Consider the following 112842-nt stretch of genomic DNA (forward strand, 5'->3'; position numbering starts at 1 on the left):
GCGTCGAAATGCATGATGGCGCCGGCAAAGGCGGCGGCAGCCGACCCGGTCGCCGGATCTTCATAGGACGGGGTGCCGGGCACGATCATGCGCACATGGAAGGCGCTTTCATGATGCACCGTCTCGCGGCAATAGACATAGGGGCTGGCGAAGGCCCAATCGCTCTTGCGGGGCGCAAGTTCCGACCATGCCTGGTTGTCGAGCCTGATCTTGGCCGCCTCCTTCAGCCCGGCAACGGGAATCGTCACATAAGGCACGCCGGCCGACCAGAAGGCGACGCGGTGATTCTCGAAGCCGATCTCGTGCGGGGCAAGGCCGAGCGCCGCGCCGATCGCCTCGGGATCGGCCTTCAGCTCCAGCGGCTCCGGCAATTTCGCCAGATCGAACTCGGCGAAGGTCGAGCCGTCATGGCCGCTCACCGCACAGCGGACCGGTCCGATATTCTCCTCCAGCACGAAGATGCCGGCCGCCTCGCCCGCGAGTTCCGCCAGCGCAATCGCCGAGCCGACCGTTGGATGCCCCGCGAAAGGCATTTCATAATCGGGGGTGAAGATGCGGATGCGGTTGCGGTGCTTCGGATTGTCGGCAGCCAGCACGAACACCGTCTCGGACAGATTGAATTCGCGCGCGATCGCCTGCATGCCGGCAGTGGCGAGCCCCTCGCAGTCGAGCACCACCGCAAGCGGATTTCCGGCCAGCCTTTCGGTGGTAAACACATCGTAAAGCAAGTAATTGCGCGCCATCGAGAAAACCTTTCGCCTCGCCTCGAATTTCTGCCTCAATCCCAACATGAGGGAAATTTAATTTGAAATTCGAACTTTGAGGCCTGATCTGTGAACGGATAGGGACTTCAATTTTCAGCATAGGGGTCCGGGGTGGACCAAGTTGTCAATCCGCCAAAGGCGGAATCCGATACTTCCATCGAGGCAGCGCTCGGGCTCGACCGTAAGGGTGTGAGCCGCAGGCGCCGCCGCTTCTGGCTCTACGCGCTGCTGACGCTAGCGGTCGTCGCGGCAGGCTTCGCTCTCTATCAATGGTATGCCGTCGCGCCGCCCAGGATTGAGTATACCACCGTGCCGGCCGCGACCGCAGACCTCACCGTCGAGGTATCGGCCACCGGTACGCTGCAGCCGCTGACCCAGGTCGACATCTCCAGCGAGTTGTCAGGCATCGTCCGCTCGGTCGCGGCCAGTGAGAACCAGCAGGTCAAGAAGGGCGACGTGCTGGCGACGCTCGACACCGCCAAGCTGGAGGTCCAGATCGAGCGCGCCACCGCCTCCGCCAAGGCGGCGGCAGCGGCCGTCGAGGACGCCAAGGTCACCTTGCAGGAGAACGAGAACGCCGTGGTGCGCGCCAACGCGCTGACCAGGCGCGGCATGGCGACGGACCAGTCGCTCGAAGCGGCAACCGCGACGCGCGACCGCTCCAAGGCTGCGCTCGACAGCGCAGAGGCCAATCTCGCCATCGCCCAGGCCGACCTCAAGGCGCAGCAGACCGACCTGGCGAAAAGCACCATCTATGCGCCGATCGACGGCATCGTGCTGACGCGCTCGGTCGATCCCGGGCAGACGGTCGCCTCCTCGCTGCAGGCGCCCGTGCTCTTCGTCATCGCCGCCGACCTTCGCAACATGGAATTGCAGGCCGCGGTCGACGAGGCCGATATCGGCGCGGTGAAACCCGGCCAGCACGCCCGCTTCACCGTCGACGCTTTCCCCGACCGTCCGTTCGATGCCGAGATCCGCGACATCTCTTTCGCCTCGGTCACCACGGATGGGGTCGTCACCTACAAGGCCCGGCTCGAGGTCGACAACAGCGAGCTTCTGCTCAGGCCCGGCATGACGGCGACGGTCTCGGTCGTCACCCGGCAGGCCAAGGGCGTGCTCACCGTTCCCTCGACAGCCTTCCGCTATCGCCCGATGCAACAGGCGGCGCGCGGCTGGAGCCTGAGCGACCTCTTCACTGGCCGCATGGGGCGCCCCAACCGGCAGCGCGAGGCGACCAAGGCGCCGACCGACGGCTCGCGCACACTCTACGTGCTGGAGAACGGAAGGCCGCATCCGGTCAACGTCAGGATCGGTTCGACCGACGGCGAACTGACCGAGGTCACGTCGGGCCTCGACGAGGGCGCGCAGGTCATCACCGGCGCGCAGCAGCGGAGCTGACGAAGTGTCGGCTCCCCTGCTCATCACGTTCGACCAGGTCTGGAAGAGCTATGGCGAGGGCGAGGCCCGCGTGCGCGCGCTGGCCGGCGTCGATCTCGCCATCCGTCGCGGTGAATTCGTAGCCATCATGGGCCCTTCGGGCTCGGGCAAATCGACGGCGATGAACATCATCGGCTGCCTCGACACGCCGACCGCCGGAACCTACGCCTTCATGGGTGTCGATGCCGGCCGGCTCGACCGCAACCGCCGCGCTTTGCTGCGTAACCTCTATGTCGGCTTCGTCTTCCAGGGTTACAATTTGCTGCCGCGCACCACGGCGGCGGAAAATGTCGAGCTGCCGCTGATCTATCGCGGCGTCGCCGCGCGCGAGCGCCGCGATCTCGCCATGCAGGCGCTGGCCGAGGTCGGGCTTGTCGGGCGCGAGCATCACACCCCGGCTGAGCTTTCGGGCGGCCAGCAGCAGCGTGTGGCGATCGCCCGCGCCATCGTCACCCGGCCGACGCTGCTCGTCGCCGACGAGCCGACCGGCAATCTCGACACCGCGCGCACGCATGAGATCATGGACTTGCTGACCAGGTTAAACGCCCAGCTCGGCCTCTCCATCGTCATGGTCACGCATGAGGCCGACGTCGCGGGCTATGCCGGCCGCACCATCCGCTTCCTCGACGGCCATGTCGCTTCCGATACCTTGAAGGCGGAGGCGGCGGCATGATCTGGGAAACCGTTCGTCTCTCGCTGCGCTCGATCCGCCGCAACATATTGCGCTCTTTCCTGACGCTGCTTGGCATCGTCATCGGCGTCGCGGCCGTCATCGCCATGCTCACCATCGGCTCGGGCACGACGGAAAAGGTCAGGGCCGATATTTCGAAGCTCGGCAGCAACCTGCTCGTCGTCCGCGCCGGCCGCCCGGCAGGTCCGGGAGGACCGGGAGGTCTCGACCAGGCGGTGCGGCCGCTGGCCGAAAAGGATGTCACCGCGCTCGTTGCGCATCTCAGCGGCGCGCGCGCGATTTCGCCTGCCTCGCAAAAACAGGTGCGTGTGATCTTCGGCACCGAAAGCCTGACCTCGGGCGTGACGGGAACCGACAGCGCCTATCTCGACGCCCGCGACTGGAAACTGGTTTCCGGGCGGCCGTTCAGCGATTCCGAAACGCGCGCCGGCACCGGTGTCTGCCTGATCGGCGAAACCGTGCGCCAGCAATTCTTCGGCGCCGGCGATCCGGAGGGCGAGATCATCCGCGTCAACCGCACCTCCTGCAAGATCATCGGCCTGCTCGAGCCAAAGGGCTATACCGGCTTCGGCCAGGACCAGGACAATGTCGTGCTGATGCCCTTGCACGCCTATCAGCGGCGCATCGCCGGCAACCGCGACATCGACAGCATCTACATCGCCGCCGACGACCGCACGCCGACCAGCGAGCTGCAGCCGCGCGTCGAGGACATCTTGCGCGACACGCGCCGCATCACCCCGGACCGCGATGCCGATTTCGCCATCCGCGACATGACCCAGATCGCCGATGCGATGACGAGCGCCACCACCACCATGACCGGCATGCTGGGCGCCGTCGCCGGCGTCAGCCTTTTGGTCGGCGGCATCGGCATCATGAACATCATGTTGGTCTCGGTCACCGAGCGCACGCGCGAGATCGGCATCAGGCTGGCGATCGGCGCGCATGAAAAACACATCCTCATCCAGTTCCTGGTCGAGGCGACCGTGTTGTCGCTGCTTGGCGGTATCATCGGCATCCTGATCGGGCTTTCGCTGGCCGGCCTCACGTCGATGGCGCTGACGATACCTTTCGCGCCAAGCCCGGCCGTCGTGCTGCTCGCCGTCGGCTTCTCGGCGCTGATCGGCATGGTGTTCGGCTTCTTCCCGGCATTGCGCGGTGCGCGCCTCGATCCGATCGACGCGTTAAGGCACGAGTAGGGCGGCGCGTTCGCTCTGTCGCCGCAAACCCTGCGATGATACAGCGGTCTCCTTGGACTTCGAAGGAGGGGCGAATGAGCAAGAAAGCGCGGGTCATCCTGACGGCGGTGATCATCGAAGCAACGCTGGCCGGCATCTGGTGGTATCTTGCGCGCTACGGCCTGAGCAATCCGGACCGCGTCGCCCCTAACTTCCAGGAAGTGGTCGGCCAGACCATGGGAATGGCGATGGGCGGAGTTCTCGGCCTCTGCGTCATCCTGTTCTTCGTCGCGGCGCGTAACGACCGCAAGGCATTGCCGCAAAAGGGGCGGCCCTGATCGCCGCGAAAGATCGGAGCCGGCGACTGGCTGTCAAAACGGCAGCCGCGCGTTCTCCTTGACCTCCTTCATGACGAAGAAAGTCCTGGTTTGCCGCACACCCGGCAGCGCGATCAGCTTCTGGCCGTGCAGCTTGTTGAAATCGGCCATGTCGCGCACGCGTATCTTCAACAGATAGTCGAAGTCGCCGGCCACGAGATTGCAATCCAGAACCTCCTTGAGCTTGAGGGCGGCCTCCTCGAAAGCGGCGAAGCTTTCGGGTGTCGAGCGGTCGAGCACGACGCCGACCATGACCAGCGCGCCGAGCCCGACCGAAGCGGGCGCGATCTCCGCCCTGACCCCGGTGATATGGCCCTCCTCGAACAGGCGTTGCGTGCGCCGATGGCACGTGGCGGCGCTGACATTCACGCGGGCCGCCAGCTCGGCATTGGTCAGCCGCCCCTCGGCCTGAAGCGCCCGCAGGATCTTGATGTCGATGCGGTCGAAAGTCTGTTCGGAAGATTCTTCCATTTTTCCAGCCCTCAATGGACGATTGGACAAAATATATCGCATTCCTTTGCAAGGATGCAAAAAAGCTGAGAGCCCTTCGAGAGCACCTTTCGCCGCAATTGGACTATTCTCCTCGTATCGAAACGAACCCGGCGGAGGCAGATCGATGTCACTTCTCGACAAATTTGAACGGTATCCACTGACCTTCGGCCCGACGCCGATCGAGCATCTGCCGCGCCTCAGCGCGGCGCTCGGCGGAAAAGTGCAGGTCTACGCCAAGCGCGACGATTGCAACTCCGGGCTGGCCATGGGCGGCAACAAATTGCGCAAGCTCGAATATATCGTGCCCGATGCGATTGCGTCGGGCGCCGACACGCTGGTGTCGATCGGCGGCGTGCAGTCGAACCACACGCGCATGGTCGCCGCGACGGCCGCCAAGATCGGCATGAAATGCGTGGTGATCCAGGAAAAATGGGTGCCGCACTACGATGCGGTCTATGACCGCGTCGGCAACATCCTGCTGACGCGCCTGATGGGCGCGGACAGCCGGCTCGTCGACGACGGTTTCGACATCGGCATCCGCAAGAGCTGGCAGGACGCGATCCAGTCGGTGAAGGACGCGGGCGGCAAGCCCTACCCTATCCCCGCTGGCGCCTCGGTGCACAAGTTCGGCGGTCTCGGCTATGTCGGCTTCGCCGAGGAGGTCGCCAGGCAGGAGAGCGAACTCGGCTTTGCCTTCGACTACGTCATCGTCTGCGTCGTGACCGGCTCGACCCAGGCCGGCATGATCGTCGGCTTCGCCGCGCAAAACCGCGCCGACCGGGTGATCGGCATCGACGCCTCCGGCACGCTCGACCAGACGCGCGCGCAAGTCCGCCGCATCGTCGACGACACCGCCGCTCTCGTCGGGCTGGGCCGCGCCATGCGGGAGGACGAAATCGTCATCAATCCCGACTATGCCTATCCCGCCTACGGCGTTCCGTCCGAAGAAACGAACGAAGCGATCCGGCTGGCGGCCCGCACCGAGGCCATGATCACCGATCCGGTCTACGAGGGAAAATCGATGCAGGGGCTGATCGACCTGACCAGGAAAGGCTTCTTTCCCGAAGGCTCGAGAATTCTCTATGCGCATCTCGGCGGCGCGCCGGCCATCAACGGCTACAGCTATTATTACAAGGATGACGGCGGCCCCCGCAAAAGCGCGCCGCATGACGACGCGCTGCCACCGCTCTTTCCATAGAGCGCACGCGCCGGCACGGATGCCGCAGGTCAGGAAACCTTGTCGCTGTCCGCGAAATGCCACTCGATCAGCGGCTTCATATGCGCCATCAGGCCGTCGGGCAGATCGGCGGCATTGCGGATGATGACCGGTCCCTCGATCTCCGGCTCCGCCTCGGTGGCGACGAAGGCGCCGATGCGCCGCGCCAGTTCGTCGGCCCGCTCGGCAACGCGGTAGCGGCGAAAGATCACCGTGCCGCTCGCCGTCGACAGCGCGTGATAGCGCTGTCCACGTTCCGCCTTCGACAGGTCGAGCCCGGTCTCCTCGCCGACCTCGCGGATCATGTTGAAGTCGGCATCGACCAGACCGTCGCGGAAGTCGACCGGCTCGAAGGAGCCGGCGGCGAAATAGACGCGGCCGGCATTGACCGTGTGCGACCCCATGCGGATCGCCACCAGCGCATTGTCCCCGGCGACCAGCATGGCATGCGCATAGGCGTGCTCGGCGCCGGAATTCTCGCGCCGCTTACGCCACAACATGAAGGTCGAATAATTGACCGCATGGCAGCGGCCGACGAGGCGGCTGTCCCGGTAGGCAAGTTCGGAAAGCAGCACCACGGTGCCGTCGAACAATGCCGGATTGGCTGCGATCTCCTGTCGCCAGTTCTCGGCGATCGCCTCCGCGTTGCTGACAGCGAAGGGGTGCGGGCCGGGATCCAGGCGGACGTCGATCGCGTCGACCGGCAGGATGACGTTGCGGGGGAGATCGAAACTCAAAGGGTCACGCCATGTTCAGGGTGATCGCCACCGGACAGTGATCGGAGGCCTTTGGCCTGTCCCAGCCGGCGCGCGGGAAACGTTCGACCTCCTGTCCGGGCGGAAAGATGGTGCGCCAGGGCTGGCCGTTGCGAATGATGTCGGGCACGGCGGTGGCGTTCTTCGCCGCCAGTGCCTTCGACAGGAGGATATAGTCGAGCTGGCACAGATGCCGCTCCTCTGGGCCGCGCGTGTGGTAAAAACTCCAGCGGTCCATCTCCGGCCGCCGCTCGACGACGTTTTCGCAAAAGCCACCGGCAGTCAGCGTGTTGATTGACGACTGGACTTCGTCAACGACTTCAAACCGATAGCCGTCGAAGGCGTCGCCATCGATCTTCACGCGCTGCCGGTAGTCGTTCATGTCGCCGCAGATCGCCCAGCGCTTGTCGGCGGCATGCTCCTTGCCGAAGCGATCCTCGACGATGCGGCGCACCGCCTGCGCCTCGGCGATGCGCAGCGGCATCGTCGCCTCGCGGCCGTCCAGCCCGTTGCGCGGCGGGCCCATCGATTTGAAATGCACCAGATAAAGCGTCAGCGGCGCGCCGCCGACCCTCACGTCGACCTCCAGGCAGTCGCGGCGAAAAATACGATCGGTGGCGAGATGCCCGAGCGCGGCGAGCTCCGGCGTAAACAGACCGAGCTGTTCGAAGGTGACATAGGCATGGCTGGTCATGCGCACGAATTCGATCGGCTGGCCTTGCGCGGTCTCGTTGCGCATCATCACGGCGACATCGATGCCGCGCGTGTCGTTGCCGGCGGTCGTGTATTTCTGGCGGTACCCCTGCCCGACCATCTTGAACAGGTAGCCATATTCGAAGGCCTTCAGCGCCTCGATATTGTCGACCTCCTGCATGCACATGATATCCGCGCGGGTGGCCGCGATCGCCAGTGCCGTCAACTGGCGGGTGTCGTCGGACTGGGCGATCGTGCGGGCCTGTTCGAGGATCCGGTATTCGGCCTCGCTCTGGATGTCGAACAACGCCAGCGTGCGGTCTTCATTGAGCTGGTTGCGATAGCCCGAGAAATCGAACCTGTTCATCAGGTTCTCGACATTGAAGGTGGCGAGCCGCAGCGACATGGCCGTGACCTTTGCCTGCAAGCGAGGGCGAAGACAAGAGCCAGCCTCGATGCTCGTTATGGTTGATGGAACCTTTCCGTTCATCCCCCGTTCAGACGGAAAGTTCCAACAATAGGCCATTTCCCGGGTGCTCTGGGCGTGGGGCCTTTACTCCTTGGAGAGTGAAATGAAACCGCTCTTTTCTTCCTTCAGATCCGGGCTTTTGGCCCTGGGGCTGGTTGCCGGCGTGACCGCGCCCTCGGTCGCCGGCCCGATCCTGCAACCCGATCTCGGCATCGCCGCGAACACCGCCGCGCCGACGATCATTCCGGTGCGCGACAGCTGGGCCGGCGGCGACGGCGGAATGCAGAACTGGCGCTGGCGGCACGGCGGCGATTTCAGATGGCGCGACGGCAACCGGCGGCACTTCTCCCGCAATTGGGACGACAATTGGGACAGAGGCAGGTGGGACGGCGGCGGCGACTGGCGCTGGCGGCATCATCATCGCCGGCACTTCCGTGACAGCGATGCCGCGATCCTGGGGTTGGGCCTCGGCCTCGGCTTAGGCAGCCTCGCCTATGGTAACAATTACGATCCCTACTACTACGATCCCTATCCGCGCTACGTTCAGCCGCGGCGCATCTACCGGACCGAACGGCTGTCCAGCGCGCATGTCCGGTGGTGCTACGATCGCTACCGGTCGTATCGCGCCTGGGACAATACTTTCCAGCCCAACTACGGCCCACGCAGGCAATGCTGGTCGCCCTACGACTGAGTTGCCTGATCTGCCAACGAAGATAAGAAACGGCGCCCTTCGCGGCGCCGTTTCTATTTTTGTCAAAGCCCTTGGCCGCGATTGGCGATAGCCCTAAATTTGTCTGCGGCTATTCGTTATGCTGATGTTCTCAGAATGGCGATTCGTGCGAACGGATCGCGAGGACGTGCCCGCCATGGCCGAAAACGAACACAGAATCCAACATCGGCAGCGCGTGCTGAAAGGCGCGGCGATCCTGACCGGCATCAACAATTCCGAGGTGACGTGCACGGTGCGCAACATGCATTCGAACGGCGCGGAGTTGAAGGTGCCGATCGACGCGCGCGTGCCGGACGAATTCCTGCTCTATGTGCCGGTCGACGGCATCGGCTACAGGGCCGTGGTGCGCTGGCGCCGCGAGGATCGCATCGGCGTCCAGTTCACCGGCACCGAGCCCAAGCCGCACTGGCACTACGGCTGAGCTACAGCGGCACTGCCCGCAAATCTCAAAAAGAGAAAGCCGGCGGGATCGATCCCGCCGGCTTTGATGTCGTGGCGACTGGAAGCCTGATGACAATTCGCCCTGCCGAGTCAGCTGGTGCGGGTTTCGAGAACCGGAGCGGAGCGGACATTCAAGTCCGTGAGCACCGGAAGCGCAGAAACCTGCGGCAGATGGCCGGCAGGGTAGAATTGGCGCAGGCTTCCTAGTTCTTGGCCTTGTCGACCAGCTTGTTCTTGGCGATCACCCGCGCGACCGCAGGGCAAAGCCCGAGGACGCGCAGGCAAAAAGACGTGGAGCGCCTTAGTTCTTGGCCTTGTCGACCAGCTTGTTCTTGGCGATCCACGGCATCATGCCGCGCAGCTTGGCGCCGACTTCCTCGATCTGGTGGCTGTCGTTGTTGCGGCGGATGCCCTTGAACCGCGACAGGCCGGCGCGGTATTCCTGCATCCATTCCGAGGTGAACTTGCCGGTCTGGATGTCCTTGAGGATGCGCTTCATCTCGGCCTTGGTGTCGGCGGTGATGATGCGCGGGCCCGAGACATATTCGCCCCATTCGGCGGTGTTCGAGATCGAGTAGTTCATGTTGGCGATGCCGCCTTCATAGATCAGGTCGACGATCAGCTTCACCTCGTGCAGGCACTCGAAATAGGCCATTTCCGGCGCGTAGCCGGCTTCCACCAGCGTCTCGAAGCCGGCGCGGATCAGCTCGACCAGGCCACCGCACAGCACGACCTGCTCGCCGAACAGATCGGTCTCGCATTCCTCGCGGAAATTGGTCTCGATGATGCCCGAACGGCCGCCGCCGACGCCGCAGGCGTAGGAGAGCGCGAGGTCGAGCGCGTTGCCCGAGGCGTCCTGGTTGACGGCGACCAGGCACGGCACGCCGCCGCCCTTCTGGTATTCGCCACGCACCGTGTGGCCAGGGCCCTTCGGCGCGATCATGACGACGTCGACCGACGCCTTCGGCTCGATCAGGCCGAAATGCACGTTGAGACCGTGCGCGAAGGCGATCGCAGCGCCATCGCGGATGTTCGGCGCGATTTCGTTCTTGTAGATGTCGGCCTGCAATTCGTCGGGCGTGGCCATCATCATCAGGTCAGCCCATTTGGCGGCATCCGCCACGCTCATCACCTTGAGCCCGTCGGCTTCGACCTTCTTGGCCGTGGCGGAACCGGCTTTCAGACCGATGGCGATGTCCTTGACGCCGGAATCCTTGAGGTTGAGCGCATGCGCGCGGCCCTGGCTGCCATAGCCGATGATGGCAACCTTCTTGCCCTTGATCAGATTGAGATCGGCGTCACGATCGTAATAGACACGCATTTTCGTCTTCCTTCCCGTTTTGAAGCTAGAGCATGATGCCGAAAAGTGTGAAGCGGTTTTCGGACGACATCATGCTCTATCTCTTTGATTTAGAACCGGATTCAGATATCAGGTCCACTTGACCTGATATCATCCGGTTCTAAGGGCCTTTCGGCCGGTTGTTTGCTCCGAAAAGAGCGAGAAACTGTTGCGTCGCCCGGCGGGCGTCGCCGCCGATCGCCGCCTCAGTCAAGTCCACCCGGTCGCCGAGCAGCAGACGGATCTGCACGTCGCGGCCGACCAGGCCGAAAAAGGTGCGGAACGCCGTCTCGGCGTCCTCGAATTCGAGCAGCCCGGCCTGCCGGCCGGCTTCAAGCACCGGCTTCAAGCGCCTGGCAAGCGCGAAGCGACCATTCTGCAGCACAACGGCGCCGAGGTCATCCTTGCCGGAACCGGCATGGCCAACCGCGACGCGGTTGAGCGCGACAGACGTGTCGCTGGAGATCACCTTGAGCCAGTCGGACGCGAAGCGCTCGAGCGTCGCGGTGAGCGAGACGAGATCCAGTTTCTCGCGATCGACCGCCGCGACACGCACTTTCGACGCCTGCCACTGCACCGTAGCCGTCAGCAACCCGTCGCGGTCGCCGAACCATTTGTAGAGCGTTTCCTTGGAGCAGCTGGCGCGCCGCGCTACCGCGGTCATGGTGAGGTTGTCGCCCTCCTCGACCAGCAGGCGAAGCGCGGCATCCAGAACTGCCTGCTGGCGCTCCGTCAGGGTTTCGCTTGTGTCGATCTCGGCCGGCTGCAACACGACTGTTCCCAATTCCGGATACGCTTCAAGTGCGTACCGTACGTTACGGTTCGCCTTATGGCGCATTCCAGTTTCCGGCGCAAGGGGCGATATCGAAAATTCGAGCCTACCAGCCCAGCTCCCAGGCCTTCGCCGTTAGTTCCCGGTTGGCGGATGCCGCAGCCGCGCGAGCAGCGTTGCCAGCGTCTTGAGTTCTTCGGCTGAAAGCCTGTCGCCCATCAGTTCGGCGATCGAAGCGCCATAGACGGCCCAGATGCGGCGGCGCATGTCCCGGCCGCCCGGCGTGATGCGCACCGTCTGTCCCCGGCCGTCATCCGAGACAGGCAGCTTTTCCACCAGGCCTTCCGCTTCGAGCCGGGCCAGCAGCCTCGAAACGCCGTACTGCGCCAGCAGAACACGATCGATCAGCTCGAACGGCCGCAGTCCACCCTCGCCCGCCTCCGCAAGCTCGTGCAGCACGTCATACCAGGCGAGCGGCGGCAGGCCGCCGGCCTTCAGGGCATCCTCGGTCTTTTCGACCAGCTGGCGCGAGACGCGCATGAGGCGCGCCCAGGCGGCGACGGCTTCGGGTGATGGCGATCTCTTCGTCATCGGTAAAGCCTATAAGATAGATGCAAATGCATCAAGCTTGACGATCGATGCAATTGCATCCATATAGATGCAAGTGCATCGATATGGAGAAATCCCATGAAACATGAAATATGCAAGATCGCCGATGTCCCGCAAACCGGCAGCCTGATCGCGCCCTTCTTCGGCCGCGAGGTGCATGTCTGGCGTAGCGGCGAGCGCATCCGCGCCGCGGCCAATGTCTGCCTGCATTTCGGCGGACCGCTGGACTGCAAGGACGGCGCCTTCGTCTGCCAGTGGCACGGCGCGAAATTCGAAATGGAAAGCGGTGAGCGTGTCGAAGGACCGGCGCCGAAGGGCTCGCGCCTGATGTTCCTGTCGACCCGCGTCGAAGATGGCGCGCTCAACTACGTCTGGGGAGAGTGAGATGACCGCCAGGCTCACCCTCGTCAGCCATCACCTCTGCCCTTATGTCCAGCGCGCCGCGATCTCACTCGCCGAGAAAGGCGTTCCGTTCGAGCGGGTCAACGTCGACCTTGCCGACAAGCCCGATTGGTTCAAGGCCATCTCGCCGCTCGGCAAGGTCCCACTGCTCCGCGTTCGGCATGACAACGCGGACGAGGTGATCTTCGAATCCGCCGTCATCCTCGAATTCCTCGAGGAGACCGAGGCCAATCCTCTGCACCCGGCCGATCCGCTGGCACGCGCCAGGCATCGCGCCTGGATCGAATTCGGTTCGGCGATCCTGAATGCCATAGGCCGCTTCTATTCCGCCGCCGACGAAGCTGCTTTCCTCCACGAAAGCAAAGGTTTGTCCGAGATGTTCCCGCGCGTGGAGGCGGAACTTGCGGCCAGGCAAAATGGCCCGTGGTTCGCCGGCGGGTCCTTCTCGCTGGTCGATGCCGTCTACGGGCCGATCTTCCGCTATTTCGACACCTTCGACCGCATCGGTGATTTCGCCATTCTCGACGGCAAGCCGCTCATCCAGGCGTGGCGCGAAACCCTGAGTGGGCGGCAATCGGTCAAGGAGGCGGTCGGCGCGGACTATCCGCGGCGGCTGCACGCCTTCCTGCAGGCAAGAAGATCTTATCTGTCCGACATCATCCGGCTTCAGGCCATTGCAACTCCGCAAGCCCGATCCGCTTGAACGGGTCGATCACGGTCCCGGCGACCATGGCGGCGAGGAATTGCGGCCCTGGCGGGATTCTCGCCAGGGCCGCCACCATGCGGTCGCGCATGAAGGGGAGCATCGTCGAGTCCGATTGGTAGAATGGCGTCAGCGACAGGGAAAGCGCCTGGAACACGCGAACATGCCAGCGCCTGGCCTTCGCATAGGTATCGAGCGCGTGCTCGACACTTTTCGCTTTTGCCAGTGCATGGCTGAGCGCCGCCGCATCGAGCAGCGCCATGTTCGCCCCTTGCCCGAGTTGCGGGCTGGTGGAATGCGCGGCGTCGCCGATGACGGCAAGCAGTCGGCCGGCCGGCAGCGCCATCGTGTGGTGGCCGTAGCGGGCGAGCGAGAGCTGTTCGAAGCTGTCGATCTGGCCGGTGAAAGCCTCGCATTGCGGCCACACCGAGATCACCCTCGCCTTCCATGCCTCCAGCCCCTCTGCCTTCACCTGTTCGGCATCTGCCGGCTTGAGGCTCCAGAAGAAGGCCGCCATCTCTTGCGCGCCTGGTTCCGGCCGGCCGATCGGCAGCACGCCGACCATGATGCTTGCCTTGTCATAGCGCTGCAGCAGCGCGCTTTTGTCAAAGTCGTCCCGCCAGCCGAGCGACGCCCAGAATGCCCCATAGGCGAGCGGCCGCGGCATGGCGGCATCACCGAGATAGCGCCGCAGTTTCGAGCGCGCGCCGCTGGCATCGACAATGAGGTCGAATGGCCCCAGCCGCTTGCCGTTGCCGCCGACGAGCGTCGCCCGCTCAGCCGTCTCCAGCGTCTCGACCTCGACATTGGTTTCAATGGCGATCGCTTCGCGCGAGGCAGCGCGGTAGAGCACCCCGAACAGCGCTGCGCGATGCACTGCAAGGCCGAAGCGGCGGCCGCGCCGCGCATCGTAGCGGACTTCGAGCACGGTGCGCCCGGTCCGGGCATCGGTGCCGTGCAGCCGCTCGATGCGGCTGCCGAGCGAAAGCATCTCGTCGAGCAGGCCGAGATCGGCGAGCACGGTCAGCCCGGTCGGCTGCAGGATAAGGCCAGAGCCGACGGGCTTCGGCTCATCGAAGCGCTCGAAAATGGTGACGCGGTGCCCGGCCCGCGTGAGATAAAGCGCTGCCGCCAGCCCGGCCGGACCGGCGCCGGCAATCGCGATGTCGAGTTTTTTGTCCATTGCCCGCCCAGACCGACCGGCGGGCACAATTCCTGATTGATCGCGTCAAATCAACTTGGCGCTTTGACGCTTATCAGTGGAAAAAACCGGGCCACCGGAAAAAGACCGGGCTCACATCCGGGCATCGAATGCAGCGCGCGCGTCGCGCACCGCGTCGTGATTGAGCTCGGCCCATTGGACGAGGTGATAGAGCGGAACGAACATCGATCGCCCGAGATCGGTCAGGCTGTATTCGACGCTCGGCGGCTTGGTCGGGAACACTTCGCGATGTACATAGCCGTCGCGCTGCAGTTCATGCAGCGTCTGGGTCAGCATGCGCTGCGAAATATCCGGAACCAGCCGCCGCAACTCGCCGAAGCGATAGGGCTTCTCCGCAAGCGCCATGACCAGCAGCGGGCTCCATTTGCCGTTGATGCCATGGATGACGTCGCGAACCGGGCAATCTGCGAAATTGGCGCCGTCCGTCATGGCCTTGTAGATCTCGATCTTGGATTTCAGATTGACGATCTTGCCGTCCATCGGTGGTTCCCTGCGTGTGCCTACCTCCCGAAAAACTGCCTTCTTTACGGCCGGGGGTCAATTCCTAATTTAGTGCTGGTCTCTTTTTGAGACTGCCAACAGCACCCGCCAATCGGCGCAATTCAGGAACCTCCCATGACCGAAACCCTCCTCGTCACCGGCGCTTCCGGCCAGCTTGGCCGAGCCGTCATCAATCACTTGCTGGACGCCCAGAAAGTGGCGCCGGCGAGCATCATCGCCGCCACCCGCAACCCCGAGAACCTCGCCGATCTCGCGGCACGCGGCGTCGCCGTCAGGGTCGCCGATTTCAACGACAGGGCCTCGCTGGAGAAGGCATTCGGAGGCGCCGACCGGGTGCTGATCATCTCGACCGGCGACCTCGACCTCAAGACGGGCCGGCGCTTGAAGCAGCATGAGACGGCGGTGACCGCGGCCAAGGCGGCAGGCGTTTCGCATCTGCTCTACACCTCGATGCCCAATCCGGAGCCCGGCTCGCCGGTGCTGTTTGCCAATGACCACTTCGGCACGGAACAGGCGATCAGGGCGAGCGGTATTCCCTACACCATCTTCCGCAACGGCTGGTACCAGGAGAACCTGTTCATGGCGCTGCCGCACGCCATCTCGTCCGGCAAGTGGTACACGTCGGCAGGCGACGGCCGCGTCGCCCATGGCGCGCGCGACGACATGGCCGCCGCGATCGCCGCCAGCCTCGCTTCGGGCGAGAAGGCGAGCCACATCTACACGCTGACCGGCCCGCAGGCCTACACGACGAACGAGGTCGCGGCGATGGTCAGCGACGTGACCGGAAAGCCGATCGAGGTCGTGCAGGTTCCGGACGAAGGCTTGACCGAGGGCATCAAGGCGAATGGTGTCCCGGAGGACTTCGCCCGCATCATCGTCTCCTTCGACGCCAACACCCGCGCCGGCCGCATCGGCGAGGTGACCGACACGGTCGAAAAGCTCTCCGGCCGCAAGTCTCGGACGCTGAGGCAGTTCCTCGAAGCGAACAAGGCCGCCCTGCTCGGCTGAAGCCAAGCGCGCCTGGGGAAGCCGTCCCCGGCGCGCTTCACTTCGACTTCTTCAGCAATCCAAGCTGGACCAGGCTTTCACCCGTCGCGACAAGAGCGTCCTCGCGCGATCGCGGCGTCCAGCCGAGCAGGCGCATGGCCTTGGCGCTCGTCGCGTTCCTCGGCTTGCCCAGTTCCGTCACGATCTGGGCCGCCTGCCCGTCGAACAGGCCGACGATCCGGACCAGCCAGTCCGGCAGCACTCTCGTCGTGATGCGCGACCCTGCATTGCCGAGCCGCGCCTTCAGCGTCCGCGCGATTTCCAGCATCGTCATGAAATCGCCGCTGATGGCCAGGAACCGTTCGCCTCTGGCGGCAGGATTGGTCATGGCGCGCAAATGCAGGTCAGCGACATCGCGCGCATCGACCACGCCGAACACCATGCGCGGCAGGCCCGGCATCTCGCCATCCATCAAACGCCGGATGAAATCGGTCGACGTCGAATGATCCGGCCCCAGGACCGGCCCGAAGATGCCGACTGGATTGACCACCGCCAGTTCCAGCGCGCCGCCCTGAGCGGCAATGAAATCCCACGCCGCCCGCTCGGCCAGCGTCTTCGACTTCACATAGGCGCTGACCTTCTGCGAAAGATCGGTCCAGTTCTCTTCGGTGAACGGATGGCCGGCAACAGGCGTCTGGCCGTAGCCGGCGGCGGCGAAGGACGAGGTCAGCACGACCCGTTCGACACCGGCATCGCGCGCGGCCCGCAGCACCCGCAACGCCCCTTCCCTGGCCGGTACGATCAGGTCGTCCTCATGTTTCGGCACGCCCGGCGGAAACGGCGAAGCGACGTGGAGGACGTACCGGCATCCGGCGACCGCTTCGGGCCAGCCTTTGTCGCTCGTGAGATCGGCATAGGCGAAGGAAAGCGCCTCGCCCGGCTCGGCGCCGCCGACCTTCAGCATGGCGAGCACGTCGGCTTCGCGCTTGGCGGAGCGCACCGTCGTGCGCACACGGTAGCCGGCGTTCAGAAGCGCGAGGATGCAATGAGCGCCGAGGAAGCCGGAACCGCCGGTCACAAGCACCAACTCGCCGCTCATGCCCGCCTCCCCTCGTCGCTGAACCAGCCTATGCGGCGCAGTCTCTCAGATCGCGACCTGCGTGCCAATCTCCACGACGCGCCCGGTCGGAATCTGGAAATACTCCGTTGCGTCCGCCGCCGTCTTCGCCAGGCCGATGAACAGCCGGTCCTGCCAGATCGGCATGCCGGAATTGGGCGAGGCTTTCAGCGAACGGCGCGACAGGAAGAAGGACGTCGTCATGATGTCGAACTTCCAGCCCTGCTTGCGGCAGATCGCCAAAGCGCGCGGGATGTTCGGCTGCTCCATATAGCCGAAGGTCAGCGTCACGCGCATGAACAGCTCGTTGACCGTCTCCAGCTTCACGCGCTCGCTGTCGGGCACCACCGGCTGCGGCGCCGTCACCACCGACAGGATGACGTTCTTTTCGTGCAGCACCTTGTAGTGCTTCAGGCTGTGCATCAGCGCCGTCGGGGCGCTCAGCGGATCGCTGGTCAGGAACACCGCCGTGCCGGAAACCACCTGTGGCTTCTTCTTCAGAAGGTTGGCTGCCAGGAAATCGAGCGGGATTTCGTTGCGCCGGGTTTTGTCGAACAGGTACCGGCTGCCGCGCACCCAGGTCCACATGCCGAGGATGATGGCGAAGGCGACCGCGAGCGAGGCCCAGCCGCCCTCGAACACCTTGACGATGTTGGAGGCGAAGAAGCCGATATCGATCAGCGCGAACATCGCCGTCAGCGCGGCCGCCGGCCAGATGTTCCATTTCCAGATGCGGGTCATGACGATGAACAGCAGCGTCGTCGTCACCAGCATGTTACCGGTGACCGAGATGCCGTAGGCAGAGGCCAGCTTGCCGGATTCGCCGAATCCGACCACCAGCATCATCACGACGAGCGCGATCAGCATGTTGACGCGCGGCATATAAACCTGGCCGGACTGCTTCTCGGACGTATGCAGGATTTCGAGCCGTGGCAGCATGTTGAGCTGCACCGCCTGCCTGGTCAGCGAATAGGCGCCGGAGATGACCGCCTGGCTGGCGATGACCGTCGCCGCCGCGGCCAGCACCACCATCGGAATGAGCGCCCAGCCCTCGTTCATCTCGAAGAACGGGTGGCCGACCGTGCCGCCCTTGGCGAGCACATAGGCGCCCTGCCCGGCATAGTTCAAAAGCAGGCAGGGAAACACGATCGCCAGCCACGCCAGCACGATCGGCTTGCGGCCGAAATGACCGAGATCGGCGTAGAGCGCCTCGGCGCCGGTAACGGCCAGGAAGACCGCGCCGACGGTGACGAAAGACACGTCAGGCGAATTGATGAAGAAAGCCACGATGTAATGCGGGCTTATCGCCCACAGGATTTCGGGATCCGTGATGATATGCTTCAACCCGGAGAGGCCGATGGCGAGGAACCAGATGGCGGTGACAGGGCCGAACACAAGGCCCACACCACCGGTGCCGAAACGCTGGACGGCAAACAGCATCGCAAGGATCAAAAGGGTCAGCGGCACGACATAGGGCTGGAAGGCCGGAGTGACGACATTCATGCCTTCGACCGCCGACAGCACCGAGATGGCGGGCGTGATGACCGCGTCGCCGAAGAACAGCGACGCGCCCACGATGCCGATGCCGAGCACGATCGCCGAGCGCGCCGGGAAGGTGCCGCGCGCCAGCGCCATCAGCGACAGCACGCCGCCCTCGCCGCGATTGTCGGCGCGCAGCACGAACATGATGTATTTGATGGTGACCGTGATGGTCAGCGACCAGATGATCAGCGACAGCACGCCAAGGATGTCGGCGCGATTGGCGACGTCGCCGCCGGATGAGGCATGCAATGCCTCGCGGAAGGCATAGATCGGGCTGGTGCCGATATCGCCATAGACGACGCCCAGCGCACCCAGCATCAGCACCTTGGTGCTGTGCTGCTCTACTTCCGCGTGGCTCGATTGGTCGGCGGGTTCTGCCTCAGCGCCATTGGCAAGGGCCATGGACGACACTCCGATAAAACGCGCGGTGCTCTACGCTTGCTGCGGTGCAATATCAAGTGCCCTTGCGTGAGGGCTCCCATGCCGCCGACGCAGGGCTTTCGGTGTACGGAACGGCCGGGCTTGTTCGTCCGACCTCATCAGATGGCGACCTGCGTGCCGATCTCGACCACCCGTCCGGTCGGAATCTGGAAATATTCCGTCGCATCGGCCGCCGAGCGCGCCAGGCTGATGAACAGCCTGTCCTGCCACACCGGCATGCCCGAATTGGGCGAGGCTTTCAGCGAACGCCGCGACAGGAAGAAGGATGTCGTCATGATGTCGAACTTCCATCCCTGCTTGCGGCAGATCGCCAGGGCACGCGGGATATTCGGCTGCTCCATGTAGCCGAAGGTCAGCGTGATGCGCATGAACAGCTCGTTGACCGTCTCCAGCTTGACGCGCTCGCTGTCGGGCACCACCGGCTGCGGCGCCGTCACCACCGACAGGATGACGTTCTTTTCGTGCAGCACCTTGTAGTGCTTCAGGCTGTGCATCAGCGCCGTCGGCGCGCTCAGCGGGTCGCTGGTCAGGAACACCGCCGTGCCCGACACCAGCTGCGGCTTTTTCTTCAGAAGGTTCACCGCCAGGAAGTCGAGCGGGATCTCGTTGCGGCGCGTCTTGTCGAACAGGTAGCGGGTGCCGCGGATCCAGGTCCACATGATCAGCCCCATGAGAGAGGCGACCGTGATCGAGACCCAGCCGCCCTCGACGATCTTGACGACATTGGCCGAGAAGAAGCCGAGATCGATGATGCCGAAGAGCACCACCAGGGCCAGCGCGGCCGCAACCTGCCATTTCCACAGCCAGCGCATCACCACGAATAAAAGGATCGTCGTCATCAGCATCTCGCCGGTGACCGAAATGCCGTAGGCGGCGGCCAGCGCGCTCGAACTGCCGAAGCCGACGACCAGGAGCATCACGCCGAGCGCCACCAGCAGATTGACCCGCGGCATATAGATCTGGCCGCTCTGCATCTCGGATGTATGCTGCACCTCGATGCGCGGCAGAAGGTTGAGTTGCACGGCCTGCCTGGTCAGCGAGAAGGCGCCGGAAATAACCGCCTGGCTGGCGATGACGGTGGCCGCCGTCGCCAGGCCGACCATCGGCATCAGCGCCCATTCAGGCAGCATCTGGAAGAACGGATTGGTCGGCTTGCCGCCATGCGAGAGCACGAAAGCGCCCTGACCGAAATAGTTCAAGAGCAGGCAAGGAAACACGATTGCGAACCAGGCCATCACGATCGGCTTGCGGCCGAAATGCCCAAGGTCGACATAGAGCGCCTCGGCGCCGGTGACCGCCAGGAACACGGCGCCGACGGTGACGAAGGCGCCCGTCGGCGTGGTGGCAAGATAGTAGATCGCGTAATACGGATTGATCGCCAAAAAAACCGATGGATCGTCGACGATGTGATAAAGGCCGGCCGCGCCGATCGCCATGAACCACGTCGCCGTCACCGGTCCGAACACCGCCGCGACCTTGCCGGTGCCGAAGCGCTGCACGGCGAAAAGCACCGCCAGGATGACCAGGGTGATCGGAACCACGAAGGCATCGAGCGCCGGCGTGACGACTTCCAGGCCTTCGACCGCCGACAGCACCGAGATCGCCGGGGTGATGATCGAATCGCCGAAGAACAGCGCCGCGCCGCAAAGGCCGATCACCAGGATGAGCCTGGAGCCCGGCGGGTAGGCGCTGCGCGCCAGCGCCATCAGCGACAGCGTGCCGCCCTCGCCCTTGTTGTCGGCCCTGAGCACGAAGGCGACATATTTGATCGTGACGATGATCGTCAGCGCCCAGACGATCAGCGACAGCACGCCAAGCACGTCATGGCGGGCAACCGAGCTCGAAGACGCATGCAGCGCCTCGCGAAAGGCATAGATCGGGCTCGTGCCGATATCGCCATAGACGACGCCCAGCGCGCCAAGCATGAGCACCTTGGTGCTGTGCTGCCGCTCGCTTTCGGCATGGCCCGAACGTTCGAGCGATTCCGTTTCGCCGGTGTTGGCTAGCACCATGAACCCCATTTCACCGGATTCGCCGCGGTCCGAGGTCGCCGCAATGCGCGGGAAGCACCGGAACTGCCGAAGCTACGCAAGGCGCCCTACCATCCACAAGCCTTCAAGAACCGTCCCACCGTGCCGGCCATGCCATACTCCAGCGCATCCGCTGTCAACCCATGTCCGATCGATACTTCGGCCAATGCCGGGATGCGTTTGGCCAGTGCCGGCAGGTTCTGCACGGTAAGATCATGGCCGGCATTGACGCCAAGCCCGGCCGCGAATGCGGCGTCCGCGGTTTTTCCCAATCGTTCCAGTTCTTTCGCCGCCTTTGTGGAATCGGAATGAAAGCCTCCATAGGGGCCGGTATAGAGCTCGATACGGTCGGCGCCGGTATCGCGGGCCGCATTTATCCCCTCCGGGTCCGAGTCGGAAAACAGCGACACGCGCAACCCGCCTTTCTTCAAGCGCTTGACGATCGGTGTGAGGAACGCCGCCTGGGCGACGAAGTTCCAGCCATGATCCGACGTCGCCTGCGCCGGATCGTCCGGCACCAGCGTCACCTGCTCGGGCTGGTTCTTCTCGACGAGCACCAGGAAATCCTCGCTCGGATAGCCCTCGATGTTGAATTCCGCGTTCGGAAACTCATCGTCGATCAGCGCCCTGATCTCGGGCAGGTCGGAATGCCTTGTATGCCGCTCGTCAGGCCTGGGATGCACCGTCAGCCCGTGCGCGCCGGCGGCGAGCGCGAGGCGGCCAATGCCGATGACGCTCGGCCACGGCAGGTCGCGGCGGTTGCGCAGCATGGCGATGGCATTGAGGTTGACCGAAAGCTTCGCGGGCATCATCCGGCGTCCAGTTGGCGTTGGCGCGCATCTATAGCGCCTTTGCAGGGAACAGATAGAGGGTTTCCGGTGTTCCAGAGGACCAGGTGATGTCCAACACAAGGATTTGCCAGTGAAATTCCTCGAAGCCGTGCCGGCGGTCCGCCGCATCGAAACCAACCGCGACGCGCTTTTCGCCATCGATGTCGTCGGTGAAGTCTCGCCCGCCGATGCGGAGAACCTGTTCGGGCTGCTCGAGGCCGCCTATGCGCTGCATCCGAGGATCGACGTGCTGGTGCGGCTGACGGACGCGGAAAACGTCGACTGGGCAAACATTTCGCCAGACACGCTCAGGCAAGGCATGACCGGCGCGATGGAACACGTCGTGCGCTGCGCGGCCATCGGCGATCCGCGTTGGGCTTCCCTCGTTACCGGCGTCTTCCCGAAGGCGCTGCCATTCGAGTTCAAACGCTTCGACATGGACGATGAAGAGGCCGCCTGGCAGTGGATTGGCGCGAGGCCGACGTGACACTCACGAGGGTCAGCGCACGACCGTCAGCCGTTCGGCGGCTCGGGTAATGGCGGTATAGAGCCAGCGCTGCCGGGTCTCCTTGAAAGCCCAGCTCTCGTCGAACAGCACGACATCGTTCCACTGCGAACCCTGCGCCTTGTGCACGGTCAGCGCATAGCCATAGTCGAAATCGTCGAAGCGCTTCTTCTGCTGCCAGGGGATTTCGGCATCCGGATCCTCGAAGGCCGCCTTGAGCAGCTTGATCTTGGCGACGCCACGGTCCGGATCATCTTCTTCCGGCGAGACTAGCAGGTTGATACCAGGCTTCACCGTCTCGCGCGACGAGGTCATCACCTTCCACAGCGAGCCGTTGAGCAGACCCTTGGCCGGGTCGTTGCGCAGGCAGACCAGCTTGTCGCCAGCTTGCGGAAAGTCGGCGTTGAACCCCTTCAGCTCGCGCAGCCTTTGATTATAGCGGCGGCGCGTGCGGTTGGTGCCGACCAGCACCTGGTCGGCCTTGAGCACGAGATCCTGGTTGACGCCTTCCCTGCCGATCACCTGCGCGGTGCCGTAATCGCCATGCATGAATTCGCGACCTTCGCGCACATCGAGCGCCAGCCTGATGATCGGATTGTCGCGCGCCTGGCGGTGGATCTCTGTCAGCAGCACGTCCGGCTCGTGCTCGGTGAAGAAGCCGCCGCCCGAGATCGGCGGCAGCTGCGCCGGATCGCCCAGCACCAGGATCGGCGTGCCAAAACTCTGCAGGTCGCGGCCAAGTTGCTCGTCGACCATCGAGCATTCGTCGATGACGACGAGCTTGGCGCGCGCGATCGGGCTCTGCCGGTTGAGTGAAAAGGTCGGCGACATCGAGGTCTTGCCCGTCACCTCGTCCTCGACCGATTCCTCACCTTTGGGCCTATAGATCAGCGAATGGATGGTGCGGGCATTGGTCGCCCCCTTGGAGCGCAGCACCTGCGCCGCCTTGCCGGTGAAGGCGGCGAACTGCACCTGGCCGTCGACATGCTCGGCAAAATAGCGCGCCAGCGTCGTCTTGCCGGTGCCGGCATAGCCGAACAGGCGAAAGATCTGCGGCCGGCCCTCCTTGAGCCAGCGCCCGACCGCTTTCAGAGCCTCATCCTGTTGGGGAGAAAATTCCATCTGTGCGACAGACCGGATTCGCAAGCGAAAGACAAGATTGGCCGTCATACCGGCCGTTGTCGGTGGCAGTCACAAGCGCCTCCGCCAAGTCAGGCTATCAGCCGCAAACCAGAACGTAAAGAGAACAAAACCGCTGATGCCGTGAAGAAACTCAGCCCAGCGAGTACCAAATCAGGCGTAAGCAGCCACTGCCGGTGGCGGCGGGTCGCGGTCAGGCCTTGGAATGGGCGCGTAGTGGTCGAACTGCATCGTGTAGGTCGCACTGCCCCGGCTCATCGAGCGCAGGTTGTCGAAGTACTTGAACATGTTGGTCAGCGGCACCATCGCGTTGACGACGATGGCCTCGCCGTGGCTTATCCGACTCTTGACCACACCGCGGCGACCGTGCAGGTCGCCGATAATGCCGATGACATAGATTTCCGGCGTCACCACCTCGACCTTCATGATCGGCTCGAGCAATTGTACGCCGAGCTTGGGTGCGGCTTCCTTGAAGCAGGCGCGGCCGGCGATCTCGAAAGCGGAAGCCGAAGACTCGCTGTGATGGTGGCTGGCGTCCACCAACGTCGCCTTGATACCGATCATCGGGAATCCGGCGTAGGGACCAGAGACCAGGATGGTGCGCACCCCTTTTTCGACTCCGGCGGCATAATCACTCGGAAAAGCGCCGTCAGGAACCCTCGACACAAATACGAAATCCGGGTTGTGCCCGTTCGGCTCGAACAGGATTTTGACACGGGCGAACTGTCCCTGGCCGGCGAAAATCCTCTTATGCGTATAGTCTTGTTCGCGGGCGTGGGTAATCGTTTCGCGACAGGCCACTTGCGGAGCGCCGACATTTACCGCGACTTCGAACTCGCGACGCAAGCGGTCGACGATGATGTCAAGGTCCAGCTCAGTCATTGCGGCGATGATCGTCTGGCCCGATTCCTCGTCCCATTTCACCTCAAAGCCAGGTTGCTCTGTTGCCAGCGTCGATAAGGCGGCACGAAACTTCCGCTCATCGGCCCTCGACTTCGGCTCGATCGCGATTTGCAGCATAGGCCATGGCGCGGCAGGTTTTTCCATAGTGACCGCACGGTTGCAGGCTGCTCCGATATTTGCAACCGAATATCGGGCCGAAATCCAGACTGAGATAACAGAAGCCTAAACTTGTTCCACTGCTGGCAAGCTGCGATCAGAGCCCTGGATCATTCTCCAGCAGGATCGGCTTGCCATGCGGCGTGGCGTGCGCGGCGCGTTCCCAGGCGGCGGCGAGTTCATCGACCTCGCTTTTGCGGGCGACACCCTTCCTGGACAAAAGCTTCTCCAGCGCCGCCAGCCAATGCTCGTAATAGTCGTGGCCATCACTCGCCGCGCCCGGTTGCTTCACCTCAGCCGACAAGGCATCTGCCCACTCACTCCACGAAAACAGGCCCTTGTCGTGCAGCGCAACGGTCAGGGCAAAAGCTTCCGCCTGCCACGGCTCGGCGAAGACCGGCTCGTCGAAACCCGCCGGCAACTTGGCCTCATGCCGGCTCAAGATAGCTCTCCCAGGCGTCGATCGAGACGCTGAGCGTGGGATCCGCGCCCTCGCCCCAGATCTCGGCCCCGTCGAACACCACGGTATAGACCCATTGCGGGTTCTCGCCCTTGCCATGAGCGTTGCTGTCGGGAAAGACGAAACCATCCCGCACCGCCTCGATCGTGCCGGTCTTGCCACGCGCATAACGTGGCAGGCGCGTATGTCCGGTCGGGTTGAAATTCTTCGTCCGCACGCGATCGCCCGCTCGGAACCGAGCCGGTGTGACGACCGGACGGTCGCACGGTCCGCCCTTGGCGAGCACCGCCGGCACGTCCGCCGCCTTCAGCACTCGCTTCGGCGTCGCGGCCGCATCGACCGCCTTGCCGGCGGCGAGGTCGCGCTCGGTGACGAAGCCGTGGCGCTGCAGCAGCGTCTCCAGCGCCTTGATCCAGATCTGGTAGTAGCTCGATGAATAATAATCAGCCGGATGCAGCGATTCCCGGGCATGCCGGCTTTCGTCGATATTCCACGCGCCCATGCCGCCGGCGGTCAGCGTCACGCCAAGCGCCCGTCGCTCCCAGGCGGCATGGAAATAGGGCTCGTCCTTCTCGGGCGCGACCGGCCCGAAACCCATCTGCCCGCCGAGATCCTGCGGTCCGTTCATGCCGGCTCCTTGGCCAAAGCCGTGCCGATCATCGCATCGCGGCTGACCAGATCGGCGAGTTGCTCCTCGCTCCAGCCCTCGGTGCCTTTCGGCCGCATCGGCACCACCAGGTAACGAAGCTCGGCGGTGGAATCCCAGACGCGGATCTTCTTCTCGACCGGCAGCGTCAGCCCGAATTCCTCGAGCACGCCGCGCGGATCGATTACCGCCCGCGAGCGGTAGGGCGGCGCCTTGTACCAGACCGGCGGCAGGCCGAGCACCGACCACGGGTAACAGGAGCACAGCGTGCAGACGACGAGATTATGCGTCTCCTCGGTGTTGAACACGGCCTGCATGTGCTCGCCCTGGCGGCCGGTGTAGGAGAGCGATTCGATCGCCGCCGTCGCGTCGCGCTTCAGCCAGTCGGCATAGGCAGGATCGCTCCAGGCCTTAGCCACCACCCTGGCGCCGTTACGCGGGCCGATCTTGGTCTCATAGGTGTCGACGATGACGTCGATGGCCGCCGGATCGATCAGGCCCTTTTGGGTCAGGATCGTTTCCAGCGCGCGCACCCGCGCCGCGAACGGGTCGAGCTCGTTGTCGTGATCATGATCGTGGGTCATGATCCGAGACTAGGATCGGCCGCGGCTGGCCGCAAGCGCAACGCCTTGGGCCAGAGGCGATCGGAACGAAAGCGCGTTTCCTTGAATCGCTCGCTCCAGCGTTGTTTTCTGAAGCAAGATCTGGTCCGAAAAGTCAGCAACTTCTCGGGACCAGGCCCCTACTCGGCCGCCATTTTCTTCGGCTCGGCCTCGCCGTCGAACAGCGAGCGTTGCTCGCTATCTTCCACCACATGCAGCGCCGGCTGACTCTTCCTCGACGAGAAGCTGAGCAGCCAGCCGGAGAAGTTCTCGAAATAGACGTAGATCACCGGCGTCACGAACAGCGTCAGCGCTTGGGAGGCAAGCAGGCCGCCGACCACCGCGACGCCGAGCGGCTGGCGCAATTCGGCGCTGGCGCCGGTGCCGAGCGCGATCGGGAACGTGCCCATCAGCGCGGCCAGCGTCGTCATCATGATCGGCCGGAAACGCATCAGGCAGGCTTTGTGGATGGACTCCTTCGCCGACATGCCCTGTCGCCGGAGCTCCAGCGCGACGTCGACCATCATGATGCCGTTCTTCTTGACGATGCCGATCAGCATCAGGATGCCGATCACCGCGATCACCGAAAGATCCATGCCGGCGAAGCGAAGCGCCACCACCGCGCCAAGCACTGCCGACGGCAGGCCGGTGAGGATGGTGAGCGGGTGGATGAAGCTCTCATAGAGCATGCCGAGCACGATATAGATCGTCAGGATGGCGCCGCCGATCAGCAGGCCCTGGTTGGCCAGCGAATCCTGGAAGGTCTTGGCGGTGCCGGCGAAGCTGGTCGAGATCGCCGTCGGCATGCCGATCTGCTCTTTCAGTTGATCGATGCGCGTTACGCTGTCGCCGAGCGCCACGCCCTGCGGCAGATTGTAGGAGATCGTCACCGCCGGAAGCTGTCCAAGCTGGTTGACCGTCAAGGCGCCGGCCGTGCGGTCGACGCGGGCGAAAGCGCCGAGCGGCACCAGGCTGCCGCTCGCCGTCCTTACCTGGATGGCCAGCATCCGCTCGGGCGACCATTCGATCTTGGGATCGAGCTCGGTGATGACCTCATAGCTGTCGGTCGAACCGAAGATCGTCGAGACCTGATCGGTGCCGAAGCCGCCATAAAGGGCCGAACGCAGCGTGTCGGTGTCGATGCCGAGCTGGGCGGCCTTGTCGCGGTCGACCACCAGCGACGCCTGCAAGGCGTTGTTCTGCAGATCGCTGGTGACGTCGGTGAAGGTCGTATGGTCGGCCGCCATCGCGTCGTTGAGCTTCTGCGCCCAGACGTCGGTAGCGGTCGTATCGAGCCCCTGAACCACGAGCTGATAAGCGCTGGCCGACGACCGCGAGCCGAGCCGTAGGTTCTGCACCGGCTGCATATAGGTCTCGATGCCGGCCACGCCGGCCAGTTGCTTGCGCAGATCCGAAAGCACCTTCTCGATGTCGGGGCGCTTATCCTTGCCCTTGAGCTGAACGAAGAGCTGCCCCTGGTTGAGCGCGTTGTTGCCGCTGCCCGCCGACCACGCCACATGGTCGACATAGGGCGACTTCGAGAACACGCTGGCCACCTGCCCCTGCAGCTTCGCCATGGCATCGAACGAGATATCCTGTCGCGCGATCGTCGTCACCGAGATCTGGCCGATGTCTTCCTGCGGGAAGAAGCCCTTCGGCGAAACCTGGATCACCCACACGGACGCCGCCGCGGTGGCGACGAAGACCAGGAAGATCAGGAAGGTGTGGCGCAGGCAGAAGCTCAGCAGCCAATCGTAGGTGCGGGTGACGATGTCGTGCCTGTGGCCGGCGCCATGCGCCTCGCGATCCGCCCTGGTCACCGACAGCAGCCGCGAGCAAAGCATCGGCGTCAGCGTCAGCGAAACGAACATCGAGGCCAGGATGGCGACGGTCACGACGACGGCGAATTCGTTGAAGATGCGGCCGATGACGCCGCCCATCAAAAGCACCGGGATGAACACCGCCACCAGCGAGATCGAGATCGAGATGATGGTGAAGCCGATCTCGCGCGCGCCCTTCAGCGAAGCGTCGAAGGCCGACAGCCCGTCTTCCTCCATGTGGCGGAAGATGTTTTCGAGCATGACGATGGCGTCGTCGACGACAAGGCCGACCGCAAGCGTCAGTCCCATCAGCGAGATGTTGTCGATGGAAAAGCCGAACAGGAACATCGCGCCGAGGGTGGCGATCAGCGAGATCGGCACCGCCACCGCCGGGATGATCGTCGCCGTTATCCTGCGCAGGAAGACGAAGATCACCATCACGACGAGCGCGATGGTCAACAGCAGCGTGAACTGAACGTCGTCGACGGCCTGGCGGATCGAGGTCGAGCGGTCGTTGAGCAGCTTGATCTGCGCGGCAGCCGGCAGCTGGTCCTGGAAGGACGGCAGCATCGCCTTGACCTTGTCGACGACGTCGACGGTGTTGGCGTCGGGCTGGCGCTGCACGGCCATGATGATCGCGCGGGTGCCGTCATACCAGCTCGCCGTCGTCGTGGTCTGCACCGAATCGACGACGCGCGTCACCTCGCCCAGCCGCACCGGATGGCCGTTCTTGGTGGCGATGATGAGGTTGGAGAAGCCGGCGGCGTCGGTGAGCTGCGTGTTGGCGGTGATGGTCAGCTGCTGCTTGTTGTTCTGCAGCACGCCGAGCGGCGTGTTGCTGTTGGCCGAAGCGACGGCAGCCTGCAGCTGGTCGATCGAGATGCCGCGCGCGGCAAGCGCGGTCGGATCGATCTGGATGCGAACCGCGTATTTCTGCTGGCCGAAGATCGAGACTTGCGCCACGCCGTCGATGGTCGATAGCGAGGGCGAGATGACGTTTTCGGCAAAGGCGTCGAGATCGGTCAGCGGGACCGTGTCGCTGACCAGCGACATCAGCAGGATCGGCGCATCGGCCGGATTGACCTTGCGATAGCTCGGCGGCGACGTCATCTGCGGCGGCAGCGATTTTTGCGTGCGCGCGATCGCCGCCTGCACGTCCGCCGCCGCGGCGTCGATATCGCGGTTGAGCACGAACTGGATGGCGATCGAGGTCTGGCCGAGCGAGTTGGTGGTCGAGATCGAATCGATGCCGGCGATCGTCGCGAACTGCTTGATCAGCGGCGTCGCAACGGAAGTCGCCATCGTCTCGGGCGAGGCGCCCGGCAGCGACGCGGAGACGTTGACCACCGGAAATTCGGCACTGGGCAGCGCTGCCACCGGCAGAAACTTGTAGGCAAAGATGCCGCCCAGCACGAGGGCGAACGACATCAAAAGGGTGGCTACAGGCCTGCGGATGCAGAATTCGGAGATCATTGGGCGGCCCCGCCGGCCTTGTCGGCCTCCGCGACCTTCGCGGACGCCTGGTTGCCGGATCCGGCCGCGGCCTTGCCTTCATGCACCGCCGCGCCGTTCTTCAACCGTGTCTGGCCCTCGACGACAACCTTCTCGCCGCTCTTGAGACCATTGCTGATGGCGCTGTTCTCACCCTCCGTCAGCGCCACCTGCACAGGCCGCATCTCGACAGTGCTGTCCGGCTTGACGACATAGACGAACGGGCCTTTCTGGCTGGGCTGCACGGCCACCGTCGGCACCGAAATCATCTGCGGCATCGTGCCAGCGTCGAGCACGACGTTGACATACTGGCCGGGCCATAGCGAGAGATCCGGGTTCGGGATGCTCGCCCGCGTGGCGATGGTGCCGGAGGCGGTGTCGACGCTGGAATCGACGAAGTCGAGCGTGCCCTTGCCGATCGGTGTCGGATCGCCATTCTTGGTCAGCGTCACGCCGCCTTGCTGCGGATCGGCGAGCGCCTTGTGCAACAGAGCCAGATTGCTCTCCGGCAAGGTGAAGTTCACCTGCAACGGATCGATCTGGGTGATCGTCACCAGCGGCGTCGAGTTGCTTGAGTTGCCGTTGCTGACGGTAACGAGGTCGCCGACCGAGACGTTGACAGCGCCGAGCCTGCCGGCGATCGGCGCCGAGATCGTGGCAAAGCCGAGTTGAACGTTGTCGGCGTCGATCGTCGCCTTGTCGGCATCGACGGTCGCAGCCGCCGCCTTTTGCGCCGCCACCGCCTGATCGTAGGTCTGCTGGGTGCCGGCCTGTTTGGCGACAAGGTCCTTGGCGCGCTGGAGGTCGGAATTCGAGCTGATGAGCAGCGCCTGGTCCTTGGCAAGGGTCGCCTGGTCCTTCGCCAATTGCGCCCGCAGCGCGCGGTCGTCGAGCTGGAACAGCACGTCGCCCGCCTTCACCATCTGGCCGTCCTTGACGTCGATCGACACGATCTGGCTGGAGACCCGGGCGTTTATGTTGACCACGGCCGGCGAGGAGACGAAGCCGATGGCGTAGCGGCGGATCGGGAAATCCGCGGTCGTGGCGGTCGCGGAGACGATCGAGGCGGAACGTGCGCCGCCGCCTTTCGCATTGTCGCCTTTCGAATTGTCCGAAGCCTTGGCCGTCTTGTCGTTGCCCGCCGTCTTGTCCGTGGCGGTCGCGTCAACCTGCTTGCCCGAAATCAGCTGCTGGACCTTGGCCAGTGTCGTCGGCGAATAATAGAGCCCCGCGCCCGCCAGGCAGGCGACCGCTACAGCTGCAAAGGCGATTTTTCCGCGCATCGACAAACAAACCTTCTACCGACACGCCGATCCCGGTGGTCTATCTTAGCTCGATTCACGGCGCCTTGCCGCGATTTTCGCCGAATAGATAGGACAAGGCTTTGGCGGAAAAGGGCCAAAACACGGCATTACGAAGATTTAATGTGCAGTGCACAAACGTTGGGCAGCCGGCTAACTCAACGGTGAACCGCCTTCAGCCTGCCCGAAAAGCTGCCCAGATGTGTTGAGATTCAGGTCAGGACGAGTCGAAAACAGTGGCTTTCGAGAACCGGAGCGGAGCGTACTTTTCGTACGTGAGCACCGGAAGCGCAGAAAGCCAGTGTTTGCAGGCCGGCCTCACCTGAATATCGGCACATCTAACGGAGCATGGGCCACAGCGTTGCCGCGAGCAATACGCCCATGGCGATGTTGAACCATTTCAGCCGCACCGGATCCGACAGGAAGCCGCGCAGCGCCGTGCCGAACCCGGCCCAGATGGACACACTCGGCAGGTTGACGATGGCGAAGGCGGCCGAGATCAGCATCACCGAGATGAACGGATGGTCGGCGTTCGTATAGACGGCCATGGCGGTGATCGCCATCACCCAGGCCTTGGGATTGACCCATTGGAAGGCCGCCGCGTCGATGAAGCGCATCGGCTTCGCTTCCGCTTCGCCCTTGCTGGCCATCGAACGCGACATGGCGATCTTCCAGGCGAGATAGAGCAGATAGGCCGCGCCGGCGATCTTCAACGCCGTATGCAGCGCGGGCACCGCCGTCAGAACCGCGCCGAGCCCGAAGCCCACTGCCAAAAGCAGGACGAAAAAGCCGATGCTGATACCCAGCATATGCGGGATCGTTCTGACGATGCCGAAATTGACGCCGGATGTGAGCAACATGAGGTTGTTCGGCCCGGGCGTGATCGAAGTCACGAAGGCGTAGACCAGCAAAGCGGAAAAAGCTTCAAGAGACATCGAGATCACAAAGGTCAACAATGTTGACTTAATTTGCAATGAGCTCCGAGGCAAAGGGATTCCATTGGTCCACCAGCGAGCAGACGAAATGCTGCCGTCGGCAAGCTAGTGGCTGCGTAGAGTTTCCATGTAAGATTTAGCGTATTGGCAGGCCACGAAGCTCGCATCGATCTCGCAGGCCTTCTTGAACGCGGTCATGGCCGCGTCTTCGTCTTTCGCCACCCCCTCGCCCTTCTGAAGCGCTGCGCCATACATGGTGCATCCCCACGCATCGCCTTCGCCGCAGCTCAACTTGAAGGTCTCATACGTGCAGAGGTTTGCCGCTTTATCGTTTCCGCGCAAACTGTCCGGCAATCTGTCTATGCGCATACCGGCGCTGCGATTTGTGCAGCCGGCCGCGCTGCCGGTGGCGCAGGCCTGGGCGAACATCGCCTCGGCTTTCAGTTGCTGGTCTTCGCCGCCATTCTCCTGGATGACCCTGGCGGTCTCGAAACATGCTTCGGGGTTGTGCCCATCGAAGCAAAGCCTGGCGCAGGCCAGCGCGTCCCTCTCACAACGGTCGTAATTCATGTCCGGCAGCACGACATTGCTGCGCGGCGCCGACTTGCGCCAGATGTCCTTCGGGCACTGCTGGAAATAGGCATTGGGGGTGCCCCTGCGGCCGATCTCCCTGAGCAATTTCGGCATCACTCGGGGGTCGAACGTCGGCTCGTCGCTAAGCGCTGGCGTCGCAGCGGCGACGATGGCCGCGATGGCCGCCAGAATTGCCGCCCCCCGCGTCATTGTTACATCCCCTGCGGCCCGCGGTTCATCGCCGCCACGCCGGTGCGGCAGATCTCGACCAGGCCGAGCGGCTTCATGATGGCGATGAACTGGTCGAGCTTGGAGCCCTTGCCGGTGATCTCGAAGATGAAATGCTCGGTGTTGGCGTCGATAACCGAGGCGCGGAAGGCATCCGCAAGGCGGAGCGCCTCGACGCGGGCGTCGCCGGTGCCGGCGACCTTGACCAGCGCCAGTTCGCGCTCCAGCGGCCGCTCCTGGCCAAGCTCACGGGAACGGACGGAAAGGTCGACCACCCGATGCACCGGCACGATGCGTTCGAGCTGGTTCTTGATCTGCTCCATCACATGTGGCGTGCCGCGCGTCACGATGGTGATGCGCGACAGATGCTTCTCGTGCTCGGTCTCGGAGACGGTCAGGCTTTCGATGTTGTAGCCGCGCCCGGAGAACAGACCGATGACACGGGCAAGCACGCCCGGTTCGTTGTCGACCAGCACGGAAAGCGTGTGCGTTTCCGGCTTCTCGGTTTCCTTGGCGATGAAGTAGGCGGAGCCGGTCGGTTGAAGGTGCTGTGCGTTCATGACGTGAATCTCGATTTCAGACTTTTGAGCTAATTCTCTGTTTGCGCACGGCTTTCTCGCGACAGCCCCGCCTTGGTGGCTGTTATGAGTAGAGCATGATGTTGCCCGAAAACCGCTTCACACTTTTCGGCATCCTGCCCTACACCAGTTCCCTGCCCTTGGCGTCGATGGCATTGGCGACCGCCTCGTCGGTGGCCTCGTCGGGCAACAGCATCTCATTATGCGCCTTGCCGGACGGGATCATCGGGAAGCAGTTGGCCAAGGTCGCCACGCGGCAGTCGAACAGCACCGGCTTCTTGACCGAGATCATCTCCCTGATCGCGTCGTCGAGCTCGTCCGGCTTGTCGCAGCGAATGCCGTGGCCGCCATAAGCTTCCGCCAGCTTGACGAAGTCGGGCATCGCTTCGGTGTAGGAATGCGACAGGCGGTTGCCGTGCAACAGCTGCTGCCACTGGCGCACCATGCCCATATACTGGTTGTTCAGGATGAAAATCTTGATCGGCGCTTCATACTGCACCGCCGAGCTCATTTCCTGCATCGTCATCTGCACCGAGGCATCGCCGGCGATGTCGATGACCAGCGCATCGGGATGCGCGATCTGCACGCCGAGCGCGGCCGGCAGGCCGTAGCCCATCGTGCCCAGCCCGCCCGACGTCATCCAGCGGTTCGGCTTGTCGAAATGATAATGCTGCGCCGCCCACATCTGGTGCTGGCCCACCTCGGTGGTGATGTAGGTGTCCATGTCCTTGGTCAGCGCGTAGAGCCGCTGGATGGCGTATTGCGGCATGATGACATCGTTGTTCATCTTGTAGGCGAGCGAATCCCGCGCCCGCCACTTCGCGATCTGCTCCCACCACGGATAGAGCGTCTTCTTGTCGGTCTTGGCGGTCGCCCGCCACAGCCGCACCAGATCCTCCAGCACGCGACCGACATCGCCGATGATCGGCACATCGGTGTGTACGTTCTTGTTGATCGAGGACGGATCGATGTCGATATGGATCTTCTTCGAGTTCGGCGAGAAGGCGTTGAGCCGGCCGGTGATGCGGTCGTCGAAGCGGGCGCCGATGCAGATCATCACGTCGCAATCATGCATCGCCATGTTGGCTTCGTAAGTGCCGTGCATGCCGAGCATGCCGACCCAGTTCTTGCCCGATGCCGGATAGGCGCCGAGCCCCATCAGCGTCGAGGTGATCGGGAAGCCGGTGAGATCGACCAGCTCGCGCAGCAGGTGGCTCGCTTCCGGACCGGAATTGATGACCCCGCCGCCCGAATAGATGATCGGCTTCCGGGCAGCCGCCATCAGCTCGACCGCGGCCTTCACCTTCTCCAGGTCGCCCTGGACTTTCGGCTGGTAGCTGGTGCGCGGTGCCGTCTGCGGCGGCACGTAAATGCCCTTGGCGAACTGCACGTCCTTCGGAATGTCGACCACGACCGGACCAGGGCGGCCGGTCGTCGCGACATGGAAGGCCTCGTGGATGGTGGCGGCGAGCTCGTTGACGTCCTTCACCAACCAGTTGTGCTTGGTGCAGGGCCGCGTGATACCCACCGTGTCGCATTCCTGGAAGGCGTCGGAGCCGATCAGCGAGGTCGGCACCTGGCCGGTCAGGCAGACCAGCGGAATGGAATCCATCAATGCGTCCTGCAGCGGCGTCACCGCATTGGTGGCGCCGGGGCCGGACGTCACCAGCAGCACGCCGGCCTTTCCGGTCGAGCGCGCATAGCCTTCGGCCGCGTGGCCGGCGCCCTGCTCGTGCCGGACCAGAATGTGCTCGACCTCGTCCTGCTGGAAAATCTCGTCGTAGATCGGGAGAACGGCGCCGCCCGGATAGCCGAAGACATGCTTGACGCCGTTGTCCTTCAGCGCCTGCACCACCATTTCGGCGCCCGTCATCTCGCGCCGCTCGTTCTGTCCATTGCTCATCGGTCTGGTCCCGTACTGTCCGCCGTCTGGCGATTGCTGGTCGTTTAGTTGGATTTCAGGCAATAAAAAAGGCCCCCGAGGGAGCCTGTGTGGTGCGCATGGGAGGTTTTCGCCCGGCGGTTACACCGCCTTGCCCACGCGCCAGCCTACGAGAATGAGTGCCGTTTTCATGGTCGCGGACAATAAGGTTGGTTCCGCGCCGCTGTCAACGGTCAATCTGCAGGGCATGAACACGAATTAGCGGCCGGCTTTTGCAGGGGCCGGCGCTCCAGCCATGGCCGGCAGTTGCCGGCCAGGTTTCCGATAAGGCCTTGAAAATACGCCAAACTATTGGAGGGCGTGACGCAGCGAAGCTTTTGACGGGATACTTCATCCATGCCGGGCCGTCTCTGCCCGGCCATATCCGCTCGACCAAGAAGCGTTGCGAATCCCGGAGGAAATTCATGCTCGACAAAGCCCCCAACAAAAAGCTGTCCGACCTGCTCGACCAATTCGGCGGCGCCCTTGCCGCCGGCGACATAGAAAAGGCCGTCGGCTGTTTCCAGGAAGACTGCTACTGGCGCGACCTCGTCACCTTCACCTGGAACATCAAGACCATGGAGGGCCGCGACCAGGTCCGCGACATGCTGAAGAGCCAATTGTCGAAGACGAAACCCTCGCATTTCGCCATCGCCAAGGGTGAGGACGCCACGGAGAGCGGCGGAGTGATCGACGGCTGGATCAGCTTCGAGACGGAGGTGGCGCGCGGTTTCGGCCACATCAGGCTGAAGGACGGCAAGATCTGGACATTGCTCACCACCATGGCCGAACTGAAAGGCCATGAGGAGCCGGCCGGTTTCGCGCGACCGATGGGCGCCAAGCACGGCTCCGGCAAGAACCGCCCGACCTGGAAGGAAGAGCGCGAGAAGGAAGCGGCGGAGCTCGGCTTCAAGACGCAGCCCTACACCGTCATCATCGGCGGCGGCCAGGGCGGCATCGCGCTCGGCGCACGGCTCAGGCAACTTGGCGTGCCGACCATCATCGTCGAAAAGAACGAGCGCGCCGGCGACAGCTGGCGCAAGCGCTACAAGTCGCTCTGCCTGCACGACCCCGTCTGGTACGACCATCTGCCCTATATCGACTTCCCCAGGAACTGGCCGGTCTTCTCGCCCAAGGACAAGATCGGCGACTGGCTGGAGATGTACACCAAGGTGATGGAGCTGAATTACTGGTCGTCGACCGAGGCCAGGAGCGCATCCTATGACGACAAGAAGAAGGAATGGACCGTCGTGGTGCGCCGCGACGGCAAGGACATCACGCTGAAGCCGAAGCAGCTGGTGCTGGCCACCGGCATGTCCGCCAAGGCGAACCTGCCCAAATTCAAAGGCATGGAAAACTTCCAAGGCGACCAGCACCACTCCTCGCAGCATCCCGGCCCCGACGCCTATGCCGGCAAGAAGGCCGTGGTGATCGGCTCGAACAATTCCGCCCACGACATATCGGCCGCACTTTGGGAAGCCGGCGCCGATGTGACCATGGTGCAGCGCTCGAGCACCCATATCTCTCGGTCCGACACGTTGATGGAAATCGGCCTGGGCTCGCTTTACTCGGAACAGGCAGTGCAGAACGGCATCACCACCGCCAAGGCCGACCTGATCTTCGCCTCGCTACCCTACAAGATCCTGCACGAATTCCAGATCCCGGCCTATGCCGAGATGAAGAAGCGCGACGCGGCCTTCTACAGCGGATTGGAGAAGGCCGGCTTCATGCTCGACTGGGGCGATGACGAGTCCGGTCTGTTCATGAAATATCTGAGGCGCGGCTCCGGCTACTATATCGATGTCGGCGCCTCGCAGCTGATCATCGACGGTTCGATCAAGCTGAAGAGCGGGATCGACGTGAAAGAGATCAAGGCGCATTCGGTGCTGCTCAGCGACGGCACCGAGTTGCCGGCCGATCTCATCGTCTACGCGACCGGCTATGGCTCGATGAACGGCTGGGCGGCCGATCTCATCTCAAAGGAAGTGGCCGACAAGGTCGGCAAGTGCTGGGGCCTGGGTTCGAACACCACCAAGGATCCCGGCCCCTGGGAAGGCGAGCTGCGCAACATGTGGAAGCCGACGCAACAGGAGGCGCTGTGGTTCCACGGCGGCAACCTGCATCAGTCGCGCCACTATTCGCAGTTCCTGTCGCTGCAGCTCAAAGCCAGGCAGGTCGGTGTGCCGACGCCGGTCTATGGGCTGCAGAAGGTCCATCACAAGGGTTAGACGACTTCCGAACTCCTTCCAGCGAAGGCGTCGCCCTCGCGGCGCCTTTGCTGAGCCGTCGACAACACTTTGCGTTCGGCCGGTCGTGATGCGGCGGCGCGCTCTGCCGGCCGGAGTCCGCTGCATTCGTCCGGTTGATATGCCACCAGTGCCTGTTCGCCGTCGAAGCGAAAGCACATGGCCGTCCCCTCCCCGATCGTATCTGGCTAGGCCGCCTTCTCAGCCGCGAACTTTTTCACCACGCGCTCCAGCAACGGCACGTAATCGCGAAAAGCACGCGTCTTCATGTCGGCGATCTTGCCGCCCTCGTCCCAGATGCGCACGCGCACCGCTTCGTCGTGGAATGGGTTGCCGCGGAACTCAGCCACTTCCTCGGCATTCATCGGTCCGCCTTGCAGCGACAACGTATGGACAGAGGCCAGCGACAGCTTGCTGAAATAGCTTGGATCGGTGGCGCACAGATAGCGTTTGGCCGAGACGTGAAGCCTGACGCATTCGACGATGACCGGTGGAAAGAAAGGCGCAAGCACCTCGCCGCCCGCCTCGTCATGGTGCTTGTCCTCGACATCGTCCGGCGAATAGGTGCCGAACTCGCTGGTATAGTGGCCGATGTCGTGCAGCAGCGCCGCCGCGACAAGCTCCTCCGGCGCGCCGTCCTGCTCGGCAAGCCATGCGCCCTGCAGCATATGCTGCGACATGGTGACCGGTTCGCCGAGATAGGATTCGGCGCCGCGGCGCTCGAAAATATCGGCGATGAACTCGACGATGTTGCCGGCGTTCAATTCATTCGGGTTCATTCCGCGGCCTCCTTGAAACCGTGCTCGATCGCGGCCAGCGTCGACAGCAGGCCATCCTTGTCGGCGTAGCAGCCCTGCAGCCAGCGCTTGCCGCTGCCGGAAAACGCCTTGCGCGCATGCATGACGCGCGTGTTGTCGACAATGAAGGACTGTCCGGCTTCGAGCTTGAACGTCACCTCGAAGGCCTGATCCTCGATCAACTCGGCGAACCGGCGATAGGCCGCGTAGTATGTGTTCATCTCGGCGAATGGCACGTCGACGACCGGCGCCAGCGAGCGGTTGTTGAAGCGGATGCAGATCAGCTCGCCGTCAGGCCCAAGCTCGATCATCGGCCGCTTGGACTGCAGCCGCACGCCCGACGAGCCGGCATATTCGAAGCGCGCCGGATGGGAACAGAGCAGCCGGAAACCCTCGGGATTTTCCGCCTGCAGTGCGGCCGCCACCGCAAACCCGTCGACGACGCTGGATTCGCCGCCTTCGACCGTGTTCTCGATGCAGGCAAGGATCTGCAGCGTCGGCACCGGGTCGCGGTAGGGATTGTCGGTATGCGCCTGTAGCCCGAGATTGGTGTAGGCGAGATTGTTCGGATTGACCTCGGCGCGCACCTCGAACCAGCGCCCGTAATTGGTCTCCCTGATATAGCCGAATAGATCGGCCACCTTGCACAACGCGCCGGACTCGGCAGGCAGGCCATCCATGACGGCAAAGCCGTAGCTGCGCACCGCGGCCAGCCATTGGCGCAGCACATGGCTGTCGCGGCTGGCATCGGTGTAGGCAGCGCGCGGCACCGAATTCTGCATGGTGGCTTCCGTCCAGCGTTGTATGTCGCTTGACGTCCAGCCGGGCTCGCGAACCTCCTGGCGATCGTAGACGTGGCTGCGAAGCCAGCCTGCGGGAAAGCCCACGGTCTTGCCTTCGGGGACGAAGGTGACTTCGAGCACCTCGCCCTTGATCGAGGCCGCGCCGATCCGCGTCTCGGCCGGAATGTCGAGGATGGTGATCAGCCGCTGGCCGTTGCCGGCGCTGCGCGTCTTGTCGTCCAGCGCATTGTCGCGCAGCCACATGGCATGGAAGCGGCTCAGCGCTCCGTCCTGCCAGCCGAGCTCGATCGTTCGCCCATCGTCGCCCAGCGTTACCCTCGTCAGCATATCCCGGAAGCTCCTATCTTCTGCCCGTCATTGCGGGCACGGATTGCATGCTGACGTCGTCGGAGGCATAATTCAAATTATCGTTTTTCGGGTAATGGCACAAAATTTCTGATGTCTGGAAAAGCATTCGATACGATGCCTCCCCTCGACTGGCTGCGCAGCTTCGAGGCAGCCGCGCGCCTGTCGAACTTCACCGCGGCGGCAGCGGAGCTCGGGCTCACCCAGGCCGCCGTCAGCCAGCACATCCGTTTCCTGGAAGAGCGGCTCAAGACGCGGTTGTTCGCGCGGCTGGCGCGCGGCATCGCGCTGTCGCCGGAGGGCGCGGCCTACCTCCCCCACATCCAGTCGGCATTCGCCACCATCGGCAACAGCACCAACGAGTTGTTCGAGCCGCGCGCCGTGCAGACCGTCTCGATCCGCGCTCCGATCTCCTTCGCGCTGCTGGTTCTGGTCCCGGCCCTTCCCGACCTGGCAAAGGCGCTGCCGCTGGTCAGGCTCGACCTGGTGACCATCCACCGGCCGACGGATTACGACCAGCCGGGATCGGCGCTCGACATACGCTTCGGCAACGGCTCGTTTCCCGGGCGCGAGGCCGACCGGCTGACCGTCGAACGGCTTGTCCCCGTCGCGGCGCCGGCCCTTGCCCGTGATGGTGACTGGACATCGCACCCGCTGCTTCTCGTGGCCGGCGCACGTGAGATGTGGGCGGAATGGTTTGCCACGGCCGGGCTTGCCGGCCACTCCCGACGTTCGCATCGCTTCGACAGTTTCGTCGCCGCCATGGAAGCGGCGAAGGCCGGCGCCGGGGTGCTGCTGGGGTCCCGGCCGCTGGTCGACGCCGCGCTCAAGGACAAAGCTCTGGTCAGGCTCTCGGATTTCGAACTGTCGAGCCCGTCGGGCCATTTCCTGACAAGGCCATCATCGTCGCGGCTGTCCGGCGCCGAAACTGATTTCCGCCGCTGGCTACTGTCGCGCATCGCAGGAAGTTCAGGATAGTGTGGGGTTCAGGATAGCGTGTGGGCCGCCGCGCCTATCCGCTTCCAGTAGATTATGGTGCCGGTCAGCCCGCCATGCGGCTTCAGCGCGAAGTCCGGGATCTCACCAGTCAGCGTGAAACCAAGTTTCTCATAAAGACCGGACGCACCCTCCTCGCTCGCCGTGTCCAGCACGAGCAGCGTGCGGCCTTTCTCGACGGCGAGTTTCTCGGCTTCCCGCATCAGGCGGGTCGCAACGCCTTTGCCGCGATGGTCGCGGCCGGTCATCAGCTTGGCGATCTCGGCGCGGTGCGGCTGATTGGGCGGCAGGTCGAGCAGCAGCGTGACAGTGCCGGCAAGCGCCCCATCCTGCCATGCGCCCAGCACCGCCCTTTCGCCGCGCGCGGCCGCGGCAAGCGATCCGCGCCAGAACTCCCGCGCCGCTTCCGACGACAATGGATGCATGAAGCTCACCGAGCCGCCGCCGGCGACGGTCTCGACCAACAGATCGGCGAGCACCGCAATGGTCGGCGCATCATCGTTCAACGCCCGGATTTCAAGGGAGTTCATGGTGTTGTTCTCCAGGTGACGCGGCATCGGGGAAAGGTCATTCGAAATGGCTGGTCCGCCTGCGCCGCCGCGCCCGCCGGATTTCGGCGATACGCTCGGCGTCGTCGTCGCTGAGATGGCGGCCGCGCTCCAGGATCTCGAGCGTATATTCCTCATAGGTCAGCCCGAGCCGCTCGGCCCGTTCCAGCCGCATCAGCATGACGGCGTGGCTTGGCGCCTTCCAGGCCTTGTCGTGCGCGGCCCGCCAGGCGAGGAAAATATAGGCGTCGCCCTTGCCCCAGGGCGGGCCGTCATAGTCGTCGAGCGGCGGCCCGCCATTGTGCGAGCGTTTTGGCCGGCGAGGCATCCCGATCAGTCCCTGACCAGCGCCACGAGATACTCCGCCGCGTCCGGTCCGGGAGCATAAAAGACGCAGTCCGACGGTGCGCCCAGCGCGAGGCAGTCGCCGGGCTCGAGCCTGTGCACCACATCGCCCTCGGTGAAATCGAGCCTTCCGTCGATCAACCAGATCTGCTGCTTGATGAAGGCGTAGGACGCGGCCGGAAGGCTGACCCTGGCGCCCGCCGGCAGGCTGACCCTGATCAGTTCGAGCGGCATCTGCGATGCAGGCGACAGATGCCGCCGGATGTAGCCGGTTGCCGGATCCTGCCACACCGGCTGCTCGTCCTTGCGCGAAATGCCGCCGCCTTGCATCTCGGCCCGCGCGATCAGTGTCGACAGCGTCATGCCGAAGGCCGCCGCGATACGCACCAGGAGCGCCGCGGTCGGACTGGTCGTGCCGCGTTCGATCGCGCTGAGCATCGCCTTGGAAACGTCCGAGCGCTCGGCGAGCTCGGCCAGTGACCAGCCCCTCAGCGTCCTTTCGGAGCGTACCCGTCTGCCGATCGTGGCGGTAATATTATTCGATATATCATCCATTCGTCCAATATATCGAAATTACGCAAACTGAGAAGAGGCTCTTCGATCGAATTGTCATGGCCGGCTTAACGGCGCCTACACCATTCGACATCACCTGACTTTAACCCCGATTGGATAGGGTTCCCGCTCCAGGGGAATGGGACCAGGGCATTATGTTTGTTGAACGCGAAGCCTCCGTGGGAGAACCGACCTCGCAGGAACGCCGCGACATCCAACAGAGTGACAAGCGTATTCTGGGCAATGTCGTGCAATGCGACGGCGCGCGCGCCACCATCAGCGCCCATGCCGAGGACATCGAAGGCGCGGTCACCGGCCTTTGGACCGTCGGCAAGATGATCTCAATCAATCTCGGGTCGACACGAACGGTCGGCCTTGTCTACGCCATCGGCAAGTCGGACCGCGCCTGGAACCATGACGGGCAGAATCCGATCGAGGTCAGCGTCGAACTGGTCGGCGAGGTGCGCGACGGCGCCGATCCCGGCGCCAAGCCGGTCTTCGACCGCGGCATCACCACCTATCCGCATATCGGCGCCGTTGCCCATCGCATCCGCACCCGCGACCTGCAGGCGGTCTACGACCTGGCAGGGCGCCATTCGGTAACCATCGGCACGCTGTCGCAGGATGAATCGATCGACGCCAACATCGCCATCGACGACACGCTGGCGCGCCATTTCGCCATCGTCGGCACCACCGGCGTCGGCAAATCGACGGCGGTCTCGCTGCTTTTGCGCAAGACGATCGAGGCGCGTCCCGACCTGCGCGTGCTGATCCTCGACCCGCATAACGAGTTTGCCGCCTCGCTGCCGGAATATTGCGTCAAGGTCGATTCCAAGACGCTCGACCTGCCGTTCTGGATGTTCAGGCTGGAGGAATTTGCCGAGGTGCTGTTTCGCGGGCGCGAGACGGTGCCGGAAGAAGTCGACGCGCTGCGCGACCTGATCCCGGCCGCCAAGAACCTCTACCGCAACCCGAATTCCGGAACTTATATCAGGCGCGGCAGCGACGCGCTGACCGCCGACACGCCGGTGCCTTACCGCATCGCCGATCTCATCAAGCAGATCGACGAGCGCATGGGCATGCTCGAGAGCAAGAACGACCGCCCGACCTTGAAGTCGCTGAAGACGCGCATCGAATCGGCGGCGGCCGACCCGCGCTACCGCTTCATGTTCAATTCGCGGCTGATCGAGGACACGATCCACGAAACGATCGGCAATATTTTCCGCGTCCCCAGCCATGGCCGCCCGGTGACCTGCTTCGAGATGGCGGGCATGCCTTCGGAAGTCGTCAATTCGGTCTGCTCGGTTCTGGCGCGCCTTGCCTTCGACCTGGCGCTGTGGAGCGAGGGCCGGCTGAAGCTGCTGTTGCTTTGCGAGGAAGCGCATCGCTACATGCCGGCCGATCCGCGCCTCGGCTTCGCGCCGACAAGGCACGCGCTGTCGCGCATCGCCAAGGAAGGCCGCAAATATGGCTGCTACCTCGGCGTCGTCACGCAGCGCCCGGGCGAACTCGACCCGACCATCCTGTCGCAATGCTCGACGTTCTTCGCCATGCGGCTCGCCAACGAGCAGGACCAGGCGATCATCCGCTCGGCGATCGCCGACTCCTCGGCCTCGACGCTGGCGTTCCTGTCGTCGATGGGCCAGCGCGAAGCCATCGCTTTCGGCGAAGGCGTGGCCACGACCATGCGCTTGAAGTTCGAAAGGCTGGCGCAGCAATTCATCCCCGGCACGGCAAAAGGCGAACAGACCGAAGAGACAGAGCTCGGCAACGATGTCGACCTCGCCCTGGTCGTCGAGCGGCTGCGCAACGTGCCGAAGCCGACGCAGTCCATGGCCTTCGCCGAGGCGGTGGATTCGACCCGGCAGGCCGGCGATCCGGACTATAAGAAGCCGGCCGCCACCTCGCGCGGACAGCCCGACGACGACTTCGACACGCGCTACGGCCTGAAGCCCTCCACCTTCGGCATGCGCCAGCTCAACGATTGACCGACCGACCTCAGCGGGCTCGGTAAAGCTCGTCGGCAAATTCGTCAGGCTGAGTCGGATGGTGCCGTTTGCGAGAACCGGAGCGGAGCGGACATTCAGTCCGTGAGCACCGGAAGCGCAGCAAACGGCGGCATACGGCCAGCCTCACGAATTTGATGATGAGATTTTAGGCGCAGACGCGGTTGCGGCCCTGCTTCTTCGCCTCATAGAGCTGGCGATCGGCGCGGCGATAAAAATCCTCCGCGCTTTCCTTGTGGTCCCAGACGGCAAGGCCGACGCTGGTCGTGACTTTCAGCCGCACATTGCCCGACAGGATCGACATGCTGGCGATCGCCTTGCGGATGCGCTCGGCGAATCTGGCAAGCAGTTCGACATCCATGTTGGGGGTGACGACGGCAAACTCCTCGCCGCCGAGCCGCGCCACCACATCGTGATAGCGCGTCATGCCTCGCAGGCAACTGGCGACGGCCCTCAGCACTTCGTCGCCGACATCATGGCCGTGCGTGTCGTTGACCTGCTTGAAATGATCGAGATCGAGGATCATCAGGCCGACCGGCCTGTCGATGCGGCGGAACTCGTGCAGATATTCGCGCAGCGCGTCGTCGAAATAGCGGCGGTTCTGCATGCCGGTCAGGCCGTCGGTGAGAGCCGCCTGCTCGAATGTTTGCGAACGGGCGCTGAGCGACACCGTCATCGCCCTGAGCTTGCCCTCTTCCCGCACCTGGCCGCGGATCAGCGGGTAGATGAAGAAGATGCCGAAGGACAGTGAGGCGGCCAGCAGCGCTCCAGTCACGAACAGCAATTTGTTGAGATAGATGATTCTTTCCAGGCGCGACGCGGCGTCGGTGTCGGAGGCGATATCCTGCAATTGGCCATAGGCATGGAAGGTCACCAGGCCGGCGGCCAGGATCACGAAAATAAACACGAAAAATGCGGATTCCGCCTTATGGAAACGCATCTACTCCCCACGGCACTGCAACCCCTGAGGTTATGGCATGGTCGACCTTACGGAGCGTTAATCCAAACAACCTTGGCGAGAATTAGAGCCAGGGATTTTAAGGCCTTGATTGAAAATGGTATTAGTCAGTCGGCGATCGCCGGTTCATCGCCGGGCCGCAGCCTCCGCCACTCCGCGCCCAGCTGATGCCGGAACCAGGTCGACTGACGCTTGGCATACTGCCTGGTCGCGATCTTGGCGCGTTCAATCGCTTCCGGAAAACCGGACTGTCCGGCCATCGCCGCCTGCAGTTCGCGCACCCCGATCGCTTTCATCGCCGGCAGGTCCGGGTCGAGGTCGAGCGCCGCAAGCTGCCGCACCTCGCCGAGCGCGCCCTTGTCGAGCATCTGGTCGAACCGCGTCTCGATGCGCTGGACCAATTCCGTCCGGTCCGGCTCGATGACCAGGAAGCGCGCGCTGTCGCGGTCGATCAGCGGGCGGCCGCGCGCCGCCTGCCATTCCAGGATCGAGCGCCCCGAAGCGTCGAGCACTTCGAGCGCCCGCACGATACGCTGTCCATCGGTCGGCCGGAGCTGCATGGCGACCGCCGAATCCTCGTGCATCAGCAGGCGATGCAGCCTTTCAGCCCCTTGTTCCTTGAGCTCGTAGCGCCAGCGCTCGCGCACGGACGCAGGAATGTCCGGCATATCCGAGATGCCTTCGGCCAGCGCACGAAAATAGAGCCCGGTGCCGCCGACGAAAACGACCGGTCGGCCCGACAGAACGCCGTCGTCGATCAGCTTCGTCACGTCGCGCAGCCAGGCGCCGGTGGAATAGGCTGTCGAAGGATGCACGTGGCCGTAGAGGAAGTGCGGTGCGCGAGCCATTTCGGCGGCGCTCGGCCGCGCCGTCAAGATATCGAGCACCGAATAGCCCTGCATGGAATCGGTGTTGACGATGACGCCGCCACCACGCTCGGCAAGGTCGAGCGCCAGTGCCGACTTGCCGCTGGCTGTCGGCCCGGCTATCAGGATCGCGTTCTTGACGCGGCCTTCGCCCGCCTGCCTGCCGGAAGTCTCGATGCTGCTGATCGCCACGCTAGTGTCCCGTCCAGAAGCCCGCGCCGTGCCGGCCTCGCTTGCGAATATGGCCTTGCGGGCCGCCGGCGCAAGCGCCGTTCATTGGCTGGCTGAAGACGTTGCCTGCGATCTCGTCTTGCCGCAGGCGCCGGATATCGGCGAAATGACGGCCAATCTGCGCGCGGCACTGGCTTCCGAGCCGGTCGACGTCATCGTCCAGCCTGCTGAAGGCAGGCGCAAGAAGATCCTGCTCGCTGACATGGATTCGACGATGATCGACCAGGAATGCATCGACGAGCTCGCCGACGAAATCGGCGTCAAGGACCATGTGGCGGCGATCACCGCGCGCTCGATGAATGGCGAGATCGCCTTCGAGCCCGCCTTGCGCGAACGCGTCGCCTTGCTGAAAGGTCTCGACACCGCAGTGGTCGACCGCATCATCGCCAACCGGCTGACGCTCGCCGCCGGCGGCCGCGCGCTGGTGCAAACCATGCGCGCCAACGGCGCCTGGACAGCGCTGGTCTCGGGCGGTTTCGACGTCTTCACCAGCCGCATCGCCGCGATGCTTGGCTTCCAGGAAAACCGGGCCAACCGCCTGATAGAGGAAGACAGCAAATTCACCGGCATCGTGGCCGAGCCGATCTTAGGCCGCGCTGCCAAGGCCGAAGCGCTCAGCGACATCGCGGCCAGGCTTGGCCTGACGAGCGGGGACGCCATCGCCGTCGGCGACGGCGCCAACGATCTCGACATGATCCGCCTTGCCGGCACGGGCGTCGCGCTGCACGCCAAGCCGTCGGTGGCGGCACAGGCCAAGGTGCGCATCGACAATGCCGACCTGACCGCCCTGCTCTATCTGCAGGGCTATCGGCGCGAGGAGTTCGTCGAATGAAACCCCTGTGCACCGAGCGCCTCATCCTGCGCAACTGGGAGGATCGCGACCGCGCACTCTTCCACCGCATCAACTCCGACGAGCGCGTGATGGAGTTCTTCCCGTTCCGCCGCGACCGCACCACGGCGGACGCCAAGATGGACGAAGTCCGCGCCTGGATCGAAAAGGACGGCTACGGCTTCGCCGCGGCCGAGATTGCGGCAACCGGCGAATGCATCGGCTTCGTCGGATTGTCCGGAACGGAAGACATCGACGTGCTTGCGCCCGGCACGATCGAGATCGGCTGGCGCCTGGCACCGAAATTCTGGGGCAAGGGCTATGTCACCGAGGCAGCGGAAGCCTGGCTCGCCTTCGGCTTCGAAACGCTGAAGCTCAACGAGATCGTCTCTTTCGCGGTTGCCGAAAACCACCGCTCGACCGCCGTCATGAAACGCCTCGGCATGCGCGCCGATCCAAGCGCTGATTTCGACCATCCCGCCGTCCCGGACAGCCATCCGCACCTCAAGCGGCACGTCATGTACCGGCTGTCGCACGCGGACTGGCAGGAACGGCGTTCCTGATCAATGCCTCTTGGAAGGACGTTCGTCCCCGGACTGTAGCGGGGCATCAGTGACCTGGTCGAGAATTCCAGCAAAATCCACGCCGGATGCGTTGCCCGTCCCATGGCGTAGGAAGTCGGCCGCGGTCTCCATCGCACCGACCTTTTGTGCAACGGCCGACACGATCCACTGATTGAGTGAGACACCGTCCGCCTTTGCCAGGCGCACGGCTGCTTCTTTAACCGACGATAGAAGTCTCAACGGATAAGTCGCCTTGCTCATGTTCGAAGTGCTTCCAGGAATTCGACCAATCTTATAACCTGGACATCGCGGGCATACTTGCTGAAGAGTTTTCGAAGGCGTTCTGTCTGCATGTGTGGAATGAACCATTCCCGTTTGCAATGGAACCGATGACAAAGCTGGAATTTGACTACGCATTCCGAGGACAATCCTATCGCTGTGTCGTCGAGCGGCTAGACCGTTCCTGGGGACATGGATTGGAGGTCTGGCGGCACGACGGCGCGGGCAACTTGTTGGACAGAACCCACTGGGCTTGTCATCCCGAATTCGAGAATTTCGAGGCGTTGCAAAGGTTGACGACCGAAGATCTTATCCAGCTGGTAAGACGGGATATGTGCGATGAGGCATTTGAGGCGACAATGCAAAGCGCGAATGGCTCTGGCCTCAAAATATTGTTCAGGATTATGCTGAACAAGGATGACGCCAGGGTGTAGGTATCGCGCAGTTGCTAGAGCATCCAGGACGCTGGGGATGCTCTAGCCGTGCCTTCCAAATCAAGATGTTGAAGGCGTTTCCGGACTCAATCCATCCGGATCGTGACAAACCGCAATTCGCCGGTCTTCGAGGCCAGCATCAGAAGCGCATTCTTGCGGCCCTGCTCCTTCAGCGCGCCGATCCGGTCCATCACGTCCTTCGGCGTGCCGACCGATTCCTGCGCGATCTCGGTGATCACCTCGCCGGGTTGGATACCGCGCTCGGCCGCGGCCGAATCCTTGGCGACATCGGTGATGACCACGCCCGACACGTCGGCGGCGATGCCGAATTTCTGCCGTGTCTGGTCGTTGAGCTCGCCAACCGTCATGCCAAGCACCGAAGCCGTCGACACCGGCGGCGTCGCCTTGTCGCCCGTGCCCTGGTCGGTGTTGCCGTTCTCGCCGCTGGCCAGCTTCTCGCCATCCTCGAGGCGGCCGAGCGTCACCTTGACGGTTTGCTCGACGCCCTTGCGCACGATGACGACGTCGACCGCCTTGCCGACCGGGCTCTCCGCCACGACGCGCGGCAGGTCGCGCATTTCATGGATGTCCTTGCCGTCGAACTTGATGATGACGTCGCCGGCCTGCACCGAACCGTTGTCGACCGGACCGCCCTTGATGACGCCGGCCACCAGCGCGCCCTTGGCGGTTGCCATGCCGAGGCTCTCGGCAATGTCGTCCGTCACCGGCTGGATGCGCACGCCGAGCCAGCCGCGCCGCGTTTCGCCATACTGGCGAAGCTGGTCGACGACGCCCGCGGCAAGCTGCGAGGGAATGGAGAAGCCGATACCGATCGAGCCGCCGGACGGCGAGATGATCGCCGTGTTGATGCCGATGACCTCGCCGGCGGCGTTGAACAGCGGACCGCCGGAATTGCCGCGGTTGATGGCGGCGTCGGTCTGGATGAAGTCGTCATAGGGGCCGGAATTGATGTCGCGGTTGCGCGCCGAGACGATGCCGACCGTCACCGTTCCGCCGAGGCCGAACGGATTGCCGATCGCCATCACCCAGTCGCCGACGCGCATCTTGGTGGAATCGCCGAACTTCACCGCCGTCAGCTTGTGGCCCTTGGGCTCGACCTTCAGCACCGCGACATCAGTCTTGGTGTCGGTGCCAATCAGCTTCGCCTTCAGGGTGATGCCGTCGGAGAAATTGACCTCAATATCGTCGGCATCGGCAATGACGTGGTTGTTGGTCACCACGATGCCCTGCTCGGCGTCGATGACGAAGCCGGAGCCGAGCGATTGCACCTTCTGCGCCGCGCCGCCCTTGTCGCCGCCACGGTTCTTGAAGAAATCGTCGAAGAAGTCCTGGAACGGCGAGCCCTCGGGCAGTTGAGGCATCGGCACCGCACCTGGCCCTTCCGTGCCTTTCACCGTCTGCGAGGTCGAGATGTTGACCACCGCGCCGAGAAGGCGCTCGGCCAGATCAGCGACCGAGGGCGGCCCATCGGAGGCGATCGTCGGCGTGACGAAGGACGGAACGGCAACAATGCCGACCACGAAGGCCGTGGCGCCGGCGAAGACCATGCGCCGCGTCGCGCGCAAAAAGGTGTCGGATATCATCGTGGCCTCCCGGTGTGTCTGAAAAGGACAGGCGCTTTCGCAAAGACGCCCCGTCAAGCTCATGTTGGCAAGAAATAAGGCACGTTTGCGGCTATGGCCATGGTCTCAGGATAAATCGTCGGTCGTCGCGGCACCAATGAATTCGGTCAACCGCGAACCAGCCAGACAATCGCGACGCCGACGGCGATCGCGACCAGCCCACCGATCCGCAACGCATTCTCGGGCATCGACAGCACTTCGCTCGCCAGTTTCCGGGCCAGGCCCGGAAACCCGCCATAGACCAGGCCCTCTATCACCAGGACCAAGCCGATCGCCGCGACAAAATCCTGCACCGCCGCTACTGAGCGGGCTGCGCGGCTGGTGCCGACGGTTGCGCCGCTCCGGATTGCGGCGCCACCGGCTGTCCGGGCTGGGGCTTGCTCTGCGGATCACGGAAGTAGCGGAAGAACTCGGATTCCGGTGAGAGCACCATCGTCGTTCCGCTGTTGTCCAGCGCCGTGCCGTAGGCGTTCATCGAGCGATAGAAGTCGAAGAAAGCCGGATCGCGCTTATAGGCATCCGCGAAGGTGGCGCTGCGCTGGGCCTCGCCCTCACCGCGCAGGATTTCCGATTCCTTCTGCGCCTCGGCGACGATCTCGACGACCTCACGGTCGGCCCGCGCCCTGATGCGCTGCGCCGCCTCGTTGCCGCGGGCTCTCAGCCGCTCGGCCTCGGCCAGGCGCTCGGCCTTCATGCGGTCATAGGTCTGCTGCGAGACCTCCGCCGTCAGATCGGTCCGGCGGATACGCACATCCTCGATATCGAGACCGAGCGAGGTCGCATCGGGGCGAAGCTGATCGCGCACTTCGCGCATCATGACGCCGCGTTCCTCGGAGAGCGCCGCCTCGAAGTCGCGCAGACCGTAGACACGGCGCAGCGCCGCATCGAGACGCGTCCTCAGCCGGGCTTCGGCCAGTTCCACCTGACCGGACACCGCCGCGCGGAAAGTGCGCGGATCCGAGATGCGGTAGGCGATGAAGGCATCGACCTCGTAGAACTTGCCGCCCGAGACCTGGACGCGGATGTTGTCGAGGTCGAAGCGCATCACCCGCTTCTCGACCATTTGCACGCTGTCGGCATCGAAGAAGGCGAACGGCGCCTTGAAATAGACCCCGGGCTCGTTCTTCACGTCGATGATCTCGCCAAACCTGAGCACGATCGCCTGCTGGCCGGCATTGACCACGAAGATCGAGGAGTAGAGCAGGAACAACAGGACAGCCGCAATGACGGCGATGATGGGAAGACGGTTGGCCATCACTGGTTACCTCCCGTCGTGGCGCCCAGGGGCGCCGGCGGCGCCTTCGGCTGCAATGCCGGCAGCGGCAGGTAAGGCAGCACGCCCTGACCGTTGCCCTGCTCGACGACGACCTTGTTGGAGTCCTTCAGGATCTTCTCCATGGTTTCGAGATAGAGGCGCTTGCGCGTGACGTCGGGTGCCTTGGCGTATTCGTTGTAGACGGAGATGAAGCGCTGCGCCTCGCCTTCCGCCTCTTGCACGACGCGGTTCTTGTAGGCGGCTGCGTCTTCGCGGACCTGCGCCGCCTGGCCGCGTGCCTGACCGAGCTTCTGGTTGGAGTACTGGTTGGCCTGCTCGACGAACTTGTCCTCGTCCTGCTCGGCGCGCTGCACCTCGTCGAAGGCATCGGCCACCTCACGCGGCGGCGCCGCGTCCTCGATCGAGACCGCGTTGACCTGGAGGCCGGTCTTGTAGCCGTCGAGCGTGCCCTGGATGATCTCGCGCACAGCCGTTGCGATGCCCTGACGATCGTCGCGGAAAATGTCCTGCGCCGGACGCCGGCCGACAACTTCGCGCATGGCGCTCTCGGCGACTTGGGTCAGCATGCCGTCGGGATCGGAAACGTCGAACAGATAGGCCTTGGGATCGGAGACCTGGTATGCGACCGAGAACTGCACGTTGACGATGTTCTGGTCACCGGACAGCATCAGCCCGGAGCCGCTGGTCGTGCCGCCGCCGATGCTGACGAGCTGCTCGGAAATCTTGGCCGTTTCGACCGTTTCGATCGGCCACCAGTGGAAATGCAGGCCTGGCTGCGAAAGTTCGTTTTTCGGCTGACCGAAGCGCAGCTCGACGGCAACCTCGTCGGGCTGCACGGTGTAGATCGCCTTGAACGCCCACAGCACGATGAGCGCCAGCGCGATAAGGCCGAGCACGGCCGGGCTGGCGCCTCCGCCGCCCGGCAGCGCGCGCCGCAGCCTGTCCTGGCCGCGACGGATGATGTCTTCAAGATCGGGAGGCGAACCTTGCGGGCCGCTCGGCCCCTTCGGTCCCTGCCCCCAGGGCCCCTGATTGCCGCCGCCGCCCCAAGGGCCGCCGCCACCGCTCTTGTCGTTCCAGGGCATGAATGTCCTTTCGCTTCGGTTCCCTCAGGCCTTACGGCGCAATCCTAGCGCATGACCCCAAAAACCCATATCGGTTTTCGAAAAGGAAACATGCGCCAAAATCAAAGTTTTACAGCGGCCTCTTGCGCGTCCGATTGGACGCGCGGCGCTGTAACGTCGTTCTTCTATAGGGACGCGTCGATCCGCTTTCAACGCGATGTGCCATCGCCACCATGCGATTTGGATCGGTAGCGACCCTTTGTCGTCGTCAACGAGCGTCGCTGCGGCGTTCATACACCGTATAGCGGGTGGCGTGGCTGTCCTTCTCGCCCGCGGGAAAATCCTCGGCGCGCACGATTTGCCAGACATCTGGATCGATCGGCGGGAAATGCGCATCGCCCTCGACGCTGGCCAGCACATGCGTGACATGCAGGCGATCGGCAAGCGGCAGGGCCTGGGCATAGATCTCACCGCCACCGACCACGCAGATCTCCTCCGCACCCGCCATGCAGCGACCGCGCACCTTGGCAAGCGCGATCGCGTCACCCAGCGAATGGGCCACCTCGATGCCTTCGGCGCGCCAGGCCTTGTCGCGCGTCACCACGATGTTGAGCCGGCCGGGCAGCGGCCGGCCGATGCCTTCATAGGTCTTGCGACCCATGATGATCGGCTTGCCCATCGTGTCGGCCTTGAACCGCTTCAGATCGGTGGAAAGCCGCCACGGCAGGCCGCCTTCGCGTCCGATCACGCCGTTTTCGGCAATGGCGACATAGATCGCGATGCCCATCAGCCGCCGTTCCCGCCGCTGTCGGACGGCACGAGCAGAAGGATGTCGATATCGTGCTCGGGATAAAAGTCCTTGGCGGTCATCCCGAATGTGGTCGGACCGACCTTGCGGACATTGTCGCCGCAGAAGGAGACCAGATTGCCGGCACTGCCCTTGTCGATGGTCAGCTTGAAGTTGCCTATGGTCCCGGTCGCCCAGTTGCCGCCGGTGGTCAGGATATAGGCGATGCGGCTCTCGTAGTATTTCGGGTAGCCGTCCGGATTGGCCTTCGCGGCCTTGCGCACGGCGTTCTCGAATGTCTGATCCATGCAATAGCGGGTCTTGTAGGTATCGTATTGCGGGCTCTGGAACTGGCCTTCGGAGAAGAAGCTGACCGAGGAGGTGCCGCCGACGCTCGGCTTGTAGCGATGCGAGACGTGGACATCCTTGTTGGCCGGGAAGGTAGAGCGCCACCAATAGGTCGAGCGCAACTGCCAGAACGGCGTGTAGGAAGGGGTCGCGCCCGCACCGTTGTCCGATTCCGGGTCCTGGATGATGATGCCGCGGTTCTCCCAGTCCTCGGCAACCGCCTTGGGCAATTTCGCCAGCGCCGCCTTGGCGGCATCGCCGAACGGGTTGAACGGCACATTCTGCGCCTTCAGGTCGGCGCTGATGTCGATGCCGAGCGCGAAAACCTTCTGTTCGAGCTGCGGCTTGGCGGCGATACCGTCGATGGTCACCTCGAAACCGAGGAAATTGTCGCTCTGGTTCTCCGGGATCGCCGGCATTTCTTCGGGATCGCCCGAAATGTCGGGCATCGGGAAGGCGACGATCGCATCGACATCCTTGTCGGTATTGTTGTGGAACACATAGTCGACGGTCACCTTTTCAGGCGAGATGAAAAGGTCCTCGCTTTGCATGGCGACGGCGTCGCTGCGCGACAGGATCAGGCCGCCGGTGCCAAGCTCGGCGACGGAATCATTGGCGAAGGCCGGAGCGGCCAGAAGCGCCAGCGCTGCGGTCAATACGGTGCGTAACATGGACCCCTCCTCGACGGCGCTACCGGACCAGCCGGACGCTCCTTTCCATCTACCCGTTTCAACACGGTGTTTCAAAGCCCTTCCGCACCGGCTGCCGGGACTTCTGGACACAGCGCCGCCGATCGGGCAGGAGATCGCCATGCGCAAGCTTCTCGTCATCGGCATCGGCGCCGGCAATCCCGACCACATGACGGTCCAGGCCATCGACGGCCTGAACCGCGCCGACGTGCTGTTCATTCCCGACAAGGGAGCGAAGAAGAACGATCTCGCCGATTTGCGCCGGCAGATCTGCGACCGATTCGTGACCAATCCGAAATCGCGCCGGGTCGAGTTCGACGTGCCGGTTCGGGCTGAACCGACATCGTCCTACCGCGTGACCGTCGACGACTGGCACGAAGCGATCGCCGAAATCTACGAGAGCCTGATCCGCGACGAGCTTGCCGAAGATGGCTGCGGCGCCTTCCTGATCTGGGGCGACCCGTCGCTCTATGACAGCGCGCTGCGCATCCTCGAACGGGTTCGCCTCAGAGCCAATGTCGCTTTCGAGCTCGAAGTCATCCCCGGCATCACCGCGATCCAGGCGCTTGCCGCCAGCCACGCGACCGCGCTCAACCGCATCGGCGATTCGATCCTGGTGACGACCGGCCGGCGACTGACGGAGGAAGGACTGCCGGCCAATGCCGGCTCGGTGGTGGTGATGCTCGACGGCAAATGCGCCTTCAACACGCTGGCCGACAAGGATGTCTTCATCCAGTGGGGCGCCTATCTCGGCACGCCGGACGAGATCGTCATCTCCGGACGCTTAGGCGATGTCGGCGCCGAAATCGAGAAGGTGCGCGAAGAAGCCCGGCAAAGGAAGGGCTGGATCATGGATACTTATCTGCTGAGAAAGCCGGAGGAACCGGGAGGCAGTAGGGAATAGGCAATAGGCAGTAGGGAAAAGCACCTGCACCGAATGGCAACCTGCTGCCTACTGCCTACTGCCTATTTCTACCCAGCATCGATCTCCGCCTGCAAAGCCTGCATATGCACCGCCGCTGCGGAAGCAGCGGCGCGCTCTATCGCCCGAAACCGGCTGACGACCGCCAGACCCACTGAAGTCAGTTGCGCACCGCCGCCCTTCTTGCCGCCGGTCTGCGCCGCGACCAGAGGCTTGCCGAACACGCGGTTCATGTCCTCGACCAGGTCCCAGGCATGCTTGTAGGACATCTCCATGCCGCGCGCCGCGGCCGAGATCGAGCCGAAGGCGGCGATCTGCTCCAGAAGCTCGATCTTGCCCGGGCCGATCCGGCCGTCGGGGTCGAGGTTTATCCGCAAGCTCAGCGATGGCATGTCCTGTCCTCCGCGATCATGTCGAGATTATCCTCACTGCCGCCAGACCGCTATTCCAAATCAACATAGCGATATTGCTCTTTCGTCAACCATCCGCCTCAACCGTCAGCCCTGCCCCGGTCGTCGCGCTGTCGAAGCTCACTGTCTTGATGACCGCGAAGACCTGGCGGCCGAGCGCCAGACGAAGGGTGTGTTTGGACTGTTCGGTGATACGCGCCAGCACGATCGCGCCATTGCAGTCTATGGCGATTTCCACCGTCGGCCCGATGCCCGGCCTGACTGCCGTGATCGTCCCCGCCAGAATGTTGAGCGCGCTGAGGCCGGTCGGCTGTTCCGTCGCGACCATGACGTCGCGGGCGCGGATGCGCAGCCGCACCGTGGCTCCGACCGGCCGGGCCAGTTGCGGCACGCGTATCTCGCCGGCCTGCGAGGCAAGCACCGTCATGCCGAAAGCCTCGTCATGGTGCAGAACCTTGGTCTCGAGCACCGCCCCGCCCTCGCCGCGCTCTTCGGCCGGCAACAGGTCCAGCCGCTGCATGATCGCCTCGGTCGGGCCCGAGGCCGCGACCTTGCCATGCGCAAGCACCACGACGTCGCTCGCCAGCCGCGCCACCTCGGCGACGGAATGGCTGACATAGACGATCGGGATCTTCGTCTCGTCGCGCAACCGTTCGATATAGGGCAGGATTTCCGCCTTACGCGCCTCGTCCAGCGAGGCGAGCGGCTCGTCCATCAGAAGCAGTTTTGGGCTGGCAAGCAGGGCGCGGCCGATGGCGACGCGCTGTTTCTCGCCGCCCGACAGTTTCGCCGGCCGCCGGTCGAGCAGATGACCGATGCCGAGCAAGTCGACCACCGCATCCATTTTGGCGTAGCGCTCGGAAGACGGCGTGAACCAGCGGCCGTAACGCAGATTGCCGGCGACGCTCAGATGCGGGAACAGCCGCGCGTCCTGGAACACCATGCCGATCCGCCGCTTGTGCATCGGCACGAAGAGGCGCGCTTCGGTGTCGACCAGCACCCGCCCGTCGACGGCGATGCGGCCTTTGTCCGGCCGGATCAGCCCGGCGATCAGGTTGATCAGCGTCGACTTGCCTGAGCCGGACGGCCCGAACAGCGCCGTCAGCCGGCCGGCGCTGTCGAAACGCGCCTCCACGGCGAATTCGCCGAACCGGTGCTGGATGTCGACGGAGAGCGTCATTCGATGTCCATCCGCCGCCCGACGCGCCGCGCCAGCACTTCCGAGGCGACAAGCGCCAGCATCGAAATGACGATCGAGATCAGCGTCAGCCTGAGCGCGCCCTCGTCGCCGCCGGGAACCTGGGTAAAGGTGTAGATCGCCGAGGGCAGCGTCTGCGTTTCATTGGGGATGTTGGAGACGAAGGTGATGGTGGCGCCGAACTCGCCCATCGCCTTGGCGAAGGAAAGGATCGCGCCGGCGATCAGGCCGGGCAGGATCAGCGGCAGCGTGATGGTGGCGAACACCCAGAGCGGATTGGCGCCGAGCGTGCCGGCTGCCGCCTCCATCTTGCGGTCGACCGCCTCGATCGACAGCCGGATCGCGCGCACCATCAGCGGAAAGCCCATCACGCCGCAGGCCAGCGCGGCGCCCGTCCAGCGGAACGAAAAGACGATGCCGAAATGCTCGGCAAGAAAGGCGCCGGCCGGTCCACGCCGGCCGAAACTGAGCAGGAGCAGATAACCGGTCACCACCGGCGGCAGGATCAGCGGCAGGTGCACCAGCCCATTGAGAAGGGTCTTGCCCCAAAAGCGCCCCCGCGCAAGCAGGAGCGCGATCAGGATGCCGGGCGGCAGGCTGGCGAGCATCGCCACCGTCGCCACCTTGATCGACAGCCGGACCGCATTCCATTCGTCGGGAGTAAGGTCCAGCAGCCAGTTCATATGCGGTGTGAGGTCTTTCTCAGTTGCTCGGCGCGAGCACCGTAAAACCCTGTTCCTTGAAGAGATCGGCGGCCTTGGCCGACTCGACGCACTTCAGGAAGGCAGCCGTATCCTTGTCCTTCGAATCCGCGGTCTGGGCAATCGGGTAGGTGATCGGCGGATGCGAATCCTCCGGGAAGGTGCCGACGACCTTGACGCCCTTGTCGGCATGCGCGTCGGTGGCATAGACGATGCCGAGCGGCGCCTCGCCGGTCGACACCAGCTTAAGTGCTGCGCGCACATTCTCGGCTTGAGCGACCTTGCCCTCGACCGACGACCAGACGCCCAGCGATTCCAGCGCCGCCTTGCCGTATTTACCGGCCGGCACTGCCTTGAAATCGCCCATGGCGAGCTTGCCGTCGCCGATGAGCTTGGCGAGATCGAAACCCTTCTCGATCTTGATCTCGACTTTGGAGTCCTTCGGCGCCACCAGCACGATCTGGTTGCCGAGCAGCTTCACTTCGGTATCCGGCTTGGTCAGCTTCTTGTCGGAGAGATATTTCATCCAGTCGAGGTCGGCCGAGACGAAAATGTCGGCCGGCGCGCCGCCTTCGATCTGCTTGGCCAGCGCCGAGCTCGCCGCGTAGGAAATGGTCGCGGCCTCGCCGACTTCCGGCTCGCAGGCCTTGTTGACCGCGTCGAGCGCGTCCTTGAGGCTCGCCGCGGCGAACACGATCACCTTGTCGTCGGCATGGGCCGCCGGCACCGCGGCCATCAGCATCGCCGTCAGACCGCCGACGGCGATCGCCTTCAATCCAAAACCCTTGCCCGTCATCAAATCTCTCCCTGGTTTTCAAATCCGTACGGCCCAAAGCCTCGGACCGATATATCCGGATGAACATAACAAGGGAAGGCCTGCGCCATTGGCATTTTCGTGCCTCAATCGGCGTGGCAGGGCGCGATTGTTCTGGTAAGACGATTCCCAAACGAAACCGGAAAGGAAGCATCCATGAAGATCAGCGCCCGCAACATCCTCAAGGGTAAGGTCACCGATATCGTCAAGGGAGCCACCACCTCGCATGTCAGGATCGACATCGGCGGCGGCGTCATCGTCACCGCCTCGATCACCAACGAGGCGGTCGCCGACCTCGCGCTCGAAAAAGGCAAGCAGGCCTATGCGGTGATCAAGGCCTCGGATGTGATGGTCGGCATCGACTGAGCCGGCAGCTGGCGTGGTCCGCGAGAACGAGATCCGCCCGGGCGAGGTCGCCGTCGATCCACCGCCGGCGACCGATGCCGGGCTGGTCTTCATCGGCGTGATCCGCACCTCATGGGCCTCGCGCCTTGTCACGCCGCGCCAAGGCCGGGCCGACGGCCCGGTCTGCCGCATCGAGATCTTCGAGCCATGGTGGCCGGCGCTTGACGGCGTGGAAAAATTCGAGCGCCTGGAGGTGCTCTACTGGCTGCATCTGTCGCGGCGCGACCTTGTCATGCAAAGCCCGGCGAGCGACGGTACGGCGCGCGGCACATTCGCCTTGCGCTCGCCGGTGCGCCCGAACCCAATCGGCACTTCGATCGCAGCTTTCGTCGATCTCGAAGGCGCACGCTTCTGGTACGCGGGCTTGATTGCGTCGACGGCACGCCGCTGCTCGACATCAAGCCGGACCGGACCTTGTTCAAGCCGATCGCACCGCCGCAGGCGGGTGATTTCGAAACAGGCTAAGCGCTACACTGCGATCGGCGCCTTGATGTTGGCGTCAGCGAAATAGTTCTCGAGGCGGAAGTCCTCGAAACGGAAGGCGAAAAGGTCCTTCACCTCCGGATTGATCCACATCGTCGGCAAGGCCTTGGGCGTGCGCCGCATCTGCTCGCGCGCCTGCTCGAAATGGTTCGAATAAAGATGCGCGTCGCCCAGCGTGTGGACGAAGTCGCCGGGCTTAAGCCCGGTGACCTGCGCCACCATCATGGTCAGCAAGGCATAGGAGGCGATGTTGAACGGCACGCCGAGGAAGATATCGCCTGACCGCTGGTAGAGCTGGCAGGAAAGCCGGCCTTCCGAGACATAGAACTGGAACAGGCAGTGGCAGGGCGGCAGCGCCATCGCCTCGACCTCGGCCGGGTTCCAGGCCGAAACGATCAGCCGGCGCGAGTTGGGATTCTTGCGTATCTCCTTCAAAAGGCCGGCAATCTGGTCGATCGTGCCGCCGTGGCCGTCCGGCCATGAGCGCCACTGCTTGCCGTAGACCGGACCGAGATCGCCGTTCTCGTCGGCCCATTCGTCCCAGATGCTGACACCGTTGTCGTTGAGATATTTGATATTCGTGTCGCCGGCCAGGAACCACAAAAGCTCGTGGATGATCGACTTCAGATGCAGCTTCTTGGTGGTGGTGACCGGGAAGCCGCGCGACAGGTCGAAGCGCATCTGGTAGCCGAACACCGAGCGCGTACCTGTACCGGTGCGGTCGCCGCGGTCAGCGCCGTTCTCCAGCACATGCTTCAACAGGTCGAGATATTGGCGCATCGGCTCTGCCTCGATTCGGGACGACAGCCAATCATAGCCGACTGACCGCCGATCGAACACCGCAAACCCGGCGGCAAATGTGGACCACGCCATACAACTCCGCGGCGCCGGCACGGCTTCGTGCCGGCCGCCGGGTGGCTTGCGCCTCAGAGCGAGCCGAGTTTGCCGAGGTCCTTCGCCACCAGATAATAGAAGGTCACGCGGCTCTTGGTGTTGTCCGCATGCATCGCCTTGCAGGTCTTCTCGATCGAGGCGTTGGCCTTGGCGGCATCCGCGATGCCGAGCTTCTTGCCGATCCAATTCTCCCGCACGCGGTCGAGCTCCTTCGGGTCGGTGCAGGACACCAGCGAGGAATCGCGGTTCCGGAGCGCAATGCCCAGATGCTTGACGATCTTGTCGACAGCGTCGGCGCTGGCGCCGGCGTCGTATTTCTTCACGTCCGCTAGATAATCGGCCATCAAACTTCCCCTCGTCGGCGCCACGGATCCGGTCGATGAGGGTTGCGGCGCGTTGCGCAACTTGTGCGCTAGGTCAGAGACTCCTCACCGTGAGCGAGATTTGATTGTGTCAGCGCGCAAGTCAACCCTTGGCTGCGCAGTTTGGCATAACTGGATAAGCGCCGGTTTGGCCTTTCTTTTTGCCTCATCGCTCCCTATATTCGCTTCGTCGGCTTGACCGACTATGGCGATAAACAGGCGATGAAATAAGCCGTTCGGACCCGGGGGCGGTACCCGGCGCCTCCACCAAAAACCGCTCTGGCTGACGGAGCGGCTTTTGCTGGGGGCGAAATAGGATCGACGAAGGTGTAAAGATCGTACTTTTGCCCGGCATTGTACCACCGTCATCGGGCTAAACTTATAGTTGCCAACGACAACTATGCGGAAGCTCGTCTCGCTGCTTAATGCGGCGCGAACGCTTCAAATCAAGTCCTAGCGGTTCGCACTTCTAGGCGGGGTTCGGAGGTACCTGGCAACAGAAACCTCCACCTTCCCCCCTTTTTGCTTCTTCCTCAATCAACCGAACGGCCAAGGCTCGTCCGGCGCCTGGTGCGCGGCGGAACCTTGCCGCACATCATCCATGGACAAGCGATGCAAAACGATTCCGACCGATTCTTCGTGCTGACCGGCGGCCCCGGCTCCGGCAAAACCACGCTGATCGAAGCGCTGCGGACAGAAGGTTTCGCGACCGCGCCCGAAGCCGGACGCGGCATCATCCGCGACCAGATGGCGATCGGCGGCGCTGCCCTTCCCTGGCAGGACCGCGCGCGGTTCGCCGAATTGATGCTGTCGTGGGAACTGCGCTCCTGGCACGCCGCGCATGGCGAGACCGGTCCGGTCTTCTTCGATCGTGGCGCACCCGACACGATCGGCTATCTCAGGCTCTGCGGCTTGCCGGTGCCGGATCACGTCGCAAACGCCGCGCGGAAATTCCGCTATGCGCGCCGCGTTTTCGTGGCCCCGCCATGGCCTGAAATCTTCGCCCAGGATGAAGAGCGCAAGCAGACGCTCGACGAAGCCGAGCGCACATTCCGCTCGGTGACCGGCGTCTATGCGCAGCTCGGCTACGAATTGGTGACCTTGCCGCTTGTCTCTGTCGAAGAGCGGATGCGCTTCGTGCTTGAGCAGGTCAGGTTGCGACAGGCATAAAAAAGGCCGGGCAAGCCCGGCCTTTTGGTTGTTTCGAGGCGCGCCCTACTCCGCCGGCGCTTCGACCGCTTCGCGCGCGCGGCCGAGCGTCAGCTTGGCCAGCGTGAAGGAGATCACCGCGCAGAGCGTGATGCCGGCCACCATCGGCAGCGGCGTGCCGTCGAAGAAGATGCCGGCGACGCCCATGGCGAGCGCGCCGATTGCGAAATGCAAAGTGCCCATCAGCGCCGAGGCCGTGCCGGCGATCTCGCCATGCTCTTCCATCGCCAACACCGAGGTGGTCGGGATGACAAGGCCAAGGAAGCCGTAGCCGACGAACAGCAGCGCCGCCATCACGTCGAGCCGGTCGACGCCGGCGGCCATGATCGCGAACAGCGCCACCATCACCGTGGCGTAGCCGGTGACCGCCACCCAGACGACGCGCTTCAGACCGAACCGATCGGCCAAGAGGCCGGTCAGCTGCGACATGCCGATGAAGGCGACCGCGTTGATCGAGAAGAACACGCTGTAGACCGACGGCGACAGGCCGTAATGGTCAATCAGGATGAAGGACGAGCTCGACAGATAGACGAAGAAACTCGCAATGCCGAAGCCGGCGATCGCCACAAGGCCGAGGAAGTTGCGGTCGCCCATCAGGTAGCGGTAGCCGGCAAGCGCCGTGCCGAAGGATGAGCCGGCGCGCTCTTCGACCGGCCGCGTCTCCTTGAGCGAGGTGGCCAGCAGGATGGTAGCCAAGGCAGCCGCGCCCGTGACGGTCCAGAACACGGCGCGCCAACCAAAACTCTCGATGATCTGGCTGCCGGTCAGCGGCGCGAGAATCGGCGACACCGAGAACACCAGCATCAGAAGCGACATCAGCTTGGCGGCCTCGTTGCCGGTGTGCAGGTCGCGCACGATGGCGCGCGGCACGGCCATGCCGGCGCTGGCGCCGAGACCCTGCAGGAAGCGGAACGCGATCAGCCATTCGATATTGGGCGCCATCGCCGAGCCGACGCCGCCGACCATGAACAGCGCCAGGCCTGCGTAAAGCGGCAGCTTGCGCCCGACCATGTCGGAGATCGGCCCGACGACGATCTGACCGAACCCCATCGACAGGAAGAAGATCAAAAGGCTCATCTGCACGGCGGCGGTGCCGGCATGCAGGTCCTGGCCGATCGAAGGCAGCGCGGGGAGATACATATCGATCGCGAACGGGCCGATTGCGGACAACAAGCCGAGCACGACCGCAATGCGGAGGAATTTGGGACTCATGATAAGGCTCTTTTCGGATCTGGTTGCCGCCGCGAAATATCGGCGTCTGAACCCAGGACGTTCCATCCCGCGGAAATTCGACATCTGAGAACGAATTTGTTCGTCTCTTAGGAACGAACACATCCGTTTCCGCAGCCCGGACTTCCCTTTGTTGTGTCCACAAATTTAGACAGCCTTGTCCAATTCGTCAATCACAGCTATATAGATTTTCATGAAGCACGGCGTTTCTCCTGACACTTTCCCGCCACGCAGCCATGAGGCCAAGCGCGTGTCGGTGGTCGACGCTGCTGCTTCTGTTTTTTGCCGGGAAGGCTATGCCGGCGCCAATATCGACCTGATCGCGGCCGAGGCCGGCGTGTCGCGGCAGACCGTCTACAACCATCATGGTGACAAGGAAAAGCTCTTCGTCGCCGTCGTGCGCGACCTGACGGAGCGCTGCAATGCCGGCATATTCGCCACCATCGCCAGCTTCCCCGACCAGCCCGCTGAGCTTGAAGCCGATCTGATCGCCTTTGCCGTGCGCATGAACCGCAACTGCATCTGCAACCGCGATGGCCGTTTCCTGCGCAAGCTGATCCAGGCCGAGGGCGAGCGTTATCCGGAACTGTTTGCCGAATGGCGCGAACAGGGCCCGGGCCGCACCTGGTCGGCGCTTGCCGCGCGCTTCGCCCGGCTTGCCTTCGCCGGCCATCTGTCGATCGGCGACCCGGATGTCGCGGCGCGTCAGTTCCTCGCCCTCGTCAACGCCGAGCTTCAGATCACTTTCGTGCTGGGCGGCATGCCGACCGAGGAAGAGGTGCTGCGCTCCGCCACGAACGGCGTGCGGACCTTTCTCAACGCCTTCGGCAGGAAGAAATCGCCAGCCGGCAAACAGGCGGCACTCGTTCACGCCTGAGCGATCAAATCGCCGGTATCCCTCTTGGCCTCACGGCTTTGCGCCTATATGCGGTTTACGCCGCGCTTAAGCTTGATTACAGCTATGCGGACGATTCAACGGAATCCGACCATCACATGGCCGACGACCACATCCGCTACGACATTCTGGCCCAGGAGGCACTGCGCGGCGTCATGCGCAAGGTCCTGGCCGAGGTCGCGCGCACCGGCCTTCCGGGCAATCATCATTTCTTCATCACCTTCCTGACCGGCGCGCCGGGCGTGCGCATCTCATCCAGGCTGCGCGAGCGCTATCCGGAGCAGATGACCATCGTCATCCAGTTCCAGTACTGGGACCTCAAGGTGACGGATGCCGGCTTCGAAGTCGGGCTTTCCTTCTCCGACGTGCCGGAAAAGCTCGAAATCCCCTTCTCCGCCGTGCGCGGCTTCTATGATCCGTCGGTCAACTTCGAACTCGAATTCGATGTTAAGACCGAGGGTATGGAAGAAGAGGCCGCCGCTGCTCCGGCCGCCGAACCGATCGCCGTCGTCCCCGAGAAGAAGGCCGAAACCAAGAAGAAGGCTGCCGAGGCCGAGAAGAAGCCGGCGGTCGCCGAGACCGGCGGCAAGGGCGCCGACGTCGTTTCGCTCGACGCCTTCCGCAAGAAGTAGGCGGCACCATGGGAGAGATCGTCAATCTCCGCCAGGCCCGCAAGCAGAAAGCGCGCATCGAGAAAGAACGCCAGGCTGGCGAGAACCGGGCGCTCCATGGCCGCACCAAGGCAGAGCGCGAGCGGGATCGGCTGACGTCCGAAAAGACGGAGAGATTCGTCGCCGGCCATCGCCGTGAAAAACCCGACGATCCCGGCAAGCGCTGAGAGCTGCCATGGCCGCGGTCGAAAAACGTTCTGTAACGATCCGCGGTCACCGCACCAGCTTTTCGCTGGAACAGCCCTTCTATGACGATCTCATCGCCATCGCCGCGGAGCGCTCGCAGTCGCTCGCGGCTCTGGTCGCCGAGATCGACGAGACGCGCACCCGAGACGCCAACCTGTCGTCGGCGCTCAGGCTCTACGTGCTTGCCTGGGCAAAGCGCGGCGGCGCGACGCCCTGAGGATGGTTTCAGGCCGGATCGTCGACGCTTTGTCGTGCCTTGCGCCTGGCGCCAAAGCTGAGCAAGGCGGTGCGGTCGCGCTCCTCCGCCTGCTTTTTCGACCTTACCCGCATCATGTCTTTCCAGCCGATATAGCCGACGAGCCGTTCATCCTCGCGTGAGACCACCGGCAGATGCGAGACATTGGCCAAGAGCAGCTTGTCGGAAAGCGCTTCCAGATATTCGTCCGGATAAGCGAGCGTGATCTTGCTGCCGGCGAGCAGTTCGCCGAGCGTCGCCTTGCGATGCTTGCCGTTACGACGCCAGCGCAGGATCGCCGGCGGATCGATGACGCCCAGCACATGCCCCGCCTCGTCGATCACCGGGAAGCTCGGATGCCGTGTGTCCGGCGCGGTCAGGAAGGCTGCGGCGCCATGCAGCGTCATCGTCGCCGGCACGCTCTCGACCGTGGTCGTCATCACCTCGCGCACCCTGGTCAGCGCGAAGGGATCGACGCGGTATTCGCGAATGATGTGATGCCCGCGCCGCGCCACCTTCTCGGTCAGGATCGAGCGCTTCATCAGCAGCACGGTCACGGCATGAGCGGTGGCGCAGGCTGCGATCAGCGGCACCAGAACATGCGTGTTGCCGGTGAGCTCCGTGGCAAAGAAGGTCGCGGTCAACGGCGCGCGCATGGTGCCGCCCATGGTCGCGGCCATCGCCAGCAGCGGCCAGAAGCCGGGGCTCGCTTCGGGCAGGATACCCGACAACACCGCTCCCATCGCGCCGCCCATGATCAGCAGCGGCGCCAGCACGCCGCCAGAGGTCCCCGACCCCAGCGCAACCGACCAGATGATGGCCTTCACCACCAGAAGCAGCAGCGCGGCGGTCGCCACCGTGCGGCCGTCGAGCATGTTGGCGATGTTGTCATAGCCGACGCCAAGCGCCTGCGGCTCGATCAAGCCGCCTATGCCGACCACCAGGCCGCCGATCATCGGCCACCACATCCAGTGTATCGGCAGCTTCAGGAAGGCGTCCTCGCAGGCATAGACCAATTGCGTCAGCAGGCCCGAAAGCAGGCCGGCGCAGACACCGATCAGCACCCAGCCGCCCAGCCCTGTGACCGACGCCTCCATGGTCCCCGAGAACGGAAAGATCGGTCCTGGCAGGTGCAGCAAGGTGCGTTCGACTTCGGCGACGATCGCCGCGACCGCGACCGGGATGAAGCTGCGCGGCGTCCATTCGAACAGGAGCAGTTCCACGGCAAGCATGATCGCGGCGATCGGCGTGCCGAACACTGTCGTCATGCCGGCGGCCGCACCGGCCACAAGCAGCGTCTTGCGCTCATTGTCGCTGACTGGCAGCATCTGCGCAATCAGAGAACCGATGGCGCCGCCGGTCATGATGATCGGTCCCTCGGCGCCGAACGGTCCGCCCGAGCCGATCGAGATTGCCGACGACAACGGCTTCAGCACCGCGACCTTGGCGTCGAGCCGCGAGCGCCCGAGCAGGATCGCCTCGATGGCTTCTGGAATGCCGTGGCCGCGGATCTTCTCGCTGCCGAAGCGCGCCATCAGGCCGATGATCAGCGCGCCGATGACCGGCACGATCACCGCTGCCAACCCAAGCGGCGTGTCCTCGAGCCTCAGTTCGGCAAGCGAGAACTGACCGAAATAGGCGACGTTTGTGGCGAGCCGGATGAGCTTCAGGAGCACGATGCCGGCAAACAGCCCGGCGGTCGCCACCACCACGGCGATGGCCGCGATAACGAGCACGCGCGGATCGGTGGTGAAGTCGCGAAGATGGCCGTTGCCGGCGTGAGCGGATTTCATTGTGGGAGCCTGAACTTTCTGGCGGCGCAACAGACCGCCCTGTTTTCGGCGACTTAATATCGTAATACGATATAATGCTTCAAGGCCGTTTTCGATCATCGATCCGCGTCATTTTGGACAAGGATCGCGCCAGGCCTCGAACTTTCGCCCACGCTTTCAAAAGAGTAGAGCTTTGACGGGAAACAGCCATAAATCGAAAAATGAAGTCTCCGCCGAAACCACGCCCCGCCATCAGCCAGGCTGACTACCAGAGGCTGTCCCAGTTCCGTTATCTGATCCGCCGCTTCCTCGAGTTCAGCCAGATCCAGGCGAATGACGCGGGCCTGACGCCGCGCCAGCACCAGGCGCTGCTGGCGATCAAGGGATTTCCAGACGGCGGACCGGTGGCGGTGGGCGATCTCGCCGAGCGGCTGCGCATCCGCCACCACAGCGCGGTGGAGCTGGTGAACCGCCTAGCCGAGGCAGGCCTGGTCATCCGCGATCAGGACAAGAGCGATCACCGGCGCGTGCTGCTGCAGCTCACCCCTCTGGCGGACGATCGGCTGGCCGAATTGTCGGCCGCGCATCTCGACGAGCTTTCGCGCATCGAACCGATGCTGCGGCGTCTGCTCTCGCGTCAGGAAGAGTCCTAGAGCGTTTCACCGTTTCACGGAAACGGCGAACCGCTCTATCTCTTTGTTTTGACGCAATTCCGGACGGAAAGCCGCTCACACTTTTCCTGGAATTGCTCTAGACGCCAGATCGCCTCGTCCTGTCGTGGCGGATGAAGCTCAACCGCCGTCGAGCGACTTCAACAGATTGTCGATCGTGAACGGATTGGCCTTCGGCTTCGCCGGCGCCGGGCCCGAACCGTCGTTGACGCCGGGAAGTGACTGGTCGGCCTTCGGCGTCTGCTGAGCCGCCTTGCGCTCCGCTTCCAGTTTCGCCTGCTCCGCCCTCTTGCGGTCGGCTTCGGCCTGCGCCTTGGCCGCCTCGTCAGCCGCCCGTTGCTCGGCCTCGGCTTGCGCCTGCGCATCAGCCTTGGCTTTGGCGTCCGCCTCGGCCTGAGCCTTGGCGTCGGCTTCGGCCTTGGCCCTCGCCTCTTCGTCCGCCTTGGCTTTCGCGTCAGCCTCAGCCTTTGCCTGCGCCTCCGCTTCGGCTTTCGCCTTGGCTTCCGCCTCGGCCTTCTGCCGCGCCTCTTCCTCCTGCCGGCGCAACTCCTCGGCCGCCTTGTCGCGCTCCGTCTGCAGCGACGCGTAATAGCGCACTTCACGCCGCAGCCGCTGCTTCTCCAGCAGCGCCGCCTGCATCGCCTCGACCCGCTGCTGTTCTTTCTCAAGCGCGCGCTGCGTCAGGAACTGCGCCAGCGGGCCGCTGTCGAACTGAAGCGCCGTCGCCCCAAGCGGGCCGGCCAGGCTGAAATTGACGGCCGGTTCGGAACCGACCAGCGCCTCGTCGCCGGGACGATAGGTCAGCGCTCCCTTCGCCGTCACGGTGCTGGTGTTGAGATCGGCCGTCACATCGGCGGACAATGTCGCCCCTGGATTGTCGAGGCTGATCGGCGGCGCCCGCACCGTGCCGTTGGCGACGGTGAAGGCCACATCCATATCGCCGGCGGCGAAGCTGCCCTGCCCGGCGATCTCAGGCGCGAAGCCCGCCGTCTTGGCCGCGTCGATGTCGCGTCCGATCGCGTCGGCCTTGCTGACAATGGCGGCAAAGCCGTCCGGATTGATGCCGTCCACCTTCAATCCCTTCAGCGCCGCGGTGCCGGATCCGGACAGGGCGGCAATCATGGCATCGACCGATTTGCCGCTGGTCGACAGCGCCGCCGAAAGGTCCGCGCTACCGCCGATGCCGGCACTGGGCAGCACGGCGGAAAGATTGCCGCCGGCGAGCCGCATCTGGCCAGAGAACAGGCCGGTGCCCTCGGTGTTCTTCAGGTCGAACAGCCCGGTCAGGTCGCCGCCGTAGAGCTTCGCCTTGAGGTCGGAGACGTGGATGCCTTCGCCGTCGAGCTTCAGCGAGAATGAAGCGTCATGCGCCGTGGCGAATGGCCCGACGGCGAGCGCCGATGTGTTGAGATCGAGGTCGGCGTTGAACGGCAGCGTCGACTTCTGGCTGAACGGCGTCGTCGGCCATCCGCTCTTGGCGGAAGCGAAGGACTGGTCGCCGAACAGCGAGACCGCCAGCGGATCGAGGTCGAGCTCGTCGAGCGCCAGCGCCCCGGCGAGATGCGGCAGCCGATCCTTTGCGTCGATGTTGACGTCGCCCGACACGGCCGCCTTGTTGATCGAACCGGTCAGGCCGCTCAGCACCAGAAGCCCGTTGCCGAAATCGGCATCGGCGGCCAGCGACGTCGACGTTCCGGTCCCCATGCCGGGCAGGCCGACGCCCGTCGTCATCAGCCACGGCTCGATGTCGGCGGCGTCGAGGTTGAGCTTGCCTTTGGCGGTGGGGCCTTGCGCCGTATCGGCGACGGTCCCGTCGAAGCTCGCCCTGAAATCGTCGGCGGTCAGGTTGAAGCTGGTCGCGAGCCCGCCGGCGATCGAGCCTTTCGCCGAGATGTCGGTATTGGCGTGGCCGAGCATGCCGAGCGGCAGCGCCGGCAGGCCGTAAAGCGCAAGCAGCGTGGTGGCGTTGTCGTTGCGGGCGTTGAAGGTGATCGCGACCGGCGCCTCGGAGAGCTTGTCCGCCGTTCCCTTGCCGGAAAGCGAGGCCGAGAAGGCCGAGCCGCCGGCCTTGCCCTGGGCGGAGAGCGCGAGCCCCGTGCTGCCGTCGCCATTGTCGGCGGCGCTGGTCAAGAGATCGATGCGTGCGTCCTGGAAAAGCTCGGGATAGGCGGCCGCGCGGCCGGCCAGGCCTTTGAGCACGGCATTGTCGGGATAATGCTGGGCCGCGACATCGATCAACGGCTTCAGGTCCACCGCTACCACGGAAGCATTGAGCTTGCCGGTCGGGCTCTGCGGAAAATCCTTGACCCGGCCGGTGGCGCTGATCGAGGCGCCGGCGAGGCCGCCGATCGAAAGCCGGTCGATCTCGAGCAGGCCCTCGCGCAGCCTGAGCGCCGTGTCGACCGTGTCGGCACTGAGCCCGACGGCACTGACCGGCCCTGCCTTGATCTGGAAATCGAGATCGCGATCCGAAAAGCGGTTGGCGCCCTTGTCGCTGATGAAGATCGAGGCGAAAGCGGCGAGCCCGTCGAGGTCCATCTCGCCGCCCGTCAGCCGCATCAGCACCGACGGCTTGGCGCCGTCCGGCTGGCTGGAATCGATGCTGCCGGAGAATTTCGCCTTGCCGAGGATGAGTTCGAGATCGCTGAAGGACTGCCGGTTCTCGCTGAGATCGACCTTGGCCTTGAATCCTGCCGCCGGCAGCCGGCGGATGGCCTCGTCGACATCCTTCGACAGCCAGGCGGCAAAACCGGAAGGCTGCCCGACCGCAAGCAGCAACGAGCCGGTGAAGCCGAAATGGTCTTCGACGCTCAGCATGCCGTCGGCTTCGAGCGTCGTGCGGCCGGGCAGCGTCGCGGCAAGCGACTTGACCGACCAGCCGCCCTCGACCGGCTCGGCCGACAGCCGAACGTCGCGCACCGTCGTGTCGCCTGCCACCACCGCCGGCAGCCGGACCTCGAGCGTGCCCGGTATCGTCGGCTTCGGCATATGCTGCAACGTCTGCTCCAAGGCCGCGATGCGCTGGTCGAGCGTAAATCCGGATCCGGCGGCGCCGCCGACGGCCTCGTCGAACTGGATCTGCGCGCCGCTCGCCTCGACCGCAAAATGCGGCTTCAGGCCGAGATCGACCGAGGCCTTGCCGTCGGCGGTGTAGGGGTTGTCGAGCGGCCCGGTCTCGAAGCGGAACTCGTCGACATTGAGTTTTTGGTGGTCGAGCGCGAATTTACCGTTGAGCCGAAAGCCTGGATCGGGCTTGCCGGTGCTGATCTTGACCGGCTCGCCATCGTTGCCGCGCAGCTCGGCCGAATTCCTGTCGGCCCCCGAAATCTTGAACTGGCCGGAATAGACCGCCGCCCCCTTGACGATGCCGGCATTGCCGTCGGTCTCGATGATCAGCGGATAGGCGTCGGGATCCGCCTTCAGCCTCACCCGCATCTGGCCGTCGGCCTCGAGCTTGCCGGTGGAAGCCGACACGTCCGTGCGCATGCCGTCGAAGCGCAGCGTTCCGTCCATGCGCCAGGGGCCGATGAGCGCTTTGGCGGAAATCGTCGAGTTGATCTCGGAGATCAGATGACGGCGTCCGCCGGCGGCGTGGCGCAGTTCGATCTGCCCCTCGGTGATGGTCAGCTTTTCGATCGCGATCTGGCCGGGATCGAGCGGCGTCGAGGGCCGGAGCGCCCAATCGACCGTGCCATTGCCGGCAACGTCGATGGTCGCCCTGGGATGCACCAGCCGCATGTCGAAGATCAGCACCTCGCCGCGCAGGAAAGGTGCCAGCTCCGCATCCATGGAGAAGGTCTCGGCTGTCATCGCCGGCTGGCCTTCCGGCCCGCCCGCGACCTCGACATTGGAGAAGGTCACCGAGGGAAACGGCAACAGCCGCGCCGTCGCATCGCCCTTCACCGTAACCTTGCGGCCGAGGATGGCGCTGGCCTCGCGCTCGAAATCGCCGCGGTAACCCGTCCAGTCGATGAAATACGGCACCACCAGCGCCGCGCACAGCACCAGCACGAACAGGCCACCGAAGATCACGAACAGGCGGGCGAGCATCTGTTTCCCGGGTTGAAAGTCAGCCGCACTCTACCCGCATCCGCGTGTCGATAAAGAGGCAATTCCGTTAGCGACTGCCCATAGTTACCGGCAATGTCCGCTGTTGCGCGACCGCTCGCGCTCGCGATATCTTTTTCCCGACCATCTCGCCGCAGCGGTCATGTCCCTGGCCGTCGCATCTCAACCCAGCACGGAGCATTCCCGATGTCAGGCAAAAACTGGGACAGAGTGCCCATCGACGCGCAGAGCGTCGACGCTCCGCTTTCCTCGGCGGCGGTCTTCCTGGTGGTCACGGTCGGCAACGACAAAGAGGCTCTCTCGAAGGTCGCATCGGTGCTCGGCGAACTCGACGACCTCGTCAAGAACGTCGGCTTCCGCGACCTGTCGGGCCGGCTGTCCTGCATCGCCGGCATCGGCGCCGGGCTCTGGAACCGTCTGTCGCCCAACCGGCGGCCGCGCGAGCTGAAACCCTTCGCGCCGATCGAGGGCTCGGCGCATTCGGCGCCCTCGACCCCGGGCGATCTGCTCTTCCATATCCGCGCCGAGCGCCCCGACATGTGCTTCGAGTTCGAGCGTATTTTGCTGAACGGTCTCGGTGACAGCGTGAACGTCGTCGACGAGGTATCCGGCTTTCGCTATTTCGACGCGCGCGATCTTCTGGGCTTTGTCGACGGCACCGCCAATCCGGCCGGCCTCGACCTGCCTGCCTCCGCATTGGTCGGCGACGAGGATGACGACTTTGCCGGCGGCAGTTATGTCGTGGTCCAGAAATACCTGCACGACATGACCGCCTGGGGCAAAACGCCGACGCATGTCCAGGAAGAGATCATCGGCCGCACCAAGATCGACAACATCGAGATCGATGACGACGACAAGCCGCGCAAGTCGCACAAGTCGCTGGCGACGATCGAGGACGATGCCGGCAACGAGTTCGACATCCTGCGCGACAACATGCCGTTCGGCCGCCCGGGGCAGAACGAGTTCGGCACCTATTTCATCGGCTACACGCGCTATCTGTGGGTGATCGAAAAGATGCTGCAGCGCATGTATGTCGGCGAGCCGCCCGGCGCCTACGACCGGCTGCTCGACTTCTCGACGCCACATACCGGCACGACCTTTTTCGCGCCGACAAGGCCGATGCTGCAGAAACTTGTCGAAGGCGTGGGAGAATAGTTCTCCGCTGGCGGATTATCCTGCCGCCGGCAAAATCTTGCCCGGGTTCATGATGTTGAGCGGGTCGAGCGCCTGCTTGATCGTGCGCATGACATCGACGCCATGGCCGAGCTCATGGCGCAGGAAGCCGACCTTGCCCTGGCCGATGCCGTGCTCGCCGGTGCAGGTGCCCTCCATGGCGATGGCGCGCATGTTGAGCCTGGCGACGAACTTTTCGGCCAGCGCGATCTCATCCGGGTTGTCGACATCCATCAGCACCAGCACATGGAAATTGCCGTCGCCGGCATGGCCGACGATGGGTGCCACCAGCCCCATCTCGGCGATGTCGGCCTCTGTCTCGGTAACGCATTCGGCAAGCCGTGAGATCGGCACGCAAACGTCCGTCGAAAGCCCCTTGGCGCCGGGGCGCAGCGTCAGCGACGACCAGTAGGCGTCGTGCCGCGCCTTCCAGAGTTTTGCGCGCTCCTCGGCGACGCTGGTCCACAGGAACGGTCCGCCGCCATTCTCCTCGGCGATCATGCCGAAGGTCTCGGCCTGTTCGGCGACCCCGGCGTCGCTGCCGTGGAATTCGACGAACAGGCATGGGCTTTCCGGATAATCGAGCTTGGAATAATTCTTCATCGCCCGCATCTGCAGCGCGTTGACCAGCTCGATGCGCGCCACCGGGATGCCCATCTGGATGGTCGCGATCACCGTGTTGCAGGCCGCCTCAAGGCTGGGGAATGGGCAGACGCCGCCGGAGATCGCCTGCGGAATGCCCTGTAGCCGCAGTGTCAGCGATGTGATGACGCCGAGCGTGCCTTCGGAGCCGACCAGGAGCCGCGTCAGGTCGTAGCCTGCCGAGCTCTTCTTCGCCCGCTTACCGGTCGTCATCGTCTCGCCGTCGGCCATCACGGCCGTCAGCGACAGGACGTTTTCCCGCATGGTGCCGTAGCGCACGGCGTTGGTGCCGGATGCCCTGGTTGCCGCCATGCCGCCAAGCGAAGCATTGGCGCCGGGATCGATCGGGAAGAACAGGCCTGTGTCGCGCAGATGCCGGTTGAGATCCTCGCGCGTCACGCCGGGCTCGACCGTGCAGTCGAGATCCTGCGGGTTGACGGACAGGATGCGGTTCATGCGCGAGGTGTCGATGGAGATGCCGCCGCCCGGCGCGTTGGTATGGCCTTCGAGCGAGGAGCCGACGCCGAAGGCGATGACCGGCACACGGTGGGCGGCGCAGGCGCGCACGACCTCCTGCACTTCCGCCGTTGTCTCGACGAAGGCGACGCCGTCAGGCGCCTGGGTCGGGATATAGGTGGTGGTGTGCGCGTGCTGGCCGCGGATCGCCTCGCCGGTCTGGAAGCGCTCGCCGAATTGCTGCTTGAGGATGCCGAGCACAGCAGTGATGCCTTCCTCGTTGCGCTCGACCGGGTTGAGGTCGCTCAAAGCCATGAATTCCTCCGCGAATGGACCAGTGGCCACTCTTGTAATGCAGCTATGGATGATGCCTAAAGCAATTCCAGGAAAAGTGTGAAGCCGTTTTCCGTCCGAAATTGCGCCAGAACGACGAGAACCTCACCAGCCGCCCTGTCCAGCGACGATCAAGGAAACCAAAATGACGATCCCCGCACCGATCATTTCCGGCCCAATGGCGATCGAAAAGGGATGGATCGACTATAACGGCCATCTCAACATGGCCTATTACAACGTGCTGTTCGACCGCTGCTCGGACCAGGCGTTCGAGCTGATGGGCATGGGGCCGAACTACGCCAAGGAGCGGCGCCTGACGATCTACACGGCCGAGGTTCATGTCTGCTACGTGCAGGAGCTGCATCTCGACCACAAGGTGAACGTCTCGTTCCAGTTGATCGACCATGACGAGAAGCGCCTGCGCGCCTATCAGGAGATCCGTCATGTCGACGGCTGGCTGGCGGCGACCTCCGAATCGCTCTCGCTACATGTCGATATGGAGGGGCCGAGAGTGGCCCCCTTCCCGGCCGACGTGATGGCCGAGGTCGAGGCCATGCGCGCCGCCCATGCGGGATTGCCGATGCCGGAACGCGCCGGCCGTTCGATCGGCATCAAACGCAAGAGCGCTTGAAGCACGCAAACGCCCACGTTAACCTTACCAAGGTTTTAACGTGAACAAGCCGCTTGAGTCCGTTGAACGACTCAGTGGCGCGTTCGAAAACCGCCGTACCGGGTTGCGCACGGGCGGCTGGCGGAATGCGGTGCGAGGACAGTGCATGAAAACCGACATCAAGGTCGAGGTGGAGCGGCTGGCGGCCGATCCACGCATCACCGACTATGATTTCTGGCGATCGCTGAAGAACGTCAACAACGAGATCTTCCACATCGCCAACAACAACGAACCGATTCCGTTCGACATGATCCGCTGGCGCGCGATTCTGACCCAGGCGCGCATGAGGCGCGGCCACGCTTGATCATTATCGCTGTTTCATCATTTCTGCCTGAACCCGCCGAGCGGCGAGCGGGGCTCGATCGGCGATGACTGGATGATCGCGGTGTTGGTCATCGCATAGGGAATGATCCGGTCGATCACGCGCTCGAGCTCGCTCACCGAGCCGACATGGGCGAGCGCGATGAAGCAGTCCTCGCCGGTCACCCGGTCGCATTGCGCGATTTCCGGCAGCTCGCGGATGATGTCCGCCACCACCGAAAGCTGCCCCGGCACCGGCCTGATTCTGAGCCACGCCGACAGTTTCAGCCCGAGCGCCGCCGGATTGATCCTCACCGTATAGGCCTCGATCACGCCGTTCTCCTGCAATTTGCGGATACGCTCCGCCACGCTCGGCGCCGACAGGCCGACAGCGCGCGCCATTTCCGCGGTACTGATACGCGCATCCTTTTCCAGGAGCCGCAGTATCTTCAGATCGACGGCGTCCAGATCGGCATTTTCATTTCGAAGGTTTTTCAAATCTTTTCTCTTCCATCAGAATGAAAATTCTCCGGAATGCCGATGATCGCGCATGTAGTTTGCGCATTTCGCCTGCGATAATGCGCGCATGAGCGATCGAAAGCAAATTCCCGCCGCAAATCAGGCCTCCGGTGGTACCGGAACGGTGCGCCCTGCCCTCGCCGGCCCCGCCTTTACCGGATTGGCTGATGCGCTACCTCCGCATGTCTGGTTCTGCGTCAGCGCGGTGTTCCATTATCTCGGCCCGGCCTTCGCGGTGCTGCTTTTCGACCAGGTCGGCGTGCTCGGCATGGCCTGGCTCCGCATCGCCACCGCCGCTCTCATCTTCGCCCCGTTGACAAAGCCCTGGCACGTTTTCGCCCGCGCCGAGCGCGCCCAGCGACTGCTGCTGCTGGCCTTCGGCGCCTGCCTGGCGGTGATGAACTGCTCCTTCTATCTGGCGCTCGACCGGCTGCCGATCTCGCTGGTGGCGGCCATCGAATTCGTCGGCACGATCGCGGTGGCGCTCGTCGGCCTGCGCAGCCGGCGCAATTTCGCGGCGCTGACCGTTGCCGTTGCCGGCACCTTGCTGCTCATCGACGTGAAATGGTCGAGCGACCCGATCGGCCTGTTCTGGGCCTTTCTGAATGGCGCGCTGTTCGTCGGCTACATCGTGATCGGGCACCGCGTCGCCCGGGCCGGCATCGGCATTGCCGGCCTCGGCAGCGCGATGGCGGTCGCGTTCCTCGTCGTGCTGCCGATCGGCTTCCGCGAAGCGCTGCCGGCCTTCTCGTCGCCGCAACTGCTGATCGCCGCGATCGGCGTCGGCGTCTGCTCTTCGGTCATCCCCTACATATGCGACCAGCTCGCCATGGCGCGGCTGCCGCGCGCCAGCTTCGCGCTGATGCTGTCGCTGCTGCCGCTTACGGCGACGCTCATCGGCATCGTCGTGCTGCGCCAAGTGCCGGGCGTGACCGACTGTATAGGTATCGCAATGGTGATCGCCGGCGTCGCCTTCCACAAACCGGCGGCAAATACATGAATTAATCGACTAGGCGAGCTTCTCTTTGAGAAACGCGACCGTCCGGCCCCAGGCAAGATCGGCCGCCTTCTTGTCATAGCGCGCGGCCGAGGTGTCGTTGTTGAAGGCGTGGTTGGCGCCTTCATAGACATAGACCTTGTATTCGACATGCGCGGCATCGAGCGTCTTCTTGTAGGCATCGATGCCGGCGTTGGTGCGCTCGTCCAGCCCGGCATAGTGAAGCAGCAGCGGTGCCTTGATCTTCGCGGCGTCCTCTGCCTTGGGCTGCATGCCGTAATAGGCGACGCCGACGCTCAGGTCTGGTGCATGCACGGCAAGCTGGTTCACCGCGCCGCCGCCCCAGCAGAAGCCGACCGCGCCGACCTTGCCGTTGCCGTCTTTGAGGCTCTTGAGGTAAGCGACCGTCGCCACGCCGTCGGCTGCGACCTGGGCAGCGTCGAGCTTGGTGAACATGTCGCGCGCCTTGTCCTCGTCGGACGGCGTTCCGCCAAACGGCGACAGAAAGTCCGGCGCGAGCGCCACGAATCCCTCCAGCGCCACGCGTCGGGCGACATCGCGGATATGCGCGTTGAGCCCGCGATTTTCGTGGATGACGATGACGGCGCCGAGCTTGCCGGACTGGCCGGCCGGCTTGACCAGGTACCCTTTCATTTCACCGCTTGAACCGGGATAGGCGATGTCCTCGACCTTCACTCTGGCATCGTCCTCGGCAACGATCGCCGCCTGGGCGGAATTCGCCGCCAGCATCGGCGCGATCGCGGCCGCTGCGGCGCCCGAGCCCGCCAGTCTCGTCAGTTGCTCCATGAAGCGGCGCCGGTCGAGCGTCAGATGCGTGTATTCGTCATAGGCATCGATCATCGCCTGCGTGATGACGGGCTTGGCAACGGCTTCGGTCATAACTCTCTCGATGATTGGGCAGGTCGATCCGCAAGATAGGGTCAGGATCCGCACGGTCCAGTCACGCGGAGATGACGATCCGGAGAGCCGCGACTCGCCCATCACATTTTGGTCATTTCCGAAAGCCTTGATGGTGCTGTCACATTAGGAAGGAAAGCTGCCGATCCAGCTTCGATCCGAAGGACGAAAGGGGAATGCCATGAATGTCCAGGACATCGTCAACACCGTCTCGCAAAAGGCCGGGCTCGACGAGCCCACCACCGAGAAGGTCGTCGGCACCATCTTTTCCGTGCTGGAGCACGAGGCCGAAGGCACCAGCGTTTCGTCTTTCTTCGCCCAGATCCCCGGCGCCGATGCGCTGGCGCAGAAATATGACGTGATGGCGCCCAGTGCGGCGGCAGGTTCGGGCGGCGGCCTGTTGTCGTCGCTGCAGGGCGCGCTCGGCGGCGTGCTCGGCGAAAAGGCCGGCGCGCTGATCAACGGCGTTGCCGCCCTCAAGGCGTCCGGCCTCGACATGGCGCAGATCCGGCAGGCCGGCGAGACCTTGATCAAACAGGCCGAAGCCGCCGCCGGCCCGGATCTTACCAACCAGGTGCTGGACCAGGTGCCGAGCCTGAAAGGTCATCTCGGGCTTTGAAGCGTTGCGAACAGCCCTTGAGCGGATCAGCCATCCGACGGAGCTGATCCGCTTTTCAAGAATATCGATATTATAATTCCTATCGAGCTATCGTACACATTCCGGAAACCATCCCGGCGCACCGATCCCGGGCGCCCGGCACAATTAACCACCTATTAGAAGTTGCGCATCAGGTTGTGGACCGAATTATCGGTATCCGCATTGGGGGCGGCTGCCAACGTCTGTGTCACACCCCTCGCCGCGACGAGCAGGATGTCCGCCAAGGACACCGGGCGATGATCTGACGGGGCGAAAGGTCCGGCACCTCCGAGATCGAAGAGGGCTACCCAGCCATGATGCGCGTCATCTCCTGCGTGACAGTCGATCACAATCTGTGGCTCGTGCTGCTCGCGGCGCTGGTCTGCAGCGCTGGCTCCTGGGCGACCATCAGGCTTTTCCTGCGCGCGCATGAAGCCAAGGGCCTGCAGCAGGTCGGCTGGCATTTCCTGACCTCGGTCTGCGCCGGATCATCCATCTGGTGCACGCATTTCATCGCCATGCTGGCGTACGATCCCGGCGCGCCGATTGCCTTCGATCCGGTGCTGACGATCGCCTCGCTGTTCATCGCCATCACCGGCACCGCCGCCGGTTTCATCGCGGCGACGACCCACGCCCCGCGCATTGCCCCGATCGTCGGTGGCGTCATCGTCGGCCTCGCAATCTCCGGCATGCACTACACAGGCATGGCCGCCTATCATGTCGACGGCATCGTCGAATGGAACAAAACCTATATCGCCGCCTCGGTCCTGCTTTCGGTGGTGTTTGCCTGCCTCGCCGTCAGCGTCGCCCTGAACGAGCGTATATCCGGCCGCAACTACTGGGCCGCCGCCGTTCTGGTGCTGGCCATCGTCAGCCTGCATTTCACCGCGATGACGGCAGTCCAGGTGACGCCGCTGGCGACAGGCGGCGCCAACAGCGATTCCCTGGCTTTGCATGCCATGGCGCTCGGCGTCGCCGTTGCCGGGCTGATCATCATCGGCACCGGCCTTGCCAGTTATCTGATCGATGACAAGACACGCTCGGAAGCCTTCCAACGCCTGCATCACCTGGCCATGAACGACGCGCTGACCGGCCTGCCCAACCGGGCGAACTTCAACGATCATCTCGACCGCGAGATCGACCGCGCCAGCGAACTCGGCGGCAAGGTGGCAATCGTCGGCATCGATCTCGACCGGTTCAAGGAGATCAACGACATCTGGGGGCACGGCGCCGGCGACCAGACCTTGAAGAACCTGGCCGAACGCATGAGCGCGTTGCTGCAGGAGGGCGAGTTCGTCGCCCGCCTCGGCGGTGACGAGTTCGCCGGCGTCAAGCGCATGAAGAGCCAGTCGGACCTTGTCGATTTCATCTCGCGCCTCGAAGCGGCGCTGTTCGCGCCGGTCAGGGTCGGCGACGTCGAAACCGCCACCGGCGCCAGCCTCGGCGTCGCCATCTACCCCAACGACGCGCTCGACCGCGAAACGCTGGTCAACAATGCCGACCTTGCCATGTATCGCGCCAAGGCCAACATAACCCAGAACGTCTGCTTCTATGAGCAGGCCATGGACGAGGCCGTCCGCGCCAACCGGACGCTGGCCAACGATCTGCGCGACGCCGTCGAGAACAGTCAGCTCGACCTGCATTATCAGGTTCAGACGTCGGTCTCGACCGGCGACATTCGCGGCTACGAGGCGCTTTTGCGCTGGAAGCATCCGTCCAGGGGCAATATTTCTCCGGCCGAATTCATTCCGCTGGCCGAGGAAAACGGCCTCATCCTGCCGCTCGGCGAATGGGTGCTGCGTACCGCTTGCGCCAAGGCCGCTTCATGGGATCATCCCTACAAGGTCGCGGTCAATCTCTCTCCGGTCCAGTTCGCCCATGCCGACCTGCCGAAGCTCGTGCATGAAATCCTGCTCGATACCGGGCTCAAGCCGAGCCGGCTGGAGCTCGAGATCACCGAAACCACCATCATCGCCGACAAGATCCGCACCCTGAACATCCTGCGGCGGATCAAAGCGCTCGGCGTCACCATCGCCATCGACGATTTCGGCACCGGCTATTCCTCGCTGGAGACGCTGCGCGCCTTCCCGTTCGACAAGATCAAGCTCGACCGCTCCTTCATGTCCGAGGTCGAGACCAGCCCGCAGGCCAAGGCCATCATCCGCGCGGTGCTGGCGCTCGGCCAGAGCCTGCACATCCCGGTGCTCGCCGAAGGCGTCGAGACGCACAGCCAGTTGTCGATCCTGCGCGCCGAAGGCTGCAACGAGGCGCAAGGTTTTCTGCTCGGACGCCCCGCGCCGTTCGGCGAACTCTTCACGCTGACGCATGCCACCGACGTTGGCAACGCCGAAACCCGGCGGGCTGTCCGACAGGCCGCAGCTGTTGCGTAGCTGAAACCTCCGCGACTTCGTCATCCACGGGCGGAGCAAGGAGCGAAGCGACGCGGCGCAGACCCGAGGATCCATGCCGTGACGCAGAGGTGTTGCGACAGTCCAGAATTCTGTACCGCTGCGCTCCTCGATCAAGGTAACGGCATGGATCCTCGGGTCTGCGCTCCGCTTCGCGTCGCTCCGCCCGTGGATGACGAAGTCGCGGAGGCTTCGGCCAATCTCCAGCAAATGCCAAACAATTGGCTGGACGCTCAAAAAGCCGGAAGCGCTGGAACTCGCCTTCGCAGGCCGGCCTCACCTGTATCTATTTCGGCAAAGCATAGGCCATCACGTAATCACCCGGCTTGGTGCCGACCGAGCCGTGGCCGCCGGCGACGATGACCACGAACTGGCGGCCGTCGGCAACCGTATAGGTCATCGGCGTCGACTGTCCACCCGCCGGCAGCCTCGCCTGCCAGAGCTGCCTGCCGGTGGCGAGGTCGTAGGCGCGCAGATAATCGTCGACCGCGGCACCCAGGAAGGCGACGCCGCCCCCGGTGATCATCGGTCCGCCGATGCCCGGCACCCCGACCTTGAGCGGCAGCGGCAGCGGTGTCATGTCGTAGACGGTGCCGTTGCGGTGCTTGTAGGCGATGTTTCCCGTCTTGAGGTCGACGCCGGCGACATAACCCCAGGGCGGCGCCTGGCAGGGAACGCCGAGCGGCGACAGGAACGGCCCCATCACCACCGCGTAGGGCGCGCCCTCGTTGCGGTTCAGCCCCTGCTCTGAGCCCTTGGTGTTGTCGCCCGGCGGCGGCACGTCCGCGCGCGGAATGAGCTTCGAGGTGAAGGCGAGATAGGTCGGCATGCCGAACATCACCTGCCGCGCCGGATCGACCGCGACGCCACCCCAGTTGAAGACGCCGAAATTGCCGGGATAGATCAGCGAGCCCTGCAGTGAGGGCGGCGTATAGCGTCCCTCATAGCGCAGCTTCCTAAGCTCGATTCGGCAGGCCAACTGGTCGAACATGGTGATGCCCCACATGTCGGCGCCGGTCAGCGGCTTCGGATTGAAGGAAAGGTCGGAGGCCGGCTGCGTCGGCGAGGCATGATCGCCCTCGATCGCGCCGCCGGGCGCCGGCACTTCCTTCACTGGGATAATCGGCTCGCCCGTGCGCCGGTCGAGCACATAGAGGTCGCCCTGCTTGGTCGGCCCGACCAGCGCCGGCACGACGCCGTTCGCGGTGGCGATGTCGACCAGCGTCGGCTGCGCCGGCACGTCCATGTCCCACAGATCGTGGTGCACCGTCTGCCGCACCCAGCGCAACTGTCCGGTGTTGAGGTCGAGCGCGGTGATCGAGGAGGAGAATTTCTCGACATTGGCGCTGCGGCCCATGCCGAGCTGGTCCGGCGTCTGGTTGCCGAGCGGCAGATAGAGCAGCCCGAGCTTCTCGTCGGCGCTTGCCGTCGACCACATGTTGGGCGAGTTGTGGGTGTAGGTCTGCCCGGCGGACAGCGGCGTCGTCACGTCCGGATTGCCGGAATCCCAATTCCACAACAGCGCGCCGGTGCCGGCGTCGAAGGCGCGGATGACGCCTGATGGCTCTTCGGTCGAGTAATTGTCGTTGACCGCGCCGCCGACGATGATCTTGCCGCCGACGATCAGCGGCGCCGAGGTCGAATAGTAATAGCCCGACTTCGGATAAGGCATGTTGGCCATCAGGTTCAGCGTGCCGCCCTCGGCAAAGGACGGGCAGACCTGCCCGTTCGCCGCATCGAGCGCGATCAGCCTGGCATCGGAGGTCGGCAGGTAGACGCGCTGGGCGCAAGGCTGGCCGGCGGCGATCTTGGCGTCGGCATAATAAGACACGCCGCGGCAGGTCTGGTGCTGGCGGTTGGGGTCGAGCTTGATCTTCGGGTCGTAGCGCCACTTCTCCTTGCCGGTCGCGGCATCGATGGCGATGGCGAAATTATGCGGCGTGCAGATGTAGAGCGCATCGCCGATCTTGAGCGGCGTCACCTGATAGGTCGTTTCGCCGATATCGTCGGGCCCTTTGACGTCACCAGTGCGGTAGGTCCAGGCTGGCTGCAATTTGGCGACATTGTCCGGCGTGATCTGGTCGAGCGGCGAATAGCGCTGGCCGAAGGGCGTGCGGCCGTAGAAGTGCCACTCGCCGTCCGGCATGTCGCCGCCGAGATTGGCCGCCGTCGTCACCTTCTCAGTGCCGAGCGTACCCGCGATATCCTTGGGATCGGCCGTCATCGAATAGCCTGCGACCGCGAGCGAGGCGAGCACGGCCAGGATCAGCGGCGCACGCGCGTCCGGCCCGCGCAGGCCCCGCCTTGCCCATGGCGTCAAAAGCCAGAGCGCTATCAGCACGATGACGCCGCCGCGCGGACCGAGCTGCCACCAGTCGAAACCGATTTCCCAGACCGCCCAGCAGAGCGTGGCAAGCACGAACAGCGCGTAGAGCCAGAGCGAGGTCGACCGGCGCCTGAACAGCAGCCAGGCAGTGATCAGGAAGACCAGTCCGGCGATCAAGTAATACCAACTGCCGCCCAGCGCGGCGAGCCAGATGCCGCCGCCGCCGAGAGCAAGACCGATGAGGAAGAGGACGAGGGAGGTGATGGTGACAGCCAAGACGGTGCTCCTTCGACTGTTGCGCGCTTTAGAGACGTCATGCCGTCCCTGCCCTGCCGTCACAGCTTTCCCTTGCCCGCTCCGGCTGTCAAGTTGCTCCGGGACACGCGAAACTAGAACAAAACGTAGACAAGTTCTGGCCTTTCGCTGCCGAATCACTACATTCGGGGGCGATGTCGGGTTTTTCCGAGGACATGCCTTTTTTCGATGAACCGAATGCGCGGCCGGCAGCGGCCCCATCCGGCATAGCCGCGCGCGCCATGGCTGCCCGCAGCGGCCACAACAGCGCGCCCGATTACCTGAAGGGTTTGAACCCGGAACAGCGGCTCGCCGTCGAGACGACCGAAGGTCCGGTCCTGGTGCTGGCCGGCGCCGGCACCGGCAAGACGCGCGTGCTCACCACCCGCATCGCCCACATCCTTGCCACCGGCCGGGCTTTCCCGTCGCAGATTCTCGCCGTCACCTTCACCAACAAGGCCGCGCGCGAGATGAAGCAGCGCATCGGCCACCTGATCGGCGAAGGCAATGTCGAGGGAATGCCGTGGCTCGGCACCTTCCACTCGATCGGCGTGAAGCTGCTGCGCCGGCATGCTGAGCTTGCCGGGCTGAAATCGGATTTCACCATCCTCGACACCGATGACGTAGTGCGGCTGATCAAGCAATTGATCCAGGCCGAAGGGCTGGACGACAAGCGCTGGCCGGCCAAGACCTTCGCCCAGATGCTCGACAACTGGAAGAACAAGGGGCTAGGCCCCGACGAGATTGCCGAAGGCGACGCGCGCAGCTTCGGCAACGGCAAGGGCCGCCAGCTCTACAAGGCCTACCAGGAGCGGCTGCAGACGCTGAATTCCTGCGACTTCGGCGACCTGCTCTATCATCCGATCCGCATCTTCCGCGCCTATCCGGACGTGCTGAAGGAATACCACCGCAAGTTCAAATACATACTGGTCGACGAGTACCAGGACACCAACACGGCCCAATACATGTGGCTGCGGCTTTTGGCGCAGCGGCCGGAAGGCAAGCCGATCTCCCCCCTTGAGGGGGAGATGTCCGGCAGGACAGAGGGGGGGGCCTCGCGCCCTTCCTCCGAAGGCCGAGGCAAATCCCCGGTTAACATCTGCTGCGTCGGCGACGACGACCAGTCGATCTATGGCTGGCGCGGCGCCGAGGTCGACAACATCCTGCGTTTCGACAAGGATTTTCCGGGCGCCACCATCATCCGGCTGGAGCGCAACTACCGCTCCACCGCGCATATTCTGGGCGCCGCCTCGCACCTCATCGCCCATAATGAGGGCCGCTTCGGCAAGACGCTGTTCACCGACCGCGACGACCCCGAGGACGACAAGGTGCATGTCCATGCCGCCTGGGACTCGGAGGAAGAGGCGCGCGCCATAGGCGACGCCATCGAGGCTTACCAGCGGCAGAAGCACAATCTGAACGACATGGCGATTCTCGTCCGCGCGTCCTTCCAGATGCGCGCCTTCGAAGACCGCTTCATCACGCTCGGCCTCAACTACCGCGTCATCGGCGGCCCGCGCTTCTACGAGCGGCTGGAAATCCGCGACGCGCTGGCCTTCTTCCGCGTCGTCGCCAATGGCGGCGACGACCTCGCCTTCGAGCGCATCGTCAACGTGCCGAAGCGCGGGCTGGGCGAAGCCACCATTCGTCAAATTCATGATACTGCCCGCGCGATGCGCATCCCGATGCTGGAGGCGGCCGCCACGCTTGCCGAAAGCGACGAGCTGAAGCCGAAGCCGCGCGCCGCGCTGCGCGAGGTCGCGGCCAATTTCGAACGCTGGCAGAAGGCGCTGGAGACGACACCGCACACCGAGCTTGCCGAGACGATTCTCGAAGAGAGCGGCTACACCGACATGTGGAAGAACGACCGCTCGGCGGAGGCGCCCGGGCGGCTGGAGAACCTGAAAGAGCTGATCCGCTCCATGGAGGAGTATGAATCGCTCCGCTCCTTCCTCGAACATGTGGCGCTCGTCATGGATGCCGAGCAGAATGCCGAGCAGGACGCGGTCTCGATTATGACGCTGCATTCTGCCAAGGGCCTCGAATTCGAGACCGTCTTCCTCCCTGGCTGGGAGGAGGGCCTGTTCCCGCATCAGCGCGCGCTGGACGAAGGCGGCCGCTCCGGCCTGGAGGAAGAACGCCGGCTCGCCTATGTCGGCCTGACGCGGGCGAAAAAGAACCTGCACCTCTGGTTCGTCTCCAACCGCCTGATCCATGGGCTGTGGCAATCGACGATCCCGTCGCGCTTCCTCGACGAACTGCCGGAGACCCATGTCGATGTCGCCGATGGCGGCAACAGCTACGGCGGCTACGGCAACCCCTATGGCGGCGGCGCCTTTGCCTCAGGACGTGGCGGCGGCCGGCAAAATCCCTATGGCGCCTCGCGCTTCGACAATGTCGGCGCCAAGGACCAGGGCAGTTTTTCCAACACCTATGCCACGCCCGGCTGGCAGCGCGCGCAGGCCAACCGCACCGAGGCGACCGATCGCAACTGGGGCACCCGCTCCGGCCACCAGGTCGAGCGCATCGGCTATGGCGAGACCGATAGCGGCTATGGCGCCGGCCGCACCTCGGTGAAGGGCCGCACCATCGAGGGCGAGCTGGTCGCCAAATCCGTCGCCGACACGCCGTCAGCTTTCAATGTCGGCGACCGCGTCTTCCACCAGAAATTCGGCAACGGCAACATCGCGGCCATCGAAGGCAACAAGCTCACCATCGATTTCGACAAGGCCGGCCAAAAACGCGTGCTGGACGGGTTCGTCGCGCCGGTGTGAACTCTCTCACCTGTACCTCGCCTGGTTCCACTTATGGCCGAGCAGCGACAGGATGATGATCAGCCCGTTGAAGAACTGGACGTAGAAGCCGCTCAGGCCCGCCGCCACCACGCCGGTCTGGATGAACGACACGGTGACCGCGCCGATCGCGCCGCCGACGACCGTGCCGATGCCGCCCCAGGTCGGCGTGCCGCCGACGAACACCGAGGCGAGCACCGGCAGCAGATAGCCGTCGCCGGCCGTCGGCCACCAGGTGAAGTTGATCATCACCGAAAACGTGCCGGCTATGGCGGCGCCTATGCCGGTGAAGACGAACACCTTCACCCGCACCAGCTTGACGTCGATGCCCATCTGCTTGGCGCTGTCTGGATTGTCGCCGACCACCTTGACCTGCGCGCCGAAGCGGTGCCGGTTGTAGAGCAGCGCCGCAAAGACGACGAAGGCGACCGCCCAGAAGATCTGCACGGGAATGCCCCAGAGCTGGCTGGAGAAGATCGCGTAAGCCCAACTGTCGGCCAGATTGGTCAGCGCCGTCGACTTGCCCTCGTTGATGATCTGGATCAGGCCGCGCAGCAGGAAGTTCATGCCGAGCGTGGCGATCAGCGACGACAACCCGCCATAGACGACCAGCGACCCGACGAGGAAGCCGAGCAGCGTGCCGGTGACCAGCGCTGCGGCGATGCCGAGGAACGGATCGTAGCCCGCTTGCACCACCAGCGCGAAGACCCAGGAGGCAAAGCCCATCGTCGCCGGAAACGACAGGTCGATCTCGCCGCAGGTGACGACGAAGACCAGCGGCACGACCACGAACAATGCGACAGGCAGAGTCGTCAGTACCGAACTGTAGAGATACCAGGTGGTGAAGACGGTCGGATTGGCGGCGATGAACACCGCCATCATGACGATGAACACGGCAAGTGTTCCGAGCGAGGCGCGGTTGTCGAGGACGAAGCCGCGCAGCCAGTGATTGGACGGATGGCTCCATTCTTTGGCCGCTTGGCCGCTGGTTCTTCCCAGAGGGTTTTGCAGATCGGGTTCCATGGCCTTGCTCATCACGCCCCCTGCTCCGCGCCCTCATGCAGTCCCGGCAAGCCGCCGGGATGCGCCACGTCTTCCATGAAGTTGATCAGCTCCTCGGCCGACTTCACCTCGCTGCGGTCGGCCGTCAGCGCCACCTTGCCGCGGTCGAGCACCACGAAACGGTCGGCGATGTCGAAGACATGGTGGATGTTGTGGCCGATGAACAGGATCGAGCGGCCGCTCGCCCGCACCTGGCGCACGAAATGGAAGACTTTCGCCGTCTCGGTCAGCGACAGCGCCGTCGTCGGCTCGTCGAGGATGATCAGCTCGGCCTGCTTGTAGATGGCGCGCGCGATCGCCACGCCCTGGCGCTCGCCGCCGGAGAGCTGGCCGACGATCGAATGCGGGGTGAACACTTTCGAGGTGAAGCCGATCTCGCGCATCAGCCGGCTCGCCTCAGCGATCTCCTTGTTGACCTTCAGCCAGCCGAGAAAGCCGGTCAGCTCGCGGCCCATGAAGATGTTGCGCACGATGGTCTGCTGCACGGCCAGGGCCCGGTCCTGGAACACCGTCTCGATGCCGGCGTCGCGCGAGCGCGCCGCGCTCCATCCGCTGACCGGCTTGCCGCGCACCAGTATGTCGCCGCTGGTCGGCTTGACCACGCCGGACAGGATCTTGATCAGCGTCGACTTGCCGGCGCCATTGTCGCCGATCAGGCCGACAACCTCGCCGCGATCGACGCTGAGGTTGACGCCGCCCAGCGCATAGACCTGGCCGTAGGATTTCTTGATGTCGCGCAGTTCGATGATGCGTTCGCCCATGCGATCCTCGCTTGCAATGTCTGTTCGACGGCTTCTTCGCCGGCGGTCCCGCCGGCCGGGTTGGGTCCGGCCGGCGGCCTGGGAGGTCAGCGCAGCGCCTGCTTGGCGAGCTCTGAGACGATCTCGTAGTTCTGCGGCGTGACGAAGCCGGCACCGGTGTCGACATTCATGGGCGCAAGACCGAGCACCACCTGCTGGCAGAGGCTGAGGATCGGCAGATAGCCCTGCAGGAAAGGCTGCTGGTCGGCGGTCAACTGCACCCAGCCGCCCTTGAAACCTTCGACGATCTGCGGGCTGGTGTCGAAGCCGAAATTGAAGATGTCGCCGGGCTTGCGCCCCGCCGCCTGCATGTAGGTGGCGACGTTGCCGAGCATCTGGCCGCCTGGATAGCCGACCGCCTTGACGTCGGGGTGGTTGAGCAGTGCCGCCGTGATCACCGGAATGGCGAGGTTCGGGTCGGACGCCCATTCGCCGCTCGGCGGCGAGGAGAGCTGGATGACCTCGACGCCCGCCTCCTTCAGCGCGGCGACCGTGCCGCGCTCGCGCGCGCCGCGGTTCTCGTTCTCGAACGGGCCGATCATGATCGCCTTGTCGCCGGCCTTGAGCTTGCCGAGCTTGAACGCCTCGGCGCCGAGCGCGCGGCCCTGCTGCTCCTGCTGCGCGCCGACATAGCCGCCGCCGAACGCCGCTGTCACCTTCGGCACCGGCACGTTCTGGTACATCATCTTGATGCCGTCCTTATGCGCCTGTTCGGCGAGCGGCATGATCGCGGCATCGCCAGGATGGCCCATCATGGCGATGCCTTGCGGCTTGACCGCGACCGCCTCGCGCAATTGCTGCACCATCTTCTCGACGTCCCATTGCGAGAAGATGTAGTCGACCTTCGGCCCGAGATCGGCCGCGGCCTGCTTGGCGCCATTGTAGACGATGGTGCCGAAGGCGTCGCCCTCGGCGCCACCGACGAAGAAGCGGATGTGGACGTCCTTGCACCATTGGGCGTCGAGCGCCTGTGCCGGCAAGGTGGAAATCGAGGCGCAGAGCGCCGTGGCGGCCGCCACGACGGTCGAGCGCAGAACAGTCCTTCTGGTCGTCATGCTCATGCACGTTCCTCCCTTTTGGTCCCTCGCGATCAAGGGTTTTCGACAGTCACTCCGATCGGCCGGCTCCTCCCGCCGGCCGGCACTCAAACCGGATTGGGCAGGTAGCTGGTCCCTCCCCGGCATTGCTTCAGATAATCGAGCGCGCGCGCCTGGCCGGTGATCTCGAGATCGCCGCGATAGACCGGGTCGTGCCAGCCCTCGATGTCGATGGCGCCCTTGTAGCCGGCCAGCCGCAATTCGCTGATCACCCGCGTCCAGTCGCTGTCGCCGAAGCCCGGCGTGCGCATCTGCACGAAGGGCAGCCGGCCGAACACGCCATGCTCGCGGATGACGTCCCAGCGCACCGTCGCGTCCTTGCCGTGGACGTGAAAGATGCGCGGCGCCCATTTGCGGATCTGCGGGATCGGATCGATCAGATAGACGAGCTGGTGGCAGGGCTCCCATTCGAGGCCGAGATTGTCGTCGGGCACTTCGTTGAACATCAGTTCCCAGGCGTCGGGATTGTGGGCGATGTTCCAGTCGCCGCTCGCCCAGTTGCCGTCCATGGCGCAGTTCTCGAAGGCGATGCGCACACCCTTGTCGGCGGCGCGCCTGGCCAGCGGCCCCCACACCTCGCGGAAACGCGGCAGGCTGTCGGTCAGCTTCTTGCCGCGCAGGCGGCCGGTGAAGCCGCAGACCATCGAAGCACCGAACAGATGCACATTGTCGATCACCGTTTCCCAGGCCGCGAGCACGCCGCGATCGACCTCGCCGCTCTCCAGCGGATTGCCGAACACGCCGATCGACGACACGGTCACATCGGCATCGCCGATCGCCTCCTTGATCTGGCCGGCCAGCCGAGGCAGATCCTTGCCGCCCAGCGTCTGCCAGAAGAAGGGCTGGATGCTCTCGAAGCCGAGCGGCAGGATCTGCCTGACATAGGCGGCCGGATCGTCGAGATTGGCCCGCACCATCGTGCCGATCCTGATGTCGAGAAGCGGGTTTGGCATCATTCTGCGTCCTGCCTGATCGCCACGCGCCGTCCGGTCTCCGCGCTTTCGATCGCGCCGAACACCATGGCGAGGCTCTTGATGTTGTCGGCGCCGCGCGTTTCGGGCTCGGTGCCGGTTTCGATCGCGCGCATGAAATCCTGGATGATGCCCAGATGGCCATCGACCCGGTCGGCCGGGTCGAGCGCCGGCACCTCGATGGCTTGCGTCTTGTCGATGATGCCGTCGCGGCCGGACGCAACCGCCTCCGCCTTCAGCCCGTCATGGCCATCCCACAACAGGCTGCCGCGCTCGGCGACGATGCGCCAGCTGCCTTCCCAGCTGGTGCGGAAACCGTCGGCGCACCAGGAGCCGGCATAGGTGAAGACCTTGCCGCCGCCGAGGTCGAAGACGGCACTCGCCGACGAGCCCTGCCGGTACCAGGATCCGGCCGGCTCCCATTCCTGGCAATAGACGCTGGCCGGTTCGCCGGCGACCATGTAGCGCGCGGCGTCGAACGTGTGGATCGCCATGTCGAGCAGCAGCACGTGGCGCATCTCCTCGCGAAAGCCGCCGAAATGCGGCGCGATGAAGAAGTCGGCATGGATGCTGGTCGGCCTGCCGATCGCTCCGGAATCGAGGAAGCGCCTGATGCGCCGGACATTGGCGACATAGCGCCGGTTCTGGACAACCGCATGGACGCGGCCGGCCTGGCGCGCCGCCGCGATGATGGCCCGCGCATTGTCCGGGCTGTCGGCCAGCGGCTTTTCGGTGAGCAGGTGAGAGTGATGGGCAAAGGCCGAAAGCGCGACCTCGCGGCGGGCCGCCGGAACCACGACATCGAACACGGCGTCGGGCTTCGTCTCGTCGAGAACGGCGTCGAGGCTGGTGCCGATGACTGCGTTGGTGAGGTCGTATTCGCGCGCCCTCGCCTGCGCCCGTTCGGCATCGAGATCGACAAGGCCGGCAATGGCAAGTCCGTCGATCCGCCTTGCGGCATCGAGCCAGTGCTTGCTCATGGCTCCGCACCCGACCAGGACGACCTTCATCATCCAGCGCTCCTCCTCCGCTCGGCCCCTCCTGGCCGAGTGTCACGGCATCCACGGTGTCACCGTAAACGTTTTTCCGTAAACGTTTACGAGAACACACCCGATGGCGTAGAATGTCAACCGGCTGTCCGTGAAAATCGTCCCGAAGCCTTGGCCTGAGCGGCAGCCGGTGCTAGCCAAGGTGCGGGGAGAGCGGCTCTTGGCGTCCAGCATTCACGACCTTGCGCGTCATCTGAACATTTCGATCGGCACCGTGTCGCGCGCGCTGAACGGCCGCGCCGACGTCAATGCCGACACGCGCCAGCGCGTGCTGGAAGCAGCGAGACAGCTGAACTATTCGCCCAACCAGTCGGGCCGCAGCCTGCGCCAGGGCGCCACACGTTCAATCGCCTTCATGCTGCAACCGCATCCCGGCGACCAGCAATATGGCGAGCCGTTCTTCATCCCGTTCCTGACCGGTCTGCAGGCGCGGCTCGCCGAGCATGATCTGGATCTGATGGTCGTCATGGGTGAGCCCGGCCAATATCAGCAGGAGAGGCTGCGCCGCGTGGTTGAGACGCGTCGAGCCGACGCGGTCGTGTTGGCCAATACACGGCGCGAAGACGATCGGATCGACTATCTCAGCAAGGCCGGCTTTCCCTTCGCCACGCTTGGCCGAAGTCAATCAGGCGGCGACACCTATCCTTCGCTCGATATCGATTTCGAGAAGGCCGGCAGCGACGCGGTCGACCGGCTGGTCGCGCGCGGCCACCGCCGCATTGCCGCCATCCGCCCTTCGCATGATCTCAACTTCGGCTACCTGTTCCTCGACGGCTATCGCAAGGCGCTGAAGCGGCACGGCATCGAAGTCGACCCCGGCCTGATCGCCGACGGCTTCATCAACGAGGCCGGCGGCTACCAGGTGACGCCGCGCGTCATGGCCTCCAAGGAACGGCCGACAGCCATCATCTTCAACAATGACGCCATGGCGCTCGGCGGCTGCAAGGCGCTGGCCGAGATGGGCATCAGGCCCGGCCACGACATCGCGGTGATCGTCATCGTCGACACGCCGCTCTGCCGCTACTTCTCGCCGGCGCTGACGGCCTTCCGTCCGTCGCTGGAACCGATGGGCCGGCGGCTGGCAGAGATGCTGCTCGCCTCCCTTCCCGCCTTCGCCGGCCCCGAAGGCACGCGCATCATGCGTGAGGTCTGGCCGCTGGAGCTGATCGCAAGAGAGAGCGATTGAGCGCAAGCTCTTCCCTTCTCCCCTTGTGGGAGAAGGTGGATCGGCGCGCAGCGCCGAGACGGATGAGGGGTGTTCCAGCGGAGTGAGACGTCGGCATTCCCTGGAACACCCCTCATCCGTCGCCTTCGGCGACACCTTCTCCCACAAGGGGAGAAGGGAAAACTGTCACGCAACCATCACGTTCAAGTCCTAGACCGCTCGACGGCAAGGGCTGGCCGCGTTGTCGATGCCGCGCCCTTTCGAGCCAATGGCCGCTCTGCTCGTCACGAAGGGGATATCCATGAAACATCTCAACCGAACCGTCGTGCTCGGCACGGCACTTGCCCTGTTCACCGCCATGACCCCGGCGCTCGCCGATGGCGTTGCCTATGTCAACAAGGGCCTCGTCGGCGTCGGGCGTATTCCCGCCAGCCAGAAGGACAAGTTCGGCGAGACCTTCGGTTCGGGTTCCGGCATGGCGATCGACACCAAGGGCTGGGCGCGGGATGGCGCCGGCTACAAGGGTTCGCTCTGGCTGCTGCCGGACCGCGGCTACAATGTCGTCGGCACCACCGATTATCGCCCTCGCCTCAACACGATCGCGATCGAGCTCTCCCCGACCGTGCCGGGTGCCGCGCCCGCCGCCGGCCAGGAACAGTCGGGCGTGAAGGCGACGCTGGCCGACACCATGCTTTTGACCGATGACAAGGGCACTGATGCCACCGGCCTTGATCCGCTGAACGGCGTGCGCCCGGCCGCCGGCGACATGCCGATCCTGCCGCAGGCCGACAACGGCAAGCTGGCGCTGGACGACGAGGCGATCGTGCGCCTGCCCGACGGCACCATGTTCATCTCCGACGAGTATGGTCCGAACATCTACCGCTTCTCGGCCGAAGGCCGCCTGATGTCGGCCACGCAGCCGCCGGCGGCCCTGGTGCCGATGCGCCATGGCAAGCCGAACTTCGCTTCCGACAATCCGGGCCCGGGCGCGGCCGAGCCCGATCCGAAGGACCCCGAGACCGGCCGCCAGAACAACCAGGGCCTCGAAGGCATGTCGATGACGCCGGACGGCAAGTTCCTGATCGCCGTGCTGCAGTCGGCAACCCGTCAGGATGGCGGCGATTCCGGCTCGACCCGCCAGAACACAAGGGCGCTGGTCTATCACGCCTCCGATCTCGCCCATCTCAAGCTGGCGCATGAATATGTCGTGCCGCTGCCGGCGTTCAAGGATGCCAAGGGCAAGACCAAGGTAGCCGCGCAGAGCGAGATCGTCGCGCTCTCCGACAAGAGCTTCCTGATGCTGGCGCGCGACAGCGGCAACGGCCAGGGCCTGAAGGGCGAGGAGTCGCTCTATCGCAAGATCGAGATCGTCGACCTCTCCGGCGCGACCGATATCGCCAACGGTCCGTTCGACGCCGCCGACAAGCCGGTCGCGCCGAAGGGCGTCGTCGATGCCTCGGTGACGCCGGCGAAGCTGACGCCATTCATCGACATCAACGACAAGGGCGAGCTTGGCCGCTTCGGCCTGCACAATGGCGCGCCGAACGACAAGAACAACCTCTCGGAGAAGTGGGAGGCGATGTCGCTGGCGCCGGTGCTCGATCCGAAGCTGCCCGACGACTATTTCCTGTTCGTCGCCAACGACAACGACTTCCTGACCCAAGACGGTTTCCAGGTCGGCGCGCCTTACAAGGCCGAGGATGGCGCCAATGTCGACACCACCTTCCTGGTCTATCAGGTCACCCTGCCCGGCCTTTCCAACAACACCCAGTAAGTCACCTGGCCATCTGGCTCGCCCGGAAAAGGGTGCATGCGTCTCAGGCCTGCGATAGCATCGCAGGCCTGACTCATTTCCGGTGCCTGCCATGGATGACAAAAAACCCGCCCGCCCGCGCGTCGGCGACCTGACCAGCGGGCCGATCCCACGCACGCTGCTGTTGTTCGCGCTGCCGGTGCTGGGCTCCAATGTGCTGCAGTCGCTGAATGGCTCGATCAACGCGGTCTGGGTCGGCCGCTTCCTCGGCGAGGCGGCGCTGACGGCGACCTCCAACGCAAATCTGGTGCTGTTCCTGATCCTCGGCACCGTCTTCGGCATCGGCATGGCAGCAACCATCCTGGTGGCGCAATCGGTCGGCGCCCGCGACCTCCCCGAGGCAAAGCGTATCGTCGGCACCAGCGCCAGCTTTTTCTTCCTCATCTCGGTCATATTCGCCGTCTGCGGCTGGATCTGGGTCGACGCCATCCTCAACGGGCTCGGCACGCCGGCCGACGCGCTGCCGCTGGCGCGCAGCTACCTGCGCATCATCTTCGTCGCCGTGCCGATGATGAACCTTTTGTCCTTCGTCATGACCGTGCTGCCCGGCGCCGGCGACTCGCGCACGCCGTTTGTCTTCATGGCGCTGGCGGTCGTTCTCGACGTCGTCCTCAATCCACTGCTGATCCGCGGCATCGGCCCCTTCCCAGCGCGCGGCATCGCCGGTTCGGCCACCGCGACGCTGATCGGCCAAACGGTGAGCGTCATCGCCATCCTGATCGTGCTTTATGTCCGCAAGCATCCGCTGCGGCTGGCCGGCGCCGACCTCGCTCTGCTGCGGCCCGATCCGGCGCTGCTGCGCATCGTCGTCTCCAAGGGCATCCCGATGGGCCTGCAGATGATCGTCATCTCGGCTGCCGCGCTGACCGTGATGGGCATCGTCAATTCCTACGGCTCGCAGGTCGCCGCCGCCTATGGCATCGCCGCGCAGCTCTGGACCTATATCCAGATGCCGGCGCTCGCGATCGGCGCCGCCGTCTCCTCGATGGCGGCGCAGAATGTCGGCGCCGGCCGCTGGGACCGCATCGGCAAGGTCGCGGCCTCCGGTGTCGGCTTCAACCTGGTGTTGACCGGCGCGCTGGTGGCGCTGCTCTTCGTCTTCGACCGCGCCGTGCTCAGTCTGTTCCTCAGCGGCGACGGCACAGCGATCGACATCGCCGCCCACATCAACAAGGCGGCGTCCTGGTCCTTCATCCTGTTCGGCATCACCATCGTGCTCTTCGCCACGGTGCGCGCCACCGGCGCGGTCATGCCGCCGCTCATCATTCTGGTCATATCGGTGCTGATCGTGCGCACCGGCTTCGCCTATTACTTCCGAAGCTGGATCGGCCAGGAGGCGCTGTGGTGGAGCTTTCCAGCAGGCTCGATCACCTCCCTGCTTTTGGCCGCCGCCTATTATCGCTTCGGCCGGTGGCGGACCATGCATATGATCGAGGATCGCCCGGCCGCCGGCGAACCGCCGGACACCGGTCTCGGCATGCCGCGCCAGCGCGCCAATCTTGCGCCGGAGACACCGGCAGGTTGAAATTTAGCGCGCGTATTTGGCGCCGAAGCCGAGCGCCACGAGCGAAAACACGGTGATCATGCCGGCAAAGGCCAGGCTTGCCGCGGTGGCATTGGTCAGGCTCGACAGGACGCCGATGCCGATCACCGGCAGCGCATTGCCGCAGAAGCAGCAGATGAAGAAGGCCGATACCACTTCGGCGCGGCGGTCGGCCGGCGCTATCTGGTTCACCACTTGCAGGCCGCCGCGATAGCCGAGCGCCGCCGCCACGCCGCAGACCGCCGTCCCGATGATCATCAACGCCGTCGAGGCATAGACCTGCGCCGCCACGATCAGCGCCACGGTCGGGATCATCAGCACCAGCGCGGCGAGCATGGTGGAGCGGCTGGAGAGCCATGTGGTGCCGACGATTGTCGCCGCCGCCACGATCGACAGCTCGAAGAAAAGCCCGCCGGCTTCAGCATGGTTGGTCGCATGCAGCTGCTGCGCCAAAATGCTTGGCGCCAGCGCCGCATAGAAGCCGACCAGCGCCATCGCTCCGAAGCCCGTCACCGCCGGCGCGACGAATTGGGCGCGGATGTCGTCGGGCACGGAAAGCCGTGGCCGCAGCGAGACGTCGGAGAGCCGTCCGGGGCTGGAGACCGTTTCGTGCGTGCGCCAGATCAGCAAAGTGACCAGCGCAAGCAGGACGAGATAGACCGCGAATGTCAGCCTGAGCGGCCACGGCGCATATTGGGCAAGCAGCCCCGACACCAGCGCGCCTACGCCGAGACCGATGAAATTGGTACTGGTGGCGATGACCGCGGCAGGCGACTTGTCCTGGCCTTCGATCAGTTCGGCCAGCCAGGCTGTGCCGGCGCCCGCGCCGACCCCGATGCCAAGGCCGCTGAGAATGCGCGCGATATCGAGCCAGGCGAGGTTTTCCGCAAAGAGGAAAAGCAGCGCGCTGACCACCGCAACCGCCATCGCGGCGAGCGCGGCGGGACGGCGGCCGACGACATCCGACACCCGGCCGAAAAACAAGAGCGCTGTCAGGTTGCCGACGACGTAGACGGCATAAACCAGCGTCAGCGTGATCTGCGAGAAGCCGAAGGCCTGCTTGTAAATCACGTAAAGCGGCGTCAGCGCGGTGCTGCCGGCAAAAAGCGCGGCGATCATGGCGGCGACGGCGGCCTTGGCGGCACCGCCGCGAAGCTCATTGTCACGAGTCATGGTTTGAGCGTAGCTGGCCATGGCCACCTCCGGAGGTTGCAAGCCCAACGCCTATCTAGTGGCGCTGTTCCGACCACCTAATCTCCTCCTGACAATCCTGGCAGGATGGTCAGGCGCATCGTCCTCCCGTAACGTCTGCCGAGAGCGAGGGAGGAATCATGGGCAAGGGACGGGTCGAGGCATTCACCGATGGCGTCGTCGCCATCATCATCACCATCATGGTGCTAGAGCTGAAAGTGCCGCATGGCGAGGATTTCTCGGCTCTTGTGCCGCTATGGCCGATCTTCTTCTGCTATGTGCTCTCCTTCATCAATGTCGGCATCTACTGGAACAATTTGCACAACATGTTCCACACCGTGCAGCGCGTCGACGGACGCGTGCTGTGGGCCAATCTGAACCTGTTGTTCTGGCTGTCGCTGATGCCGGTGACCACGGCCTTCATGGGCGAGAACCATTTTGCCCCGGTGCCGGTGGCCGTCTATGGCATCGACCTAGCGCTTTGCGCCGTCGCCTATACCATCCTGGTCATCAAGCTTCGTCATCTGCACGGCGCCGACACGACCTTCGCCAAGGCGGTCGGCCATGACAAAAAGGGCAAGATCTCGCTGGCGCTCTATATCGTCGCCGTGCTGCTGAGCTTCTTCAACCAGTGGGTCAGTGTGGCGATCTATGTGCTTGTGGCGACCGTCTGGTTCGTGCCGGACAAGCGCTTCGAGCGGCTGGTTGAGAAATAGCGCCTACTCCCGCATCGCCTTCAGCTTCTCGGCCGCCGAGGCGGCAAGGTCGGCATAGCGCTCCTCCAGCCGTTCCGCCGCCTTGATGATCGGGAAGTCGTGGCCGAACTTCTCCAGCGCCAGCCGCAGCTTCTCGGCGAATTCCGCCTGCTTCTCCAGTGCCGCGAACAGCGTCTTCACCTGCGTCTCGCTGATGTCGGGATTGGCGAGCATCTTCGGCACTTCGCGGCCCATCTGGTCGCCGTTGACGGTCTGCTCCTTCAGGATTCCGATCCAGTCGGTCAAATGCCGAGCTCCTTTTTTCGGGACAACATGCGCGGCGGGCGTTGCGGTGGTCAACCCGTTGCAGACGAACCGGCCTTGCCTCGGCGGCGCCCGGCGTTAAGTTCGGCCCGACCCGAACGAGGATGAAGATCATGACCAGCGACGCCGAAATCCAGACCGCCCTGCCCGCTTTCGCTTCCGGCAACGTCGCCGTCATCACCGGCGGCGCCAGCGGCATCGGCCTTGCCGCCGCGAAACGCTTCGCGGCGATGGGCATGAAGACGGTGCTGGCCGACATCGGCGGCGTGCGCCTCGACCAGGCCAAGGAAGCGGTTGCGGCGATCGCCGGCGACGATGCGGTGCTTCCGATTCCCACCGACGTCTCCAAGGCGGAAGAGATCGACCGGCTGGCGGATCTCGCTTACGGCGCCTTCGGCGCGGTGTCGGTGCTGATGAACAATGCCGGCGTCGGCAACAATCCGGGCAAGCCCTGGGAGAACCGCGACGCCTGGAAGCGGCTGCTGGATATCAATTTCTGGGGCGTCGTGCATGGCGTCGAGGCCTTCGCGCCGCGCATGCTCGCTGCCGGCAAGCCGGGCCTGATCATCAACACCGGCTCCAAGCAAGGCATCACCACGCCGCCCGGCAATCTCGCCTACAACGTCTCCAAGGCCGGCGTGAAGACGTTTACCGAAGGGCTGGCGCATGCGCTGCGCAACGAGCCTGGCGCGAAAGTTTCGGCGCATCTGCTGATCCCCGGCTTCACCTATACCGGCCTGACCGAAGGCGCGACGCAAAAACCCGCCGGTGCCTGGACCGGCGAACAGGTGATCGACTTCATGCTGGCATCGCTGTTGGACGACGACTTTTACATCCTGTGCCCCGACAACGAGGTCGCGCGACCGACGGATGAAAAGCGCATGGCCTGGGCGGTCGGCGACATCATCGAGAACCGCCCCGCTCTGTCGCGCTGGCATCCCGACCACAAGGACGCCTTCGCCGCCTTCATGAACCGCTGACATCCGCTCAAGCGGCGGTTTTCTTCTTGGCGCCGGTTTTGCCGGCCACGGCCTTCTTGGCCGCCATGTCGGCGATCTTGCGGTCATGCCGTTTCGCCGCCGCCTCGCATTTGTCGCGGATCTCCTCGACCTCCGATTCCGTCAGGTGCTCGATGCCGATGAATTGGTTGTGGGCACGGCTGACCCTGATCAGTTCGTCCAGCTTGGCCTGGATTGCCGCGCCGTCGCGGTTCTGCGTGTTCTGGATCAGGAACACCATCAGGAAGGTGACGATGGTGGTGCCGGTGTTGATGACCAGTTGCCAGGTGTCGGAAAACCCGAAGATCGGACCGCTTGCCGCCCATACGACCACGATCAGCACGCAGGTGGCGAAGGTCCACGGCAGGCCCGCCAGATGCGCCACCCGGTTGGCTATCGCGGTGAAAATCCTCTCGATCATCGAAATCCCTCGAAAACCGTGGACGCGCAGGCATTTGCGAAGAAACAAACTGCCGCTGCTTGCGGTTCCCAGGGATTGAACTTTCTTGGCCACCGGAGGGTCGCAATCGGATGCACGCAGGAAGCGCAGGCGCGTGAAGAAACACCTTATCGGTTTGCTTGCGATAGTACCGGTGCAGGCAAGAGAGCCTGTTCCTTCCGCTTCACGGCGGTTTACCTCCAGCCCCTTCCGCTGCGCCACCCCCGCATGGCGGAAGGGGCAACCACTCCCGACACCGAAGCGTAACATCCGGGCAGCGCCGTCATGCTTCCTGACCGCGTTCTCTGTGTGTCAGTGCGTATTGTCTTCCCAGCAATCGAGAAAAGCCTCGATCGGCATGGCCTGCATGTCGGGAATGGCCCGGGCGAGTTTCTCGGGCGCCCAGTCCCACCAGGCGAGGCTTTCGATGCGCGCGGCGATGTCGGGTTCAAATCGCTGGCGCAACGGCTTTGCCGGAACGCCCGCGACGATCATGTAGGGCGCAACGTCATGCGTCACCACCGCATTGGCGCCGATGACGGCGCCGTTGCCGATCGCGACGCCCGGCATGACGACCGCGCCATGGCCGATCCAGACATCGTGGCCGATGCTGACCGATTTTGCCTGCCGCCTCGCACGGAAAGCCGTGTCGACGCCCAGCCAGCGGAAATACTCGTTCGGCCGGTAGCTGATCTTGTGCTGCGTCAGCCGCTCGATCGGGTGCTCGAGCGCATTGATGCGGCTGTTGGCGGCAATCGAGCAGAACTTGCCGATGGTCGTGTAGATCGCCTCCGAATGACGCTCGAAATAGGAGAAGTCGCCGACGCTCACCTCGCGCAGAATCACCCGCTCGCCGATCGAGGCATAGCGGCCGAGCTTGCATGCCTTCAGCTCCGCGGTCGGATGGATGCGCGGCTCGGGGTCCTTGAGAACGAGGTTTTCAGGGCGGTCCATGCTCGGGCTTTACGCCCGAGCGATTGCTCCCGCAAGCGGGACACATAATCCGCTCGAACCTATTGCGGCTTGCCCTTCGTCCACACCACGTTCTGGCCATAGAGCGGCACCGTCGTGACCGACATCTTGGCCGAGCCGTTCTGCACCTGGCGCGAATGCGACAGATAGATCAGCGTCTCGTTCTTCTTGTCGTAGATGCGGTTCACCACCTGCTTCTTCCAGATCAGGCTGAGGCCCTGCTTGAACACTTCCTCGCCGCCTTCGCCCATATCGATGTCGCCGATGGTGATCGGCCCGGTCTGGCGGCACGAGATCGACGAATCGGAGGGATCCTCGAACCAGTTGCCCTTGTGCAGCCGGTCGATGATGCTGCGGTCGAAATAGGCGACATGGCAGGTGACGCCGTCGACCTTCGGGTCCTTGATGGCATCGATCATGATGTCGTTGCCGACCCAGTCGACACCGACTTTGCCCACCTCGTCGGCCATGGCCGCGCCGGCGCTGAGGGCAAGACATGCGGCGAACAAGCCGATCAGTTTTCGCAAAGGAAGCCTCCTCGGTTGGCGTTGCCGATGTCAGGTGGGACAGGATCGTGGCGTTTGCAAGCCGCCCGACGACGGCGAACACGCTATGCCTGGCGGAAGGCCAGCATCTGCCTGAGCACATTCGACTTGAGGACAAAATGCTGGACGAGCGCTCCGGCGATGTGGAGCAGCACCACATAGAACAGGATGTTCTTGCCGAGGACATGCACAAGGCCCGCGCCGGGCACCTGCAGGAACCATGCCGCCGCGCCGGAAAGCGGCACGATGAAGATCAGCGCGTAGATGACCAGATGCGTCAGCCTGGCGAGCAGCTGCAGCGCCGGATGTTCCATGCCTGAAACAGGTGGAACGCCGCGTGTCTCCCGCAGCCACAACCGCCAGGCGGCGAGGACCAGCAGCGCGAGGCCGAGCACGACATGCATATAGGCCAGCGGCCAGTCGCCGGCGGCGGCTTCCTGCCCGCGGCGCAGAGCGCGCCAGACATGTTGCATGCCGTCATGCGCGAGGAACTGGACCAGGATGAGCGCCGCGATGCTCCAGTGCAGCCAGATCTGGGTCTTCGAATAGGACGATACTGGCGCGCCGGCCATCAGGTGGCTCCATCACGAAGGTCTTATGGAATGGAAGATAATTGGGCAGCCAAGCCGGTCAAATTAAGGATCGGTAATGGTCCACCACGCGATCGGCCTGTCCAGCCGATTGCGGCAACGCGACATCTTTGCGCGACCGCCGCCGACCCGTTAAGACTGTGGCCAAACCGGCTTCCGGCCAAAGCAATCGCGACGGACATTCACTGATGATGCGTTCAATCCTGGTCGGCATTCTCGTCCTGATGGCGGCGGGCATCGGCTGGCTGACATTCGACTGGTACCGGAGCCATTATGGCGGCGAGCCCTACGGCGCGCCCTTTACGCTGGTCGACCAGAAAGGCGCGCCGATCACCGAGGCGGCCTTCAGGGGCCACCCGAGCGTCGTGTTCTTCGGCTTCACCCACTGTCCGGAAGTCTGCCCGACGACCCTGTTCGAGCTCGCCGGCTGGCTGAAGACGATGGGCGACAGCGGCAAGAACCTCAACGCCTATTTCGTCACCGTCGATCCGGAGCGCGATACGCCGGAGACGATGAACACCTATGTCAGCAATTTTTCCGACCGCATCACCGGCATCACCGGCGATCCGGACAAGGTGCACGCCATGGCCAAGGCCTTCGGCATCTACTGGAAGAAGGTCGATACCGGCGACGGCGACTACACGATGGACCATACGGCCTCCGTGCTGCTGCTCAACGCCAAGGGCGATTTCGCCGGCACCATCGCCTATGGCGAGAGCGCCGACACCGCTATCGCCAAGCTGAAGCGGCTGGCAGCTGGGGGTCAAACATGATCCCGAAAAGTGGGAACCGGTTTTCGGAAAAGATCATGTTCAAACATGAGTCTTTCTGATGTCGCAGACCCGTCTACATCTCACCGCCAGCAAGCTCGAGGCCGACCGCATCTTCGCGGCGCTCGACGCTGCCTTCGAGGACGACGGCCTGCCGATCGCCGTGCTGGAACTCGACGAGGAAAAAGACATCCACGAAGTGTCGCTCTATGCCGACGGCGACGTCGACCCCGTCGAGGCGCTGGTCAAGGATATCCTCGCCGGTCTCGGCCTGCAGAAACCGGTCGAGCGTGAGGTCCTGCCTGACGTGGACTGGGTGTCGCGCTCGCTGGAAGGCCTGAAGCCGGTCCGCGCCGGCCGCTTTTTCGTCCATGGTTCGCATGACCGGGCCAAACGCCACGCCGGCGATCTCGCCATCGAGATCGAGGCAGGCCTTGCCTTCGGCACCGGCCACCACGGCACCACGGCCGGCTGCCTCGAAATGCTGGAGCAGGTGGTGCAGCGCGAGCGGCCGCGCAACGCGCTCGATCTCGGCACCGGCAGCGCGGTGCTGGCGATCGCGGTTGCCAAGCTCGCGCGTATCCCGGTGCTGGCGACGGACATCGATCCGGTTGCCGTCCGCGTCGCTGCCGCCAACGCCCGCCTCAACCACGTCAAGGCGCTGGTCGAGACAGTGACGGCGCCGGGCTTTCATCATCCGATCTTCGCCAGGCGCGCGCCTTTCGATCTCATCGTCGCCAACATCCTGGCGCGGCCGCTGATGCGGCTCGCGCCGGAGATGGCCAAGCACATCAGGCTCGGCGGCTCGCTGGTGCTCTCCGGCATCCTCGACCGGCAGCGCGACGCCGTGATCTCGGCCTATGTCGGCCAGAGTTTCCGCCATGTCCGCACGCTTCACCGCGAAGGCTGGGTGACCATCCACCTGAAGCGGTGATCAGACCCGATCAATCCAGCCTGGCCCTGCCGAAACCGATTCCGGTTTCCAGGCGTATGCGCTACGGTCGCGGCAAGCCATTCGAGGGAGATGCCACAATGTTCCAGACCTTTGATTCCGCTGGCGATCCGGCCGTCGGCAAGCCGCGCGTGGCGCTGCTGCGGCAATGGCTGGCCGAAAACGGTCTCGACGGTTTCATGGTGCCTCGCGCGGACGAGCACCAGGGCGAATATGTCGCCGACCGCTCGGCGCGGCTGAAATGGCTGACCGGCTTTTCCGGTTCCGCCGGTGTCGCCATCGTGCTGCGCGACCGCGCCTTCGTCTTCGTCGACGGCCGCTACACGTTGCAGGTTCGCAACGAAGTCGACCTCGGCATCTTCGCAATCGAGAGCCTCATCGACAACCCGCCGGCCAGCTGGATCAAGGACAATCTCGGCAAGGGCGCGAGGCTCGGCTTCGACCCCTGGCTGCATACGATCGGCGAGGTCAAGGCGCTGAAGGCGTCTGCCGAGCAGTCCGGCGCGACATTGGTGCCGCTCGACAAGAATCCCATCGACATCATCTGGAAGGACCAGCCCGAGCCGCCGCGCGCGCCGGTGGAGCTTCACCCGATCGCCTTTGCCGGCGAGCTCGCCAAGGACAAGCTGGCGCGGCTGGCGCGTGCGATCGAGAAGGAAGGCGCGACCCATGCGGTGCTCACCGACCCCTCGTCCATCGCCTGGGTGTTCAACATCCGAGGCGGCGACGTGCCGCACACGCCGCTGGCGCTCGGCTTCGCCATCCTCGCCGCCGACGGCAAGCATCAGCTGTTCATGGATCAGCGCAAATTCCCGCGCCAGGTCGCGGCATACCTCACCCAGCTCGCCGATCCGCATGATCCGGACGAGTTCGAAGCGGCAATCGTCGACCTGGCAAAGGACGGAGCCAAGATCGCGCTCGATCCTGTGCTGGCGGCTGACAAGCTGAGAATGCTTGTCGAGGACAATGGCGGCATGGTCGTGCAGGCCTCCGACCCGGCCCGCATCCCGCGCGCCACCAAGAACCAGGCTGAGATCGCCGGCAGCCGCGCCGCGCATCGCCGCGACGGCGCCGCGGTCGCCAAACTGCTTTGCTGGCTCGACCGCCAGAAGCCCGGCACGCTCGACGAAATCGCCGTCGTCACCAAGCTCGAGGAGATGCGCCGGCGAACCGGCGAGGAAACGCAGATGCCGCTGCGCGACGTCTCCTTCGACACGATTTCCGGTGCCGGCCCGAACGGCGCCATCATGCATTACCGCGTCTCGCGCGCCACCAGCCGCAAGCTCGAGAGCGGCGAACTGTTCCTGCTCGATTCCGGCGGCCAATATCAGGACGGCACCACCGATATCACCCGCACCGTGCCGATCGGCCAGCCGACCGAGGAAATGCGCGAGCGTTTCACGCTGGTGCTGAAGGGCATGATCGGCATCTCGACGCTGCGTTTCCCCGCCGGCACACGCGGCTCGGAAATCGACGCCGTCGCCCGCATGGCGCTGTGGAAGCATGGCTGCGATTTCGCCCACGGCACCGGCCACGGCGTCGGCTCCTACCTTGCCGTGCATGAAGGCCCGCAGCGCATCGCCCGCACCGGCACCGAAAAACTGCTTGCCGGCATGATGCTGTCCAACGAGCCCGGCTACTACAAGGAAGGTGCCTACGGCATCCGCATCGAGAACCTGATTCTGGTCACGCAGGCCGAGCAAATCGAAGGCGGCGACATCGCCATGCACGCCTTCGAGACGCTGACGCTGGCGCCGATCGACAAGCGGCTCATCCGCACCGACCTGCTCACCCGCGACGAGCTGCATTGGCTCGATCAATATCACGCCTGGGTGTTGGCCGAGATCGGCCCGATGGTCGACGGCGAGACGCTGGCCTGGCTGGAGAAGGCGACCGCGCCGCTGCCGCACGACGCCAAGATTTGACCTATCCGGCGAACTGCCGCGCCAAGATCAAAACGGCCGCGCCGGCCAGGAACATCGCCATCAGGCCACCGCGCAGAGAGACGACGGCGGTGACGATCAGCGCTGCCCATTCGGCAGGGCCGGCGCCGAGCACAGCCGGCGCGACAAGCGTCGTCAGCACAGCGGCCGGCACGGCGTTGAGGCCGGCCTCGACGCGCGGATGGATGTTCTCGAAGCGCGAGATGACGAGGTGGCCGCCGACACGGGTCAGATAGGTGGCGATGGCGCCGGCGAGGATGATCCAGAAGGTCGTGCTCATGGCCGCTTGCCCACGCCGCTGTGATGCGGCGGCAGGATCACCGCCAGGAGAACACCGGCGATCGCGCCGATCGAGACATGCCAGGGCGAGCCGACGGTTCTGTAGGCAATGATCGAGGCGACGGCGCTGGCAGCAACCACGGGCGCCCAAAGCGGCCGCTTGCGGAAGCCGAGCACCAGGCCGAGGAAGTAGATCGGCAGCAGGAAATCGATGCCCAGCGCATGCGTGTCCGGGATCATCTTGCCGAATACGGCGCCTAACCCGCTTTCGATCACCCAGAACACATAGACCGGCAGGCCGAGCCCCAGATACCAGACGAAACCGACCGGACGGCCGGATTCAGCCCTTGCCTCGGCGATGGCGAATTGCGGGTCCGTCAAGATGAAATAGCCGGCGGCCTGCTGCAGCAGCGGCCAATGCGCGATCCGCCTGCCGATGCCGGCCGAATAGAGCACATGACGGAAATTCACCGCGAAGATCGACAGCACGATCAGCCATGGCGCGACATGCTGGCCGAACAGCTCGATGCCGACCATCTGGCTGGCGCCGCCATAGATCATGGCGCTCATCAGAAACGCCTCGAGCACGGAGAAACCATTGTCGACGGCCAAGGCGCCGAACAGCACCGCGAATGGCGCCGAGGCGACGACGACCGGCATCGACAACCGCACGCCGTCCCAGAAATCGTTGCCGGCTCTGCCCTCAGAGATTGCTTCCGCTGTCATCAGCCGCTCCTATGCATGGCACCCAGAAGTGCGCGGCGGCTCTGGGACAACGACATGCATCAAACAAAGACTTGAAGCGCGTCGCCTGAATCCGTTCCAGCGCGACGCGCTTCAAGTGCGGCCTGATGTAGGGAGCGTCGCCTTCAATGTCACACCAATTCGCTTGACCCAACGATCAGCGGAACTGATCGCCCGCGCTGTGACCGGTGACAAACCGAGAAGCGTCCGAGCAGTTGCACAAAGATGGATTTTCCACCCGTCCCTATTGTCGAGCGATCAAACCCGGTGCCAAGATCAGGACAAAAGAGGGGTAATGAATGATCGTCTTTGATTTCACCGGCAGGCATGCGGTCGTCACCGGAGCAGGCGGCGGCATGGGCGAGGCGATCGCGCTTGCGCTGCTCGATGCCGGCGCCTCCGTCACCGCCATCGACATCAAGCAGCGCCCGGTCTCGCTTGCCGCCTATGACGACAGGCTGACCTTCGCCCAAGGCGATTTGACCGATGCCGCCTTCGTCGAGAGGACCATCAGCGCCGCCGGCCGCGAGCGCGGCGGCATCGACTATCTCGCCAATGTCGCCGGCGTGCTGTGGTTCGGCCGCGACAAGTCGGCGCTCGAGATGGATCTCAATGTCTGGGACCAGGTCTTCAACATCAATCTGAAGTCTTTCGTGCATACGGCACGCGCGGTCGTCCCCCATATGCGCGCCGGCGGGCGCGGCGGCGCCATGGTGCATTTCTCGACCATCCAGTGGTATCGCGGCGATCCAAAGCCGCAGGATGCCTATCAGGCCTCGAAGGCAGGCGTCTGTGCGCTGTCCAAGTCGTTGGCCATGCAGCTTGCCGGCGAGCGCATCCGCTCGAACGCCATCTGCCCGGGCATGGCGCTGACGCCGCTGCAGGCGCGTTGGGACACCGAGGAGAAACGTGCCGCCGTGGCGGACTACACACCGCTCGGCCGCATCGGCACGCCGCAGGATATGGCCAATGCCGCGCTGTTCCTGCTCTCGGATGGCGCGAGCTACATCACCGGCATCGAGCTCGCCGTCGACGGTGGCCTGCTGATGCGGATGTAGGCTGCGGCAACGGCGTCAAGCCGCCACAGCCGTGCCCTGAATCGCCCTGCCCCAGTCGAGCAGCGGCCTGGCGCCAAGCGTGAAGTCGACGAGATCGTCGACCAGCGCCGGCGAATGGATCGTCGCCGGATCGATGTCGTGCCGGACCACGAAATGCCGGTTGCGCACCGCCTGGGCGAGGTCGTCGTCGCCGACGTCCTCGAAGCCGCGCGGCGCGCGCTTCAGGCGATCCTCCGAATCGAGCTCGAGACCTGCCTTCTTGAGCGAGGAGACCATGGTGCGGAACTTGGCTGGCTTGTCCACGATAGCCTTGCGCATCGCCTGCAGCAGTTCAGGTGCCGGCTGCCACCAGGCGACGCCGGCGAAGCAGCGCTCCAGCCCGATATGCACGTAGAAGACGCCTTGCGACATCTTGGTGCCGTCCGGCGACAGGATCGCCGACAGATGCCGGTTGTAGGGCCGCTTGTCCTTGGCGAAGCGCACGTCGCGATTGATCCGGAACAGCGATTTCTTGCGGTCGCCACGCAAGCCGAGCTTCGCCGCCTCGAATCGCTCGCTGAGCGTCTCGACGAGATCGCAGAACGGCCCGTGCAGCTCGCTGTCGAACAGGTCGCGGTTTTCCTGGAACCACTCGCGGCTCTGGTGGAAGTCCAGCGCCTTGAAGAACGGAATGGCTTTTGGCCCAAAACCCTTGAACGCGCCCGCCATCACGCCTTGCCGACCCGCTGTAGCCAGGTGTCCTCGTCGATGACTTCGACGCCGAGTTCACCGGCAAGCTTCAATTTGGAACCCGCCCCCGGCCCGGCCACCAGCAGATCGGTCTTGGCCGATACCGAGCCCGCGACCTTGGCGCCGAGCCGTTCAGCCATTGCCTTGGCTTCGGAGCGTGTCATCTTTTCCAGCGTGCCGGTGAAGACGATGGTCTTGCCGGCAACCTCGCTGTCGGCCGAGACGGTGACGATATAAGGCTTCGGCTTGACCTGTTCGAGAAGCTTGTCGAGCACGTCGTCATTGCGTTCGTTGCCGAAGAAATCGCGCAACGCATCGATGACGGTGTCGCCTATGCCGTTGATCGACGGGAATACGGTGTGCGGATCTTCCGCCTTTGCGGTTTCCTTGCCGACGCGGATCAGTTCCTCGATGGTCGAGAACTGGCGGGCAAGCACGGCGGCGGTAGTCTCGCCGATATGGCGGATGCCGAGCGCAAAGATGAAGCGGTCGAGCTCCGGCTCGCGGCGCGCATCGATGGCCGAAAACAGTTTGTCGAGGCCTTCATAGTTGCGCTCCTCGACGCCGCGCACATTCTTGCGCGCCTTGCCCGACGCCTCCTCGCGCAGCCTCGCCTGCTCCTCGCGCCGCTCGGCCAAGGCCTTGGTGACGGCCGGCCGGCGATCCTTCAGCGTAAAGATATCGGCCGCGGTCTTCACCAGCCCCGAATTGAAGAAGAGGTCGATGTTTTCCGCGCCCAGGCCTTCGATATCGAGCGCCCCGCGCGACACGAAATGGCGCAGCCTTTCCACGGCTTGCGCGGCGCAGATCAGCTCGCCAGTGCAACGGCGCCGCGAATCCTCCTTGCCGGTCTTCTCGTTGATCTCGCGGGTCGCCGGCGAGCCGCAGACCGGACAGGTATGCGGGAATTCGTAAGGCACGGCAGCAGCCGGCCGCTTGTCGATGACGACACTGACGATCTGTGGGATGACATCCCCTGCCCGCTGGATCACCACCGTATCGCCGATGCGCACATCGATGCCGTCGCGGATCGGCTGGCCGTTGCTGTCGAAGCCTTTGATGTAGTCTTCGTTGTGCAGCGTGACGTTCTCGACCACCACGCCGCCGACCGTCACCGGCGCCAGCCGCGCCACCGGCGCCAGCGTGCCGGTGCGGCCGACCTGGATGTCGATCTTCTCGACCGTCGTCATCGCCTGCTCGGCCGGGAATTTGTGGGCGACCGCCCAGCGCGGCTCGCCGGTGACGAAGCCCCAGCGGCGCTGCAGCTCCAGCTGGTCGACCTTGTAGACGACGCCGTCGATGTCATAGCCGAGCGAGGAACGCTGCTCCTCGATCCGGTGATACTGCTCGATCAGGTCCTCGACCGATTTCGCCCGCACCATCAGCGGGCTGATCTTGAAGCCCCACTCACCGAACTTCTGCACCGCTTCGAACTGCGTCGGCGCGGGGTCCGCCGTCGTGTAGCCCCAGGCATAGGCGAAGAATTTCAGGTTGCGGCTGGCCGTAACCGACGGATCCTTCTGGCGCAGCGAGCCTGCCGCGGTGTTGCGCGGATTGACATAATCCTGGCCGCCGACCGCCGCCGAACGCTGCTTCAGCGCCTCGAATTCGGCATAGGTCATGTAGACCTCGCCGCGGATTTCGATCGTCCCCGGCCAGCCCGAGCCTCTCAACGTCTTCGGGATATCGGCGATGGTCTTGAGATTGGCGGTGATGTCCTCGCCGACGGCGCCGTCGCCGCGCGTCGCGCCCTGCACGAACACGCCGTTCTCGTAGCGCAGCGAGGCCGACAGCCCGTCGATCTTCGGTTCGGCGGTAAAGGCGATGTCGAGGTCCTTGTCGCGGTCGAAGAAACGCCGCCCGCGCTCGATGAAGTCGGTGACGTCCTGGTCGGTATAGGCCTTGGCGAGGCTGAGCATCGGCACCGCGTGGCGCACCTTGGCAAAGCCTTCCGCGGGCGGCGCGCCGACCCGCCGCGACGGCGAATCGTCACGCACCAGGTCAGGGAATCGCTCCTCGATGGCGAGGTTGCGCCGGCGCAGCGCATCGTACTCCGCGTCGGTGATCGTCGGCGCGTCTTCGGCATGATAGCGCCGGTCGTGCTCGGCAATCTCGGCCGCCAGTTGCTTCAGCTCATTCGTGGCTTCGCTTTCGCTCAACGAATCGACGGCTTTTTCCGACATGCAGCGCTGTCCTCGAATGATGGCGGGCCACTATAAATCAGGATTCGCCGGCATGAAGTCGGCTTGCGCAAAAATCATTCCTGAACAGCAAGATGCAGCCATCTGCTGACTCAGCCTGCCAGCGTCCGGAAATCTTAAGCTGCCGCCGTGTTCTCGCGCAGCAACCTGTCGGCGGCAGCGCGGGCTTCGTCGGTGATGGTGGCGCCTGCCAGCATGCGCGCGATTTCTTCCTGGCGGGCGGCGCGGTCCATTTCGGCAATGCCGGTGGCGACGCGGTCCTTGCCGCCGGATTTCGAGATCAAGAAATGCGTCGCGGCGCGTGCCGCCACCTGCGGCGCATGCGTGACCGAAAGCACCTGCACCCGTTTCGACAGCCGCGCCAGCCGCTGGCCGATGGCGTCGGCCACCGCGCCGCCGACGCCGGTGTCGATTTCGTCGAAGACCAGGGTTGGCGCCGAGCCGCGATCGGCCAGCGCCACCTTCAATGCCAGGAGGAAGCGCGACAGCTCGCCGCCGGAGGCGACCTTCATCATCGGCCCCGGCCTGGTGCCCGGATTGGTCCGCACCCAGAATTCGACCTGGTCGATGCCTTCCTCCATGCGGCTTTCGGGATTGCTCGTCATCCCGACGATGAACTCGGCCCGCTCGAGCTTGAGCGCCGGCAATTCCGTCATCACCGCCTTGGTCAGCCCCCCCGCCGCCGCGTGGCGCAGCGACGAAAGCTGTCCGGCGGAAATATCATAGGCCTCGCGACCGGCGGCGGCCTGCTTCTCCAGCGCATGCAGCCGCCCCTCGCCGGCATCGAGATCGGCAAGATCGGCCACCATCGTGTCGCGCAACTGCGCCAGATCGTCGACCGCGACATTGTGCTTGCGCGAGGCGGCGCGCAGCGCGAACAGCCGCTCTTCCGCCTTCTCCAGGCGCTGCGGATCATATTCGGTGGCGCGAAGCGCGGCTTCGACCCCGGATTGCGCCGCATCGAGCGAGATCATCGCCTCGTCCAGCGATTTCACCACATCGTCGAGCAGGCCCGGCGCCTCGCCCGCCTTGCGCTGCAGCCGGCGCAACAGGCTGGCGAGCTGCGGCAAGGGCGAGGACGGCCCGGACAAGACGTCCTGCGCGTCATGGATTTCGCCGGCGATCTTTTCGACGCGCATCATCTGCGCGCGCAGGTCCGCAAGCTCGGTTTCCTCGCCCGGCTGCGGATCGAGCTTTGCCAGTTCGGCCACGGAGGCACGCAGATAGTCGGCCTCGCGCGCCGCAGCCTCGACCTTGGCGCGATGCCGCGAAAGCTCCTGCTCGCAGTTTCGCCAGTAGCGCCAGGCCTCGCCCGTGCCGCGCACAGCGCCCAGATGGCCGCCGAAACTGTCCAGCAATTCGCGGTGCGCGCCGGGATCGACCAGCGCGCGTTCGTCATGCTGGCCATGGATTTCGACCAGCGCCCGGCCGACATCGCGCATCAGCGTGACGCTGGAAGGCTGGTCGTTGACGAAAACGCGCGTGCGGCCGTCGGCCGTCTGCACGCGGCGCAGGATGATGTCGCCATCATCCTCGATGTCGTTTCCGGCAAGCAGCGCGCGCGCCGGATGGTTGCGCGGCACGTCGAACACGGCGATCACCTGGCCTTGCGCGGCGCCGTGGCGGACCAGCGAGGCATCGCCGCGCGCGCCGAGCGCCAGCGACAAGGCATCGAGCAGGATGGATTTGCCGGCGCCGGTTTCGCCGGTCAGCACCGAAAGCCCGGGCAGGAAGTCGATGTCCAGCTTCTCGATCAGGACGATATCGCGGATCGACAGTCTGGACAGCATCAGAACCCGGACCTATTGCATGTCGGCCAAAATGGACCCGGTTTGGACAACGACACGCGCCAAAAACAAGAGACTTAAAGCGCGTCGCATCGGCCCGTTCAAGCGCGACGCCCTAAGGTGCGACCATAGGGAGTCGCAGCGCCGCACTATCTTTTTGTTTTTGCGCCGGATCAATCCGAAAAGCGCGACATGCGCCTTAGCCTGTCCGCAAGCTTCAGGCGCCGGTGATCAGCTTCCCCGCCTTGGAGATCCACGACCCGGCATTTTCGCGCGGCGCAAGCCCGTTGCTCTGCAGGAGCTTGTAGGAATCCTTGTACCACTGGCTGTCAGGGTAGTTGTTGCCCAGCACCGCGGCGGCCGTCTGCGCTTCCGAGGTTAGGCCCATGGCATAGTAGGACTCGGTCAGGCGCGCCAGCGCCTCCTCGACATGGCGGGTGCTGGAATAGTTTTCGACCACGTTGCGGAAGCGCTTCACGGCGGCGATGTAATCGCGGCGCTCGAGATAGTAGCGGCCGATCTGCATCTCCTTGCCTGCGAGCTGGTCGTTGGCGAAGCGGATCTTGTCCTTGGCGTCGCCGACATATTCGGAGTTCGGCCAGCGCGTCACCAGATCCTGCATGGTCTGGATGGTCTGGCGCGCTTCCTTCTGGTCCTGGGTGACATCCTTGATCTGGCGGTAATAGCTCAAGCCGATGATGTATTGCGCGTAGGCGGCCTCGTCGGTCGACGGATAAAGCGTCAGATAGCGCTTCGCGGTGCCGATCGCCTCGTCATAATTGCCGGCGCGATAGTCGGCGAAAGCGCCCATCACCATCGATTTGCGCGCGAATTCCGAATAGGGATGCTGGCGGTCGACGGCGTCGAACTTCTTGCTCGCCTCATCGAGGCGGCCGGCATTCATGTTGGCCAGGCCCTGGTTGTAGAGAACGTCGGCCGGTTCGGTCTGGTCGACATAGGTCGCCAGGTTGACATCCTTCTCGGAGGACATGCAGGCCGACAGCACGAGCGCGGGAGCAACCACCGACAGCGCCAGCAAAACACCTCGACGCGGCGCTACCGATTGACCAACTCGCGAAAAAAACATGTTTGAATTCCGCCCCTTCGGCGTCGTTTCGGTCCGGGCCGCAGCCATAAACCATTATCCCCTTGCCCGGCAACGCTATGTCCGGCCAATCGCACATTTTTGTGGCGGCTGCCGAACGCCGCGATCCGAGCACGATTTCGTGCCTCGGTGATGTATTAATACCACACCGCCCTGCATTAGAGCAAACCCGGCGGCGATGTCCTGCGACATCGATCGGGACCCTGCCACAAGGTGGCAAAGGAAGCGTTACATATTGAGGGCCTGGAAACGCCGCGGCTGACGCCTGTGACCGAGCTTTCGCGCTCGAAGGACGGCGCGCAGAGCATGGCGATGTCGGCTATGAGATCAGACGCCTTAGATGACCCAAGGCGCGTAGACCGGCCCGCTGACGGCGATCATCTCGGCGACGCGGCCGCGCTCGCGGCGCCGCGTCTCGACGATCTCGAAAGCCGTCCGGTCGGAAAGCAGCCGGCGCAACGCCGAAGCGTTCATCCGATGGCCGCCGCGATAGGAACGGAAGCAGCCGATGAAGCGCGCGCCGGCCAATGCCAGATCACCCATCGCATCGAGCGTCTTGTGCCGGGCGAACTCGTTGGGATAGCGCAAGCCCCCGACATTGATGACGCGGTTGTCGTCGCCGATGACCAGCGAGTTTTCCAGGGATGAGCCGAGCGCGTAACCGGCGGCCCACAGCCGCTCGACATCCTTCATGAAGCCGAAGGTCCGCGCCCGTGCAATGTCGCGGCGGAAGATATCGGGGTTAATGTCGGAGGCGAATTGCTGGCGGCCGATCGCCGGGCTCTCGAAATCGATCTCGACCTCGAAGCGCGTGCCGTCATAGGGCCGGA

Annotated in this window: 108 protein-coding genes, 1 other RNA gene and 2 pseudogenes (2 of these 111 only partly in view); 42 read left to right on the forward strand and 69 right to left on the reverse strand. The window is 64.2% G+C overall.

The genetic code is table 11. The features are described from left to right. Positions 1–743, reverse strand: the 5' portion of a protein-coding gene (locus KVT37_RS02410; RefSeq protein WP_217569238.1) for a PhzF family phenazine biosynthesis protein. 160 nt of this gene lie to the left of the window's left edge; 743 of the gene's 903 nt are visible here — the first part of the coding sequence; its start codon is at positions 741–743; its stop codon lies off the left edge, out of view. 132 nt (positions 744–875) lie between these two features. Between KVT37_RS02410 and KVT37_RS02415 the strand changes: the two genes are divergently transcribed. The 4 genes from KVT37_RS02415 (at position 876) to KVT37_RS02430 (ending at position 4405) form a co-directional block, all read left to right on the forward strand. Further along, positions 876–2162, forward strand: coding sequence for an efflux RND transporter periplasmic adaptor subunit (locus KVT37_RS02415; protein ID WP_217569240.1), 1287 nt, complete (start codon positions 876–878; stop codon positions 2160–2162). 4 nt (positions 2163–2166) lie between these two features. Continuing rightward, entirely contained in the window at positions 2167–2874 is a 708-nt protein-coding gene (locus KVT37_RS02420; RefSeq protein ID WP_217569242.1) for an ABC transporter ATP-binding protein, read from the forward strand. Then, positions 2871–4088, forward strand: a complete 1218-nt coding sequence (locus tag KVT37_RS02425; protein ID WP_217569244.1) for an ABC transporter permease — start codon at positions 2871–2873, stop codon at positions 4086–4088. The genes KVT37_RS02420 and KVT37_RS02425 overlap by 4 nt, the downstream gene beginning before the upstream one ends. 74 nt (positions 4089–4162) lie before the next feature. After that, on the forward strand, positions 4163–4405 hold the full coding sequence (locus tag KVT37_RS02430; protein ID WP_217569246.1) for a hypothetical protein: 243 nt from the start codon (positions 4163–4165) through the stop codon (positions 4403–4405). A gap of 33 nt (positions 4406–4438) precedes the next feature. Here the strand turns inward: KVT37_RS02430 and KVT37_RS02435 are convergent, their stop codons facing one another. Continuing rightward, complete coding sequence (locus KVT37_RS02435) at positions 4439–4915, reverse strand: Lrp/AsnC family transcriptional regulator (RefSeq protein WP_217569248.1); 477 nt, start codon at positions 4913–4915, stop codon at positions 4439–4441. A gap of 145 nt (positions 4916–5060) precedes the next feature. Between KVT37_RS02435 and KVT37_RS02440 the strand changes: the two genes are divergently transcribed. Beyond that, complete coding sequence (locus KVT37_RS02440; protein ID WP_217569250.1) at positions 5061–6134, forward strand: 1-aminocyclopropane-1-carboxylate deaminase; 1074 nt, start codon at positions 5061–5063, stop codon at positions 6132–6134. A gap of 29 nt (positions 6135–6163) precedes the next feature. Here KVT37_RS02440 and KVT37_RS02445 read toward each other — a convergent pair whose 3' ends face one another. Then, entirely contained in the window at positions 6164–6889 is a 726-nt protein-coding gene (locus tag KVT37_RS02445) for a hypothetical protein (protein WP_217569252.1), read from the reverse strand. A 4-nt stretch (positions 6890–6893) separates the two neighbouring features. Beyond that, on the reverse strand, positions 6894–8006 hold the full coding sequence (locus KVT37_RS02450; RefSeq protein WP_217569254.1) for an endonuclease/exonuclease/phosphatase family protein: 1113 nt from the start codon (positions 8004–8006) through the stop codon (positions 6894–6896). A 166-nt stretch (positions 8007–8172) separates the two neighbouring features. Between KVT37_RS02450 and KVT37_RS02455 the strand changes: the two genes are divergently transcribed. Then, positions 8173–8760 (forward strand): BA14K family protein, encoded by a 588-nt coding sequence (locus tag KVT37_RS02455; RefSeq protein ID WP_217569256.1) that lies wholly within the window; start codon positions 8173–8175, stop codon positions 8758–8760. 175 nt (positions 8761–8935) lie between these two features. Then, positions 8936–9220, forward strand: a complete 285-nt coding sequence (locus tag KVT37_RS02460) for a PilZ domain-containing protein (RefSeq protein ID WP_217569267.1) — start codon at positions 8936–8938, stop codon at positions 9218–9220. A 321-nt stretch (positions 9221–9541) separates the two neighbouring features. Here the strand turns inward: KVT37_RS02460 and ilvC are convergent, their stop codons facing one another. The 3 genes from ilvC to KVT37_RS02475 form a co-directional block, all read right to left on the reverse strand. Then, positions 9542–10561, reverse strand: coding sequence for a ketol-acid reductoisomerase (gene ilvC / locus KVT37_RS02465; RefSeq protein ID WP_217569269.1), 1020 nt, complete (start codon positions 10559–10561; stop codon positions 9542–9544). A gap of 139 nt (positions 10562–10700) precedes the next feature. Continuing rightward, the gene (locus tag KVT37_RS02470; RefSeq protein WP_308642544.1) at positions 10701–11351 is read right to left on the reverse strand and encodes a TetR/AcrR family transcriptional regulator; all 651 of its coding nucleotides are present in this window, start codon (positions 11349–11351) and stop codon (positions 10701–10703) included. A gap of 135 nt (positions 11352–11486) precedes the next feature. Further along, the gene (locus KVT37_RS02475; protein WP_217569273.1) at positions 11487–11942 is read right to left on the reverse strand and encodes a MarR family winged helix-turn-helix transcriptional regulator; all 456 of its coding nucleotides are present in this window, start codon (positions 11940–11942) and stop codon (positions 11487–11489) included. 96 nt (positions 11943–12038) lie between these two features. Between KVT37_RS02475 and KVT37_RS02480 the strand changes: the two genes are divergently transcribed. Then, a complete protein-coding gene (locus KVT37_RS02480) occupies positions 12039–12344 on the forward strand; it encodes a Rieske (2Fe-2S) protein (protein WP_217569275.1) in 306 nt (101 codons plus the stop codon). A 1-nt stretch (position 12345) separates the two neighbouring features. Continuing rightward, complete coding sequence (locus KVT37_RS02485; protein WP_217569277.1) at positions 12346–13065, forward strand: glutathione S-transferase family protein; 720 nt, start codon at positions 12346–12348, stop codon at positions 13063–13065. Here KVT37_RS02485 and KVT37_RS02490 read toward each other — a convergent pair. Both KVT37_RS02490 and KVT37_RS02495 read right to left on the reverse strand, forming a co-directional pair. Further along, entirely contained in the window at positions 13019–14248 is a 1230-nt protein-coding gene (locus KVT37_RS02490; RefSeq protein WP_217569279.1) for an NAD(P)/FAD-dependent oxidoreductase, read from the reverse strand. The genes KVT37_RS02485 and KVT37_RS02490 overlap by 47 nt on opposite strands. A 111-nt stretch (positions 14249–14359) precedes the next feature. Next, entirely contained in the window at positions 14360–14767 is a 408-nt protein-coding gene (locus tag KVT37_RS02495; RefSeq protein WP_217569281.1) for a helix-turn-helix domain-containing protein, read from the reverse strand. A gap of 135 nt (positions 14768–14902) precedes the next feature. Between KVT37_RS02495 and KVT37_RS02500 the strand changes: the two genes are divergently transcribed. After that, a complete protein-coding gene (locus KVT37_RS02500; protein ID WP_217569283.1) occupies positions 14903–15796 on the forward strand; it encodes an SDR family oxidoreductase in 894 nt (297 codons plus the stop codon). Between the two features lie 37 nt (positions 15797–15833). Here the strand turns inward: KVT37_RS02500 and KVT37_RS02505 are convergent, their stop codons facing one another. From KVT37_RS02505 to KVT37_RS02520, 4 genes are all read right to left on the reverse strand, one after another. Then, complete coding sequence (locus KVT37_RS02505) at positions 15834–16874, reverse strand: aldehyde reductase (RefSeq protein WP_217569285.1); 1041 nt, start codon at positions 16872–16874, stop codon at positions 15834–15836. A gap of 45 nt (positions 16875–16919) precedes the next feature. After that, a complete protein-coding gene (locus KVT37_RS02510; RefSeq protein ID WP_217569287.1) occupies positions 16920–18836 on the reverse strand; it encodes a potassium transporter Kup in 1917 nt (638 codons plus the stop codon). Positions 18837–18973: 137 nt separating this feature from the next. Further along, positions 18974–20887, reverse strand: coding sequence for a potassium transporter Kup (locus KVT37_RS02515; protein ID WP_217569289.1), 1914 nt, complete (start codon positions 20885–20887; stop codon positions 18974–18976). 86 nt (positions 20888–20973) lie between these two features. Then, positions 20974–21714: a pyridoxine 5'-phosphate synthase gene (locus tag KVT37_RS02520; RefSeq protein WP_217569906.1), complete on the reverse strand. Its 741-nt coding sequence runs from the start codon at positions 21712–21714 to the stop codon at positions 20974–20976. 112 nt (positions 21715–21826) lie between these two features. Here KVT37_RS02520 and KVT37_RS02525 point away from each other — a divergent pair, with 112 nt between their 5' ends. Next, on the forward strand, positions 21827–22222 hold the full coding sequence (locus KVT37_RS02525) for an STAS/SEC14 domain-containing protein (RefSeq protein ID WP_217569291.1): 396 nt from the start codon (positions 21827–21829) through the stop codon (positions 22220–22222). 12 nt (positions 22223–22234) lie between these two features. Here KVT37_RS02525 and KVT37_RS02530 read toward each other — a convergent pair whose 3' ends face one another. From KVT37_RS02530 to KVT37_RS02580, 11 genes and pseudogenes are all read right to left on the reverse strand, one after another. Then, complete coding sequence (locus tag KVT37_RS02530; RefSeq protein WP_217569293.1) at positions 22235–23362, reverse strand: ATP-dependent RecD-like DNA helicase; 1128 nt, start codon at positions 23360–23362, stop codon at positions 22235–22237. Between the two features lie 171 nt (positions 23363–23533). Beyond that, a pseudogene (gene fusA, locus KVT37_RS02535) lies at positions 23534–24445 on the reverse strand (elongation factor G); the annotation flags it as partial. A 91-nt stretch (positions 24446–24536) separates the two neighbouring features. Continuing rightward, positions 24537–24881, reverse strand: a complete 345-nt coding sequence (locus KVT37_RS02540; protein WP_217569296.1) for a nitrile hydratase accessory protein — start codon at positions 24879–24881, stop codon at positions 24537–24539. After that, positions 24868–25527, reverse strand: a complete 660-nt coding sequence (gene nthB / locus KVT37_RS02545; protein ID WP_217569298.1) for a nitrile hydratase subunit beta — start codon at positions 25525–25527, stop codon at positions 24868–24870. Before nthB ends, KVT37_RS02540 begins: the two co-directional genes overlap by 14 nt. Next, positions 25524–26129 (reverse strand): nitrile hydratase subunit alpha, encoded by a 606-nt coding sequence (gene nthA / locus KVT37_RS02550; RefSeq protein WP_217569300.1) that lies wholly within the window; start codon positions 26127–26129, stop codon positions 25524–25526. Before nthA ends, nthB begins: the two co-directional genes overlap by 4 nt. 158 nt (positions 26130–26287) lie before the next feature. Continuing rightward, positions 26288–29440 (reverse strand): efflux RND transporter permease subunit, encoded by a 3153-nt coding sequence (locus KVT37_RS02555; protein WP_217569302.1) that lies wholly within the window; start codon positions 29438–29440, stop codon positions 26288–26290. After that, positions 29437–30741: an efflux RND transporter periplasmic adaptor subunit gene (locus KVT37_RS02560; RefSeq protein WP_217569304.1), complete on the reverse strand. Its 1305-nt coding sequence runs from the start codon at positions 30739–30741 to the stop codon at positions 29437–29439. The genes KVT37_RS02555 and KVT37_RS02560 overlap by 4 nt, the downstream gene beginning before the upstream one ends. Before the next feature lie 356 nt (positions 30742–31097). Next, positions 31098–31694 (reverse strand): LysE family translocator, encoded by a 597-nt coding sequence (locus tag KVT37_RS02565; protein WP_217569306.1) that lies wholly within the window; start codon positions 31692–31694, stop codon positions 31098–31100. A 105-nt stretch (positions 31695–31799) separates the two neighbouring features. Continuing rightward, a complete protein-coding gene (locus tag KVT37_RS02570) occupies positions 31800–32477 on the reverse strand; it encodes a hypothetical protein (protein WP_217569308.1) in 678 nt (225 codons plus the stop codon). A 2-nt stretch (positions 32478–32479) separates the two neighbouring features. Beyond that, positions 32480–33055: an acetolactate synthase small subunit gene (ilvN, locus tag KVT37_RS02575; RefSeq protein ID WP_127228850.1), complete on the reverse strand. Its 576-nt coding sequence runs from the start codon at positions 33053–33055 to the stop codon at positions 32480–32482. Between the two features lie 139 nt (positions 33056–33194). Continuing rightward, positions 33195–34976 carry an acetolactate synthase 3 large subunit gene (locus tag KVT37_RS02580; protein ID WP_217569310.1) on the reverse strand — a complete coding sequence of 594 codons (1782 nt, stop codon included), beginning with the start codon at positions 34974–34976 and terminating at the stop codon, positions 33195–33197. Between the two features lie 443 nt (positions 34977–35419). On the opposite strand from KVT37_RS02580, the gene KVT37_RS02585 reads away from it, so the two are divergent. Further along, complete coding sequence (locus KVT37_RS02585; RefSeq protein ID WP_217569312.1) at positions 35420–37222, forward strand: NAD(P)/FAD-dependent oxidoreductase; 1803 nt, start codon at positions 35420–35422, stop codon at positions 37220–37222. A 206-nt stretch (positions 37223–37428) separates the two neighbouring features. On the opposite strand, the gene KVT37_RS02590 is transcribed toward KVT37_RS02585, so the two are convergent. Both KVT37_RS02590 and KVT37_RS02595 read right to left on the reverse strand, forming a co-directional pair. Next, positions 37429–38019 carry an HD domain-containing protein gene (locus tag KVT37_RS02590; RefSeq protein WP_217569314.1) on the reverse strand — a complete coding sequence of 197 codons (591 nt, stop codon included), beginning with the start codon at positions 38017–38019 and terminating at the stop codon, positions 37429–37431. After that, the gene (locus KVT37_RS02595; protein WP_217569316.1) at positions 38016–39167 is read right to left on the reverse strand and encodes a gamma-butyrobetaine dioxygenase; all 1152 of its coding nucleotides are present in this window, start codon (positions 39165–39167) and stop codon (positions 38016–38018) included. Before KVT37_RS02595 ends, KVT37_RS02590 begins: the two co-directional genes overlap by 4 nt. 111 nt (positions 39168–39278) lie before the next feature. Between KVT37_RS02595 and KVT37_RS02600 the strand changes: the two genes are divergently transcribed. Further along, positions 39279–40163 (forward strand): LysR family transcriptional regulator, encoded by an 885-nt coding sequence (locus tag KVT37_RS02600; protein WP_254633751.1) that lies wholly within the window; start codon positions 39279–39281, stop codon positions 40161–40163. An 8-nt stretch (positions 40164–40171) separates the two neighbouring features. Here KVT37_RS02600 and KVT37_RS02605 read toward each other — a convergent pair whose 3' ends face one another. From KVT37_RS02605 to KVT37_RS02615, 3 genes are read right to left on the reverse strand one after another with little or no spacing between them, the layout of a single operon-like run. Continuing rightward, a complete protein-coding gene (locus KVT37_RS02605; RefSeq protein ID WP_217569318.1) occupies positions 40172–40711 on the reverse strand; it encodes a GNAT family N-acetyltransferase in 540 nt (179 codons plus the stop codon). Between the two features lie 37 nt (positions 40712–40748). Next, positions 40749–41057, reverse strand: coding sequence for a hypothetical protein (locus tag KVT37_RS02610; protein WP_217569320.1), 309 nt, complete (start codon positions 41055–41057; stop codon positions 40749–40751). A gap of 5 nt (positions 41058–41062) precedes the next feature. Next, the gene (locus KVT37_RS02615) at positions 41063–41629 is read right to left on the reverse strand and encodes an XRE family transcriptional regulator (protein WP_217569322.1); all 567 of its coding nucleotides are present in this window, start codon (positions 41627–41629) and stop codon (positions 41063–41065) included. Positions 41630–41781: 152 nt separating this feature from the next. On the opposite strand from KVT37_RS02615, the gene KVT37_RS02620 reads away from it, so the two are divergent. Next, the gene (locus KVT37_RS02620; protein WP_217569324.1) at positions 41782–43614 is read left to right on the forward strand and encodes an ATP-binding protein; all 1833 of its coding nucleotides are present in this window, start codon (positions 41782–41784) and stop codon (positions 43612–43614) included. Between the two features lie 166 nt (positions 43615–43780). Here KVT37_RS02620 and KVT37_RS02625 read toward each other — a convergent pair whose 3' ends face one another. Beyond that, a complete protein-coding gene (locus KVT37_RS02625; RefSeq protein ID WP_217569326.1) occupies positions 43781–44572 on the reverse strand; it encodes a GGDEF domain-containing protein in 792 nt (263 codons plus the stop codon). Between the two features lie 125 nt (positions 44573–44697). Further along, positions 44698–45642 (reverse strand): tRNA (adenosine(37)-N6)-dimethylallyltransferase MiaA, encoded by a 945-nt coding sequence (miaA, locus tag KVT37_RS02630; protein WP_217569910.1) that lies wholly within the window; start codon positions 45640–45642, stop codon positions 44698–44700. Here miaA and serB point away from each other — a divergent pair. Both serB and KVT37_RS02640 read left to right on the forward strand, forming a co-directional pair. Continuing rightward, on the forward strand, positions 45632–46519 hold the full coding sequence (gene serB / locus KVT37_RS02635) for a phosphoserine phosphatase SerB (protein WP_217569328.1): 888 nt from the start codon (positions 45632–45634) through the stop codon (positions 46517–46519). The genes miaA and serB overlap by 11 nt on opposite strands. Next, positions 46516–47079, forward strand: coding sequence for a GNAT family N-acetyltransferase (locus KVT37_RS02640; protein WP_217569330.1), 564 nt, complete (start codon positions 46516–46518; stop codon positions 47077–47079). The genes serB and KVT37_RS02640 overlap by 4 nt, the downstream gene beginning before the upstream one ends. Here KVT37_RS02640 and KVT37_RS02645 read toward each other — a convergent pair whose 3' ends face one another. From KVT37_RS02645 to KVT37_RS02675, 7 genes are all read right to left on the reverse strand, one after another. Continuing rightward, positions 47080–47340: a toxin-antitoxin system HicB family antitoxin gene (locus KVT37_RS02645; protein WP_217569332.1), complete on the reverse strand. Its 261-nt coding sequence runs from the start codon at positions 47338–47340 to the stop codon at positions 47080–47082. 538 nt (positions 47341–47878) lie between these two features. Further along, the gene (locus KVT37_RS02650) at positions 47879–49396 is read right to left on the reverse strand and encodes a DegQ family serine endoprotease (protein ID WP_217569334.1); all 1518 of its coding nucleotides are present in this window, start codon (positions 49394–49396) and stop codon (positions 47879–47881) included. Between the two features lie 146 nt (positions 49397–49542). After that, positions 49543–49728, reverse strand: coding sequence for a DUF2065 domain-containing protein (locus KVT37_RS02655; protein ID WP_217569336.1), 186 nt, complete (start codon positions 49726–49728; stop codon positions 49543–49545). Positions 49729–49733: 5 nt separating this feature from the next. Continuing rightward, positions 49734–50690, reverse strand: a complete 957-nt coding sequence (hflC, locus tag KVT37_RS02660) for a protease modulator HflC (RefSeq protein ID WP_217569338.1) — start codon at positions 50688–50690, stop codon at positions 49734–49736. Then, a complete protein-coding gene (gene hflK, locus KVT37_RS02665; protein WP_217569340.1) occupies positions 50690–51796 on the reverse strand; it encodes an FtsH protease activity modulator HflK in 1107 nt (368 codons plus the stop codon). The genes hflC and hflK overlap by 1 nt, the downstream gene beginning before the upstream one ends. A 247-nt stretch (positions 51797–52043) precedes the next feature. Then, the gene (locus KVT37_RS02670) at positions 52044–52562 is read right to left on the reverse strand and encodes a dihydrofolate reductase (protein WP_217569342.1); all 519 of its coding nucleotides are present in this window, start codon (positions 52560–52562) and stop codon (positions 52044–52046) included. Continuing rightward, entirely contained in the window at positions 52562–53581 is a 1020-nt protein-coding gene (locus KVT37_RS02675) for a DUF4424 domain-containing protein (protein ID WP_217569344.1), read from the reverse strand. Before KVT37_RS02675 ends, KVT37_RS02670 begins: the two co-directional genes overlap by 1 nt. A 139-nt stretch (positions 53582–53720) precedes the next feature. On the opposite strand from KVT37_RS02675, the gene cobF reads away from it, so the two are divergent. After that, on the forward strand, positions 53721–54503 hold the full coding sequence (gene cobF / locus KVT37_RS02680) for a precorrin-6A synthase (deacetylating) (protein WP_217569347.1): 783 nt from the start codon (positions 53721–53723) through the stop codon (positions 54501–54503). Between the two features lie 68 nt (positions 54504–54571). Here the strand turns inward: cobF and KVT37_RS02685 are convergent, their stop codons facing one another. The 4 genes from KVT37_RS02685 to modA form a co-directional block, all read right to left on the reverse strand. Beyond that, positions 54572–54913, reverse strand: coding sequence for a winged helix-turn-helix domain-containing protein (locus KVT37_RS02685; protein WP_217569348.1), 342 nt, complete (start codon positions 54911–54913; stop codon positions 54572–54574). An 85-nt stretch (positions 54914–54998) separates the two neighbouring features. Next, positions 54999–56111: a molybdenum ABC transporter ATP-binding protein gene (gene modC, locus KVT37_RS02690; protein ID WP_217569350.1), complete on the reverse strand. Its 1113-nt coding sequence runs from the start codon at positions 56109–56111 to the stop codon at positions 54999–55001. Next, positions 56108–56812, reverse strand: a complete 705-nt coding sequence (gene modB / locus KVT37_RS02695) for a molybdate ABC transporter permease subunit (RefSeq protein ID WP_217569352.1) — start codon at positions 56810–56812, stop codon at positions 56108–56110. Before modB ends, modC begins: the two co-directional genes overlap by 4 nt. A 19-nt stretch (positions 56813–56831) precedes the next feature. Next, positions 56832–57626: a molybdate ABC transporter substrate-binding protein gene (modA, locus tag KVT37_RS02700; protein ID WP_217569354.1), complete on the reverse strand. Its 795-nt coding sequence runs from the start codon at positions 57624–57626 to the stop codon at positions 56832–56834. A 174-nt stretch (positions 57627–57800) separates the two neighbouring features. Between modA and KVT37_RS02705 the strand changes: the two genes are divergently transcribed. Together KVT37_RS02705 and tsaA are read left to right on the forward strand one after the other, a co-directional pair. Continuing rightward, a complete protein-coding gene (locus KVT37_RS02705; protein ID WP_217569356.1) occupies positions 57801–58010 on the forward strand; it encodes a molybdopterin-binding protein in 210 nt (69 codons plus the stop codon). Between the two features lie 13 nt (positions 58011–58023). Beyond that, a pseudogene (gene tsaA, locus KVT37_RS02710) lies at positions 58024–58514 on the forward strand (tRNA (N6-threonylcarbamoyladenosine(37)-N6)-methyltransferase TrmO). A gap of 3 nt (positions 58515–58517) precedes the next feature. Here the strand turns inward: tsaA and KVT37_RS02715 are convergent. After that, positions 58518–59312, reverse strand: a complete 795-nt coding sequence (locus KVT37_RS02715) for a thymidylate synthase (protein WP_217569358.1) — start codon at positions 59310–59312, stop codon at positions 58518–58520. A gap of 146 nt (positions 59313–59458) precedes the next feature. After that, a complete protein-coding gene (locus KVT37_RS02720; RefSeq protein ID WP_140644165.1) occupies positions 59459–59770 on the reverse strand; it encodes a DUF2853 family protein in 312 nt (103 codons plus the stop codon). A gap of 168 nt (positions 59771–59938) precedes the next feature. On the opposite strand from KVT37_RS02720, the gene ssrA reads away from it, so the two are divergent. Both ssrA and KVT37_RS02730 read left to right on the forward strand, forming a co-directional pair. Next, positions 59939–60299, forward strand: a transfer-messenger RNA (tmRNA) gene (ssrA, locus tag KVT37_RS02725). Positions 60300–60400: 101 nt separating this feature from the next. Beyond that, positions 60401–60958, forward strand: coding sequence for an AAA family ATPase (locus KVT37_RS02730; RefSeq protein WP_217569360.1), 558 nt, complete (start codon positions 60401–60403; stop codon positions 60956–60958). A 45-nt stretch (positions 60959–61003) separates the two neighbouring features. Here the strand turns inward: KVT37_RS02730 and KVT37_RS02735 are convergent, their stop codons facing one another. Further along, positions 61004–62209, reverse strand: a complete 1206-nt coding sequence (locus KVT37_RS02735) for a multidrug effflux MFS transporter (RefSeq protein ID WP_217569362.1) — start codon at positions 62207–62209, stop codon at positions 61004–61006. Between the two features lie 211 nt (positions 62210–62420). Between KVT37_RS02735 and KVT37_RS02740 the strand changes: the two genes are divergently transcribed. The 4 genes from KVT37_RS02740 (at position 62421) to KVT37_RS02755 (ending at position 64196) form a co-directional block, all read left to right on the forward strand. Further along, entirely contained in the window at positions 62421–63104 is a 684-nt protein-coding gene (locus KVT37_RS02740) for a TetR/AcrR family transcriptional regulator (RefSeq protein WP_217569364.1), read from the forward strand. A 116-nt stretch (positions 63105–63220) separates the two neighbouring features. Beyond that, positions 63221–63754: an SspB family protein gene (locus KVT37_RS02745; protein WP_217569367.1), complete on the forward strand. Its 534-nt coding sequence runs from the start codon at positions 63221–63223 to the stop codon at positions 63752–63754. 8 nt (positions 63755–63762) lie between these two features. Then, positions 63763–63960 (forward strand): DUF4169 family protein, encoded by a 198-nt coding sequence (locus tag KVT37_RS02750; protein WP_217569369.1) that lies wholly within the window; start codon positions 63763–63765, stop codon positions 63958–63960. Between the two features lie 8 nt (positions 63961–63968). Further along, complete coding sequence (locus KVT37_RS02755; RefSeq protein WP_217569370.1) at positions 63969–64196, forward strand: ribbon-helix-helix domain-containing protein; 228 nt, start codon at positions 63969–63971, stop codon at positions 64194–64196. Between the two features lie 8 nt (positions 64197–64204). On the opposite strand, the gene KVT37_RS02760 is transcribed toward KVT37_RS02755, so the two are convergent. After that, complete coding sequence (locus KVT37_RS02760; protein ID WP_217569372.1) at positions 64205–66007, reverse strand: chloride channel protein; 1803 nt, start codon at positions 66005–66007, stop codon at positions 64205–64207. A 200-nt stretch (positions 66008–66207) separates the two neighbouring features. On the opposite strand from KVT37_RS02760, the gene KVT37_RS02765 reads away from it, so the two are divergent. Next, positions 66208–66639, forward strand: coding sequence for a MarR family winged helix-turn-helix transcriptional regulator (locus tag KVT37_RS02765; protein ID WP_217569374.1), 432 nt, complete (start codon positions 66208–66210; stop codon positions 66637–66639). Between the two features lie 138 nt (positions 66640–66777). On the opposite strand, the gene KVT37_RS02770 is transcribed toward KVT37_RS02765, so the two are convergent. Then, positions 66778–70707, reverse strand: coding sequence for an AsmA family protein (locus KVT37_RS02770; protein WP_217569376.1), 3930 nt, complete (start codon positions 70705–70707; stop codon positions 66778–66780). Positions 70708–70911: 204 nt separating this feature from the next. On the opposite strand from KVT37_RS02770, the gene KVT37_RS02775 reads away from it, so the two are divergent. After that, positions 70912–71880 carry a Dyp-type peroxidase gene (locus KVT37_RS02775; protein ID WP_217569378.1) on the forward strand — a complete coding sequence of 323 codons (969 nt, stop codon included), beginning with the start codon at positions 70912–70914 and terminating at the stop codon, positions 71878–71880. A 15-nt stretch (positions 71881–71895) separates the two neighbouring features. Here KVT37_RS02775 and KVT37_RS02780 read toward each other — a convergent pair whose 3' ends face one another. Next, entirely contained in the window at positions 71896–73311 is a 1416-nt protein-coding gene (locus KVT37_RS02780; RefSeq protein ID WP_217569380.1) for an FAD-binding oxidoreductase, read from the reverse strand. A gap of 163 nt (positions 73312–73474) precedes the next feature. Here KVT37_RS02780 and KVT37_RS02785 point away from each other — a divergent pair, with 163 nt between their 5' ends. Then, complete coding sequence (locus KVT37_RS02785) at positions 73475–73960, forward strand: thioesterase family protein (RefSeq protein WP_217569382.1); 486 nt, start codon at positions 73475–73477, stop codon at positions 73958–73960. A gap of 145 nt (positions 73961–74105) precedes the next feature. Then, positions 74106–74303, forward strand: coding sequence for a hypothetical protein (locus tag KVT37_RS02790; RefSeq protein ID WP_095815615.1), 198 nt, complete (start codon positions 74106–74108; stop codon positions 74301–74303). Positions 74304–74320: 17 nt separating this feature from the next. Here the strand turns inward: KVT37_RS02790 and KVT37_RS02795 are convergent, their stop codons facing one another. Beyond that, on the reverse strand, positions 74321–74797 hold the full coding sequence (locus KVT37_RS02795) for an Lrp/AsnC family transcriptional regulator (RefSeq protein WP_217569384.1): 477 nt from the start codon (positions 74795–74797) through the stop codon (positions 74321–74323). 88 nt (positions 74798–74885) lie between these two features. Here KVT37_RS02795 and KVT37_RS02800 point away from each other — a divergent pair, with 88 nt between their 5' ends. Then, a complete protein-coding gene (locus KVT37_RS02800; RefSeq protein WP_217569385.1) occupies positions 74886–75818 on the forward strand; it encodes a DMT family transporter in 933 nt (310 codons plus the stop codon). A 9-nt stretch (positions 75819–75827) separates the two neighbouring features. Here the strand turns inward: KVT37_RS02800 and KVT37_RS02805 are convergent, their stop codons facing one another. Beyond that, positions 75828–76715, reverse strand: coding sequence for a dienelactone hydrolase family protein (locus KVT37_RS02805; protein WP_217569387.1), 888 nt, complete (start codon positions 76713–76715; stop codon positions 75828–75830). 199 nt (positions 76716–76914) lie between these two features. Here KVT37_RS02805 and KVT37_RS02810 point away from each other — a divergent pair, with 199 nt between their 5' ends. After that, positions 76915–77352 carry a hypothetical protein gene (locus tag KVT37_RS02810; protein WP_217569389.1) on the forward strand — a complete coding sequence of 146 codons (438 nt, stop codon included), beginning with the start codon at positions 76915–76917 and terminating at the stop codon, positions 77350–77352. Positions 77353–77684: 332 nt separating this feature from the next. Continuing rightward, the gene (locus tag KVT37_RS02815) at positions 77685–79760 is read left to right on the forward strand and encodes a bifunctional diguanylate cyclase/phosphodiesterase (protein ID WP_306796728.1); all 2076 of its coding nucleotides are present in this window, start codon (positions 77685–77687) and stop codon (positions 79758–79760) included. Positions 79761–80064: 304 nt separating this feature from the next. Here KVT37_RS02815 and KVT37_RS02820 read toward each other — a convergent pair whose 3' ends face one another. After that, positions 80065–82380 (reverse strand): glucose/quinate/shikimate family membrane-bound PQQ-dependent dehydrogenase, encoded by a 2316-nt coding sequence (locus KVT37_RS02820; RefSeq protein ID WP_217569391.1) that lies wholly within the window; start codon positions 82378–82380, stop codon positions 80065–80067. Positions 82381–82553: 173 nt separating this feature from the next. Here KVT37_RS02820 and KVT37_RS02825 point away from each other — a divergent pair, with 173 nt between their 5' ends. After that, a complete protein-coding gene (locus KVT37_RS02825; protein ID WP_217569393.1) occupies positions 82554–85172 on the forward strand; it encodes an ATP-dependent helicase in 2619 nt (872 codons plus the stop codon). A 6-nt stretch (positions 85173–85178) separates the two neighbouring features. On the opposite strand, the gene KVT37_RS02830 is transcribed toward KVT37_RS02825, so the two are convergent. The 5 genes from KVT37_RS02830 to KVT37_RS02850 form a co-directional block, all read right to left on the reverse strand. Then, a complete protein-coding gene (locus tag KVT37_RS02830) occupies positions 85179–86225 on the reverse strand; it encodes an ABC transporter permease (RefSeq protein ID WP_217569395.1) in 1047 nt (348 codons plus the stop codon). Further along, on the reverse strand, positions 86225–87013 hold the full coding sequence (locus KVT37_RS02835) for an ATP-binding cassette domain-containing protein (RefSeq protein WP_217569397.1): 789 nt from the start codon (positions 87011–87013) through the stop codon (positions 86225–86227). Before KVT37_RS02835 ends, KVT37_RS02830 begins: the two co-directional genes overlap by 1 nt. Before the next feature lie 86 nt (positions 87014–87099). Continuing rightward, positions 87100–88113, reverse strand: a complete 1014-nt coding sequence (locus tag KVT37_RS02840; protein WP_217569398.1) for a substrate-binding domain-containing protein — start codon at positions 88111–88113, stop codon at positions 87100–87102. 83 nt (positions 88114–88196) lie between these two features. Then, positions 88197–89105, reverse strand: coding sequence for a sugar phosphate isomerase/epimerase (locus KVT37_RS02845; protein ID WP_217569401.1), 909 nt, complete (start codon positions 89103–89105; stop codon positions 88197–88199). Then, positions 89102–90133: a Gfo/Idh/MocA family protein gene (locus tag KVT37_RS02850; RefSeq protein WP_217569403.1), complete on the reverse strand. Its 1032-nt coding sequence runs from the start codon at positions 90131–90133 to the stop codon at positions 89102–89104. Before KVT37_RS02850 ends, KVT37_RS02845 begins: the two co-directional genes overlap by 4 nt. 196 nt (positions 90134–90329) lie before the next feature. Between KVT37_RS02850 and KVT37_RS02855 the strand changes: the two genes are divergently transcribed. From KVT37_RS02855 to KVT37_RS02865, 3 genes are all read left to right on the forward strand, one after another. Continuing rightward, positions 90330–91355: a LacI family DNA-binding transcriptional regulator gene (locus KVT37_RS02855; RefSeq protein WP_217569405.1), complete on the forward strand. Its 1026-nt coding sequence runs from the start codon at positions 90330–90332 to the stop codon at positions 91353–91355. A 337-nt stretch (positions 91356–91692) separates the two neighbouring features. Continuing rightward, positions 91693–93108: an esterase-like activity of phytase family protein gene (locus KVT37_RS02860; RefSeq protein WP_254633796.1), complete on the forward strand. Its 1416-nt coding sequence runs from the start codon at positions 91693–91695 to the stop codon at positions 93106–93108. Between the two features lie 91 nt (positions 93109–93199). After that, positions 93200–94672 carry an MATE family efflux transporter gene (locus KVT37_RS02865; RefSeq protein ID WP_217569409.1) on the forward strand — a complete coding sequence of 491 codons (1473 nt, stop codon included), beginning with the start codon at positions 93200–93202 and terminating at the stop codon, positions 94670–94672. 3 nt (positions 94673–94675) lie between these two features. On the opposite strand, the gene KVT37_RS02870 is transcribed toward KVT37_RS02865, so the two are convergent. Continuing rightward, the gene (locus KVT37_RS02870; protein ID WP_217569411.1) at positions 94676–95884 is read right to left on the reverse strand and encodes an MFS transporter; all 1209 of its coding nucleotides are present in this window, start codon (positions 95882–95884) and stop codon (positions 94676–94678) included. Positions 95885–96021: 137 nt separating this feature from the next. Between KVT37_RS02870 and KVT37_RS02875 the strand changes: the two genes are divergently transcribed. After that, positions 96022–96597 (forward strand): TMEM175 family protein, encoded by a 576-nt coding sequence (locus tag KVT37_RS02875; RefSeq protein ID WP_217569413.1) that lies wholly within the window; start codon positions 96022–96024, stop codon positions 96595–96597. Between the two features lie 3 nt (positions 96598–96600). Here the strand turns inward: KVT37_RS02875 and KVT37_RS02880 are convergent, their stop codons facing one another. After that, on the reverse strand, positions 96601–96882 hold the full coding sequence (locus KVT37_RS02880; RefSeq protein WP_217569415.1) for a hypothetical protein: 282 nt from the start codon (positions 96880–96882) through the stop codon (positions 96601–96603). A gap of 131 nt (positions 96883–97013) precedes the next feature. Between KVT37_RS02880 and KVT37_RS02885 the strand changes: the two genes are divergently transcribed. Continuing rightward, positions 97014–97880, forward strand: coding sequence for an SDR family NAD(P)-dependent oxidoreductase (locus tag KVT37_RS02885; protein ID WP_217569417.1), 867 nt, complete (start codon positions 97014–97016; stop codon positions 97878–97880). Positions 97881–97887: 7 nt separating this feature from the next. On the opposite strand, the gene KVT37_RS02890 is transcribed toward KVT37_RS02885, so the two are convergent. From KVT37_RS02890 to KVT37_RS02905, 4 genes are all read right to left on the reverse strand, one after another. Continuing rightward, the gene (locus KVT37_RS02890) at positions 97888–98319 is read right to left on the reverse strand and encodes a low affinity iron permease family protein (protein ID WP_217569419.1); all 432 of its coding nucleotides are present in this window, start codon (positions 98317–98319) and stop codon (positions 97888–97890) included. 330 nt (positions 98320–98649) lie between these two features. Next, positions 98650–99291 carry a DapH/DapD/GlmU-related protein gene (locus KVT37_RS02895; RefSeq protein WP_217569421.1) on the reverse strand — a complete coding sequence of 214 codons (642 nt, stop codon included), beginning with the start codon at positions 99289–99291 and terminating at the stop codon, positions 98650–98652. Between the two features lie 59 nt (positions 99292–99350). Next, on the reverse strand, positions 99351–99779 hold the full coding sequence (locus KVT37_RS02900; RefSeq protein ID WP_112100036.1) for a CreA family protein: 429 nt from the start codon (positions 99777–99779) through the stop codon (positions 99351–99353). A 140-nt stretch (positions 99780–99919) separates the two neighbouring features. Further along, the gene (locus KVT37_RS02905) at positions 99920–100426 is read right to left on the reverse strand and encodes a cytochrome b (protein WP_217569423.1); all 507 of its coding nucleotides are present in this window, start codon (positions 100424–100426) and stop codon (positions 99920–99922) included. 206 nt (positions 100427–100632) lie between these two features. Between KVT37_RS02905 and KVT37_RS02910 the strand changes: the two genes are divergently transcribed. From KVT37_RS02910 to KVT37_RS02920, 3 genes are all read left to right on the forward strand, one after another. Next, positions 100633–101217, forward strand: coding sequence for an SCO family protein (locus KVT37_RS02910; RefSeq protein ID WP_217569425.1), 585 nt, complete (start codon positions 100633–100635; stop codon positions 101215–101217). A gap of 58 nt (positions 101218–101275) precedes the next feature. Then, a complete protein-coding gene (locus tag KVT37_RS02915) occupies positions 101276–102148 on the forward strand; it encodes a 50S ribosomal protein L11 methyltransferase (protein ID WP_217569427.1) in 873 nt (290 codons plus the stop codon). Between the two features lie 98 nt (positions 102149–102246). Continuing rightward, on the forward strand, positions 102247–104091 hold the full coding sequence (locus KVT37_RS02920; protein ID WP_217569429.1) for an aminopeptidase P family protein: 1845 nt from the start codon (positions 102247–102249) through the stop codon (positions 104089–104091). Between the two features lies 1 nt (position 104092). Here the strand turns inward: KVT37_RS02920 and KVT37_RS02925 are convergent, their stop codons facing one another. Both KVT37_RS02925 and KVT37_RS02930 read right to left on the reverse strand, forming a co-directional pair. Next, the gene (locus KVT37_RS02925; RefSeq protein ID WP_217569431.1) at positions 104093–104389 is read right to left on the reverse strand and encodes an AzlD family protein; all 297 of its coding nucleotides are present in this window, start codon (positions 104387–104389) and stop codon (positions 104093–104095) included. Next, positions 104386–105114, reverse strand: coding sequence for an AzlC family ABC transporter permease (locus KVT37_RS02930; RefSeq protein WP_217569433.1), 729 nt, complete (start codon positions 105112–105114; stop codon positions 104386–104388). The genes KVT37_RS02925 and KVT37_RS02930 overlap by 4 nt, the downstream gene beginning before the upstream one ends. Before the next feature lie 317 nt (positions 105115–105431). On the opposite strand from KVT37_RS02930, the gene KVT37_RS02935 reads away from it, so the two are divergent. Then, complete coding sequence (locus tag KVT37_RS02935; protein ID WP_217569435.1) at positions 105432–106190, forward strand: SDR family NAD(P)-dependent oxidoreductase; 759 nt, start codon at positions 105432–105434, stop codon at positions 106188–106190. Between the two features lie 15 nt (positions 106191–106205). Here KVT37_RS02935 and KVT37_RS02940 read toward each other — a convergent pair whose 3' ends face one another. The 5 genes from KVT37_RS02940 to lpxC form a co-directional block, all read right to left on the reverse strand. Further along, positions 106206–106898: a DUF2461 domain-containing protein gene (locus KVT37_RS02940; RefSeq protein ID WP_217569437.1), complete on the reverse strand. Its 693-nt coding sequence runs from the start codon at positions 106896–106898 to the stop codon at positions 106206–106208. Next, the gene (gene ligA / locus KVT37_RS02945; RefSeq protein WP_217569439.1) at positions 106898–109102 is read right to left on the reverse strand and encodes an NAD-dependent DNA ligase LigA; all 2205 of its coding nucleotides are present in this window, start codon (positions 109100–109102) and stop codon (positions 106898–106900) included. Before ligA ends, KVT37_RS02940 begins: the two co-directional genes overlap by 1 nt. A 134-nt stretch (positions 109103–109236) precedes the next feature. Next, positions 109237–110910 (reverse strand): DNA repair protein RecN, encoded by a 1674-nt coding sequence (recN, locus tag KVT37_RS02950; protein ID WP_217569441.1) that lies wholly within the window; start codon positions 110908–110910, stop codon positions 109237–109239. Positions 110911–111124: 214 nt separating this feature from the next. Beyond that, complete coding sequence (locus KVT37_RS02955) at positions 111125–111994, reverse strand: outer membrane protein assembly factor BamD (RefSeq protein WP_217569450.1); 870 nt, start codon at positions 111992–111994, stop codon at positions 111125–111127. 354 nt (positions 111995–112348) lie between these two features. Then, positions 112349–112842, reverse strand: partial view of a UDP-3-O-acyl-N-acetylglucosamine deacetylase gene (gene lpxC / locus KVT37_RS02960; RefSeq protein ID WP_217569452.1) — the 3' portion only. Its footprint extends 454 nt past the window's final position; 494 of the gene's 948 nt are visible here — the last part of the coding sequence; its start codon lies beyond the right edge, outside the window — the gene reads right to left on this strand; it ends in the stop codon at positions 112349–112351.

The sequence above is a fragment of the Mesorhizobium sp. GbtcB19 genome, from assembly GCF_019091085.1.
Lineage (GTDB): Bacteria > Pseudomonadota > Alphaproteobacteria > Rhizobiales > Rhizobiaceae > Mesorhizobium.

Excerpts from the sequence above, each read along its gene's own strand:
- KVT37_RS02425 (WP_217569244.1), top strand. The coding sequence starts at position 2,871 with ATGATCTGGGAAACCGTTCGTCTCTCGCTGCGCTCGATCCGCCGCAAC.
- KVT37_RS02430 (WP_217569246.1), top strand. The coding sequence starts at position 4,163 with ATGAGCAAGAAAGCGCGGGTCATCCTGACGGCGGTGATCATCGAAGCA.
- KVT37_RS02435 (WP_217569248.1), bottom strand. The coding sequence starts at position 4,915 with ATGGAAGAATCTTCCGAACAGACTTTCGACCGCATCGACATCAAGATC.
- KVT37_RS02440 (WP_217569250.1), top strand. The coding sequence starts at position 5,061 with ATGTCACTTCTCGACAAATTTGAACGGTATCCACTGACCTTCGGCCCG.
- KVT37_RS02450 (WP_217569254.1), bottom strand. The coding sequence starts at position 8,006 with ATGTCGCTGCGGCTCGCCACCTTCAATGTCGAGAACCTGATGAACAGG.
- KVT37_RS02455 (WP_217569256.1), top strand. The coding sequence starts at position 8,173 with ATGAAACCGCTCTTTTCTTCCTTCAGATCCGGGCTTTTGGCCCTGGGG.
- KVT37_RS02460 (WP_217569267.1), top strand. The coding sequence starts at position 8,936 with ATGGCCGAAAACGAACACAGAATCCAACATCGGCAGCGCGTGCTGAAA.
- ilvC (WP_217569269.1), bottom strand. The coding sequence starts at position 10,561 with ATGCGTGTCTATTACGATCGTGACGCCGATCTCAATCTGATCAAGGGC.
- KVT37_RS02475 (WP_217569273.1), bottom strand. The coding sequence starts at position 11,942 with ATGACGAAGAGATCGCCATCACCCGAAGCCGTCGCCGCCTGGGCGCGC.
- KVT37_RS02480 (WP_217569275.1), top strand. The coding sequence starts at position 12,039 with ATGAAACATGAAATATGCAAGATCGCCGATGTCCCGCAAACCGGCAGC.
- KVT37_RS02485 (WP_217569277.1), top strand. The coding sequence starts at position 12,346 with ATGACCGCCAGGCTCACCCTCGTCAGCCATCACCTCTGCCCTTATGTC.
- KVT37_RS02490 (WP_217569279.1), bottom strand. The coding sequence starts at position 14,248 with ATGGACAAAAAACTCGACATCGCGATTGCCGGCGCCGGTCCGGCCGGG.
- KVT37_RS02495 (WP_217569281.1), bottom strand. The coding sequence starts at position 14,767 with ATGGACGGCAAGATCGTCAATCTGAAATCCAAGATCGAGATCTACAAG.
- KVT37_RS02500 (WP_217569283.1), top strand. The coding sequence starts at position 14,903 with ATGACCGAAACCCTCCTCGTCACCGGCGCTTCCGGCCAGCTTGGCCGA.
- KVT37_RS02505 (WP_217569285.1), bottom strand. The coding sequence starts at position 16,874 with ATGAGCGGCGAGTTGGTGCTTGTGACCGGCGGTTCCGGCTTCCTCGGC.
- KVT37_RS02510 (WP_217569287.1), bottom strand. The coding sequence starts at position 18,836 with ATGGCCCTTGCCAATGGCGCTGAGGCAGAACCCGCCGACCAATCGAGC.
- KVT37_RS02515 (WP_217569289.1), bottom strand. The coding sequence starts at position 20,887 with ATGGTGCTAGCCAACACCGGCGAAACGGAATCGCTCGAACGTTCGGGC.
- KVT37_RS02520 (WP_217569906.1), bottom strand. The coding sequence starts at position 21,714 with ATGCCCGCGAAGCTTTCGGTCAACCTCAATGCCATCGCCATGCTGCGC.
- KVT37_RS02530 (WP_217569293.1), bottom strand. The coding sequence starts at position 23,362 with ATGGAATTTTCTCCCCAACAGGATGAGGCTCTGAAAGCGGTCGGGCGC.
- nthB (WP_217569298.1), bottom strand. The coding sequence starts at position 25,527 with ATGAACGGACCGCAGGATCTCGGCGGGCAGATGGGTTTCGGGCCGGTC.
- nthA (WP_217569300.1), bottom strand. The coding sequence starts at position 26,129 with ATGACCCACGATCATGATCACGACAACGAGCTCGACCCGTTCGCGGCG.
- KVT37_RS02555 (WP_217569302.1), bottom strand. The coding sequence starts at position 29,440 with ATGATCTCCGAATTCTGCATCCGCAGGCCTGTAGCCACCCTTTTGATG.
- KVT37_RS02560 (WP_217569304.1), bottom strand. The coding sequence starts at position 30,741 with ATGCGCGGAAAAATCGCCTTTGCAGCTGTAGCGGTCGCCTGCCTGGCG.
- KVT37_RS02565 (WP_217569306.1), bottom strand. The coding sequence starts at position 31,694 with ATGTCTCTTGAAGCTTTTTCCGCTTTGCTGGTCTACGCCTTCGTGACT.
- KVT37_RS02570 (WP_217569308.1), bottom strand. The coding sequence starts at position 32,477 with ATGACGCGGGGGGCGGCAATTCTGGCGGCCATCGCGGCCATCGTCGCC.
- ilvN (WP_127228850.1), bottom strand. The coding sequence starts at position 33,055 with ATGAACGCACAGCACCTTCAACCGACCGGCTCCGCCTACTTCATCGCC.
- KVT37_RS02580 (WP_217569310.1), bottom strand. The coding sequence starts at position 34,976 with ATGAGCAATGGACAGAACGAGCGGCGCGAGATGACGGGCGCCGAAATG.
- KVT37_RS02585 (WP_217569312.1), top strand. The coding sequence starts at position 35,420 with ATGCTCGACAAAGCCCCCAACAAAAAGCTGTCCGACCTGCTCGACCAA.
- KVT37_RS02590 (WP_217569314.1), bottom strand. The coding sequence starts at position 38,019 with ATGAACCCGAATGAATTGAACGCCGGCAACATCGTCGAGTTCATCGCC.
- KVT37_RS02595 (WP_217569316.1), bottom strand. The coding sequence starts at position 39,167 with ATGCTGACGAGGGTAACGCTGGGCGACGATGGGCGAACGATCGAGCTC.
- KVT37_RS02600 (WP_254633751.1), top strand. The coding sequence starts at position 39,279 with ATGTCTGGAAAAGCATTCGATACGATGCCTCCCCTCGACTGGCTGCGC.
- KVT37_RS02605 (WP_217569318.1), bottom strand. The coding sequence starts at position 40,711 with ATGAACTCCCTTGAAATCCGGGCGTTGAACGATGATGCGCCGACCATT.
- KVT37_RS02610 (WP_217569320.1), bottom strand. The coding sequence starts at position 41,057 with ATGCCTCGCCGGCCAAAACGCTCGCACAATGGCGGGCCGCCGCTCGAC.
- KVT37_RS02615 (WP_217569322.1), bottom strand. The coding sequence starts at position 41,629 with ATGGATGATATATCGAATAATATTACCGCCACGATCGGCAGACGGGTA.
- KVT37_RS02620 (WP_217569324.1), top strand. The coding sequence starts at position 41,782 with ATGTTTGTTGAACGCGAAGCCTCCGTGGGAGAACCGACCTCGCAGGAA.
- KVT37_RS02625 (WP_217569326.1), bottom strand. The coding sequence starts at position 44,572 with ATGCGTTTCCATAAGGCGGAATCCGCATTTTTCGTGTTTATTTTCGTG.
- serB (WP_217569328.1), top strand. The coding sequence starts at position 45,632 with ATGCTGCTGATCGCCACGCTAGTGTCCCGTCCAGAAGCCCGCGCCGTG.
- KVT37_RS02640 (WP_217569330.1), top strand. The coding sequence starts at position 46,516 with ATGAAACCCCTGTGCACCGAGCGCCTCATCCTGCGCAACTGGGAGGAT.
- KVT37_RS02645 (WP_217569332.1), bottom strand. The coding sequence starts at position 47,340 with ATGAGCAAGGCGACTTATCCGTTGAGACTTCTATCGTCGGTTAAAGAA.
- KVT37_RS02650 (WP_217569334.1), bottom strand. The coding sequence starts at position 49,396 with ATGATATCCGACACCTTTTTGCGCGCGACGCGGCGCATGGTCTTCGCC.
- hflC (WP_217569338.1), bottom strand. The coding sequence starts at position 50,690 with ATGGCCAACCGTCTTCCCATCATCGCCGTCATTGCGGCTGTCCTGTTG.
- hflK (WP_217569340.1), bottom strand. The coding sequence starts at position 51,796 with ATGCCCTGGAACGACAAGAGCGGTGGCGGCGGCCCTTGGGGCGGCGGC.
- KVT37_RS02670 (WP_217569342.1), bottom strand. The coding sequence starts at position 52,562 with ATGGGCATCGCGATCTATGTCGCCATTGCCGAAAACGGCGTGATCGGA.
- KVT37_RS02675 (WP_217569344.1), bottom strand. The coding sequence starts at position 53,581 with ATGTTACGCACCGTATTGACCGCAGCGCTGGCGCTTCTGGCCGCTCCG.
- cobF (WP_217569347.1), top strand. The coding sequence starts at position 53,721 with ATGCGCAAGCTTCTCGTCATCGGCATCGGCGCCGGCAATCCCGACCAC.
- KVT37_RS02685 (WP_217569348.1), bottom strand. The coding sequence starts at position 54,913 with ATGCCATCGCTGAGCTTGCGGATAAACCTCGACCCCGACGGCCGGATC.
- modC (WP_217569350.1), bottom strand. The coding sequence starts at position 56,111 with ATGACGCTCTCCGTCGACATCCAGCACCGGTTCGGCGAATTCGCCGTG.
- modB (WP_217569352.1), bottom strand. The coding sequence starts at position 56,812 with ATGAACTGGCTGCTGGACCTTACTCCCGACGAATGGAATGCGGTCCGG.
- modA (WP_217569354.1), bottom strand. The coding sequence starts at position 57,626 with ATGACGGGCAAGGGTTTTGGATTGAAGGCGATCGCCGTCGGCGGTCTG.
- KVT37_RS02705 (WP_217569356.1), top strand. The coding sequence starts at position 57,801 with ATGAAGATCAGCGCCCGCAACATCCTCAAGGGTAAGGTCACCGATATC.
- KVT37_RS02715 (WP_217569358.1), bottom strand. The coding sequence starts at position 59,312 with ATGCGCCAATATCTCGACCTGTTGAAGCATGTGCTGGAGAACGGCGCT.
- KVT37_RS02720 (WP_140644165.1), bottom strand. The coding sequence starts at position 59,770 with ATGGCCGATTATCTAGCGGACGTGAAGAAATACGACGCCGGCGCCAGC.
- KVT37_RS02730 (WP_217569360.1), top strand. The coding sequence starts at position 60,401 with ATGCAAAACGATTCCGACCGATTCTTCGTGCTGACCGGCGGCCCCGGC.
- KVT37_RS02735 (WP_217569362.1), bottom strand. The coding sequence starts at position 62,209 with ATGAGTCCCAAATTCCTCCGCATTGCGGTCGTGCTCGGCTTGTTGTCC.
- KVT37_RS02740 (WP_217569364.1), top strand. The coding sequence starts at position 62,421 with ATGAAGCACGGCGTTTCTCCTGACACTTTCCCGCCACGCAGCCATGAG.
- KVT37_RS02745 (WP_217569367.1), top strand. The coding sequence starts at position 63,221 with ATGGCCGACGACCACATCCGCTACGACATTCTGGCCCAGGAGGCACTG.
- KVT37_RS02750 (WP_217569369.1), top strand. The coding sequence starts at position 63,763 with ATGGGAGAGATCGTCAATCTCCGCCAGGCCCGCAAGCAGAAAGCGCGC.
- KVT37_RS02755 (WP_217569370.1), top strand. The coding sequence starts at position 63,969 with ATGGCCGCGGTCGAAAAACGTTCTGTAACGATCCGCGGTCACCGCACC.
- KVT37_RS02760 (WP_217569372.1), bottom strand. The coding sequence starts at position 66,007 with ATGAAATCCGCTCACGCCGGCAACGGCCATCTTCGCGACTTCACCACC.
- KVT37_RS02765 (WP_217569374.1), top strand. The coding sequence starts at position 66,208 with ATGAAGTCTCCGCCGAAACCACGCCCCGCCATCAGCCAGGCTGACTAC.
- KVT37_RS02770 (WP_217569376.1), bottom strand. The coding sequence starts at position 70,707 with ATGCTCGCCCGCCTGTTCGTGATCTTCGGTGGCCTGTTCGTGCTGGTG.
- KVT37_RS02775 (WP_217569378.1), top strand. The coding sequence starts at position 70,912 with ATGTCAGGCAAAAACTGGGACAGAGTGCCCATCGACGCGCAGAGCGTC.
- KVT37_RS02780 (WP_217569380.1), bottom strand. The coding sequence starts at position 73,311 with ATGGCTTTGAGCGACCTCAACCCGGTCGAGCGCAACGAGGAAGGCATC.
- KVT37_RS02785 (WP_217569382.1), top strand. The coding sequence starts at position 73,475 with ATGACGATCCCCGCACCGATCATTTCCGGCCCAATGGCGATCGAAAAG.
- KVT37_RS02790 (WP_095815615.1), top strand. The coding sequence starts at position 74,106 with ATGAAAACCGACATCAAGGTCGAGGTGGAGCGGCTGGCGGCCGATCCA.
- KVT37_RS02800 (WP_217569385.1), top strand. The coding sequence starts at position 74,886 with ATGAGCGATCGAAAGCAAATTCCCGCCGCAAATCAGGCCTCCGGTGGT.
- KVT37_RS02805 (WP_217569387.1), bottom strand. The coding sequence starts at position 76,715 with ATGACCGAAGCCGTTGCCAAGCCCGTCATCACGCAGGCGATGATCGAT.
- KVT37_RS02810 (WP_217569389.1), top strand. The coding sequence starts at position 76,915 with ATGAATGTCCAGGACATCGTCAACACCGTCTCGCAAAAGGCCGGGCTC.
- KVT37_RS02815 (WP_306796728.1), top strand. The coding sequence starts at position 77,685 with ATGATGCGCGTCATCTCCTGCGTGACAGTCGATCACAATCTGTGGCTC.
- KVT37_RS02825 (WP_217569393.1), top strand. The coding sequence starts at position 82,554 with ATGTCGGGTTTTTCCGAGGACATGCCTTTTTTCGATGAACCGAATGCG.
- KVT37_RS02830 (WP_217569395.1), bottom strand. The coding sequence starts at position 86,225 with ATGAGCAAGGCCATGGAACCCGATCTGCAAAACCCTCTGGGAAGAACC.
- KVT37_RS02835 (WP_217569397.1), bottom strand. The coding sequence starts at position 87,013 with ATGGGCGAACGCATCATCGAACTGCGCGACATCAAGAAATCCTACGGC.
- KVT37_RS02840 (WP_217569398.1), bottom strand. The coding sequence starts at position 88,113 with ATGAGCATGACGACCAGAAGGACTGTTCTGCGCTCGACCGTCGTGGCG.
- KVT37_RS02845 (WP_217569401.1), bottom strand. The coding sequence starts at position 89,105 with ATGATGCCAAACCCGCTTCTCGACATCAGGATCGGCACGATGGTGCGG.
- KVT37_RS02850 (WP_217569403.1), bottom strand. The coding sequence starts at position 90,133 with ATGATGAAGGTCGTCCTGGTCGGGTGCGGAGCCATGAGCAAGCACTGG.
- KVT37_RS02860 (WP_254633796.1), top strand. The coding sequence starts at position 91,693 with ATGACCCCGGCGCTCGCCGATGGCGTTGCCTATGTCAACAAGGGCCTC.
- KVT37_RS02865 (WP_217569409.1), top strand. The coding sequence starts at position 93,200 with ATGGATGACAAAAAACCCGCCCGCCCGCGCGTCGGCGACCTGACCAGC.
- KVT37_RS02870 (WP_217569411.1), bottom strand. The coding sequence starts at position 95,884 with ATGGCCAGCTACGCTCAAACCATGACTCGTGACAATGAGCTTCGCGGC.
- KVT37_RS02875 (WP_217569413.1), top strand. The coding sequence starts at position 96,022 with ATGGGCAAGGGACGGGTCGAGGCATTCACCGATGGCGTCGTCGCCATC.
- KVT37_RS02885 (WP_217569417.1), top strand. The coding sequence starts at position 97,014 with ATGACCAGCGACGCCGAAATCCAGACCGCCCTGCCCGCTTTCGCTTCC.
- KVT37_RS02890 (WP_217569419.1), bottom strand. The coding sequence starts at position 98,319 with ATGATCGAGAGGATTTTCACCGCGATAGCCAACCGGGTGGCGCATCTG.
- KVT37_RS02895 (WP_217569421.1), bottom strand. The coding sequence starts at position 99,291 with ATGGACCGCCCTGAAAACCTCGTTCTCAAGGACCCCGAGCCGCGCATC.
- KVT37_RS02900 (WP_112100036.1), bottom strand. The coding sequence starts at position 99,779 with ATGGCCGACGAGGTGGGCAAAGTCGGTGTCGACTGGGTCGGCAACGAC.
- KVT37_RS02905 (WP_217569423.1), bottom strand. The coding sequence starts at position 100,426 with ATGGCCGGCGCGCCAGTATCGTCCTATTCGAAGACCCAGATCTGGCTG.
- KVT37_RS02910 (WP_217569425.1), top strand. The coding sequence starts at position 100,633 with ATGATGCGTTCAATCCTGGTCGGCATTCTCGTCCTGATGGCGGCGGGC.
- KVT37_RS02915 (WP_217569427.1), top strand. The coding sequence starts at position 101,276 with ATGTCGCAGACCCGTCTACATCTCACCGCCAGCAAGCTCGAGGCCGAC.
- KVT37_RS02920 (WP_217569429.1), top strand. The coding sequence starts at position 102,247 with ATGTTCCAGACCTTTGATTCCGCTGGCGATCCGGCCGTCGGCAAGCCG.
- KVT37_RS02925 (WP_217569431.1), bottom strand. The coding sequence starts at position 104,389 with ATGAGCACGACCTTCTGGATCATCCTCGCCGGCGCCATCGCCACCTAT.
- KVT37_RS02930 (WP_217569433.1), bottom strand. The coding sequence starts at position 105,114 with ATGACAGCGGAAGCAATCTCTGAGGGCAGAGCCGGCAACGATTTCTGG.
- KVT37_RS02935 (WP_217569435.1), top strand. The coding sequence starts at position 105,432 with ATGATCGTCTTTGATTTCACCGGCAGGCATGCGGTCGTCACCGGAGCA.
- KVT37_RS02940 (WP_217569437.1), bottom strand. The coding sequence starts at position 106,898 with ATGGCGGGCGCGTTCAAGGGTTTTGGGCCAAAAGCCATTCCGTTCTTC.
- ligA (WP_217569439.1), bottom strand. The coding sequence starts at position 109,102 with ATGTCGGAAAAAGCCGTCGATTCGTTGAGCGAAAGCGAAGCCACGAAT.
- recN (WP_217569441.1), bottom strand. The coding sequence starts at position 110,910 with ATGCTGTCCAGACTGTCGATCCGCGATATCGTCCTGATCGAGAAGCTG.
- KVT37_RS02955 (WP_217569450.1), bottom strand. The coding sequence starts at position 111,994 with ATGTTTTTTTCGCGAGTTGGTCAATCGGTAGCGCCGCGTCGAGGTGTT.